The 111393-nt window shown below is 67.0% G+C and carries 106 protein-coding genes, 1 tRNA gene and 1 pseudogene (1 of these 108 only partly in view); 64 read left to right on the top strand and 44 right to left on the bottom strand.

The features are described from left to right. Positions 1–276, top strand: the 3' portion of a protein-coding gene (locus tag ACTRWB_RS23785) for a sensor histidine kinase (RefSeq protein ID WP_446903347.1). It extends 1725 nt beyond the left edge of the window; the window shows 276 of its 2001 coding nt (coding positions 1726–2001); its start codon lies off the left edge, out of view; the stop codon is at positions 274–276. Positions 277–373: 97 nt separating this feature from the next. Further along, the gene (locus tag ACTRWB_RS23780; protein ID WP_129513049.1) at positions 374–1729 is read left to right on the top strand and encodes a sigma-54-dependent transcriptional regulator; all 1356 of its coding nucleotides are present in this window, start codon (positions 374–376) and stop codon (positions 1727–1729) included. 91 nt (positions 1730–1820) lie between these two features. Here the strand turns inward: ACTRWB_RS23780 and ACTRWB_RS23775 are convergent, their stop codons facing one another. After that, entirely contained in the window at positions 1821–2357 is a 537-nt protein-coding gene (locus ACTRWB_RS23775) for a TlpA disulfide reductase family protein (RefSeq protein WP_419685366.1), read from the bottom strand. Positions 2358–2519: 162 nt separating this feature from the next. On the opposite strand from ACTRWB_RS23775, the pseudogene ACTRWB_RS23770 reads away from it, so the two are divergent. Beyond that, positions 2520–3192, top strand: a pseudogene (locus ACTRWB_RS23770) (hypothetical protein). Positions 3193–3525: 333 nt separating this feature from the next. Here ACTRWB_RS23770 and ACTRWB_RS23765 read toward each other — a convergent pair. Together ACTRWB_RS23765 and ACTRWB_RS23760 are read right to left on the bottom strand one after the other, a co-directional pair. Further along, positions 3526–5124, bottom strand: a complete 1599-nt coding sequence (locus ACTRWB_RS23765) for a YifB family Mg chelatase-like AAA ATPase (RefSeq protein WP_446903346.1) — start codon at positions 5122–5124, stop codon at positions 3526–3528. A 283-nt stretch (positions 5125–5407) separates the two neighbouring features. Further along, the gene (locus ACTRWB_RS23760) at positions 5408–5659 is read right to left on the bottom strand and encodes an accessory factor UbiK family protein (RefSeq protein ID WP_006489451.1); all 252 of its coding nucleotides are present in this window, start codon (positions 5657–5659) and stop codon (positions 5408–5410) included. A gap of 355 nt (positions 5660–6014) precedes the next feature. On the opposite strand from ACTRWB_RS23760, the gene ACTRWB_RS23755 reads away from it, so the two are divergent. The 7 genes from ACTRWB_RS23755 to ptsP (ACTRWB_RS23725) all read left to right on the top strand — a co-directional run bounded on the left by ACTRWB_RS23755 (position 6015) and on the right by ptsP (ACTRWB_RS23725) (position 13410). Further along, positions 6015–6353, top strand: coding sequence for a P-II family nitrogen regulator (locus ACTRWB_RS23755; protein WP_038711752.1), 339 nt, complete (start codon positions 6015–6017; stop codon positions 6351–6353). Between the two features lie 37 nt (positions 6354–6390). Beyond that, a complete protein-coding gene (locus ACTRWB_RS23750; protein WP_129513044.1) occupies positions 6391–7908 on the top strand; it encodes an ammonium transporter in 1518 nt (505 codons plus the stop codon). Between the two features lie 243 nt (positions 7909–8151). Further along, the gene (gene gshA / locus ACTRWB_RS23745; protein WP_048247079.1) at positions 8152–9441 is read left to right on the top strand and encodes a glutamate--cysteine ligase; all 1290 of its coding nucleotides are present in this window, start codon (positions 8152–8154) and stop codon (positions 9439–9441) included. Between the two features lie 27 nt (positions 9442–9468). Next, positions 9469–10425, top strand: a complete 957-nt coding sequence (gene gshB, locus ACTRWB_RS23740) for a glutathione synthase (RefSeq protein WP_412022975.1) — start codon at positions 9469–9471, stop codon at positions 10423–10425. Between the two features lie 231 nt (positions 10426–10656). Continuing rightward, positions 10657–11127, top strand: coding sequence for a PTS sugar transporter subunit IIA (locus tag ACTRWB_RS23735; protein ID WP_048247076.1), 471 nt, complete (start codon positions 10657–10659; stop codon positions 11125–11127). Positions 11128–11166: 39 nt separating this feature from the next. Further along, positions 11167–11436: an HPr family phosphocarrier protein gene (locus ACTRWB_RS23730; protein WP_072437289.1), complete on the top strand. Its 270-nt coding sequence runs from the start codon at positions 11167–11169 to the stop codon at positions 11434–11436. A gap of 201 nt (positions 11437–11637) precedes the next feature. Next, positions 11638–13410: a phosphoenolpyruvate--protein phosphotransferase gene (ptsP, locus tag ACTRWB_RS23725; protein ID WP_129513042.1), complete on the top strand. Its 1773-nt coding sequence runs from the start codon at positions 11638–11640 to the stop codon at positions 13408–13410. A gap of 68 nt (positions 13411–13478) precedes the next feature. Here the strand turns inward: ptsP (ACTRWB_RS23725) and ACTRWB_RS23720 are convergent, their stop codons facing one another. The 3 genes from ACTRWB_RS23720 to gpmA form a co-directional block, all read right to left on the bottom strand. Further along, on the bottom strand, positions 13479–14231 hold the full coding sequence (locus tag ACTRWB_RS23720; RefSeq protein WP_129513041.1) for a HesA/MoeB/ThiF family protein: 753 nt from the start codon (positions 14229–14231) through the stop codon (positions 13479–13481). Between the two features lie 105 nt (positions 14232–14336). Next, positions 14337–15887 (bottom strand): S41 family peptidase, encoded by a 1551-nt coding sequence (locus ACTRWB_RS23715; protein ID WP_129513040.1) that lies wholly within the window; start codon positions 15885–15887, stop codon positions 14337–14339. A 245-nt stretch (positions 15888–16132) separates the two neighbouring features. Beyond that, a complete protein-coding gene (gene gpmA, locus ACTRWB_RS23710; RefSeq protein WP_021164239.1) occupies positions 16133–16879 on the bottom strand; it encodes a 2,3-diphosphoglycerate-dependent phosphoglycerate mutase in 747 nt (248 codons plus the stop codon). Between the two features lie 134 nt (positions 16880–17013). Between gpmA and ACTRWB_RS23705 the strand changes: the two genes are divergently transcribed. The 5 genes from ACTRWB_RS23705 (at position 17014) to ACTRWB_RS23685 (ending at position 19924) form a co-directional block, all read left to right on the top strand. After that, entirely contained in the window at positions 17014–17436 is a 423-nt protein-coding gene (locus ACTRWB_RS23705) for a rhodanese-like domain-containing protein (protein ID WP_048247066.1), read from the top strand. Then, positions 17433–17693 (top strand): glutaredoxin 3, encoded by a 261-nt coding sequence (gene grxC, locus ACTRWB_RS23700; protein ID WP_129513039.1) that lies wholly within the window; start codon positions 17433–17435, stop codon positions 17691–17693. Before ACTRWB_RS23705 ends, grxC begins: the two co-directional genes overlap by 4 nt. Before the next feature lie 107 nt (positions 17694–17800). Then, entirely contained in the window at positions 17801–18283 is a 483-nt protein-coding gene (secB, locus tag ACTRWB_RS23695; protein WP_047899099.1) for a protein-export chaperone SecB, read from the top strand. A 25-nt stretch (positions 18284–18308) separates the two neighbouring features. Beyond that, entirely contained in the window at positions 18309–19307 is a 999-nt protein-coding gene (locus ACTRWB_RS23690; protein ID WP_446903345.1) for an NAD(P)H-dependent glycerol-3-phosphate dehydrogenase, read from the top strand. A gap of 92 nt (positions 19308–19399) precedes the next feature. Then, a complete protein-coding gene (locus ACTRWB_RS23685) occupies positions 19400–19924 on the top strand; it encodes an O-acetyl-ADP-ribose deacetylase (protein ID WP_419685361.1) in 525 nt (174 codons plus the stop codon). Positions 19925–19958: 34 nt separating this feature from the next. On the opposite strand, the gene trmL is transcribed toward ACTRWB_RS23685, so the two are convergent. Next, the gene (gene trmL, locus ACTRWB_RS23680; protein ID WP_048247058.1) at positions 19959–20429 is read right to left on the bottom strand and encodes a tRNA (uridine(34)/cytosine(34)/5-carboxymethylaminomethyluridine(34)-2'-O)-methyltransferase TrmL; all 471 of its coding nucleotides are present in this window, start codon (positions 20427–20429) and stop codon (positions 19959–19961) included. A gap of 99 nt (positions 20430–20528) precedes the next feature. Continuing rightward, the gene (locus ACTRWB_RS23675) at positions 20529–21335 is read right to left on the bottom strand and encodes a phosphoribosyltransferase family protein (protein WP_446903344.1); all 807 of its coding nucleotides are present in this window, start codon (positions 21333–21335) and stop codon (positions 20529–20531) included. 83 nt (positions 21336–21418) lie between these two features. Between ACTRWB_RS23675 and ACTRWB_RS23670 the strand changes: the two genes are divergently transcribed. The 8 genes from ACTRWB_RS23670 to ACTRWB_RS23635 all read left to right on the top strand — a co-directional run bounded on the left by ACTRWB_RS23670 (position 21419) and on the right by ACTRWB_RS23635 (position 28466). Beyond that, positions 21419–22384 (top strand): methyltransferase domain-containing protein, encoded by a 966-nt coding sequence (locus ACTRWB_RS23670; protein ID WP_446903343.1) that lies wholly within the window; start codon positions 21419–21421, stop codon positions 22382–22384. Between the two features lie 195 nt (positions 22385–22579). Next, a complete protein-coding gene (locus tag ACTRWB_RS23665; RefSeq protein WP_048247054.1) occupies positions 22580–23104 on the top strand; it encodes a DUF2244 domain-containing protein in 525 nt (174 codons plus the stop codon). A gap of 57 nt (positions 23105–23161) precedes the next feature. Further along, entirely contained in the window at positions 23162–24751 is a 1590-nt protein-coding gene (gene coxB / locus ACTRWB_RS23660) for a cytochrome c oxidase subunit II (protein ID WP_412022983.1), read from the top strand. A 43-nt stretch (positions 24752–24794) separates the two neighbouring features. Continuing rightward, on the top strand, positions 24795–26402 hold the full coding sequence (gene ctaD / locus ACTRWB_RS23655; RefSeq protein WP_048247050.1) for a cytochrome c oxidase subunit I: 1608 nt from the start codon (positions 24795–24797) through the stop codon (positions 26400–26402). A gap of 69 nt (positions 26403–26471) precedes the next feature. Then, a complete protein-coding gene (locus tag ACTRWB_RS23650; RefSeq protein ID WP_034179107.1) occupies positions 26472–26612 on the top strand; it encodes a cytochrome oxidase small assembly protein in 141 nt (46 codons plus the stop codon). A 35-nt stretch (positions 26613–26647) separates the two neighbouring features. Continuing rightward, a complete protein-coding gene (locus tag ACTRWB_RS23645) occupies positions 26648–27256 on the top strand; it encodes a cytochrome c oxidase assembly protein (RefSeq protein WP_129513034.1) in 609 nt (202 codons plus the stop codon). 16 nt (positions 27257–27272) lie between these two features. After that, positions 27273–27470, top strand: coding sequence for a DUF2970 domain-containing protein (locus tag ACTRWB_RS23640; RefSeq protein WP_048247046.1), 198 nt, complete (start codon positions 27273–27275; stop codon positions 27468–27470). Positions 27471–27608: 138 nt separating this feature from the next. Next, on the top strand, positions 27609–28466 hold the full coding sequence (locus tag ACTRWB_RS23635; protein WP_048247044.1) for a cytochrome c oxidase subunit 3: 858 nt from the start codon (positions 27609–27611) through the stop codon (positions 28464–28466). A 184-nt stretch (positions 28467–28650) separates the two neighbouring features. On the opposite strand, the gene ACTRWB_RS23630 is transcribed toward ACTRWB_RS23635, so the two are convergent. After that, complete coding sequence (locus ACTRWB_RS23630) at positions 28651–28860, bottom strand: twin transmembrane helix small protein (protein WP_048247042.1); 210 nt, start codon at positions 28858–28860, stop codon at positions 28651–28653. An 84-nt stretch (positions 28861–28944) separates the two neighbouring features. Between ACTRWB_RS23630 and ACTRWB_RS23625 the strand changes: the two genes are divergently transcribed. Genes ACTRWB_RS23625 through ACTRWB_RS23605 form a run of 5 tightly spaced genes read left to right on the top strand, consistent with a single transcriptional unit; the run spans position 28945 to position 33027 of the window. Further along, on the top strand, positions 28945–29655 hold the full coding sequence (locus ACTRWB_RS23625) for an SURF1 family protein (protein WP_446903487.1): 711 nt from the start codon (positions 28945–28947) through the stop codon (positions 29653–29655). Positions 29656–29715: 60 nt separating this feature from the next. Beyond that, the gene (locus tag ACTRWB_RS23620; protein WP_129513032.1) at positions 29716–30342 is read left to right on the top strand and encodes an SCO family protein; all 627 of its coding nucleotides are present in this window, start codon (positions 29716–29718) and stop codon (positions 30340–30342) included. Positions 30343–30367: 25 nt separating this feature from the next. Continuing rightward, the gene (locus ACTRWB_RS23615) at positions 30368–31480 is read left to right on the top strand and encodes a COX15/CtaA family protein (RefSeq protein ID WP_412022984.1); all 1113 of its coding nucleotides are present in this window, start codon (positions 30368–30370) and stop codon (positions 31478–31480) included. Between the two features lie 8 nt (positions 31481–31488). Further along, entirely contained in the window at positions 31489–32391 is a 903-nt protein-coding gene (gene cyoE, locus ACTRWB_RS23610; RefSeq protein ID WP_048247036.1) for a heme o synthase, read from the top strand. An 18-nt stretch (positions 32392–32409) separates the two neighbouring features. After that, entirely contained in the window at positions 32410–33027 is a 618-nt protein-coding gene (locus tag ACTRWB_RS23605; protein ID WP_129513030.1) for an SCO family protein, read from the top strand. Between the two features lie 157 nt (positions 33028–33184). On the opposite strand, the gene ACTRWB_RS23600 is transcribed toward ACTRWB_RS23605, so the two are convergent. After that, complete coding sequence (locus ACTRWB_RS23600; RefSeq protein ID WP_034179097.1) at positions 33185–33475, bottom strand: YciI family protein; 291 nt, start codon at positions 33473–33475, stop codon at positions 33185–33187. Positions 33476–33711: 236 nt separating this feature from the next. Here ACTRWB_RS23600 and ACTRWB_RS23595 point away from each other — a divergent pair, with 236 nt between their 5' ends. Next, complete coding sequence (locus ACTRWB_RS23595) at positions 33712–35346, top strand: methyl-accepting chemotaxis protein (protein ID WP_446903342.1); 1635 nt, start codon at positions 33712–33714, stop codon at positions 35344–35346. Positions 35347–35534: 188 nt separating this feature from the next. Then, positions 35535–36350 (top strand): MetQ/NlpA family ABC transporter substrate-binding protein, encoded by an 816-nt coding sequence (locus tag ACTRWB_RS23590; RefSeq protein WP_129513028.1) that lies wholly within the window; start codon positions 35535–35537, stop codon positions 36348–36350. 110 nt (positions 36351–36460) lie between these two features. Here the strand turns inward: ACTRWB_RS23590 and ACTRWB_RS23585 are convergent, their stop codons facing one another. Then, complete coding sequence (locus ACTRWB_RS23585) at positions 36461–36769, bottom strand: VF_A0006 family four-cysteine protein (RefSeq protein ID WP_048247028.1); 309 nt, start codon at positions 36767–36769, stop codon at positions 36461–36463. A gap of 333 nt (positions 36770–37102) precedes the next feature. Here ACTRWB_RS23585 and ACTRWB_RS23580 point away from each other — a divergent pair, with 333 nt between their 5' ends. From ACTRWB_RS23580 to ACTRWB_RS23555, 6 genes are all read left to right on the top strand, one after another. Next, positions 37103–38068: an ABC transporter substrate-binding protein gene (locus tag ACTRWB_RS23580; protein WP_048247026.1), complete on the top strand. Its 966-nt coding sequence runs from the start codon at positions 37103–37105 to the stop codon at positions 38066–38068. A gap of 138 nt (positions 38069–38206) precedes the next feature. Next, positions 38207–39103 carry an ABC transporter permease gene (locus tag ACTRWB_RS23575; RefSeq protein ID WP_446903341.1) on the top strand — a complete coding sequence of 299 codons (897 nt, stop codon included), beginning with the start codon at positions 38207–38209 and terminating at the stop codon, positions 39101–39103. Between the two features lies 1 nt (position 39104). Then, the gene (locus ACTRWB_RS23570; protein ID WP_446903340.1) at positions 39105–39899 is read left to right on the top strand and encodes an ABC transporter ATP-binding protein; all 795 of its coding nucleotides are present in this window, start codon (positions 39105–39107) and stop codon (positions 39897–39899) included. A 144-nt stretch (positions 39900–40043) separates the two neighbouring features. Further along, a complete protein-coding gene (gene imuA, locus ACTRWB_RS23565; protein WP_446903339.1) occupies positions 40044–40751 on the top strand; it encodes a translesion DNA synthesis-associated protein ImuA in 708 nt (235 codons plus the stop codon). Continuing rightward, positions 40684–42171, top strand: coding sequence for a Y-family DNA polymerase (locus ACTRWB_RS23560; RefSeq protein WP_446903338.1), 1488 nt, complete (start codon positions 40684–40686; stop codon positions 42169–42171). The genes imuA and ACTRWB_RS23560 overlap by 68 nt, the downstream gene beginning before the upstream one ends. Before the next feature lie 6 nt (positions 42172–42177). Further along, positions 42178–45402 (top strand): error-prone DNA polymerase, encoded by a 3225-nt coding sequence (locus ACTRWB_RS23555; protein WP_446903337.1) that lies wholly within the window; start codon positions 42178–42180, stop codon positions 45400–45402. Positions 45403–45495: 93 nt separating this feature from the next. On the opposite strand, the gene ACTRWB_RS23550 is transcribed toward ACTRWB_RS23555, so the two are convergent. The 3 genes from ACTRWB_RS23550 to ACTRWB_RS23540 are packed head-to-tail and all read right to left on the bottom strand — an operon-like array spanning position 45496 to position 51379. Continuing rightward, positions 45496–46947 carry a short-chain fatty acid transporter gene (locus ACTRWB_RS23550; RefSeq protein ID WP_446903486.1) on the bottom strand — a complete coding sequence of 484 codons (1452 nt, stop codon included), beginning with the start codon at positions 46945–46947 and terminating at the stop codon, positions 45496–45498. A 25-nt stretch (positions 46948–46972) separates the two neighbouring features. Beyond that, the gene (locus ACTRWB_RS23545) at positions 46973–47908 is read right to left on the bottom strand and encodes an ornithine cyclodeaminase family protein (protein ID WP_446903336.1); all 936 of its coding nucleotides are present in this window, start codon (positions 47906–47908) and stop codon (positions 46973–46975) included. 24 nt (positions 47909–47932) lie between these two features. Further along, positions 47933–51379, bottom strand: a complete 3447-nt coding sequence (locus ACTRWB_RS23540; protein ID WP_446903335.1) for a molybdopterin-dependent oxidoreductase — start codon at positions 51377–51379, stop codon at positions 47933–47935. A 183-nt stretch (positions 51380–51562) separates the two neighbouring features. On the opposite strand from ACTRWB_RS23540, the gene ACTRWB_RS23535 reads away from it, so the two are divergent. The 6 genes from ACTRWB_RS23535 to nagE all read left to right on the top strand — a co-directional run bounded on the left by ACTRWB_RS23535 (position 51563) and on the right by nagE (position 60178). Further along, on the top strand, positions 51563–52474 hold the full coding sequence (locus tag ACTRWB_RS23535; protein WP_129513023.1) for a LysR family transcriptional regulator: 912 nt from the start codon (positions 51563–51565) through the stop codon (positions 52472–52474). Between the two features lie 316 nt (positions 52475–52790). Then, positions 52791–53525, top strand: coding sequence for a GntR family transcriptional regulator (locus ACTRWB_RS23530; protein WP_129513022.1), 735 nt, complete (start codon positions 52791–52793; stop codon positions 53523–53525). A 98-nt stretch (positions 53526–53623) separates the two neighbouring features. Further along, entirely contained in the window at positions 53624–54727 is a 1104-nt protein-coding gene (gene nagA / locus ACTRWB_RS23525) for an N-acetylglucosamine-6-phosphate deacetylase (protein ID WP_048247011.1), read from the top strand. Then, positions 54720–55727 (top strand): SIS domain-containing protein, encoded by a 1008-nt coding sequence (locus ACTRWB_RS23520; protein ID WP_048247009.1) that lies wholly within the window; start codon positions 54720–54722, stop codon positions 55725–55727. Before nagA ends, ACTRWB_RS23520 begins: the two co-directional genes overlap by 8 nt. Positions 55728–55742: 15 nt before the next feature. Next, on the top strand, positions 55743–58325 hold the full coding sequence (gene ptsP / locus ACTRWB_RS23515; RefSeq protein WP_446903334.1) for a phosphoenolpyruvate--protein phosphotransferase: 2583 nt from the start codon (positions 55743–55745) through the stop codon (positions 58323–58325). 89 nt (positions 58326–58414) lie between these two features. After that, positions 58415–60178 (top strand): N-acetylglucosamine-specific PTS transporter subunit IIBC, encoded by a 1764-nt coding sequence (gene nagE, locus ACTRWB_RS23510; RefSeq protein WP_446903333.1) that lies wholly within the window; start codon positions 58415–58417, stop codon positions 60176–60178. Positions 60179–60319: 141 nt separating this feature from the next. Here the strand turns inward: nagE and ACTRWB_RS23505 are convergent, their stop codons facing one another. From ACTRWB_RS23505 to rpoH, 6 genes are all read right to left on the bottom strand, one after another. Further along, positions 60320–62800, bottom strand: coding sequence for a family 20 glycosylhydrolase (locus ACTRWB_RS23505; protein ID WP_446903332.1), 2481 nt, complete (start codon positions 62798–62800; stop codon positions 60320–60322). Between the two features lie 555 nt (positions 62801–63355). After that, complete coding sequence (gene cydX / locus ACTRWB_RS23500; RefSeq protein ID WP_006477761.1) at positions 63356–63478, bottom strand: cytochrome bd-I oxidase subunit CydX; 123 nt, start codon at positions 63476–63478, stop codon at positions 63356–63358. Positions 63479–63532: 54 nt separating this feature from the next. Then, a complete protein-coding gene (gene cydB / locus ACTRWB_RS23495) occupies positions 63533–64669 on the bottom strand; it encodes a cytochrome d ubiquinol oxidase subunit II (RefSeq protein ID WP_129513018.1) in 1137 nt (378 codons plus the stop codon). Between the two features lie 31 nt (positions 64670–64700). Continuing rightward, positions 64701–66281, bottom strand: a complete 1581-nt coding sequence (locus ACTRWB_RS23490) for a cytochrome ubiquinol oxidase subunit I (RefSeq protein ID WP_446903331.1) — start codon at positions 66279–66281, stop codon at positions 64701–64703. Further along, complete coding sequence (gene cydP, locus ACTRWB_RS23485) at positions 66271–66549, bottom strand: cytochrome oxidase putative small subunit CydP (protein WP_048246999.1); 279 nt, start codon at positions 66547–66549, stop codon at positions 66271–66273. Before cydP ends, ACTRWB_RS23490 begins: the two co-directional genes overlap by 11 nt. 357 nt (positions 66550–66906) lie before the next feature. Continuing rightward, a complete protein-coding gene (gene rpoH, locus ACTRWB_RS23480; RefSeq protein WP_129513016.1) occupies positions 66907–67842 on the bottom strand; it encodes an RNA polymerase sigma factor RpoH in 936 nt (311 codons plus the stop codon). Between the two features lie 360 nt (positions 67843–68202). Here rpoH and ACTRWB_RS23475 point away from each other — a divergent pair, with 360 nt between their 5' ends. Next, positions 68203–68772, top strand: coding sequence for an acyloxyacyl hydrolase (locus ACTRWB_RS23475; protein WP_343492608.1), 570 nt, complete (start codon positions 68203–68205; stop codon positions 68770–68772). 45 nt (positions 68773–68817) lie between these two features. Further along, positions 68818–69201 carry a nuclear transport factor 2 family protein gene (locus ACTRWB_RS23470; protein WP_048246995.1) on the top strand — a complete coding sequence of 128 codons (384 nt, stop codon included), beginning with the start codon at positions 68818–68820 and terminating at the stop codon, positions 69199–69201. A 143-nt stretch (positions 69202–69344) separates the two neighbouring features. Here the strand turns inward: ACTRWB_RS23470 and leuA are convergent, their stop codons facing one another. Together leuA and ybiB are read right to left on the bottom strand one after the other, a co-directional pair. After that, positions 69345–70991, bottom strand: coding sequence for a 2-isopropylmalate synthase (gene leuA / locus ACTRWB_RS23465; protein WP_446903330.1), 1647 nt, complete (start codon positions 70989–70991; stop codon positions 69345–69347). A gap of 380 nt (positions 70992–71371) precedes the next feature. Beyond that, positions 71372–72346, bottom strand: a complete 975-nt coding sequence (ybiB, locus tag ACTRWB_RS23460; protein WP_446903329.1) for a DNA-binding protein YbiB — start codon at positions 72344–72346, stop codon at positions 71372–71374. Between the two features lie 193 nt (positions 72347–72539). Here ybiB and maiA point away from each other — a divergent pair, with 193 nt between their 5' ends. Further along, a complete protein-coding gene (maiA, locus tag ACTRWB_RS23455; protein WP_446903328.1) occupies positions 72540–73184 on the top strand; it encodes a maleylacetoacetate isomerase in 645 nt (214 codons plus the stop codon). Positions 73185–73259: 75 nt separating this feature from the next. Here maiA and ftsY read toward each other — a convergent pair whose 3' ends face one another. Continuing rightward, complete coding sequence (ftsY, locus tag ACTRWB_RS23450; protein ID WP_446903327.1) at positions 73260–74417, bottom strand: signal recognition particle-docking protein FtsY; 1158 nt, start codon at positions 74415–74417, stop codon at positions 73260–73262. 216 nt (positions 74418–74633) lie between these two features. On the opposite strand from ftsY, the gene rsmD reads away from it, so the two are divergent. The 3 genes from rsmD to ACTRWB_RS23435 all read left to right on the top strand — a co-directional run bounded on the left by rsmD (position 74634) and on the right by ACTRWB_RS23435 (position 76183). Next, positions 74634–75248, top strand: a complete 615-nt coding sequence (rsmD, locus tag ACTRWB_RS23445; RefSeq protein WP_419685347.1) for a 16S rRNA (guanine(966)-N(2))-methyltransferase RsmD — start codon at positions 74634–74636, stop codon at positions 75246–75248. A 111-nt stretch (positions 75249–75359) separates the two neighbouring features. Next, positions 75360–75857: a pantetheine-phosphate adenylyltransferase gene (gene coaD, locus ACTRWB_RS23440; protein WP_021163047.1), complete on the top strand. Its 498-nt coding sequence runs from the start codon at positions 75360–75362 to the stop codon at positions 75855–75857. Positions 75858–75916: 59 nt separating this feature from the next. Next, complete coding sequence (locus ACTRWB_RS23435; RefSeq protein ID WP_193099126.1) at positions 75917–76183, top strand: YfhL family 4Fe-4S dicluster ferredoxin; 267 nt, start codon at positions 75917–75919, stop codon at positions 76181–76183. 84 nt (positions 76184–76267) lie between these two features. Here the strand turns inward: ACTRWB_RS23435 and hisC are convergent, their stop codons facing one another. The 8 genes from hisC to ACTRWB_RS23395 all read right to left on the bottom strand — a co-directional run bounded on the left by hisC (position 76268) and on the right by ACTRWB_RS23395 (position 83408). Further along, complete coding sequence (gene hisC / locus ACTRWB_RS23430; RefSeq protein WP_446903326.1) at positions 76268–77335, bottom strand: histidinol-phosphate transaminase; 1068 nt, start codon at positions 77333–77335, stop codon at positions 76268–76270. A gap of 118 nt (positions 77336–77453) precedes the next feature. Continuing rightward, a complete protein-coding gene (gene pth, locus ACTRWB_RS23425) occupies positions 77454–78053 on the bottom strand; it encodes an aminoacyl-tRNA hydrolase (protein WP_048246979.1) in 600 nt (199 codons plus the stop codon). A gap of 108 nt (positions 78054–78161) precedes the next feature. Then, entirely contained in the window at positions 78162–78764 is a 603-nt protein-coding gene (locus tag ACTRWB_RS23420) for a 50S ribosomal protein L25/general stress protein Ctc (RefSeq protein WP_048246977.1), read from the bottom strand. Between the two features lie 161 nt (positions 78765–78925). After that, complete coding sequence (locus ACTRWB_RS23415) at positions 78926–79882, bottom strand: ribose-phosphate pyrophosphokinase (protein ID WP_129513006.1); 957 nt, start codon at positions 79880–79882, stop codon at positions 78926–78928. A gap of 45 nt (positions 79883–79927) precedes the next feature. Then, a tRNA-Gln gene (locus tag ACTRWB_RS23410) sits at positions 79928–80004 on the bottom strand. 55 nt (positions 80005–80059) lie between these two features. Continuing rightward, positions 80060–80941 (bottom strand): 4-(cytidine 5'-diphospho)-2-C-methyl-D-erythritol kinase, encoded by an 882-nt coding sequence (gene ispE, locus ACTRWB_RS23405; protein ID WP_343492457.1) that lies wholly within the window; start codon positions 80939–80941, stop codon positions 80060–80062. A gap of 23 nt (positions 80942–80964) precedes the next feature. Next, positions 80965–81585, bottom strand: a complete 621-nt coding sequence (lolB, locus tag ACTRWB_RS23400; protein WP_193099120.1) for a lipoprotein insertase outer membrane protein LolB — start codon at positions 81583–81585, stop codon at positions 80965–80967. Continuing rightward, entirely contained in the window at positions 81585–83408 is a 1824-nt protein-coding gene (locus ACTRWB_RS23395; protein WP_446903325.1) for a tetratricopeptide repeat protein, read from the bottom strand. The genes lolB and ACTRWB_RS23395 overlap by 1 nt, the downstream gene beginning before the upstream one ends. 367 nt (positions 83409–83775) lie before the next feature. Between ACTRWB_RS23395 and mutM the strand changes: the two genes are divergently transcribed. Together mutM and mutY are read left to right on the top strand one after the other, a co-directional pair. Then, positions 83776–84603, top strand: coding sequence for a bifunctional DNA-formamidopyrimidine glycosylase/DNA-(apurinic or apyrimidinic site) lyase (gene mutM / locus ACTRWB_RS23390; RefSeq protein ID WP_048246970.1), 828 nt, complete (start codon positions 83776–83778; stop codon positions 84601–84603). A 37-nt stretch (positions 84604–84640) separates the two neighbouring features. After that, on the top strand, positions 84641–85747 hold the full coding sequence (gene mutY / locus ACTRWB_RS23385) for an A/G-specific adenine glycosylase (protein ID WP_412023000.1): 1107 nt from the start codon (positions 84641–84643) through the stop codon (positions 85745–85747). A 108-nt stretch (positions 85748–85855) separates the two neighbouring features. On the opposite strand, the gene ACTRWB_RS23380 is transcribed toward mutY, so the two are convergent. The 11 genes from ACTRWB_RS23380 to kdsD form a co-directional block, all read right to left on the bottom strand. After that, a complete protein-coding gene (locus ACTRWB_RS23380) occupies positions 85856–86491 on the bottom strand; it encodes an LON peptidase substrate-binding domain-containing protein (protein ID WP_048246968.1) in 636 nt (211 codons plus the stop codon). A 27-nt stretch (positions 86492–86518) separates the two neighbouring features. Next, entirely contained in the window at positions 86519–87427 is a 909-nt protein-coding gene (gene rapZ / locus ACTRWB_RS23375; protein ID WP_129512999.1) for an RNase adapter RapZ, read from the bottom strand. Positions 87428–87502: 75 nt separating this feature from the next. Next, on the bottom strand, positions 87503–88471 hold the full coding sequence (gene hprK, locus ACTRWB_RS23370) for an HPr(Ser) kinase/phosphatase (protein ID WP_011353227.1): 969 nt from the start codon (positions 88469–88471) through the stop codon (positions 87503–87505). A 129-nt stretch (positions 88472–88600) separates the two neighbouring features. Then, on the bottom strand, positions 88601–89113 hold the full coding sequence (locus tag ACTRWB_RS23365; RefSeq protein ID WP_048246965.1) for a PTS sugar transporter subunit IIA: 513 nt from the start codon (positions 89111–89113) through the stop codon (positions 88601–88603). Positions 89114–89310: 197 nt separating this feature from the next. After that, positions 89311–89670 (bottom strand): ribosome hibernation-promoting factor, HPF/YfiA family, encoded by a 360-nt coding sequence (hpf, locus tag ACTRWB_RS23360; protein ID WP_006477786.1) that lies wholly within the window; start codon positions 89668–89670, stop codon positions 89311–89313. Positions 89671–89828: 158 nt separating this feature from the next. Next, positions 89829–91334 carry an RNA polymerase factor sigma-54 gene (locus tag ACTRWB_RS23355; protein ID WP_446903324.1) on the bottom strand — a complete coding sequence of 502 codons (1506 nt, stop codon included), beginning with the start codon at positions 91332–91334 and terminating at the stop codon, positions 89829–89831. 160 nt (positions 91335–91494) lie between these two features. Further along, a complete protein-coding gene (gene lptB / locus ACTRWB_RS23350) occupies positions 91495–92271 on the bottom strand; it encodes an LPS export ABC transporter ATP-binding protein (RefSeq protein WP_193099116.1) in 777 nt (258 codons plus the stop codon). Next, a complete protein-coding gene (lptA, locus tag ACTRWB_RS23345; protein ID WP_048246959.1) occupies positions 92268–92933 on the bottom strand; it encodes a lipopolysaccharide transport periplasmic protein LptA in 666 nt (221 codons plus the stop codon). The genes lptB and lptA overlap by 4 nt, the downstream gene beginning before the upstream one ends. A 20-nt stretch (positions 92934–92953) precedes the next feature. Further along, the gene (gene lptC / locus ACTRWB_RS23340; RefSeq protein WP_446903323.1) at positions 92954–93568 is read right to left on the bottom strand and encodes an LPS export ABC transporter periplasmic protein LptC; all 615 of its coding nucleotides are present in this window, start codon (positions 93566–93568) and stop codon (positions 92954–92956) included. A 3-nt stretch (positions 93569–93571) separates the two neighbouring features. Continuing rightward, on the bottom strand, positions 93572–94108 hold the full coding sequence (locus ACTRWB_RS23335) for a KdsC family phosphatase (protein ID WP_129512994.1): 537 nt from the start codon (positions 94106–94108) through the stop codon (positions 93572–93574). Then, complete coding sequence (gene kdsD, locus ACTRWB_RS23330; protein WP_129512993.1) at positions 94108–95091, bottom strand: arabinose 5-phosphate isomerase KdsD; 984 nt, start codon at positions 95089–95091, stop codon at positions 94108–94110. The genes ACTRWB_RS23335 and kdsD overlap by 1 nt, the downstream gene beginning before the upstream one ends. 126 nt (positions 95092–95217) lie before the next feature. On the opposite strand from kdsD, the gene ACTRWB_RS23325 reads away from it, so the two are divergent. The 5 genes from ACTRWB_RS23325 (at position 95218) to purU (ending at position 100340) form a co-directional block, all read left to right on the top strand. After that, positions 95218–97224, top strand: coding sequence for a monovalent cation:proton antiporter family protein (locus ACTRWB_RS23325; protein ID WP_048247155.1), 2007 nt, complete (start codon positions 95218–95220; stop codon positions 97222–97224). A gap of 78 nt (positions 97225–97302) precedes the next feature. Continuing rightward, on the top strand, positions 97303–97869 hold the full coding sequence (locus tag ACTRWB_RS23320; RefSeq protein ID WP_011353218.1) for an adenine phosphoribosyltransferase: 567 nt from the start codon (positions 97303–97305) through the stop codon (positions 97867–97869). Positions 97870–97894: 25 nt separating this feature from the next. After that, on the top strand, positions 97895–98509 hold the full coding sequence (locus ACTRWB_RS23315; RefSeq protein ID WP_048246952.1) for a LysE family translocator: 615 nt from the start codon (positions 97895–97897) through the stop codon (positions 98507–98509). A 5-nt stretch (positions 98510–98514) separates the two neighbouring features. Next, entirely contained in the window at positions 98515–99381 is an 867-nt protein-coding gene (locus ACTRWB_RS23310; RefSeq protein WP_446903322.1) for a DUF4743 domain-containing protein, read from the top strand. Positions 99382–99455: 74 nt separating this feature from the next. Next, positions 99456–100340: a formyltetrahydrofolate deformylase gene (gene purU, locus ACTRWB_RS23305; RefSeq protein ID WP_193099113.1), complete on the top strand. Its 885-nt coding sequence runs from the start codon at positions 99456–99458 to the stop codon at positions 100338–100340. A gap of 93 nt (positions 100341–100433) precedes the next feature. Here purU and ACTRWB_RS23300 read toward each other — a convergent pair whose 3' ends face one another. Next, a complete protein-coding gene (locus ACTRWB_RS23300) occupies positions 100434–101519 on the bottom strand; it encodes an AI-2E family transporter (protein ID WP_193099111.1) in 1086 nt (361 codons plus the stop codon). 247 nt (positions 101520–101766) lie between these two features. Then, positions 101767–104652, bottom strand: a complete 2886-nt coding sequence (gene uvrA, locus ACTRWB_RS23295; RefSeq protein ID WP_048246945.1) for an excinuclease ABC subunit UvrA — start codon at positions 104650–104652, stop codon at positions 101767–101769. A gap of 265 nt (positions 104653–104917) precedes the next feature. Here uvrA and ACTRWB_RS23290 point away from each other — a divergent pair, with 265 nt between their 5' ends. From ACTRWB_RS23290 to ACTRWB_RS23250, 9 genes are all read left to right on the top strand, one after another. Continuing rightward, positions 104918–106105, top strand: coding sequence for an MFS transporter (locus tag ACTRWB_RS23290; RefSeq protein ID WP_048246943.1), 1188 nt, complete (start codon positions 104918–104920; stop codon positions 106103–106105). A gap of 100 nt (positions 106106–106205) precedes the next feature. Continuing rightward, positions 106206–106763 carry a single-stranded DNA-binding protein gene (locus ACTRWB_RS23285; RefSeq protein WP_021162583.1) on the top strand — a complete coding sequence of 186 codons (558 nt, stop codon included), beginning with the start codon at positions 106206–106208 and terminating at the stop codon, positions 106761–106763. 300 nt (positions 106764–107063) lie between these two features. Continuing rightward, positions 107064–107294 (top strand): hypothetical protein, encoded by a 231-nt coding sequence (locus tag ACTRWB_RS23280; protein WP_412023005.1) that lies wholly within the window; start codon positions 107064–107066, stop codon positions 107292–107294. Positions 107295–107392: 98 nt separating this feature from the next. Next, positions 107393–107674, top strand: coding sequence for a hypothetical protein (locus tag ACTRWB_RS23275; RefSeq protein WP_446903321.1), 282 nt, complete (start codon positions 107393–107395; stop codon positions 107672–107674). A 195-nt stretch (positions 107675–107869) separates the two neighbouring features. Beyond that, positions 107870–108418 carry a G/U mismatch-specific DNA glycosylase gene (gene mug, locus ACTRWB_RS23270; RefSeq protein ID WP_446903320.1) on the top strand — a complete coding sequence of 183 codons (549 nt, stop codon included), beginning with the start codon at positions 107870–107872 and terminating at the stop codon, positions 108416–108418. Continuing rightward, complete coding sequence (locus ACTRWB_RS23265) at positions 108405–109028, top strand: DNA-3-methyladenine glycosylase (protein ID WP_446903319.1); 624 nt, start codon at positions 108405–108407, stop codon at positions 109026–109028. Before mug ends, ACTRWB_RS23265 begins: the two co-directional genes overlap by 14 nt. A gap of 102 nt (positions 109029–109130) precedes the next feature. Further along, positions 109131–109895: a ParA family protein gene (locus ACTRWB_RS23260; protein WP_048246937.1), complete on the top strand. Its 765-nt coding sequence runs from the start codon at positions 109131–109133 to the stop codon at positions 109893–109895. A gap of 507 nt (positions 109896–110402) precedes the next feature. Then, positions 110403–110987 (top strand): TIGR01841 family phasin, encoded by a 585-nt coding sequence (phaP, locus tag ACTRWB_RS23255; RefSeq protein ID WP_129512986.1) that lies wholly within the window; start codon positions 110403–110405, stop codon positions 110985–110987. A 284-nt stretch (positions 110988–111271) separates the two neighbouring features. Continuing rightward, on the top strand, positions 111272–111393 hold a 122-nt coding region (locus ACTRWB_RS23250; protein ID WP_446479784.1), incomplete at its 3' end, for a thiolase family protein.

The raw sequence follows: 111393 nt of genomic DNA, 5'->3' as shown, positions 1-111393 counted from the left end.
GTGTCGGCCGCGACGCTCGCGATCGAGGTGCGCGACAACGGGTCCGGCATCGCGCCCGACCTGCTGCCGCGCCTGTTCGAGCCGTTCTTTACGACCAAGGAAATGGGGCGCGGGCTCGGGCTCGGTCTCGCGATCTCGTCGTCGATCGCGAGCGACGCGGGCGGCGCGCTGACCGCGCGCAACGCGCCGTCGGGCGGCGCGCAGTTCGTCTTGACGCTGCGGCGCGCACGCACGCATCATCCGGACTCCGTGTCCGAGCCGGCGGGCTCGCATTGAGCACACGTCAGTCGCAGGCCCGGTCGGCGAACGACCGGCATCAACGCCGCCGCGCGCGCGACAGCGCCGCGCGGCCCGTCAGGAGCAAGTGAGTACGATGGCCAACCGGCTGCAAGTGATCTATATCGAAGACGATGCGCTCGTTCGCCGGGCGAGCGTGCAAAGCCTTCAGCTGGCGGGCTTCGACGTCGCCGGCTTCGAGTCGGCCGAAGCGGCCGAGAAGGCGATTGTCGCGGACACCGCCGGCGCGATCGTCAGCGACATCCGGCTGCCCGGCGCCAGTGGCCTCGACGTGCTCGCGCAGTGCCGCGAGCGCGTGCCCGACGTGCCGGTGATCCTCGTCACCGGGCACGGCGACATCTCGATGGCCGTGCAGGCGATGCGCGACGGCGCCTACGACTTCATCGAAAAGCCGTTCGCGGCCGAGCGCCTGATCGAGACGGTGCGCCGCGCGCTCGAGCGGCGCGAGCTCGTGCTCGAGAACCATGCGCTGCGGCGCGAGCTGGCCGGGAAGGACGTCGTCGCGCCGCGCATCATCGGCCGCAGCCCCGCGATCGAGCAGGTGCGCAAGCTGATCGCGAACGTCGCGCCCACCGACGCGTCGGTGCTGATCAACGGCGATACGGGCGCCGGCAAGGAGCTGATTGCGCGCAGCCTGCACGAGCTGTCGCCGCGCCGCGACAAGCCGTTCATCGCGGTGAACTGCGGCGCGCTGCCCGAGCCGATGTTCGAGTCGGAAATGTTCGGCTACGAGCCCGGCGCGTTCACCGGCGCCGCGAAGCGGCGTGTCGGCAAGCTCGAATACGCGTCCGGCGGCACGCTGTTCCTCGACGAAATCGAAAGCATGCCGCTTGCGTTGCAGGTGAAGCTGCTGCGCGTGCTGCAGGACGGCGTGCTGGAGCGGCTCGGTTCGAACCAGCCGATCCGCGTGAACTGCCGCGTCGTCGCAGCCGCGAAGGGCGACATGAGCGAGCTCGTCGCGGCCGGCACGTTCCGGCGCGACCTGCTGTACCGGCTCAACGTCGTGACGATCGCATTGCCGCCGCTCGCCGAGCGCCGCGAGGACATCGTGCCGTTGTTCGAGCACTTCATGCTCGATGCAGCCGTGCGTTACGGGCGGCCGGCGCCCGTGCTGACCGACCGGCAGCGCGCGAGCCTGATGCAGCGCGACTGGCCCGGCAACGTGCGCGAGCTGCGCAACGCGGCCGACCGTTTCGTGCTCGGCGTGGCCGACATGCCGCAGGAAACGGGCGCGGGCGGCGACGAAACCGACAACGAGCAGACGCTGAAGGAGCGCATCGAGCAGTTCGAGCGCGCGGTGATCGCCGAGGCGCTGAACCAGACGGGCGGGGCGGTCGCCGCGACGGCCGACCGGCTGCATGTCGGCAAGGCGACGCTCTACGAGAAGATGAAGCGCTACGGGCTGTCGGCGAAAGGCGAAACCGAGCGCTGAAAAGCAAACGGACCGCGGAACCGGGCTGGCCGGTCGTGCGGTCCGTGGTCGGCGAAGGGCGCGCGGCCCTTCGATCCGGATCGGGCGGCGCTCAGGCCGCGTTGCTGTCGAGTGCCTTCTTGAGCAGCGCGTCGAGTTCCGCGAACTGCGGTGCGCCGACGTAGCGCTTCAGGATCTTGCCATTCTTGTCGACGACGAAGGTCGTCGGCGTGAGCTGCACGTTGCCGAACTGCTTCGCGACGCTGCCGTCGTCGAGCGCGACCTTGAACGGCAACTGGCGCGTCTGCGCGTAGTTCGCGACGTACATCGGCGGATCGTAGTTCATCGCGACCGCGACGAATTCCAGCCCCTGACCCTTGAAGCGGTTATAGGTATCGACCATCTGCGGCATTTCCTGCATGCAGGTCGCGCAGCTCGTCGCCCAGAAGTTCACGAGATAGACCTTGCCCTTCAGGTCGCCGGCGGTCGAGACCTTCTGGCCCGACAGCAGCGTGAACGTCGCATCCGGCACGCTGGACTTGCCGTTGAACGCGAAGAAGCCGGCTACGGCGATGGCCGCGACGATTGCGGCCGCGACGATGTAGCGGACGGGGCCGGTGCTGCGGCGGGCGGGAGGCGTGGTGTTCATCTTCGGTGCTCTCGGAGTCGGTCGATGACGCGGATCAATGCAAAGGACGTCGAAATTCGTCGCTCATTTTAACGCGAATGCGGCGCGCGCACCGGCGGCGGCCGCACATCCCGGTTTTCACGTTCGGCGGATAATGCCCGTTTTTCCTGCCCGATCCACGCCATGCCGAAGGAAGTCATCGATTCGTTGCGCCCCCTTTTTCGTCCTCTGCGACACTTCGCCGCGCTCGCCTGCGCGAGCGTCGCGCTGGCCGCGTGCTCGCCGTCGTACGACTGGCGCACGCTGCACAACGACGCCGGCTACACGATCGACCTGCCGGCGAAGCCGACCGTCGAGGAGCAGCCGGTAGCGATCGGCGGCGCGTCGATGCCGATGCGGATGCAGGCCGCGCACGTCGATGGCGCGGTGTTCGCGGTCGGCACGTTGACGCTGCCCGACGACCGCGACGACACGCGCCGCGCGGCGCTCGACTTCCTGCGCGCCGGGCTGTCCCGCAACCTCGAAGGCGCGCCGCAGACGGCTTCGGTGCCGGTGCCGCTCGCGGCCGGCGGCGCGGTGAACGGGCTCGAGCTGCGCATCGCGGGCGCGGCCGCCGGCGGCGATCGCGCGCGCAAGACGATCGTCGCGCGGCTCGCCGCGCGCGGCCGGCGGCGCGGTGAACGGGCTCGAGCTGCGCATCGCGGGCGCGGCCGCCGGCGGCGATCGCGCGCGCAAGACGATCGTCGCGCGGCTCGCCGCGCGCGGCCGGCACGCGTACCAGGCGGTCGTGATCGCCGACGGGCCGCTTGCGCAGGAGCAGCTCGACCAGTTTTTCGGCTCGTTCAAACTCGACTGACGATGGCCGGCGAGGGCGCTCAGACTCTGTGTCGCAACTGAAAGTTCATTCGCAGCTTTCGACGCTAATCGCCGGATTTTGCGGGGGTTTTTCGACTATCCACAGCGCATGTGGATAACTTTGTTGAAAAGTCGGCCGGATTTCCCGCTAAGCCGCGCCGGACGGCCTTCCGGCTCGTTTGGTCGCTCGCGTGCGGTTTGAGAAAAATCAATCAAAACAACGAGATACGGATTCCGTCCGGCAAAGGCCCCGGCGAGGTGCGATCCGGGGCCGGATTCGAGAAATTGTGCATAAGTCAAGTCTTGACAGCCGTTTTTTGTCCCCTGAGGGCGTTCAGAGCCCCGTGAGCGCGCGCCGGTAGCGGATCGCCTCGGCGATCTGCGCGGCCGTCGGCAGCGGGTCGCCCGCCAGGTCGGCGATCGTCCGCGCGACCTTCAGCACGCGAAAATACGCGCGCGCCGACCAGCCGAAGCGCTCGCCGGCCTCGCGCAGCAGCCGCTCGCCTTCGTCGGTCGGCCGGCACAGGTCGTCGGTCTCGCGGCCGCTCAGCATGTGATTCGTCTTGCCCTGCCGGCCGAGCTGCAGCGCGCGCGCCTGCGCGACTCGCGCGGCCACCGCGGCGCTCGGTTCGCCGGGCGCCGATGCGCGCGATGCGAGTTCGGCCGGCGACAGCGCGGGCAGGTCGATCTGGATGTCGATGCGGTCGAGGAGCGGCCCCGACAGCTTGCGCAGGTAGCGCGCGGCGACGTCCGGCGAACAGCGACAGCGCCCGGACGGATCGCCATGCCAGCCGCACGGGCACGGGTTCATCGCGGCGATCAGTTGGCACGCGGCCGGAAAGTCGGCTTGCTGGGCCGCGCGCGAGATCGTGATGCGGCCCGCTTCGAGCGGCTCGCGCAGCATTTCGAGTACGTGCCGGTCGAATTCCGGCAGTTCGTCGAGAAACAGCACGCCGAGGTGCGCGAGCGTGATTTCGCCCGGCTGCGGCGGGTTGCGGCCGCCGACCAGCGCGGCGGCGCTCGACGAGTGATGCGGCGAGCGGAACGGCCGCCGGCGCCACTGCGCGGGCGAGAAGCCGACGCGGCTCGCGGACAGGAGTGCGGCGGACGCCAGCGCCTCGTCGTCGGTCAGCGGCGGCAGCAGGCCGGCCAGCCGCGCGGCCAGCATCGACTTGCCGGCCCCCGGCGGCCCGACCATCAGCATGTGATGGCCGCCCGCGGCAGCGACTTCGAGCGCGCGTCGGGCACCGCGCTGGCCAACCACGTCCGCGAGATCGGGTGCGGCGGGCGCCGGCAGGCCGTCGAGGCACGGTGCCGCGACCGGCGCGAGCCGCCCGTCCGGCGCATCGGCGAGATGTGCGCACAGCGCGGGCAGGTCACGCGCGCCATATACCGTGACGCCCGGCACGAGCGCTGCCTCGGCCGCGCTGTCGAGCGGCAGGTACAGCTCGGGCGGGCGCGACGTCGCCGCGGAGCCGGACAGGGCGACGGAATCCGGGCTCGATCCGAGGCCCGATCCGGTCTCGCCGGCGCGCCAGTCCCGCGCTGCGCCGCACGCCATCGCGAACGCACCGCGCATCGGCCGCAGCGCGCCGGTCAACGACAGCTCGCCCGCGAACTCGCGGCCGGCCAGCGCGTCGGCCGGGATCTGGCCGTTCGCGGCGAGGATGCCGAGTGCGATCGGCAGGTCGAACCGGCCCGATTCCTTCGGCAGATCGGCCGGCGCGAGGTTGACGGTGATGCGGCGCACGGGGAATTCGAAGCCGCAGTTCTGCAGCGCGGCGCGCACGCGCTCGCGGCTTTCGCGGACTTCGAGATCGGGCAGGCCGACGATCGAGAACGACGGCAGCCCGTTGGCAAGATGGACTTCGACGGTGACATCCGGCGCGCGGCCGGATGCGGGCGCGCGACTGCGCACCACGGCGAGCGACATGGCGAGGCTCCTGTAAGCAGACGGACGACGGCCGTTCGGGGCCGCATGCCGCGGGAATCGGAGGAATCGGTGCGCGCTTGCCGGCGTGGCGCGGGGAAAGAACGAGGCGCTGCGGAACGACGAACTGCGAAGAGCGATGAACGGCGAAGAGCGGGCGTGTTGCGAAGAGCGGGGGTGCTGCGGAGAACGACGGACTACGAAAAGCGGTAAAACGGCTTCGGGGCGGCGGGCGCAGGCCGCGCGAGGCGGCCCGCGCCCGGACCTTGCGGCCCGGGTGGAGGCGTCAGGCCTGCGGCGCTGCGAGCTTCTGCTCGAGTTCCGCGACGCGCTTTTCGAGTTCCTCGAGGCGCACGCGGGTGCGGGCGAGCACCTGCGCCTGCGTGTCGAATTCCTCGCGCGTGACGAGATCGAGTTTCGAGAAGCCTTGCGACAGCATGGCCTTCACGTTGCGCTCGACGTCCTTGGCCGGCGAGTTTTTCAGCAGATCGCTGACGCGCGACTGCAGATCGTTGAAAACGTCGCTGGGTTGCTTCATGTGATTCCCCTTCCTTGCACAAAAATTGTGCATCTTCAGTTGCGTACGTGCCCATGATGCACGCATGACCGGAAATGGTGCGCCCGGGGCGCGAATTCCGGGCATGGCGCCCGCATGGGTGAATGTCCCGGCGATCCGGGGCGTGCGTGCACTCTAGCAACGTTCCTTTCGCCGCGCCAGCAAACCGCGCCACGTTGGCCATTCGGCCGGGCTTCCGCACCTTACATCACGGGATACGACCCCGTTCATGAGCCGTTCGAGACGGTGCTCGGACAGACATGGCATGCGAGTTGCTGAGAAGAGTCCGTTACAACATTCCAACCAATTCGACGGGACAACCCAGCGAGAGGACTTCATGAAACTCATTACCGCAATCATCAAGCCGTTCAAGCTCGATGAGACACGCGAAGCGCTGTCGGCGCTTGGTGTCTCGGGCATCACGGTGACGGAGGTGAAAGGGTTCGGGCGCCAGAAGGGGCATACCGAGCTGTACCGCGGCGCCGAATACGTGGTCGATTTCCTGCCGAAGATGAAGATCGAGGCGGCCGTGTCCGACGATCTCGTCGACCAGGCGGTGGAGGCGATCGAGCGGGCCGCACGTACCGGCAAGATCGGCGACGGCAAGATCTTCGTCACGCAAATCGAACAGGTGATCCGGATTCGCACCGGGGAGACCGGCGCAGACGCGCTGTAACAGAACAGACAAGACAAGCGACAAGAGGAAACCCAAGATGCGCAAACTTCTGATGTCCCTGCTGATGGCCGGCTCGCTGATCGCGACCGGCGTCGGTTCCGCGCTCGCGGACGACGCGGCGTCCGCCGCGGCTGCGTCCGCGCCCGCCGCAACGGCTTCCGACGCATCGGCTGCGGCCGCTCCGGCTGCTTCCGCGCCGGCCGCCACTGACGCATCCGCACCCGCCGCCGCGGCAGCCGCCCCGGCTTCGGGCGCCGCCGACGCATCGGCCGCCGCTGCCGCGTCCGCGCCGGCCGCACCCGCCGCGCCGACCGCGCCGTTCTCGGTCGATTCGTCGAAGATCAGCGCGGGCGACACCGCGTGGATGTTGACCTCCACCGCGCTCGTGCTGTTCATGACGGTCCCGGGCCTCGCGCTGTTCTACGCGGGCATGGTCCGCAAGAAGAACGTGCTCGCGACCGTGATGCAGAGCTTCGCGATCACCGCGCTGATCACGGTGCTGTGGACGGTGGTGGGCTACAGCCTCGCGTTCACGCCGGGCAACGGCTTCATCGGCGGCCTGTCGCGCGTGTTCCTGCACGGGATGAACTACATCCACGGCGACAAGGCGACCACGCTGACCGTCAGCCACCTGGCGCCGACGATTCCGGAGACGGTCTACTTCGTCTACCAGATGACGTTCGCGATCATCACGCCGGCACTGATCTGCGGCGCGTTCGCCGACCGGATGAAGTTCTCGGCGATGCTCGTGTTCATGACGCTCTGGTCGCTGATCGTCTATGTGCCGATCGCGCACATGGTGTGGGAGCCGACCGGCTGGCTGTCGTCGGACGGCGTGCTCGACTTCGCGGGCGGCACCGTCGTGCACATCAACGCCGGTATCGCGGGCCTGATGTCGTGCCTGGTGCTCGGCAAGCGGGTCGGCTACGGCCGTGAATCGATGGCGCCGCACAACCTGGTGCTGACGATGATCGGCGGCTCGATGCTGTGGGTCGGCTGGTTCGGCTTCAACGCGGGTTCGGCGGTTGCGGCCGACGGCCGTGCCGGCTTCGCGATGCTGACGACGCAAGTCGCGACGGCCTGCGCGGCGCTGGGCTGGATGTTTGCCGAGTGGATCGCAAAGGGCAAGCCGTCGGTGCTCGGCATCGTGTCGGGTGCGGTCGCGGGTCTCGTCGCGATCACGCCGGCCGCCGGTTTCGTCGGCGTGACCGGTGCACTGGTGATCGGCATCGCGGCGGGCGTGGTCTGCTTCTGGTCGGCGACGTGGCTCAAGTCGAAGCTCGGCTACGACGATTCGCTCGACGCGTTCGGCGTGCACGGCGTGGGCGGGATTCTCGGCGCGCTGCTGACGGGCGTGTTCGCGGTCAAGGACATCGGCGGTGCCGACGGCAGCCTGCTGCTGCAGGCGAAGGGCGTGCTGATCACGCTGGTCTACAGCGGCGTGCTGAGCTTCGTGCTGCTGAAGCTGATCGACATGACGATCGGTCTGCGCGTGTCCGAAGAGGAAGAGCGCGAAGGCCTCGACGTGATCCTGCACGGCGAGCACGTCGAATAAGTCGTAAGGATGAACGGCGGGCCGCCGCGACGACGGCGCCCGCCACGAATGAGCGCAGCGACTTCGGCCCGCCCACCCGGCGGGCTTTTTTTCTCCTGTCATCGACTGCCGTAGCGCATAACCCTGCGCACTATCGGGTCAATAGCCGAAAACTTCCTCCAAACCCTTGCGAAGCCGGGAACAATCCCCAAATGGGCAGGGCAATTGCTCTACAATCTTCATTCTCCCGCTCGCGAGTGATTCATGGTTCCCCACCTCGTTACCGCGTTGAACGGTCCGCTGCTCGAACTCGAGCAGAAGATCCTCGACGCGACGCCTGCGATCGAACGCTGGTTCAGGCTCGAATGGCAGGAACACACCCCGCCGTTCTATTGTTCGGTGGACCTGCGCAACGCCGGTTTCAAGCTGGCGCCCGTCGACGCGAACCTATTTCCCGGCGCGTTCAACAATCTGCCGTCCGAAGTGCTGCCGCTCGCCGTGCAGGCCGCGATGGCCGCGATCGAGAAGATCTGCCCGGATGCGAAGAACCTGCTCGTGATTCCCGAGCTGCCGACCCGCAACGCGTTCTACCTGGAAAACGTCGCGCGCCTCGCGACGATCATGCGCCAGGCCGGACTGAACGTGCGCTTCGGCTCGCTCGACCCGAGCATCACCGACATGACGCCGATCACGCTGGCCGACGGCCAGAAGATCGTGCTCGAACCGCTCGAGCGTTCGCAGCGCCGCCTCGGCCTGAAGAATTTCGATCCGTGCTCGATCCTGCTGAACAACGACCTGTCGGCCGGCATCCCGGCCGTGCTGGAAAACCTGCACGAGCAGTACCTGCTGCCGCCGCTGCACGCGGGCTGGGCCGTGCGCCGCAAGTCGACGCACTTCTCGTGCTACGACGACGTCGCGAAGAAGTTCGCGAAGATGGTCGGCGTCGATCCATGGATGGTGAATCCGTATTTCGCGCACGTCGAGGGCGTCGACTGGCAGGCGCATGAAGGCGAGCAGGCGCTCGCCGACGCGATCGACGGCGTGCTGAAGAAGATCGCGCGCAAGTATCGCGAATACGGGATCAGCGAGAAGCCGTACGTCGTCGTGAAGGCCGACGCGGGCACGGCGGGGCGCGGCGTGATGACCGTGCACGACGCGGCCGAGATCGGCCGCATGTCGAAGGCCGAGCGCGCGCAGATGGCCGAGACGAAGGCCGGCCTGACGGTGCGCGACGTGATCGTGCAGGAAGGCGTCTATACGTTCGAGCGCGTCGGCGACGAAGTCGCGGAGCCGGTCGTGTACATGATCGACCGCTACGTGGTCGGCGGTTTCTACCGCACGCACGGCGGCCGCGAGCGCGACCAGAACCTGAACGCGCCCGGCATGCACTACGTGCCGCTCGGCTTCGAGCACACCGCGCTGCCGGATGCCGGCGCCAAGCCGGGTGCCGCGCCGCCGAACCGTTTCTACATGTACGGCGTCGTCGCGCGGCTGTCGCTGATCGCGTCGTCGATCGAACTGGAAAAGACCGATCCCGAAGCCATCCAGGTGTAACGGACCTTCGCTACGTACAGGACCCGCATGGACATTCTCTTTATCGCCGACCCGCTCGAGCGCTTCAAGATCTACAAGGATTCGACCTACGCGATGATGGCCGAGGCCGCGCGGCGCGGGCATGCGGTGTACGCGTGCGAGCCGGGCCACCTCGCGTGGACGGGGTCGGCCGTCGAAGCCGACGTGCGGCGCATCACGTTCGTCGGCGAACTGGACGACCTGCATCGCGAGACCTGGTTCGAAGCGGGCCCGGTCGACGCGCGCCGCCTCGAATCGTTCGGCGCGATCCTGATGCGCAAGGATCCGCCGTTCGACATGGAGTACGTGACGTCGACGTGGCTGCTCGAGCTGGCCGAGCGCGCCGGCGCACGCGTGTTCAACAAGGCGCAGTCGATCCGCGACCATTCGGAGAAGCTCGCGATCGGCGAGTTTCCGCAGTTCGTCGCGCCGACGCTCGTCACGCGCGACGCGAAACGGCTGCGCGCATTCCACGCCGAGCACGGTGACGTGATCCTGAAGCCGCTCGACGGCATGGGCGGGATGGGCGTGTTCCGTGTGAAGCCGGACGGCATGAACCTCGGCTCGATCGTCGAGATGCTGAGCCACGACGGCACGCGCTCGGTGATGGCGCAGAAGTTCATTCCCGAGATCAAGGCCGGCGACAAGCGCATCCTGCTGATCGGCGGCGAGCCCGTGCCGTATTCGCTCGCGCGGATTCCGCAGGGCAGCGAGGTGCGCGGCAATCTCGCCGCGGGCGGGCTGGGTGTCGCGCAGCCGCTGACCGAGCGCGATCGCGAGATCGCCCGGACGCTCGGGCCCGTGCTCGCGGCGCGCGGGCTGCTGCTGGTCGGCCTCGATGCGATCGGCGACTGGCTGACCGAGGTGAACGTCACGAGTCCGACGTGCTTCCGCGAGATCATGGAGCAGACGGGCTTCGACGTCGCCGCGATGTTCATCGACGCGCTGGAGCGTGCGGCCGCGTAGGCCGCTTCCCGCGCAACCCCGGCGGCGGCCGCGCAGGCCCCCCGTCGCCGGAGCAGCTTGACCGGCCTGCTACAATGCCCGCTTGCCAGGTGCCGAGATCGGCGCACCGAAGGCCCGGCGGTCGGGCCGAAACTGTCGCAAGGCTGAACATGAAACGTTTCCCACACTCGCTACGCTCATTGCCCCGCCGCGGGGTGTCGGCCCGCCAGGGGCGGCCGGGAGCGATCTGACATGGCCGGGATCCTGATCATCGCGCACGCCCCGCTCGCCACCGCGCTGCGGGATTGCATCGCGCACATCTACGGCGGCGTGCCCGCACGCATCGGCTGTATCGACGTGATGGCGGACAGCGATCCGACCCAGGTGATGGCGTTCGCGCACGCGGAGCTCGCGCGGCTCAAGGAAGAGAACGGCGTGGTCGTGCTGACCGACATGTACGGCGCGACGCCCGCGAACATCGCGGGCCAGCTCGCGAAAATCGACAACGTGCGCGTGCTCGCGGGCGTGAACCTGCCGATGCTCGTGCGGGCCGTCTGCTACCGCACCGTGCCGCTCGACAAGCTCGTCGACAAGGCGCTGTCCGGCGGCGCGAAGGGCGTCCATGAAGTGGCGACCGGCACGCCGCCGCCGCCGACGGAAGCCGGCTGCGGCCAGTGCGCGCCGATTCCGCCCGAACCGCAGCCGCGCACCGAATCGCACTGATCATTCGTTTTCAGTTTTAGACCGACCCGACCGAGAATCATGCTTCAACAAGAAACCACCATCGTCAATAAATTGGGGCTCCATGCGCGCGCATCGGCCAAGCTTACGCAACTGGCCGGCAACTTCCAGTCGGAAGTCTGGATGACACGCAATGGGCGCAAGATCAATGCGAAGAGCATCATGGGCGTGATGATGCTGGCGGCGGGCATCGGCAGTACCGTGACGATCGAGACCGAAGGGGCCGACGAACGGGAAGCGATGGACGCGCTGCTGAAACTGATCGCCGACAAGTTCGGCGAAGGCCAGTGATCATCGCGCGGGATCGTTGCCGTTTCCAGTCAGAATGCCGCGGATTTCGCGGCATTTTTTTCGTCGGAAGCATTGATGCGGAATGCGCAATGTTGCGGTGCATGCAGTCAGCGGGGAGTCGCGGAATTTATAATCACTAACCGGGGTCATAAGCGCATCGCAGCAGTGTGCCGCGGCTTTACTTGTACAGAGGAGGTGCGCGTGTCCTTCACGCTGCATGGCATTCCCGTCTCACGTGGTATCGCGATCGGGCGAGCGTATCTGATCGCGCCGGCGGCGCTCGACGTCGCCCATTACCTGATCGAGGCGAACCAGATCGACGCCGAGGTCGAACGCTTCCGCACGGCGCTCGACGTCGTGCATCACGAACTCGCGGCGTTGCGTGCCGACCTGACCGACGACACCCCGAGCGAAGTGGGCGCGTTCATCGACGTGCACACGATGATCCTCAGCGACGCGATGCTCGTGCAGGAAACCATCGATCTGATTCGCACGCGCCGCTACAACGTCGAATGGGCGCTGACCGAGCAGCTCGGGCTGCTCACGCGCCACTTCGACGACATCGAGGACGAATACCTGCGCGAGCGCAAGGCCGACATCGAGCAGGTGGTCGAGCGCGTGCTGAAGGCCCTCGCCGGTGCGCCGTCCGCGTCGCAGGCGCTCGATCGCGCGGCCGCGAACGGCACGAACGAGATGATCGTCGTCGCGCACGACATCGCGCCGGCCGACATGATGCAGTTCAAGACGCAGTCGTTCCAGGCGTTCGTCACCGATCTCGGCGGGCGCACGTCGCACACGGCGATCGTCGCGCGCAGCCTCGGCATTCCGGCCGCGGTCGGCGTGCAGCACGCGAGCGCGTTGATCCGTCAGGACGATCTGATCATCGTCGACGGCGACCAGGGCATCGTGATCGTCGATCCCGCGCCGATCGTCCTCGAGGAATATTCGTACCGGCAGTCCGAGAAGTTGCTGGAGCAACGCAAGCTGCAGCGTCTGAAGTTCTCGCCGACGCAAACGTTGTGCGGCACCAAGATCGAGCTGTACGCGAACATCGAGCTGCCCGACGACGCGAAGGCGGCGGTCGAGGCCGGTGCGGTCGGCGTCGGCCTGTTCCGCTCCGAGTTCCTGTTCATGCATCAGAAGGAGATGCCGGAGGAGGAGGAGCAGTTCGCCGCGTACAAGCGGGCCGTCGAGTGGATGAAGGGCATGCCGGTGACGATCCGCACGATCGACGTCGGCGCGGACAAGCCGCTCGAGGCGCTCGACGAAGGTTACGAAACCGCGCCGAACCCCGCGCTCGGCCTGCGCGCGATCCGCTGGAGTCTGTCCGAGCCGCAGATGTTCCTCACGCAGTTGCGCGCGATCCTGCGCGCGTCCGCGTTCGGCCAGGTGAAGATCCTGATTCCGATGCTGGCGCACGCGCAGGAGATCGACCAGTCGCTCGACCTGATCCGCGAGGCGAAGCGCCAGCTCGACGACGCGGGGCTCGCATACGATCCGAACGTGCGGATCGGCGCGATGATCGAGATTCCGGCCGCGGCGATCGCGCTGCCGCTGTTCCTGAAGCGGTTCGATTTCCTGTCGATCGGCACCAACGACCTGATCCAGTACACGCTCGCGATCGACCGCGCGGACAACGCGGTCGCGCATCTGTACGACCCGCTGCATCCGGCCGTGCTGCATCTGATCTCGTACACGCTGCGCGAGGCGAAGCGCGTGGGTGTGCCGGTGTCGGTGTGCGGGGAGATGGCGGGCGATCCGGCGCTCACGCGCCTGTTGCTCGGGATGGGACTCACCGAGTTCTCGATGCACCCGAGCCAGTTGCTCGTCGTGAAGCAGGAAATCCTGCGCGCGCACCTGAAGGCGCTCGAGAAGCCGACGGCCGACGTGCTCGCGTCGTTCGAGCCGGAGGAAGTGCAGGCGGCGCTGCAGCGCCTGTCGGTCGCCGTGCCGCGCGCGGACGCCGCCGCTTAGGCACCCGCTGCGCTGCTAACCGCAGCGAAGCGTCACGCATGCGCCGGCTGGCGCATGCCCGTCGCGCGTCAGTGCCGGCCCCCGCACACGGGGCAGTCGGCCTGGCGCGCGATCTTCATCGTCGTCCATTCCATCCGCAGCGAATCGAGCATCATCAGCCGTCCGTTGAGCGTCGTGCCGATCGCGCCGATCACGCGCAGCGCTTCGGCGGCCTGCATCGCACCGATGATCCCGACCGTCGGTGCGAACACGCCCATCGTCGCGCACGCGACTTCCTCGAACGGTTGATCTTCCGGAAACACGCACGCATAACAGGGCGCGGCCGGATCGCGGAAGTCGAACGTGCTGATCTGCCCGTCGAAACGCAGCGCGGCGCCCGACACGAGCGGCACGCCATGCGCGACGCACGCGCGGTTGATCGCGTGCCGCGTCGCGAAGTTGTCGGTGCAGTCGAGCACGACGGTCGCACCCGGCACGTGCGCGTCGAGCCATGCGTCGTCGACGCGTTCCGCGACTGCGTTCACCTTCACGCCGGGGTTCAGTTGCGCGAGCGTGTCGCGCCCCGATTCGACCTTGCTGCGGCCGACCGATGCCGTCACGTGCAGGATCTGCCGCTGCAGGTTCGTGAGGTCGACCGTATCGGCGTCGACGAGCGTGATCGTGCCGACGCCCGATGCCGCGAGGTACATCGCCGCGGGCGAGCCGAGGCCGCCCGCGCCGACGACGATCGCATGCGCATCGAGAAAGCGCTGCTGCGCCTCGATGCCGATTTCGTCGACGAGGATGTGGCGGGAGTAGCGAAGGAGTTGATCGTCGTTCATGGGGAGTCGTGGGCGAGGCGGGCGGACGTAGCGTTATTTTAGGCGCGCATGAAAAACGGGCCATCGCGGTCTTCCCGCGATGGCCCGTCGGATGCCGGTCGGCGCTTACTGCGGCGCTGACGCGGGCTTCGGTGCGGCGCTCGGCTTCGCGCTTGCGCCCGATGCCTTCGGAGCCGCGGTGGCCTTGCCGGCCGGGCTCTTCGTCGTGCTGTCGGCGAGCAGCGACTTCGATTGCTGGACGGGCTTGCCCTCGAGCTTGTTGAGCGCCTGCTGCATCATGAAGTCGTCGGCGCTGCCGAACTCGATCGGCTTGCGATCGCGGTCCTTCTGGCGCTGCTCCGGCGTCTTCTTGTCGTTCTGCTCTTCGAGGACGCGCAACTGATCCATCCGGCGTTGCTCGCGGTCTTCCTGTTCCTTCTTCTCGTTCGGGTCCTGCGTGTTCGCCAGGTGGTTCGAGTAGTCGACCTCGCGCGTCACGAGCACGTCGTCCGGATCGCCGTCCGAGTACTGATCGACCGGCACGTCGGGCGTGATGCCCTTGTTCTGGATCGAACGGCCGCTCGGCGTGTAGTAGTACGCCGTCGTCAGGCGCAGCGCGGTGTCGGCCGTCATCGGGCGAACCGTCTGCACCGAACCCTTGCCGAACGTCGTCTTGCCCATGATCTGCGCGCGCTTCGAATCCTGCAGCGCGCCGGCGACGATTTCCGATGCGGACGCCGAATAGGCGTTCGTCAGCACGATCATCGGCACGGTCTTGAAGACCGGCGGCAGATTCTTCAGCGGATCGCCGTCGAAGGACGGCAGGCGATAGTTGTCGTACGTATCGCGGTAGACCTGCTTCGAATCGGGGATCTGGCCGTTGGTCGACACGACGACGGAGTCGGGCGGCAGGAACGCGCCGGCGACGCCGACCGCGCTCTGCAGCAGACCGCCGCCGTTGTTGCGCAGGTCGAGGACGAGGCCCTTCAGGTTCGGCTGCTGGCGCGCGATGTCCTGCAGCTTCTGCGCAAGATCGGGCGTCGTGCGTTCCTGGAAGCTCGTGATGCGGACATACGCGTAGCCCGGATCGAGGATCTTCATCTTGACGCTCTGGACCTTGATGATCGCGCGCGTGACGGTGACCGGGAACGTGCGGTCGTCGCTCTTGCGGAAGATCGTCAGCGTGACCTTGGTGCCCGGCTCGCCGCGCATCTGCTTGACGGCCTTGTCGAGCGTCATGCCGCGCACCGGCTTGTCGTTGATGCGCGTGATCAGGTCGCCCGGACGAATGCCGGCGCGGAAGGCAGGGGTGTCCTCGATCGGCGAGATCACCTTCACGAGGCCGTCTTCCTGCGAGATCTCGATGCCGAGACCCGCGAAGCGGCCCTTGGTCTGCTCCTGCAGCTCGTCATAGTCGGTCTTGTCGAGGAACGACGAGTGCGGGTCGAGGCTCGACACCATGCCCTTGATCGCCGCCGTCAGCAGCTTCTTGTCGTCGACCGGCTCGACGTACTCGCGCTTGATCTGGCCGAATACTTCCGCGAACAGGCGGAGCTGGTCGAGGGGAAGCGGCGCCGTGGCGGTCTGCTCGGCCGATGCGGAAACCTGCAGCGTGGCGAACACGCCCGTGGCAAGGCCCGCGGCAATCAGGCCGATGTTCTTCAATTTCATTCGCATAGAGATCTGGTGCGGTCGGGAAGCGCGTGGCGGTAGCGGGGATGTAGCGGACAAGTATAACTGTTCGTCCGATGACTCAGTGGAACGGCGCGAAAAGGGCCCGGAGAAGGCCGGGCGGGCACCGCCGGGCGCGCTGCGGGTTCGAAAGCGGGTTCGACAGCAGCGGGGCCGCGAAGGTTCGCGCGGCGCGCCGGGCCGGGGCCGGGCACGCCGCGCCGGACGCGGCCCGCCCGGCCCGACGGGCGTCAGCCCGCCTTGCCCTGCTTCGCGACGGCGGCCTGCGCCTGCGCGATCGCGTCCTGGTCGCCGAGGTAATAGTGCTTGATCGGCTTCAGGTTCTCGTCGAGTTCATACACGAGCGGCACGCCGTTCGGGATGTTCAGGCCGACGATGTCGCTGTCCGAGATGCCGTCGAGATACTTGATCAGCGCGCGCAGCGAGTTGCCGTGCGCGGCGATCAGCACCTGCTTGCCGGCGCGCACGGCCGGCGCGATCGACTCGTTCCACAGCGGCAGCACGCGCGCGACCGTGTCCTTCAGGCACTCGGTGAGCGGCAGCTGCTCGCGCGGCACCTTCGCATAACGCGGGTCGTTGAACGGCGCGCGCTCGTCGGTCGGCTCGAGCGCGGGCGGCGGCGTGTCGTAGCTGCGGCGCCAGACGAGCACCTGGTCGTCGCCGAACTTGGCGGCCGTTTCCGCCTTGTTCAGGCCCGACAGTGCGCCGTAGTGGCGCTCGTTCAGGCGCCACGAGTGGACGACGGGCAAGTACATGAGGTCCATCCGGTCCTGCACGTGCCACAGCGTGCGGATCGCGCGCTTGAGCACCGACGTGTACGCGATGTCGAACGTGTAGCCGGCCTCCTTGAGCAATTCGCCAGCCTGGTAGGCCTCGTTGCGGCCCTGTTCGGTCAGGTCGACGTCGACCCAGCCGGTGAAGCGGTTTTCCTTGTTCCACGTCGATTCGCCGTGGCGGATGAGAACGAGTTTGTACATGGATCTTGCGGTCGGTAGTGAAGGAAGCGGTGCGCATCGCACGGGACCCGACCCGGGCCCGCCATCGCGCAAGACGGTTATTTTATAATGGCGGGATTGTCCTCATCCGATTTCTCTTTTTCCGGCGGAATTCCGTGACGTTCTTTACCGATTACACGAACCTGGCCCTTATCGCCATCCTGGTCGTATCCGGCGGCCTGCTGGCCTGGCCCGCACTGCGCCGCGGCCGCGGCGGCCTGTCGGCCGCAGAAGCGACGCAACTCATCAACCGCCGCAACGCCGTCGTGATCGACGTGCGCGCCGCGTCCGATTTCGCCGCCGGCCACCTGCCGTCGGCGCGTCAGGTCGCGGCGGGCGAGATCGGCGCGAAGATCGCGCAGGTCGCGAAGAACAAGAGCACGCCCGTGCTGCTCGTCTGCCAGAACGGCCAGCAGTCGCAGAAGGCGGCGCGCGAGGTCGAGGCGGCGGGTTATGCCGAGGTGCACGTGCTCGAGGGCGGCGTGGCCGCCTGGCAGCAGGCCGGGATGCCGGTCGTCAAACAAGGAGCGGCGAAGTGAACAAGGTTTTGATGTACAGCACGCAGGTGTGTCCGTATTGCATGCAGGCCGAGCGCCTGCTGAAGCTGCGCGGTGTCGAGCAGATCGAAAAGGTGCTGATCGATCGCGATCCGGCCCGCCGCGACGAAATGATGTCGCGCACGGGGCGCCGCACGGTGCCGCAGATCTATATCGGCGACACGCACGTCGGCGGCTACGACGATCTGTCGAAGCTCGACCGCGAAGGCGGGCTCGAACCGCTTCTGCAAGCGGCCTGATTAAGGCAGAATGGCCGCCGGCCGCGCCACGGCTTGGGCGCGCAGGATTCATCCGCGGCGGCCGGCGAGAAGCCGGGCCGCCCCGTCACCACTTTTAGGGAAACACCATGTCCGACGTCGAAAACCAACCGTTCTTCAACATCCAGCGCGTCTACCTGAAGGATATGTCGCTCGAGCAGCCGAATTCGCCGGCAATCTTCCTCGAGCAGGACATGCCGTCGGTTGAAGTCGAAGTCGACGTGAAGGCCGACCGCCTGGCGGAAAGCGTGTTCGAAGTCGTCGTGTCGGGTACCGTCACCGCGAAGGTGAAGGACAAGGTCGCGTTCCTGATCGAAGCGAAGCAGGCCGGCATTTTCGACATTCGCAACATTCCCGACGAACAGCTCGACCCGCTCGTCGGCATCGCTTGCCCGACGATCCTGTTCCCGTACCTGCGTTCGAACATCGCCGACGCGATCACGCGCGCGGGCTTCCCGCCGATCCACCTGGCGGAAATCAACTTCCAGGCGCTGTACGAGCAGCGTCTCGCGCAGCTTCAGCAGCAGCACGCCGGCGCAGAAGGCGCGCCGAACGGCACGACGCTGAACTGACGTATCACTCGGACCGGTGCTGGGTATGAAAGTAGCCGTTCTCGGCGCCGGTGCCTGGGGCACCGCGCTCGCGGGCCATCTGGCCGCGCGGCACGATACGCTTCTGTGGGCGCGCGACGCCGCGCTCATCGCCGAGCTGCAGGCTCGGCACGAGAATTCCCGTTATCTGGACGGCATCGCGCTGCCTGACGCATTGCGCTACGACGCCGATCTCGGCGCCGCGCTCGCGCATGGCGCCGCGGACGACGCGCTGTGCGTGATCGCCGCGCCGGTGGCCGGGCTGCGCACGCTGTGTCACGCGATGCGCGACGCGGGCTGCGTGCCCGCGCACGTCGTCTGGGTCTGCAAGGGCTTCGAGGCCGACACGCATCTGCTGCCGCATCAGGTGATCGCGGCCGAATTGCCCGAACAGCACAGCAGCGGCGTGCTGTCGGGGCCGAGCTTTGCGCGCGAGGTCGGACAGTCGCTGCCCGTCGCGCTGACGGTGGCGAGCGCGTCCGCCGAATGCCGCGAGCGCACGGTCGCCGCGTTCCATCACGGCGCGATGCGGATCTATACCGGTGACGACGTGGTCGGCGTCGAAGTCGGCGGCGCGGTGAAGAACGTGCTGGCGATCGCGACCGGCATCGCCGACGGCCTCGGCCTCGGGCTGAACGCACGCGCGGCGCTGGTCACGCGCGGCCTCGCCGAAATGTCGCGGCTCGGCGTCGCGCTCGGCGGCCGTGCGGAAACCTTCACGGGCCTCACGGGCCTCGGCGACCTGATCCTCACCGCGACGGGCGACCTGTCGCGCAACCGCACGGTCGGCCTGCAACTGGCGGCCGGCCGCTCGCTGAACGACATCCTCGGCGCGCTCGGCCACGTGGCAGAAGGCGTGCGTTGCGCGCAAGCCGTGCTGGCGATCGCGCGCGCGCAATCGATCGAAATGCCGATCACCGAAGCCGTGTGCGGTGTGCTGTTCGACGGCATCGCGCCGCGCGACGCCGTCAGCGGCCTGCTGCGGCGCGACGCGCGCGCCGAGTAGCGCGGGCCGGCACCGGCCGGTGCGGCCGCGCCAAGCGCGCGGCGCCAAAGCGCACTACGCTTGAACAGTCTCCGGCGTTCCGGGAGGTTGTCATGCTGCAGATCCATTCCACCACGCTCGATGCGCAGCTGGTCGACATCACGACGCTCGATGTCGACGCGATCGTCAACGCCGCGAACGGTTCGCTGCTCGGCGGGGGCGGTGTCGACGGCGCGATTCATCGTGCCGCCGGCCCCGGCCTGCTCGCCGAGTGCCGCACGCTCGGCGGCTGCGACACGGGCGACGCGAAGCTTACGCGCGGCCACGGGCTGCCGGCGCGCTACGTGATCCATGCCGTCGGGCCGGTGTGGCACGGCGGCGGGCGCGGCGAGCCCGACCTGCTCGCGTCGTGCTACCGGCGCGCGATCGAACTGGCCGAGGAGGTTGCCGCGACGTCGATCGCGTTCCCGGCGATCAGTTGCGGGATCTACCGCTATCCGGCCGGCGAGGCCGTCGACATCGCGGTCGGCACCGTCGCCGAAATGCTGCCGCAGGCACCGAGCCTCACACGCGTGGTGTTCGCGTGCTTTTCCTCCGACATCCACGACCTGTATCGCGCGCGGCTCGCGCGGACCTGACGCATTGCGCGGCGCGGGCCGCGCCCGGCACGCGTCAGGCGCCGCCTTCGAAGCCGGCCTGGCGCCACGCCTCGAACACGACCACCGCGACCGTGTTCGACAGGTTCAGGCTGCGGTTGTCCGGCCGCATCGGCAGGCGCACGCGCTGTTCGTTCGGGAAGCGTTCGAGCAGCTCGGCGGGCAGGCCGCGCGTCTCCGAGCCGAACACGAACCAGTCGCCGGGCAGGAACGCGTGATCGTGGAAGCGGCCCGAGCCGCGCGTCGTGAACGCGAACATCCGCGCGGGATCGGGCGATTCGGCCGCGACGAACGCGTCCCAGTCGCGGTGCACGCGCATCTGCGCATATTCGTGATAGTCGAGGCCGGCGCGGCGCATCCGCGCGTCGTCGAGCGGAAAGCCGAGCGGCTCGATCAGGTGCAGGCGCGCGCCTGTGTTGGCGCACAGGCGGATCACGTTGCCGGTGTTCGGCGGAATTTCGGGGGCGACGAGGACGACGTTGAACATGTTTCGGTTTGGCTGGGCCGGCCGGGGCGGAGCAACGCGCTCGTTCCCGGCCGGCCGGTTCGTGACGGCCGCGTTCGGGCGGCCGGCCTCTGTATCTAATTAATCCCTGGCGGTGCGCAGCGCAACCAGATTCGTCACGCGCGCGGCGCCCGCCGTCTTCAGCGCATGCGCGGCGGCCGCGAGCGTCGCGCCGGACGTCATCACGTCGTCGACGAGCGCGACGTGACGGCCGGCGACGTCGCCGGCCACCGCGAACGCCGCCGTCACGTTGTCGCGTCGCGCGCGAAGGTCGAGCCGCGACTGCGGCGCGGTGTCGGTGACGCGCGCGAGCAGCACCGCATCCGCGCGGACGCCGAGCCGGCTCGCAAGCGGACGCGCGATCGCCCACGCCTGGTTGTAGCCGCGCGCGACGAGCCGCCGGTGCGACAACGGCACCGGCGCGACCAGGTCGAAGCCGCTTGCGCCGTGCGTATCGTCGACCAGCCGGGCGAGCCGCGTTGCGAATTCGGCACCGATCGCGAGTCGCGCATGAAACTTCAGGCCGCGCGCGAGCCCGTCGAGCGGCGCGCGGTAATCCGCGAGCGCGAGCGTCGCATCGAATGGCGGTGGCGCCGTGCGGCACGCGTCGCACCGGTAGGCGGCAGCGCGGCCGGCTCGGGTGTGCCCGCCGCGGGACGACGGGTCCGAACGCGGCCGCCCGGTGCCCAGCGGCAGCGCGCAGACGTCGCAGCGCAGCCGCGCTTCATTCCAGTACGCGGCGTCGCAAGCGCCGCAAATCACGGCGTGTGACAAATTGCCGCACAGTGCGCAGCGATTCGGCAGCGCGACCGCGGCGATGCGTGCCGCCAGCGCGCGAACCTGCGACAAAACGACGCGCATCGTGCGCGGAGCGGAACTGCGGATCATCGCGAACACTCCTGGCCGCCCCGTCTCGATGAAGCCTGCGGGGCGAGCGAGTATACTTCGGGCTCTTCGCCAGTGTGCCCGACATGTCCCCAGCTTCGACTTCAACCAGCCGTCCGGCCAATGACGCCGGGCGCCTGCGGCGGATCTTCGACCGCCGTGCCGCCACGTTCGACGCGGTCGCGTTCCTGCCGCGCGAGATCGCGCAGCGGATGAACGAACGCCTCGAATACATCAAGGTGAGTCCAACGGCCGTGCTCGACGCGGGCTGCGGCCCCGGCGACGACCTGCCGGCGCTGCGCGCGCGCTTTCCGGAAGCGCCCGTATTCGGCGTCGACCTGTCCGGCGCGATGCTCGCGCGGGCCGGCCAGCGCGAGGTCGAGCAGACGAGCTGGCGCCGCTGGCTGCCGGCTTCGCTCGGCCGGGCACTGGGCCAGCGCGGCCCGCGCGTCGCGCAGGCCGATTTCGCCGCGCTGCCGTTTCCGGGCGGCGCGTTCGACCTGATCTGGTCGAACCTCGCCCTCCACTGGCATTCGCGCCCCGACGCGGTGCTGCCCGAATGGCAGCGCGTGCTGCGCGTCAACGGCCTGCTGATGTTCAGCACGCTCGGCCCCGACACGCTGCGCGAACTGCGCGCGGCCTGCGCGGACGCCGAAGCGGCGCTCGGCATTGCGCCGCCCGCCGCGCGCGTGATCGATTTCGTCGACATGCACGACCTCGGCGACATGCTCGTCGAGAGCGGCTTCGAGATTCCCGTGATGGATCAGGAAGTGCTGACCGTCACCTACAAATCCCCCGACTCCCTGCTGGCCGACGTGCGCCGCTGGGGCGCCTATCCGTTCGAGCGCGCGGCGCCGCAGCGCGCGACGCGGCGCTTTCGCGCGGCGCTCGGCGACGCGCTGGAGGCGCGCCGGCGCGCGGACGGCACGATTCCGCTGACCTTCGAGGTGATCTACGGCCACGCCTGGAAGGCCGTGCCGCGCACGACCGCCGAAGGGCACGGGATCGTGCGCATCGAGGACATCGGGAAGGGCCGTCCGAAGAATCGGTAAAGCGGTAAAGAGGGGTTTTGTTATGTCTGAAATTAGCGGCGCAAAGCGGGGTCGAATTGGCGCCAAAAACGGCCGGAAAGCTTGTCGCGCTTGGCTTGCGGGGCGATAGGCGCTTGCTTGTGGATGCCATTGAACCCGCCTATAATGCGTCAGCTTGTCGTCCCGGGGTCCCCGCAATACGGGGCGACGAGTCCGATGCAGGCATGCATCGCATGCCATTCGCGTGAGGCGGCGATGGAAGCAGCGAGTGTTTCGGCGGAGACGACGAACGGCGAGCCGGTCCTCGAAGACTGGCTGATCAAACGCAACTGTTCGGTGTCGCCACGCCAGTTCGTGCTGTTTTACGCGTCGCTTGCGGGCTTCTCGCTGGTGATTGCGACGTTGCTGATGTGGAGGGGGGCCTGGCTCGTCATGCCCTTCACCGGAATCGAGTTGCTGGTGGTGGGTGTCGCATTTGCGATCTATGCTCGCCATGCGGTCGATTACGAACGCATCAGGCTGTTTCCGCACCGGCTCGTGATCGAGCGGATGGATGCGGAGCGGCTCACGCAGATCGAATTCAACCCGCGCTGGGTGCGGGTCGAGCCGGGTGCGACGCCACGCGATCCGATTCGACTGGTATCGCGCGGGCAGACCGTCGTAATCGGGCAGCATCTCGCGCAGTACAAGCGTGCGCAGTTCGCCGACGAACTGCGCGTGTCGCTCAGGCGCTGCGGCTGACGAGGCGCGGGCACCGGCCGGGAACAGGCCGGCGGCTTGCGACGGGGGAGGGTTTGAATGGAAATTTTGGGTAAGGATGCTATGAAAACAATCAAGCGAGCCCTCACGGGCGTGCTGGCATGCAGCGGTTTGCTCTTTGCCGGTGCCGCCCTGGCGGTCGGTGATAGCCCGGGCGGCCCCCGCGTCAACGAGATCAACTTTCAGCCGCCGGTCACGAAAATCGCCGAGGAGCTCTACGATCTCCACACGATGATGCTGATCCTGTGTACGGTGATCTTCGTCGGCGTGTTCGGCGTGATGTTCTATTCGATCTTCGCGCACCGCAAATCCAAGGGCCACAAGGCCGCCAATTTCCATGAAAGCACGACCGTCGAGATCATCTGGACGATCGTGCCGTTCGTCATCGTCGTGCTGATGGCGCTGCCGGCGACGAAGGCCGTCGTCGCGATGAAAGACACGACGAACGCCGATCTCACGATCAAGGTCACCGGCTACCAGTGGAAGTGGGGCTACGACTACGTGAAGGGCCCGGGCGAGGGCATCGGCTTCCTGTCGACGCTGAGCACCCCGCGTGACGAAGTGATGGGCAAGAAGCCGATCACCGACACCTATCTGCAGGAAGTCGACAACCCGCTCGTCGTGCCGGTCAACAAGAAGATCCGCATCATCACGACCGCGAACGACGTCGTCCACTCGTGGTACGTGCCCGCGTTCGGCGTGAAGCAGGATGCGATTCCCGGCTTCGTGCGCGACACGTGGTTCAAGGCCGACAAGGTCGGTACCTTCCGCGGTTTCTGTACCGAGCTGTGCGGCAAGGAACACGCGTACATGCCGGTCGTCGTCGAAGTCCTGTCGGAAGACGACTACGCGAAGTGGGTGACCGCGCAGAAGGCCAAGATGGCCAGCGCGTCGGTCGATCCGAACAAGGTTTACACGATGGCCGAACTCGTCGCGCACGGCGAGGAAGTCTACAAGGCGAACTGCGCGGCCTGCCACCAGGTGAGCGGCAAGGGCCTCGGCGCGTTCCCGGCGATGGACGGCAGCCCGATCGTGAACGGCCCGATCGCCGGACACGTCGAGCGCGTGCTGCACGGCAAGGGTGCAATGCCGTCGTGGGCATCGCTGTCGGACCTCGACATCGCATCGGTCATCACGTACGAGCGCAATTCGTGGGGCAACCACAAGAACGACCTGCTGCAGCCGAAGCAAGTGGCTGACGCGCGCAACGGCAAGATGCCGGAAGACACGGCGGGCGCAGCGGCGCCGGCTGAAGCGGCGCCGGCGCAAGCCGCGTCGGGCGCAGCCGAGCAGCCGGCGGCAGCATCGGCATCGGCCGCGCTGTCGACGATCTACTTCGAAACGGGCAAGAGCGCGCTGCCGGCCGACGCGAAGGCGGCGATCGCCGCCGCGGCCGACTATGCGAAGGCACATCCGGACGCGAAGCTCGCGCTGTCGGGCTTCACCGACAAGACGGGCTCGGCCGACGCGAACGCCGAACTGGCCAAGCAGCGCGCACTGGCTGTGCGCGACGCGCTGAAGGCGGCCGGCGTGGCGGAAGACCACATCATCATGAAAAAGCCGGAAACGATCACGGGCGGGGCTGACGCTAAGGAAGCCCGGCGGGTCGAGATCGGTCCGGCGGCTTGACGTGTCGCTCAGTTAGTCGACGTATTCGCATTAGGAGATTCTCATGTCTAGCATCGGGCACGACGTAGCCGCGGACCACGCGCACGACGACCACGCGCACGAAACACCGCACGGCTGGCGGCGCTGGTTGTTCGCCACCAACCACAAGGACATCGGTACGCTGTACCTGCTGTTCTCGTTCATCATGTTCCTGTCGGGCGGCGTGATGGCGCTCGGCATCCGTGCCGAGCTGTTCGAGCCGGGCCTGCAGATCATGCGTCCGGAGTTCTTCAACGAACTCACGACGATGCACGGTCTGATCATGGTGTTTGGCGCGATCATGCCGGCGTTCGTCGGCTTCGCGAACTGGATGATTCCGCTGCAGATCGGCGCATCCGACATGGCGTTCGCGCGGATGAACAACTTCAGCTTCTGGCTGCTGCCGGTTGCTGCCGTGCTGCTGGTCGGCTCGTTCTTCGCGCCGGGCGGCGCGACGGCCGCCGGCTGGACGCTGTACGCACCGCTGTCGACGCAGATGGGCCCGGGCATGGACTTCGCGATCTTCGCAGTCCACTTGATGGGTGCATCGTCGATCATGGGCGGGATCAACATCGTCGTGACGATCCTGAACATGCGCGCACCGGGCATGACGCTGATGAAGATGCCGATGTTCGCATGGACGTGGCTGATCACGGCGTACCTGCTGATCGCGGTGATGCCGGTTCTGGCAGGCGCGATCACGATGGTGCTGTTCGATCGCCACTTCGGCACGTCGTTCTTCAACGCGGCAGGCGGCGGCGACCCGGTGATGTACCAGCACATCTTCTGGTTCTTCGGCCACCCCGAGGTGTACATCATGATTCTGCCGGCGTTCGGGATCGTGTCGCAGGTGATCCCGGCGTTCGCACGCAAGACGCTGTTCGGCTATAGCTCGATGGTGTACGCGACGGCTTCGATCGCGATCCTGTCGTTCATGGTCTGGGCGCACCACATGTTCGCGACGGGCATGCCGGTCACCGGCCAGCTGTTCTTCATGTACGCGACGATGCTGATCGCCGTGCCGACGGGCGTGAAGGTGTTCAACTGGCTCGCGACGATGTGGCGCGGCTCGATGACCTTCGAAACCCCGATGCTGTTCGCGATCGGCTTCCTGTTCGTGTTCACGTTCGGCGGCCTGACGGGCCTGATGCTCGCGATGGCGCCGCTCGACATCCAGTATCACGGGACCTACTTCGTGGTGGCGCACTTCCACTACGTGCTGGTGGCGGGTTCATTGTTCGCGCTGTTCTCGGGCTGGTATTACTGGGCGCCGAAGTGGACGGGCTGGATGTACAACGAGACGCGCGGCAAGATCCACTTCTGGGCGTCGATGATCTTCTTCAACCTGACGTTCTTCCCGATGCACTTCGTCGGTCTCGCAGGCATGCCGCGTCGTTATGCGGACTACCCGGCGCAGTTCACGGACTTCAACCAGGTTGCGACGATCGGCGCATTCGGCTTCGGCCTCGCGCAGGTGTACTTCCTGTTCGCGGTCGCGCTGCCGGCCTACCGTGGCGGCGGCGAGCTGGAAAAGGCGTCGGACAAGCCGTGGGATGGCGCGACGGGCCTCGAGTGGACGGTGCCGAGCCCGGCTCCCTTCCACACGTTCGAGCAACCGCCGCACGTCGAGTAAGTTTCACCGTGCGTTCCGCCGCTGCCCGCCGCGCAGGCAGGCGCGGCGGGCGCCGAACCGAAGTTTCAGATGACCCGGAATCCACAAGAAAGACGAACGCCCGAGCAGATCCGCGCGGGCAACAAGCGGCTCGGCCTCATCCTGCTCGTCATCGCCGCCGTTTTTTTTGTGGGTGTCGTGATCAAGCAGTGGTGGCTGTCCACTCACTGAAGCAGTAACTGACGCAGTAGCGAGGAAGTTGTCGTATGTCGAAGCCGGAAGAGGGCGCCGTCGATCGCGCGTTCAATCGTTCGATGCTGGTGAAGCTCTTCGTCGTGGCCGGGCTGATGTTCGGGTTCGGCTTCGCGCTGATCCCGATGTATCGGGCGATCTGCCAGATCACCGGCATCAACAACCTGGTGCAGCGCGACGTCAGCGAGCGCGAGGTGAAGAACTCGCAGGTCGACTATAGCCGCACGGTGTCGGTCGAGTTCGATGCGAACGCGCGCGGGCCGCTCGGTTTCAAGCCGGAGCACAACAGTCTCGACGTGCATCCGGGCGAACTGACGACGATCGTGTACGACGTGACGAACGGGCAGGGCAGGCCGGTCGTTGCACAGGCGATTCCGAGCTACGCGCCGAAGCAGGCGACGGAGTTCTTCAAGAAGATCGAATGCTTTTGCTTCACGCAGCAGACGCTGGCCGCGAACGAGTCGCGCAAGATGCCGGTGGTGTTCGTGATCGATCCGAAACTGCCGAAGGACGTGAAGACGATCACGCTGTCGTACACGTTCTTCGAACTGAATACGCCGGCCGCACCGGCGCCGGCGACGCGCAGCACGGCATCGCAGGGCGCGGCGACGCCGGGTGCATGACGACGGAGGCGGGGCGATGACGGAGGTCAAGCGCGGCGGGTTCGGCCAGGCAGTGAAGGCCGTGCTGTGGTCGTTCTTCGGGGTGCGCAAGCGGCGCGACCTGGAGGCCGACGCGACGCAGCTGAATCCGCTGCACGTGCTGATCGTCGCGTTGATCGCGGCCGGCGTGTTCATCGGCGTGCTGATCCTGATCGTGCGTGCGGTCGTGGGCTGAAGCCCGCGGCAACGAAAGAATGCAGTGCGCGGCGCCACGGCGACGCGTGCGGATAAGTGCGGTGGCGGTCACGCCGCGCAAGAAATAAAGCCGGAGCGGTTTCCGGTACACAAATTGGACTGAAGTGGAGAATCAAGCATGAGCGGTCAAAACCAGACCCCGTACTATTTCGTGCCGCATCCGTCGCACCATCCGATCAGTGCGGCCACCGGCCTGCTGGTCATGCTCGGATCGGCGGCGCTGTGGATCAACGGTCACGACTGGGCGCCGTTTACGGCGTTGCTCGGCCTGCTGTGGTTGCTCTTCACGCTGTATCACTGGTTCGGCGACGCGATCGCCGAATCGGAAGGTGGTCATTACGGCAAGAACGTCGACAAGTCGTACCGCTGGAGCATGAGCTGGTTCATCTTCTCGGAAGTCATGTTCTTCGGCGCGTTCTTCGGCGCGCTGTTCTACGCGCGTGAAATCGCGCTGCACCAGCTCGGCAGCCTCGACTACAAGCTGATCTGGCCGGATTTCTCCGCCGTGTGGCCGAACGAAGGCCCCGCAGCACTCGCCGGTCACTTCAAGACGATGGGCCCGTGGCCGGTCCCGACGCTGAACACGGCATTCCTGCTGTCGTCCGGCGTGACGCTGACGATCTCGCACCACGCACTGCGTGACGATCATCGCAAGAAGGCGATCGCCTGGATGGCCGCGACGCTCGCGTTCGGTATCTGCTTCCTGTTCCTGCAGGGCTTCGAGTACTACCACGCGTACAACGAACTGAACCTGACGCTGAATTCGGGCGTGTACGGTTCGACGTTCTTCCTGCTGACCGGCTTCCACGGCTTCCACGTGTTCCTCGGCGGCACGATGCTCGCGGTGGTGCTGGTGCGGATGATCCGCGGCCACTTCACGCCCGAACATCACTTCGCATTCGAAGGCGCCGCGTGGTACTGGCACTTCGTCGACGTCGTCTGGCTCGGCCTGTACGTCGTCGTCTACTGGCTGTAAATGGAACAACGGCCCGCGCAGCAATGCGCGGGCCGTTTTCATTGGTGTCGAGCGGGCAGCGGCTGGCTGCCTGCCGACACCACCCTGGCGCCGCCGCGACTCAGTCAGGCGGCGCTTTTGCTTGGTGCCGCGGCCATGCGGCGAAATGTCACAGCGGGTGGCAGCGGCCGTGGCGGCACATGCATCAGCGCCCGATCGGCAAGCCGGTCGGATGGATCCAGCCCATCCAGTTCGCGAGCAGGATGAGCAGGAACAGCGAGACCGACAGCCCGACGCGGGTGGCGAGCGACCAGACCATGCGTTTCGTGTGGCCGCGGTCGTGCATCATGAAGTAGAGCGCCGAGCCCATGCTGGCAATGATGAGGACGAAGGCGATGGGAACGAGTATGTGCATGACACGAACCGGACGACGGCAATTCGAAAGGAAGGGGATAATTATCGCACTTCGCTTTCGCGCATGTGCCGGGCGGGCGGCATGATGAAGATTCGCTGGCTGCCTGCGCTGCTGATCCTCGTCGTTGTCGCCGTCACGATCCGTCTCGGCTTCTGGCAGCGCGACCGTGCGCACCAGAAGGAAGCGCTGCAGGCGAGCATCGAGCGCTTCGAGCATGCGGCGCCCGTCGACATCGGCGCGCAGCCGATTCCGCTGGCGTCGATCGAGTTTCATCGCGTGCGTGCGAAGGGCCGGTTCGTGCCCGAGCAAGCCGTGTTCCTCGACAATCGGCCGTATAACGACCAGCCGGGTTTTTACGTCGTGATGCCGTTTAAACTCACGGGCGGCGGCGTCGTGCTGGTCAACCGCGGCTGGCTGCCGCGCAGCATCGCCGATCGCACGGCGATCGAGCCGTTCGCGACGCCCGCGGGCGACGTCGAGATCGTGGGCATCGCGCGCGCCGACGCGTCGCGCGCGTTCGAACTCGGCGAAGGCGGGTCGGCGGCGCACCAGAAGATCCGGCAGAACCTGGACGTCGGCGCGTATGCGCAGGAAACGGGGCTGCCGCTGCAGCCGTTCGTGATCCAGCAGACGAGCGACGACGGCGACAAGCTGGTGCGCGACTGGCCGGCGGCGACGACCGGCGTCGAGCGCAATTACGGTTACATGTTTCAGTGGTGGGCGATGGCGGCGGCCGCGCTCGGCTTCGGCCTGTACGCCGCGCGGCGTGCCGCGAAGAAGTCGGCCGGCGCGTGAGTGCCATGCCAGGACGCGGCGCAAGTGCCGCGGGTTCGTTTCGAGAGGTCTGATTTGTCCATGCAATCTTCCCGTCAGGGTCCGGCCGCCGAGCCGGTTTCGCCGGCGGCCCGCAAGCGCGGCCGCTGGATGCTCGTGCTGCTCGGGCTCGTGTGCGCCGCGCCGATGCTCGCGTCGTACTTCACCTATTACGTGATCAAGCCGAAGGGCGGCTCGACGAACTACGGCACGCTGATCGAGCCGCAGCGGCCGATTCCGGCGGATCTGCAGGTCACCGACGAAACCGGCAAGACCGTGCCGCTGTCGTCGCTGCGCGGCGTATGGCTGTTCGTGATGACCGACCGCAGCGCGTGCGACGAAGCGTGCGCGCAGAAGCTCTATTTCATGCGCCAGATCCGCGTCACGCAGGCGGGCGAACGACACCGGATCACGATGGTGTGGCTGCGCGGCGATGCGGGCGCGATGCCGCAGAAGGTGCTGGATGCGTATCCCGACACGCGCCGGCTCGTCGCCGATCCGGCGGCGATTGCCGCGTGGCTGCCGGCCGACGCCGGCACGAAGGACAGCGATCACATCTACATGGTCGACCCGAACGGCAACCTGATGATGCGTTTCCCGAAAGACCCGAATCCCAGCAAGATCAAGGCGGACGTCACGAAGCTGCTGAAGTGGTCGAGCATCGGCTAAGGCGAGAGAACGAGGCACCATTCCGATGTCGTATCTACTGCAACTCGGCCTGATCGGCTTCTGCATCGCGCTGCTGCCGCTGTCGTACGTGTGGGTGAAGGCCGACGACAACAAGTTCCGCAAGCTCGTGTGGATCACCACCTTCCTCACCCTCGATCTGGTGATGTTCGGCGGTTTCACGCGGCTGACCGATTCGGGGCTCGGCTGCCCCGACTGGCCCGGCTGTTACGGCACGTCGTCGCCGTTCATCGCGCACGCCGCGATCACGGCCGCGCACCAGGCGATGCCGACGGGGCCCGTCAGCATGACCAAGGCGTGGATCGAGATGATCCACCGCTATTTCGCGATGGCGATCGGCGTGCTGATCATCGCGCAGGTCGTGATCGCGTGGTCGGCGCGGCTGCGCCGCCGCCCGCTGCACGTGTCGCCGTGGTGGCCGACGAGCCTGCTGCTGCTGATCGTCGTGCAGGGCGTGTTCGGCGCGTGGACGGTCACGATGAAGCTGCAGCCCGTGATCGTCACGACCCACCTGCTGCTCGGCCTCACGCTGCTCGGCACGCTCGGCTGGCTCGCGGCGCGGCAGACGCCGCTGCCGTCGCATGACCCGGAGGCCGGACGCTATCGCGCGGCCGCGCTCGCGGCGCTCGTGCTGCTGGTCGTGCAGATCGCGCTCGGCGGCTGGGTGAGCACCAACTACGCGGTACTCGCGTGCACCGATTTCCCGACCTGCAATGGTCAGTGGATTCCGCCGATGGACTTCGGGCAGGGCTTCCACCTGTGGCGCGCGCTCGGGATGACGAAGGACGGCGACGCGATCACGCAGGACGCGCTGGTCGCGATCCACTGGACGCACCGCACGTTCGCGTTCGTCGTGGTCGCGTACCTGGTCGCGTTCGCGCTGAAGATGCGCCGCTTCGAGTCGCTGCGGCGGCCCGCGAACGGCGTGCTGCTGGTCGTTCTGCTGCAGTTCGTGACGGGCCTGACCAACATCGTGCTGCAGTGGCCGCTGCCGGTCGCCGTCGCGCACAACGGCGGGGCCGCGATCCTGCTGCTGCTCGTCGTCATGTTAAACTTTCGCATCCTTTCAAGCCGCCCCGGCCGTGTCGCGCAGCCTGCGCGCGACGCCGCCCCGGCGTGACCGCCCCCATGCAAAGCACCCTCTCCCAATCGCCCGGTAGCCGGTTTTCCCAGTACATGGCGCTAACGAAGCCGCGTGTCACGCAGCTCGCGGTGTTCTGCGCGGTGATCGGCATGTTCCTCGCGACGCCGGGCATGGTGCCGTGGCATGTGCTGATCGGCGGCACGGTCGGCATCTGGCTGCTGGCCGGCGCCGCGTTCGCGATCAATTGCCTCGTCGAACAGAAGATCGACGCGATGATGCGCCGTACCGCGTGGCGCCCGTCCGCGCGCGGCGAGATCACGACGCCGCAGATCCTGGTGTTCTCGGCCGTGCTCGGCAGCGTCGGCGCTTGGACGCTCTACACGTTCACGAACCCGCTGACGATGTGGCTGACGATCGCGACGTTTGTCGGCTACGCGGTGATCTACACGCTGCTGCTCAAGCCGATGACGCCGCAGAACATCGTGATCGGCGGCGCGTCGGGCGCGATGCCGCCGGCGCTCGGGTGGGCCGCGGTCACCGGTGCGGTGCCCGGCGACGCGTGGATTCTCGTGCTGATCATCTTCGTGTGGACGCCGCCGCATTTCTGGGTGCTCGCGCTTTATCGCCGCAAGGATTACGAGAGCGCGGGGCTGCCGATGCTGCCCGTCACGCACGGCGAGAAATTCACGCGGCTGCACATCCTGCTGTACACGGTGATCCTGTTCGCGGTCACGCTGATGCCGTTCATCTCCGGGATGAGCGGGGCTGTCTACCTGACGAGCGCGGTGCTGCTCGGCGCGGTGTTCCTCGCGTATGCGTGGAAGATCTACCGCGACTATTCGGACGAACTGGCCCGCAAGGCCTTCCGCTACTCGATCGTCTATCTGTCGCTGCTGTTCGCCGCGCTGCTCGTCGATCACTACGCACGCCCGCTGCTCGGCGTGTAACCGCACGGTTTGAACGCAATGCTCCATTCACGGTTCGGGCGCCGCGCGCGCCAAGGCTGGATGCTCGCGTGCGCATTCACGGCAGCGCTGCTGCTCGCCGGATGCGACAACGCGCCGAAATTCCAGAATCTCGACATCACCGGCAACACGCAGTTCGGCAACGACTTCTCGCTGCCCGATACGGCCGGCAAGGTGCGCACGCTCGCCGACTTCAAGGGCAAGGCTGTCGTGATGTTCTTCGGCTATACGCACTGCCCGGACGTGTGCCCGACCACGATGGCCGAGCTGTCCGAGGCGCTCAAGCAGCTCGGGCCCGATGCCGCGAAGCGCGTGCAGGTGCTGTTCGTCACCGTCGATCCGGAGCGCGACACCCCGGCGCTGCTCGGCCAGTACGTGCCCGCGTTCGATCCGTCGTTCATCGGCCTGCGGCCGGCCGACGAAGCGGCGCTGAAGAAGGTCACGAAGGATTTCCGCGTCTATTACGCGAAGGTGCCCGGCAAGACGCCCGACAGCTACACGATGGATCACACCGCCGCGAGCTACGTGTTCGACCGCGACGGCAAGCTGCGCCTGTTCGTGCGCGACGGCCAGGGCCCCGGCCCGTGGGTCCACGACCTGAAGCTGCTGGTCGACTGAGCGGCATCCGCCGGGCGCGCGGCCCGGCGATCGCGTTGACGGCCGTCACGCGCCGTCACGCCTTCTCTCTTTCCCGCTCGTTGTTTGCATGCGCTGCCCGTCGGGCGGCGCGTCGGCCTGCGCGTGCGTTGCGCAGGCGTGCCGTGCAGGCGTCGCGTTACGGCAGCGCCGGCACGTTGAAGCCGGATGCGGCGCGCGTGATCCGGAATTCCGTCACGCGATACGTGGCGAGCCCCTCGGTGACGAACGGATCGGTCTTCAAGATCGCGTCCAGCTCGTCGCGATCGATGCGGGCCGCGAGGATCACGCCGCCTTCGCGCGGCACTTTCGGCCCGGCCGCGATGAAGATGCCCTTGTCGAACAGCGGCTGCAGATACGCGCGGTGGCGTTCGAGCGCGTCGTCGATGCGCTCGAGCGACGCGGTGTAGTGGATGTCGATGACGTACATGGATGGCCCTGGAATATCGCCGGCGCTGCGCGCGCCGGCCAGCCGGTCTTTGTAGCACAGCGGATGCGGGCTGTCGCGCCGGCGGGCGCGTGGCGGGGTGACGGCTGCGTGTCGGCCGCCGGTACGTCGCACCGGCGTGTATTCAAGTTGTAAGGCTCGTTGCCGTAAATAAAAGGGCAACCGTTTGCGCGCGGCGGGCCGTTCGTGCGCATCGACATCGACAACAAGGCACGCAGATGAGCAGAATGAGTTTGAACCGCAAGCTGTGGCTCGCGCTTGCGCTGGTATGGATCGGTCTCCTGGGCGTTGGCGCATGGAGCGCCTACGAGACGCGCGCGACGATGCTCGCCGAACGCAAGGCGGGCATCGCGAACCTGGTCGATTCGGCGGCCGGCATCGTGACGGCGTATCACGCGCTCGCGCAGAGCGGCACGCTGCCCGAGGCCGACGCGAAGCGCGACGCGCTCGCGAGTCTCGCCGCGATGCGCTACGGCGATTCGGGCTATGTGTTCGTGATGGACTCGAAGCCGGTCGTGCTGATGCATCCGACGCTGCCGAAGCTGGTCGGCACGCAGGTCGGCGACTATCTCGATCCGGACGGCAAGCCGCTGTTCGTCACGATCCTGAACGCGGCGAAGGCGACCGGCAGCGGTTTCGCCGAATATCGCGGGCGGCTGCCGCACAGCGAGACCGCCGTGCCGAAGATCAGCTACGTCACGCGTTTCGCGCCGTGGGACTGGAACATCTCGAGCGGCGTGTTCCTGAAGGACATCGACACCATCTACTACCGCACGCTGCTCGGCCACCTCGCGGTCGTGTTCGTGATCGGCTTCGTGATCAGCGCGGCGATGCTGGTGATCATCCGCAACGTGCGCGGCAGTCTCGGCGGCGAGCCCGACGAAGCGGCCGCGCTCGCGACGCGCATCGCGCAGGGCGACCTGACGCAGCCGGTGCCCGTGCGCGCGGGCGACCGCACGAGCATGATGGCCGCGATGCATGACATGCAGGCGCGGCTGCAGGCGACGATCGGCGGGATTCGCCAGTCGGCCGAGGCGATCGCGTCGGCGAGCCGCGAGATCTCGGCCGGCAACGACGACCTGTCGCAGCGCACCGAGGAGCAGGCCGCGTCGCTGGAAGAAACGGCCGCGAGCATGGAGCAGCTGACCGCGACGGTGAAGCAGAACGCGGACAACGCGCGGCAGGCGAGCGGGCTCGCGAACAACGCGTCGGACATCGCGCGCACGGGGAGCGACGTCGTGAACCGCGTGATCGGCACGATGGGCGAGATCGACGACAGCTCGCGCAAGATCGCCGACATCATCGGCGTGATCGAGGGCATCGCGTTCCAGACCAACATCCTCGCGCTGAACGCGGCGGTCGAGGCCGCGCGCGCGGGCGAGCAGGGCCGCGGTTTCGCGGTGGTCGCGGGCGAGGTGCGCTCGCTCGCGCAGCGCAGCGCGACGGCCTCGAAGGAAATCCGCGAGCTGATCGTCGACTCGGTCGAGCGCGTGCGCAACGGTTCGACGCTGGTCGGCCAGGCCGGCACGACGATGGGCGAGATCCTGCAGGCGGTCGCGCGCGTGACCGACATCATGGGCGAGATCGCGGCCGCGTCCGAGGAGCAGGCGAGCGGCATCACGCAGGTCGGGCGCGCGGTCACGCAGATGGACCAGGTGACGCAGCAGAACGCGGCGCTCGTCGAGGAGGCCGCCGCGGCTGCCGCATCGCTGCAGGAACAGGCCGCGCGGCTGCGCGACGCGGTCGGCGCGTTCCGGACCGGCGACGCGGGCGGCCTGTCGCCGCGCCGGGCCGGCGCACGGGCGGCCGAACCCGCGTTCGGCGCGAAGGCGGCCGACCAGATGGCGGCCTGACGATGGCGGTTTAAACGCAACTAACGGCCGGGTCATGCCGCCGCCGCCAGCACCGCTGCGGTGCATACCCATATGAGCGGGATGTATTTCACTTCCCGCCGATCCTGTGACACCATTTGCGCCTTCCTGCGAGTCGGGGCTTACCCGTATCGCGCCCTATTTCCAGTAAGCAAGAAAGCGAGAAACAGATGAAGCGTCGCAGTCTCCTGAAGGTATTTTCCGTGCTGGCTACCGGTGCAGCGCTGACGCTGTCGGCGGGCGCGCACGCCGAAGACAAGGTGATCAAGGTCGGCACGGTCGCCGGTCCGGATTCTGAAGTGTGGCAGCTCGTGCAGAAGGTCGCGAAGGAGAAGGAAGGCCTGAACGTGAAGGTCATCGAGTTCAACGACTACGTGCAGCCGAACGCGGCGCTCGACTCGGGCGACCTCGACGCGAACAGCTTCCAGCACCAGCCCTACCTCGACAGCCAGGTGAAGCAGCGCGGCTACAAGATCGTCAGCGCGGGCCTGACCTACATCTCGCCGATCGGCGTGTACTCGAAGAAGTTCAAGGCGCTGAAGGACCTGCCGCAAGGTGCGAAGCTCGCGGTGCCGAACGATCCGTCGAACGAGAACCGCGCGCTGCTGCTGCTGCAGACGCAAGGCGTGATCAAGCTGAAGGCGGGCGCCGGCACGGGCGGCAACAACGCGACGGTGCTCGACATCGCCGAGAACCCGAAGAAGCTGAAGATCTCCGAACTCGACGCCGCGCAACTGCCGCGCGTGCTGTCGGACGTCGATGCGGCCGTGATCAACACGAACTACGCGCTCGCCGCGAACCTGCAGCCGACCAAGGACGCGATCGCGCTCGAAGCGCTGACGAGCCCGTATGCGAACCTGATCGCCGTGCGCGCGAAGGACAAGGACCAGCCGTGGGTGAAGAAACTGGTCAAGGCGTACCAGTCGCCGGAAGTGAAGGAATTCATCAAGAAGCAGTTCAAGGGCTCGATGGTCGCGTCGTTCTGAACGCCGCACACCGGTCGGACCGCTGAATGAAAAGGGCCTGCATCGCGCAGGCCCTTTTTCATTGGCGCAGCCGATCGACGGCCGCGCGGCGCCAGGCGTTCAGCGCTCGCTCACATCTCGCCGCGCCGCGAGCAGATCGACATGATCTGCTGGATCGCGTAGTTGTCGCGCACGCCCGGCAGCGACTGCACGACGCACTCGTGATAGCGCCGCTCGCGCGGCAGCAGCATCGCGTTGTTGCGGTACAGCGCGTCGCAGGAGCGCTGGATCAACTGGGCCGCCGCGCCGTTGCGGCTTTCGCGCAGCGCGTTGAGCATGCAGTCGTCGTATTGCTCGCTGCCGTCGGTCAGCGCGAACGCCGCCCCCGGCAGTGCCAGCGCGACGGCCGCGAATGCGATTGCACGGATCCCCCGTTTCATCTGTCCTCCGATGGAGTGGAATGGGTCGGCCGACAGCATAACGTAAAGCCGCAAGCGCGGCTGACGCGTTGCGCGGACACCGGCGGAAGCCGCCGCCGGGCGGGCTTCGCGCGGGGGCGCGGGGCTTCCACGGGCGGTGCGATTCGGTGCATCGAGCGAAAGCGCGGAGTCAGGCGGTGGTCTGCGGAAATGGTATCCTCGTGCGTTCGCCGCCGCACGCCTTCCCGGGGCGCGAGCGGGCCGGCCGCCGCTGCGTTTCACGCGCGGCGCGCCCGCATGACGGCGGCGGGAATCCATCATCCAGAACCGACACAATACGGGGGAGACTCACCCATGAAGCGATTCAAGACTTTCGCGATCCGTTCGATCACGGCCGGCGTGGCCGCACTCGCGCTGGCAGGCGCCGCGCACGCGCAGACCGTCAAGGTCCTGTCGATCGTCGACCATCCGGCGCTCGACGCGATCCGCGACGGCGTGCGCGCCGAGCTGAAGGCGGAAGGCTTCGGCGACGACAAGCTCAAGTGGGAATACCAGAGCGCGCAGGGCAACACGGGCACGGCCGCGCAGATCGCGCGCAAGTTCGTCGGCGACCAGCCCGACGTGATCGTCGCGATCGCGACGCCGGCCGCGCAGTCGGTCGTCGCGGCGACCAAGAGCGTGCCCGTCGTCTATTCGGGCGTCACCGATCCGGTCGCCGCGCAGCTCGTGAAGGGCTGGGGCCCGTCGGGCACCAACGTGACGGGCGTGTCCGACAAGCTGCCGCTCGATCGCCAGGTCGCGCTGATCAAGCGCGTCGTGCCGAATGCGAAGACGGTCGGCATGGTCTATAACCCGGGCGAGGCGAATTCGGTCGTCGTCGTTCAAGCGCTCAAGGAGCTCCTCGCGAAGCAGGGGATGACGCTCAAGGAAGCGGCCGCGCCGCGTACCGTCGACATCGGGCCGGCCGCGAAGAGCCTGATCGGCAAGGTCGACGTGATCTACACGAACACCGACAACAACGTCGTGTCCGCGTACGAAGCGCTCGTGAAGGTCGCGAACGAAGCGAAGATCCCGCTCGTCGCCGGCGATACCGACAGCGTGAAGCGTGGCGGCATCGCGGCGCTCGGCATCAACTACGGCGACCTCGGTCGCCAGACGGGCAAGGTCGTCGCGCGCATCCTGAAGGGCCAGAAGCCGGGCGCGATCGCGTCGGAGACGAGCAGCAACCTCGAGCTGTTCGTCAACACGGGCGCGGCCGCGAAGCAGGGCGTGACGCTGTCGTCGGATCTCGTGAAGGAAGCGAAGACGGTCATCAAGTAAGCCGCGGCCCGACCGCCGCGCTGGCAGGCCCGATCCGGGCCTGAACGACACCGCCGGACGGGCGGCTCCCACCCGGGGCCGCCCGTCCGCTTCGCCCGGCCGTACACGTCCGGCCGGGAAGCAACAGGATTCCCCATCATGTCTCTGTTCTCGTTACTGGGCGCCCTGGAGATCGGCCTGATCTTCAGTCTCGTCGCCCTCGGGGTGCTGATCTCGTTTCGCATCCTCAACTTTCCCGACCTCACCGTCGACGGCAGCTTTCCGCTCGGCGGCGCCGTTGCCGCGACGCTGATCTCGGCCGGCTACGACCCGTTCACCGCGACGGCGTTCGCGATCGTCGCGGGCGCGGTGGCCGGCTTCATCACCGGCTGGCTCAACGTGCGCCTGAAGATCATGGATCTGCTCGCCAGCATCCTGATGATGATCGCACTCTATTCGGTGAACCTGCGGATCATGGGCCGGCCGAACGTGCCGCTCATCACCGAGCCGACGCTCTTCACCGTGCTGCAACCCGACTGGATGCCCGACTACGTGCTGCGCCCGGCGCTGCTCGCGATCGTCGTCGTGGTCGCGAAGCTCGGCCTCGACTGGTTCTTCTCGTCGCAGCTCGGCCTCGCGATGCGCGCGACCGGCGCGAACCCGCGGATGGCGCGTGCGCAAGGTATCGCGACGGGCCGCGCGACGCTCGCCGGGATGGCGCTGTCGAACGCGCTCGTCGCGCTCGCCGGCGCGCTGTTCGCGCAGACGCAGGGCGGCGCGGACATCTCGATGGGGATCGGCACGATCGTGATCGGGCTGGCCGCCGTGATCATCGGCGAGACGCTGCTGCCGGCGCGCCGGCTCGTGCTGACGACGCTCGCCGTCGTGCTCGGCGCGATCGTCTACCGCTTCTTCATCGCGCTCGCGCTGAACAGCGAATTCATCGGCCTGAAGGCGCAGGATCTGAACCTCGTGACGGCCGCGCTCGTCACGATCGCGCTGGTGCTGCCGGCGACGCGCAAGAAGCTGTTCGCGCGCAAGAACGGAGGGGCATGACATGCTGTCCGCACAAGACCTGAAACTCACGTTCAATCCCGGCACGCCGATCGAGACGCGCGCGCTGCGCGGACTGTCGCTCGAGATCCCCGACGGCCAGTTCGTCGCGGTGATCGGCTCGAACGGCGCCGGAAAGTCGACCTTCCTCAATGCGGTCAGCGGCGACCAGCGCGTCGATTCGGGGCGCATCTCGATCGACGGCACGGACGTCACGCGGCAAGCCGCGTGGGACCGCGCGCACCTCGTCGCGCGCGTGTTCCAGGATCCGATGGCCGGCACCTGCGAGGCGCTGACGATCGAGGAGAACATGGCGCTCGCGACGGCGCGCGGTGTGCGGCGCGGCTTCCGGGCCGCGCTCGACCGGCCGTCGCGCGAGCTGTTCCGCGACAAGCTGCGGCTGCTGAATCTCGGCCTCGAGAACCGGCTGACCGACCGGATCGGGCTGCTGTCGGGCGGCCAGCGGCAGGCCGTCAGCCTGCTGATGGCGTCGCTGCGGCCGTCGCGGATCCTGCTGCTCGACGAGCACACGGCCGCGCTCGACCCGAAGACGGCCGCGTTCGTGCTGGAGCTGACCGCGCGCATCGTCGCCGAGAGCAAGCTGACCACGATGATGGTCACGCACAGCATGCGGCAGGCGCTCGACTACGGCGACCGCACGGTGATGCTGCACCAGGGGCAGGTCGTGCTCGACGTGTCGGGCGACGCGCGCAAGGGGCTTGACGTGCCGGACCTGCTGCAGATGTTCGAGAGGGTGCGTCACGAGCAGCTCGACGACGACGCGTTGTTGCTGAGCTGACCGGCGGGCCGGCGCGCCGTAACATGGCACGCGCGCCGGCCTTCCTCCCTGTTTTCCTCTGACGAAACACCGGTTTCGCACCGGTGCTGTGCGGCGCGAGCGCATTGCCATATACTGTATATCCATACAGTTGTGGGTGGCGTCATGCTCGCATCCTCCATTTCTCCCGAATCCCTTCATCCGTCGCTCTGGCGCGGCTCGCAGCTCGCGCGCGGCGGCCCGCGCACGATCGATACCGGCTTCGCGTCGCTGACCGCCGAACTGCCAGGCGGCGGCTGGCCGGTCGGCGGGCTCGTCGAACTGCTGTCCGCGCAGCCGGGTTGCGGCGAGATGCGGCTGCTCGCGCCTGCGCTCGCGCGCACCGTCAGCGCCCGGCGTCCGCTCGCGCTCGTCGCGCCGCCGCAATCGCCGCATGCGACCGCGCTCGCCAGTCTCGGCGTGCCGGCCGACGCGCTGCTGTGGCTGCGCGCCGGCAGCCGCACGGATGCATTGTGGGCCGCCGAGCAGGCGCTCAAGACCGGCTGCTGCGGCGCGCTGCTGCTCTGGCAGGACGCGCGGCCCGATGCGCTGCGGCGCCTGCATCTCGCGGCCGCGCGCACGGGCGACACGCTGTTCGTGATGCTGCGCCCGCTGTCGGCCGCGCGGCAGCCGTCGCCGGCCGTGCTGCGCGTCGCGCTGTATCCCGTGCCGGGCGGCGTCTCGCTCGACATCGTCAAGCGTCGCGGGCCCGCACGCAGCGAGCCGCTCGCGCTCGACCTGCCGTCGCCCATCGTGGAGAGTCGTTATGCGCGTCTTGCTCGGCATCCATCTGCCGCGCCTGCCGCTCGACGTGTGCGCCCCGCAGCCGTCTGACGCGGAGGCCGGCGGCGCCGGCTGCGCGGTGCTCGAGCAGGGCGTCGTGCTGATCGCCGATGCGCTCGCGCAGCGGCACGGCGTGCGCGCGGGCATGAAGCGCGGCGGCGTGCTGACGCTCGCGCCCGAGACGCAGCTCGTCGAACGCGATCCCGCGCGCGAGGCCGATGCGCTGCGCGCGGTCGCGCTCGCGTTGCTGCGCTTCTCGCCGTGCGTCGCGCTCGACGACGAAGCCACGCTGATCGTCGACGTCGGCCCGAGCCTGCGCCTGTTCGGTGGCTTGCCGTCGCTGTGCCGCCAGGTGCGCGCGACGCTCGCGGCGCTCGGCTACGCGGCGCGCCTGTCCGCCGCACCGACCGGGCGCGGCGCGTGGCTGCTCGCGCGCACGTCGGCCCGTGCGCGCATCCGGCGCCGCATCGCCGCTCAGGCCTCGCTCGTCCGCTCGCTCGACGGGCTGCCCTGTGTGCTGTTGCCCGATGCGCGTCCGTATGCAGGCTGGTTCGACGGCCTCGGTTGCCGCACGCTCGCCGATCTGCGCGGGCTGCCGCGTGCGGGGCTGCAGCGCCGCTGCGGTCCCGCGCTGCTGGCCGCGCTCGATCGCGCATACGGCGAGGCGGTCGAGCCGCTTGCATGGATGGCGGTGCCGCCCGTGTTCGACGTGCGGCTCGAATTGCCGGAGCGGGTCGAATACGCGGAAGCCGTGCTGTTCGCCGCGCGGCGGCTCGTCGTGCAGCTCTGCGGCTGGCTGGCCGCGCGGCAACTGTCGCTGGCCGCGATGACGTTCGATCTCGAGCACGAGCGCGGCCGCCAGGCCGTGCCGCCGACACCGCTCGAACTCGCGTTCGCCGCGCCCGTGCGCGACGAGGTGCACTTCATGCGGCTGCTCGGCGAGCGGCTCGCGCGCGTCGAGTTGCCGGCCGCGGTGATCGCGGTGCGTCTGAAGGCCACGCGCGTCGAATCGGTCGCGCCGCCGGCCGACGATCTTTTTCCCGAGCCGGGCGGCACGCGCGAGACGCGTGCGCGGTTGTTCGAGTTGCTGGTCGCGCGGCTCGGCGCGGAGAACGTGCTGCGCGCGGCGCCTGTTGCCGATCACCGGCCCGAGGCCGCGAACCGCTGGCTGCCGCTCGATGCGCAGGCCGGCAAGCCGGCCGGCGGGCCGCCGGCCGTGCCGCCGCGCCCCGCGTGGCTGTTGGCCGAGCCGCAGCCGTTGTTGATGCGCGAGAACCGGCCGGTATTTCATACGCCGCTCAGGATGATGTCGTCGCCCGAGCGGATCGAGGCCGGGTGGTTCGACGGTCAGCTTGCCGCGCGCGATTACCACGTTGCGCAGGATGAAGCCGGTGCGTGCTACTGGGTGTTCAGGGAGCGAGCGGGGAGCGAGTCCGAGCCGCGCTGGTTCCTGCATGGCCTGTTCGGGTGAGTGGTGATGGCTGCGGAATTCAAGTTTCTTCCTGACTACGCGGAGTTGTTCTGCCGTTCGAATTTTTCGTTCCTGCATGGCGCGTCGCATGCGGAGGAACTGGTCGAGCGTGCGATCGAGCTCGGCTATCGCGGGATCGCGATCACCGACGAATGCTCGCTCGCAGGCGCACCACGCATGCATGTCGCGGCGAAGGCAGAGGCGAAGGCGAAAGGGCTGCCGGGGCTGCCGCTCGTCATCGGTTCGTATTTCGACGTCACGCCGGATGAAGTCGCGCCCGGCCACGATCCGGGCCCCGGTGCGTTCGGGCTCGTGTTGCTTGCGCAGAACCGCGAGGGTTACGGCAACCTGTCCGAGCTGATTTCGTGGCGGCGGATGGCAGCGCCGAAGGGCACCTACAAGCTGACGTCGCGGATGCTGTCGGCACCCCCCGAGGAATTCGCACATCTGCGCGGGATGCCGGATTGCTTCGCGATTCTTGTCCCCGCGTATCCGGTTCGCGCGAACGTGCTCGATGCGCAGGTCGCATGGTTTCGTGCGACGTTCGGCGAGCGTGCGCGGCTTGGGCTCGTGCAATTGCAGCGTGCGCTGGACGGTGTGCAGCGCGAGGAGATTCGCGCGGCGGGCGAGCGGCGGGGCGTGCGCGTCGTTGCACTCGGCGATGTGACGATGCACCGGCGTTCGTGCAAGGCGCTGCAGGACGTGATGACGGCGATCCGCGTCGGCCTGCCGGTTTCGGAGTGCGGTTATGCGCTTGCGCCGAATGCGGAACAGCATCTGCGTTCGCGCGGACGGATCGCGAAGCTGTTTTCGCCGGAGGAGATCGCGGAGACATGCGCGATTCTCGATGCGTGTCATTTCGACCTCGGCACGCTTCGCTACGAGTATCCCGACGAGATCGTGCCGAAGGGACATACGCCAACGAGTTACCTCAAGCAGGAGACTCGGGACGGTGCACTTCAACGTTACTCCGGAACGATACCCGAGCACGTGCAGGAGCGGATCGACTACGAGTTGGCGTTGATCGAGAAGCTGCGTTACGAACCGTTCTTCCTGACCGTCTACGACATCGTCAAATACGCGCGCAGCCAGAACATTCTTTGCCAGGGCCGAGGCTCGGCAGCGAACTCGGTTGTCTGTTTCTGCCTCGGCATCACCGAGGTGAATCCCGAACAGAGCACGATGCTGTTCGAGCGCTTCATCAGCGAGGAGCGCGGCGAGCCGCCCGATATCGACGTCGACTTCGAGCATCAGCGCCGGGAAGAAGTCATTCAGCATATCTACAGGAAATACGGCAAGGATCGCGCCGCAATCGCGGCGGCCGTTTCGACATACCGACCGCGCGGCGTGCTGCGCGAAACCGGCAAGGCGCTCGGTGTCGATCCGATGCTGATCGACCGTGTCGCGAAGGGGCATCGCTGGTTCGACGGCAGCCGCGATCTGCTGCAGCAATTCGCGACGACCGGGCTCGACCCGGCGACGCCGATGATTCGCGCATGGGCCGAACTGTCGGGGCGATTGCTCAACTTTCCGCGCCACCTGTCGCAGCACTCGGGCGGCTTCGTGATCAGCCGCGGCAAGCTCACGCGGCTCGTGCCGGTCGAGAACGCGGCAATGGACGGGCGGCGCGTGATCCAGTGGGACAAGGACGATCTCGAAGCGCTCGGGTTGATGAAGGTCGACGTGCTCGCGCTCGGCATGCTGTCGGCGCTGCATCGTGCGTTCGACATGCGCACCGCGTGGCGCGGGCCGCCGGAGCCGGACGGCGAGCCGTTCACGCTGAAGCACATTCCGCAGGACGATGAAGCGACTTACGACATGATCTGCCGCGCCGATACGGTCGGCGTGTTCCAGATCGAATCGCGCGCGCAGATGTCGATGCTGCCGCGCCTGCGGCCGCGCACCTATTACGATCTGGTGATCGAGGTCGCGATCGTGCGGCCGGGGCCGATCCAGGGTGGCGCGGTGCACCCCTATCTGAAACGGCGCCAGGGCATCGAAAAAGTCAGTTACCCGAAGGAAGACCTGAAGCCCGCACTTGAACGCACGCAGGGTGTGCCGATCTTCCAGGAACAAGTGATGCAGATCGCGATGATTGCGGCTGGTTTCACGCCCGGCGAGGCCGACGAACTGCGTCGCGCGATGGCCGCGTGGAAGCGCAAGGGCAATCTGGAGCAGTATCACCGCAGGATCGTCGACGGGATGCGCGAGCGCGACTATCCGCCCGAATTCGCCGAGCAGATTTTCGAGCAGATCAAGGGCTTCGGCGATTACGGTTTCCCCGAGAGCCACGCGGCCAGCTTCGCGAAGCTCGCCTACGCCAGCAGTTGGCTCAAATGCCACGAACCGGCGATCTTCCTCGCCGCGTTGCTGAACAGCCAGCCGATGGGTTTCTATCCGCCGTCGCAACTCGTGCAGGACGCGAAGCGGCACGGCGTGCAGGTTTTGCCGATCGACGTCACACAAAGCAATTGGGAAGCGCAGCTCGAAGCGCTGCCCGGCCAGCCACCTCCGCATGGCCAGCCGGCCGTTCGGCTCGGGCTGTCGCTCGTGAGCGGGCTGGGCGAAGCCGCCGTTCGCAGGATCGAAACCGCGCGCACTGCCGGCCCGTTCGAGAACGTCGACGCACTCGCGCGCCGCGCGCAGCTCGAGCGCCGCGATCTCGAAGCGCTCGCCGCCGCGAACGCGCTCGCGACGCTCGCCGGCCATCGCCGCGATGCGTTGTGGCAGGCCGTCGCCGCGGCGCCGGAGCGCGACCTGCTCGCCGCCGCGCCGATCGACGAGCCGGAGAAGCCCGCACTCGGCGCGCCGTCCGAAGCCGACGACATCCTCGCCGATTACGACACCACCGGCCTCACGCTGAACCGCCACCCGGTCGCGCTGCTGCGGCCCGCGCTGCGCGCGCGGCGGCTGTCGTCCGCGGCCGAACTGCACGACCGTCCCGACGGCCGGCTCGCCCGCGCATGCGGGCTCGTGACCGCGCGGCAGATGCCGGGCACCGCGAAAGGCGTGATGTTCATGACGCTCGAGGACGAAACGGGCTGCGTGAACGTGATCGTCCGGCCCGAGCTGCTCGCGCGGCAGCGCCGCGAAACGCTCGATTCGCGGCTGCTCGCCGCGTCCGGCGTGTGGCAGGTCGCGAGCGACGTGAGGCACCTCGTCGCGCAGCATTTCGAGGATCTGACGCCGCTGCTCGGCGGCCTGCGCACGTCGAGCCGCGAATTCCACTAAGGCCGGCATGCACGCGGCACGACGGGCGCGACACCGTCCGATCATCGCCGCGCCGCACCGCCTCCAAAGGCCGGAAGCCGACCCCGATACGCGTTACGGCATCACCGGCGGATGGTAGGCGAGCGTGCCTGCGAGTGCCCAGAGCATGAAGATCACGAGCGGCAGGTGAACAACCAGTTGCGTGAACGTGAAACCGACAATGTCGCGGGCCCGCAAGCCGAGCACGCCGAGGAGCGGCAGCATCCAGAACGGGTTGATCAGGTTCGGCAATGCCTCCGCCGCGTTGTAGACCGTCACGGCCCAGCCCAGATGAACCTGCAGCAGTTTGGCCGCCTCGATGACGTACGGCGCCTCGATGATCCACTTGCCGCCGCCGGAGGGCACGAAGAACCCGAGCACGGCCGAATACACGCCCATCACCGCGGGAAACGACGCATGCGACGACATCGCGACGAAGAAGTGGGCGAGGTGATCGGAGAGCGGCAGCCCGGCGGGCGCCGCCGCTTTGGTCAGGATATAGGCGATCCCGCCGTACAGCGGAAACTGGATCAGCACACCCGCAACCGACGGCACCGAACGCGCGACGGCATTGAGGAATCGCCGCGGTCGCCAGTTCAGCAGCATCCCTAGCAGCAGGAACAGAAAGTTGTACGTGTTCAGGTTCGAGATCGCGATCAGCGGGTTTTTCGTCGTGAACTCGTGCCAGGCCCAGATCGCACCGATCGCCACGATCACGACGGTGACGAGCGGGCTGTATTCGAGCCAGTCTCCCGGGCGGGTCGGGCGGGCGAGCGTGGCATGGCTTTCGTCGAGCGCAATGCCCAGCTCCGTCGCGGTCTTCACCCGCGCGTCGTTGGGCGCGGACCGATACGCGATCAGCAGCGACGCGACGGTCAGCACCGCGGCCATCAGCATCGACTGCGGGAGAAAGATGGTCTCGGTGAAGGGGATGACGCCGGAGATCGCCAGCAGCGCCTTGGGCAGGCTGTCCGGATTCGCCTGCAGTTGCGACGCGGATGAACTCAAACCCAGCGCCCACGTCGCGCCCATGCCGAGATAAGCGGCCGCGCCTGCTGCGCGGTAATCCATGCGCAGATCGGTACGGCGCGCCAGCGCACGAACCAGGAGGCCACTGAAGATCAGGCTGATTGCCCAGTTGAACAATGACGCAACGATGCTGACGAGCGCGACGAACGTCACCGCTGCGCGCCCCGACGACGGCACGCGCGCGAGCGCACCGATTAACCTCGACGCGGGCGGCGATACCGCGACGACATAACCCGAGATGGCGACGATCGCCATCTGCATCGTGAACGGGATAAGGCTCCAGAAGCCGTCGCCGAACGCCACGCCGACCCGCGTGATCGGCGCACCGGCCGCCAGTGCGCCCGCCGCCACGATCATCACCGCGAGCGCAGCGAAGATATAGGCGTCCGGGAACCACTTCTCCGACCAGCGAGCCATGCCCGCGGCCATCCGTTCAAGCACGCGTTCGCGGTCAGCCGCCGGCGCGTCGCCGCGCTGCACGCCCATCAGCTCTTTCATCTCGATCTCCTTGCCCGTCACGGCTTCAGTTTGTTTTTTCATAAATTTGAATGGCCGCGGCCAGATCTTCCAGCGCGGTGCCGACGGCCTTGAACACGGTGCGCTGAAGAGCGTTCGTCCGCCCCTGCGCTTCGCCCCGGCACAGCGCCGTCAACGTCCGGCTCAGGTGGTCGGGCGCAATGACGCTGCGCGCCAGCGGACCCAGCAGATCGCCGGATTTTTGCGCGGCCTCGTCCGTATCGACATAAATCTCCGCCTGCCGGAAGCAGTCGTCGTCCGCTTCGCGCATGCGCGGTGTAAAACTGCCGATCAGGTCCAGATGCGAGCCCGGTGCGAGCCACTTGCCGCAGACGATCGGTTCCGTCGCCAGCGTCGCGCAGGTGACGACGTCCGCGCGACGGACGCTCTCCTCGAGATTCGTGACGGCCGCTGCATCGAAACCGGCGCCGGTCAGCCGGTCGACCAGTCGAGCCACTGCGTCGGGATCCTTGTCCCACACCTCGACGTGCGAGATCGGCAACTGGCTGCGATACGCGAGCGGCACCAGGCTGCCGACCCGGCCGGCACCCATCAGCACGAGGCGCGATGCGTTGGGGCGGGCCAGATAGGTGGCGGCCAGCGCCGACGCAGCAGCGGTGCGGCGCGACGTGATTTCGTTTCCGTCCAGTTGCGCGACCGGGTTGCCCGTCCGCCCGTCATAGAGCACGTAGGTCGAGTGCAATCCGGGCATGCCGTGTTCCGCATTGCCCGGGAAGATGTTGACCGTCTTGATGCCCAGATAGCCGTGGTCTTCCCACGCGGGCATGATGAGCACCGTGCCTTCGTCTTCGCTGCCGGCATTGAGCACGTGCGAATGACGCAGCGGCACGTGGCAGCCGTCGACGAACGCTTGCTTCAGGCGTGCGACCAGCGATTCGAAATCCAGCGCGTCGCGTGTCGCGACGGCGTCGAAATGTTTCATGGTGAACCTTTCCTCAATCGGGGTTTAGGCGTCGATGCTGACGTCGGTTGCCGGAATGGCCTGACAGGCGAGGCACATGTCGGCTTCGTCCGGCCCGGATCCGCTCAGATGCGTGACTTCGCCCGATACGACCTTGACCGCGCAGCTCTCGCACTGTCCGACCCGGCAACCGCTCGGCAACGCGATGCCGAGACGCTCCGCGAACGACAGCAGGCTGCCGTCGCCGGGCGTCCAGGTGGCCGTGCGACGCGACCGCGTGAACTGCACCGCATATCGCTTCGACGGGTCGAGCGTCGGCCGGGACGGCGATCTGAACGCTTCCTTGAAGATGTCGAAAGGCGGCACGCCGCGCGCGATCAGCCCCGACGTGATCGCCTCCATCATCGGTTCGGGGCCGCACAGATAAAACCGCGCGCGCCGCCGGATCAGATCGTCGGCGACCACGTCGGCCGACAGGTAGCCGTGTATCTGATAGTCGCGTCCCGGCGTCTCGTCGTGCGGCTGGTTGTAGCAGTTGACGACTTCGAGCTTCGGCAGTCGCCGCTTCAAGGTCTCGATGCGGTCGCGGAACGCGTGCGTCCTGCTGTTCAGGTTGGCGTAGAAGAGTCTCGATTCCGGCGCCCGGTCCGCCTGATCCCGGATCGATTCCAGGTACGAGATGAACGGCGTGATGCCGATGCCGCCCGCGAACATCACGACGGGCTGCCGCGATGCCGGCGGCACGACGAACGTGCCGCCGGGCGCACCGAGCAAGACGGGATCGCCGACCTCGAGCGCGCCGTGAATGTAGGACGACATCGCGCCTTCGAACGCCGTGCCGTCGCCGGCCCGGCCTTTCTGGTGGCGTACCGAGATGGCGTAAGTGCGGCGATCGTCTTCGCGGGCGGCGCCCGTCAGCGAATAGGCGCGCGTCGTCCCGCCGTCGCCGAGCGACGGGATATGCAGCGTCACGTGCTGACCGGGCAAATAGTCCGGCAGTGCGCCGCCGTCCGCGGCTCGAAACGTGACGGTTCGCACGCCGCTCGCTTCCTCGCGAATGGCGGACACCACAAAGTCCCGCAGGCCTTTCCACGATCGGCGCGCCGGATCGACCGACTGGTCGCGCCGGATGCGGCAGCGCACGGAACGCAGCGGCGACGATCCGCTGACCGGATCGAGTTGCGTCGCCGACACGAGTTGGTTGAAATTGCTGTTGTCGCGGCCGCCCACGGCGAGCGCGTCCTGGCCGACCTCGTCGCACGCTTGCCACCAACCGTATTCGGCCACGATCACGTTGCGCGCCAGTTCCGGTACGACGCGCGCCTTGAAGCGCGCCGAGCCGTTCGTCGTTTCGATCAGGCACCAGTCGCCGTCGACGATGCCGTGTTCGGCCGCCAGTTCGTCGTTGAGTTCCGCTATCGGATGCGGCGCGCGGCGACGCAGGCTCGGCAGGCCGCGATGCTGGCTGTGGCAGTAGTACCCGTTCTTCATCGAGGTCAACGTGCAGGGAAAGCGCCGGCGATTGTCCGCGTGCGCATCCTCGCCATGCTGCGGCGGCACGTACTGCGGAACGGGCGGGTAGCTGTGACGATGCAATTTCTCGGAATACAGTTCGACGCGCCGCGTCTCCGTGTCGAAGCCGCGAATGCCGTCGGGCGTTGCTGCAGCGTATTGCCGCTCGCGTTGCGGCAACGGCCTGTAGATGCCTTCCGGATGGGCGCGCAGCGACGCGACGTTCAGCCCGAGCGGTTCGAGCACGTGATTCCATCCGGCCTCGATGCTGCCGCCGAAGAACGCGTCCTGCATCCCGAGCCGCACGGCCAGGTCGAAGACGATGTCGTAGTCCGCCCGGCTCTCGCCTCGCGGCGGCACCATGCGCTGCCTCAACTGCACGAGTTCGACCGCGTGCTCGTCGATCTCGAAACCGAGTCGCAGACCTTCCCGTTCCCACGGCGTGTTCACCGGAAGCAGGATGTCCGCATAGCGTGACGACGGCGTCTCGAAGAGATCGCAGTGAACATGGAAATCGAGCGCGCAGAGCGCGTCGTGCGCGAGGCCGCCATCCGCCTGGGACAGCACCATGTTCGTGCCGAACGCGAACAGCGCGCGCACGCGGTAGGGTTCCCCGTCGAGGATGGCGCGATAGACGTCGCGTGCCGTTACCCAGCCTTGCGCGGGAGGGCCGAGCGGCCGCTCCGCCAGGCCGAGCGCTTTCGCGCGTTGCCGCGGGTTCAGCATCGCGTAGCTGCTGACCGCGTTGGCCGGCTGCTTCGTCCATGCCCGATTCGAGCCGCGCGTGTCGAACGCACCCGTCAACGCATACATCGTCGCGATGGATCGCTCGGTCTGCGTGGCATTGGTGTGCATGCCGACACCCGACCAGGCGTGATAGGCAATGGCCTGATGCGGCCGCAGCATTTCAGCGGCCTTCACGATGTCGGCTGCGTCGACGCCGGTGATCGTGGCCGCATAGTCCGGCGTATAGGCGTCGAGCGCCTTCGAATAGAGGTCGAAGGCCGGCGTGCAGTCCACGTCCACGCAGCGGCCCGCCGCATCCCGGATCGCCACGCGGCGCACGCCGGTCATCAACAGGTCGGCAGGCCGGGGCGCGGTTTCCTCTCCGGCGAGTTCCAGTCGCTCGAGCGTCGCGTTCCAGCGCACATGGCGGTTGCCCGACGCATCGCCGTCGAGGTCCCGCTCGCGCAGAAACCGCCCGGTGTCGGCCCGCACGAGCAACGGGCCGTTCGTCCATTCGCGCACGAATGCATCGTCGACGTTGCCGGTCGCGATCATCTGCCGCGCGATCGCCATCGCGAGCGCGCCGTCGGTACCGGGATGGACGCGCAGCCACAGGTCGGCCTCCCGTGCGAGCGCGGTCGGCCGCGGATCGACGACGATCAGCCTGGCCCCGTTGCGGCGGCCTGTTGCGATCGCATCGGCCTGCGCGAGCCAGGTGTTGGCGGGATTGTTTCCCCACAGCACGATGAGTTCGGCATGCCGGTAATCCGCGACGGGAATGCCGCAGCCGAACGTAAAGGCATGCGCGCTGTCCTTGTGCCAGTTGCAGATCTCGGTCGCATAGCAAATATTCGGACTTCCGAACAACCAGACGAATCGCTCGACCCAGTCGATGCTGTCGCTCATCGGCGTGCCGCTGGGCGTGGTGACGCCGAAGGCGACCGACTCGGCGCCGTTTTCCCGCTTGAAATACGCGAGACGCTCCGCGATCTCGGACAGCGCCTCGTCCCAGCCGATGCGTTGCCAGCCGGGATCGACGGCATTCTTCGGGCGCGTGCGGCGCATCGGATACAGCACGCGGTTCGGGTTATGCACGAGTTCGGGGGCTGCTTTCCCCTTCATGCACATCGCGTGGCCGGTCGGGTGCGTATCGTCCGGTCGGACCTTGATCATCATGTCGCCACGCACGACGTTGATCGTGCCGCATCGCGACCGGCACAACGTGCAGTAGCCCTTCTTTTCCTGCGTCTCCATCGGTTTGCATCGTCCGCTTCATGTTTGCGACTATGCTAGGAAGCGGCGGCAGCCATGACAAATTCATCCTTTCGATGGTCCGGTATATATTGAATCAATATCGCGTCCATCGACCTGTTGTACTGTTCGGGCCTTCGAGGCAGTGCTGATCCGGAGCTGCCCGGACTTCTCGGATCCTTTCTCGTGAACACGCACGTCACCCTGCGCCAGATCGAATACTTCGTGTCCGTTGCCGACACGGGGCAAATTTCGAAGTCGGCCAATCTTTGTTCGGTGTCTCAATCGTCGATGACGATCGCGTTGAAAAACCTCGAGGATGCGGTCGGCGTCACGCTGCTTCTGCGTCATCCGAAAGGCGTGCGCCTGACACCGGCCGGCGAGCGGTTCCTGCGTCATGTGCAGCACGCGACGATGTCGATCGATCGCGCCGTGGCGGCCGCGCAGGAGCAGCCGGAGCAGACCGCCGGGCATGTCCGGATCGGGGTGACCGAAACTATCTCGGCCTATCTGATGCCGTCGCTGATGTCCGCCATTTCCCAGCGCTTCGACAACCTGAGCGTCAGCATCGTCGAAAGCGAACGCGAAGCCATCGAGACCATGCTGGTCGACGATCGCCTCGATATCGCGCTGCTGCTGGTGTCGAATATCGCGGAAGTCGGCGACCTGAAATACGAGACGATTCTTCGCTCGCCGCGCCGGCTGTGGACCCATCCTGGGCATCCGTTGCAGGACGCCCATCGCGTCACCCTCGAGGACGTCGCGCGCGAGAACTATCTGCTGCTCGACATGGACGAGCACCTGCGAACCGTCGGCAAGTACTGGGGGAGCTACGGCATCGCGCCGAACGTCTGGATGCAGAGCAAATCGATCGAAGCCGTGAGAAGCCTCGTCGCGCTCGGGCACGGGGTGACGATCCTCTCGGATCTCGTTTATCGGCCGTGGTCGCTGGAGGGAAACCGGATCAGCCGTCGCAATCTCAGCGTGACCGTGCCGACGATGGACGTCGGCGCGGTGTGGCGGCGGGGCGGCGCGACGTCGGCGCCGTGCCGCGCGCTGCTGGAGCTGTTCCGGTCCTGGAGAAAGACGGCCGGGTAGCGGGAAGCGCACTCGCGCATGCCCCCGCCGCGCGATGCATACCAGTCGCCCAAAGTGGTTCTATCCTGGTCTGATTTCGACGCCCGAAAACCCGGCAAACCGGCCGCTCGAACTGTCCCCTTGCATACCAATCCGGGTAAATCCCTATCCCGCACTGCGTTGTAAACAAAGGCTTTGTCGATACTAAAACGCTTGCCGGGCAAGGCTTCCGGCGATTTTCGCACCGCTAATACCACTTCGTTGACTGGTATTATGGTGGTTATATAATGCGTTCACTTTCGACGGCCCGAGGTCGTCGTCCGACACCCGGAGACACATGGAAACCAGCTGGTCCGAACTGGCGCCCGATCCGCTCATCGACACGCCGCTTTATCTGCAGCTCGCCCGCAACCTGGCGAGCGCGATACACGGCGGCGCGTGGCAGGCCGGCGAGGCGCTGCCGTCGGAGCGGCTGCTGTCGGTGTCGGTCGGCGTATCGCGGATCACGGCACGCCGCGCACTCGCGCTGCTGGTCGAGCAGGGGCTGATCAAGCGGGCGCGTGGGGCGGGCAGCTTCATCACGCCGCGCGTCGCCGATCCGCTGTCGCGTCTCGTCGGCTTCACCGCGAAGATGCGGCAGCGCGGTTTCGTGCCCGATTCGGTATGGCTGTCGCGCACGCTGCGCGCCGCCACCCGCGACGAGCTCACGCGTCTCGGTCTCGCGCCCGGCGCGACGGTGGCGCGGCTCGAACGGCTGCGCCGCGCGGACGGCATCGTGATGGCGGTCGAGCATTCGACGCTGCCGGCCGCGGTGGTACCCGATCCGCAGGCGCTCGGCGCGTCGTTGTACGAATACCTCGAAGCGCGCGGGATGACCGTCGTACGCGCGCTGCAGCACTTTCGCGCGGCGAACGCGACGCACGCGATCGCGAAATGGATGGCGGTGAAGCCCGGCTCGGCGCTGCTCGTGATCACGCGCATCGGCTACGGTGCCGACCAGCGCGCGATCGAAGTGTCCGAAACGTATTGCCGCGACGACTATTACGACTTCGTCGCCGAACTGAAACGCTGACGCGCGAGACTGCCCGCGCGCGACAGGCGCGAAGCAACGACACGGATTTGCAAATCACGACGCGGATGCCCGCGTCACCAGATCATCAAGAGAACGTCATGCTGACTGGAAACATCCTCACCCCCGACGGCTGGATTCACGGTTCGCTCGATAGCGAGAACGGCCGCATCACCACGCTCGACGGCAAGCCCGTCGATCCCGCGAAGAACGACGCGCCGTACATCCTGCCGGGTTTCATCGACCTGCACGTGCACGGCGGCGGCGGCGCCGACGTGATGGAAGGCGGCGACGCGATCGAGACGATCGCCCGCACGCACGCGCAATTCGGCACGACGAGCCTGCTCGCGACGACGATGACCGCGCCGCGCGACGAACTCATGAAAGTCGTCGGCAACCTCGGCACCGTCGCGCGCACCCGCACGCCGGGCGGCGCGCGCGTGCTCGGCGTGCACCTCGAAGGGCCGTACATCAACCCCGGCAAGCTCGGCGCGCAGCCCGACGCGGCCGTGTCGGCCGTGCTCGACGAAGTGCTGAAGTACCTGTCGATCGCGCCGATCCGGGTCGTCACGCTCGCACCGGAAATCGCCGGCCACATCGAGATCATCGGCGAGATGGCTGCGCGCGGCGTGCGCGTGCAGCTCGGCCACTCGCTTGCGACCTACGACGACGCCGTCGCCGCGCTCAAGCACGGCGCATGCGGCTTCACGCACCTGTTCAACGCGATGTCGCCGCTGCATCACCGCAACCCGGGCCTGGTGGGCGCGGCGCTGGCGCATGCCGAATACGCGGAAATCATTCCCGACCTGCTGCACGTGCACCCGGGTGCGATTCGTGCCGCGCTGCGCGCGATTCCGCGCCTGTACGTCGTGACCGACAGCACGTCCGCAACGGGCATGCCCGACGGCGAATACCGGCTCGGCAGCCAGCACGTGACGAAGTGCCTCGGCGGCGTGCGGCTGGCCGACGGCACGCTCGCCGGCAGCACGCTGACGATGGACCAGGCGCTGCGCAACCTCGTGTCGCTCGGCCTGCCGATCGCCGACGTGTCGAACCGGATGTCGCGTTATGCGGCCGACTACCTCGGCGTCGCCGATCGCGGCCGCCTCGAGCGTGGCGCATGGGCCGACCTCGCGGTGTTCGATCGCGACCTGAACCTCACCGCGACCTACGTCGAAGGAGAATCGATTGTCGAATATGCTTAAGGAAGCGCGCGAGTCCGCCCAGGTCGTCGCCGCGCAGATCGCCGACACCACGCGCGTCGAAGCGCTCGCCGGCCAATTGCTCGATCACCCGCCGGCCGTTGCGCTGACGGTCGCGCGCGGCAGCTCGGATCACGCCGCGAGCTATTTCGCGAGCCTGACGATGAGCCGCCTCGGCGTGCCGGTCGCGTCGCTGCCGATGTCGGTCGCGACGCTGCAGCAGGCGCCGCTGAAGGTGCAGGACCAGCTCGCGATCGCATTCTCCCAGTCGGGCAAGAGCCCCGATCTCGTCAATACGATGGCCGCGCTGCGCGAAGCCGGCGCGCGCACCGTCGCCGCCGTGAACGTGCTGCCGTCGCCACTCGCCGACGCGTGCGAGCATCAGTTGCCGCTGCTCGCCGGCCCCGAACTGTCGGTCGCCGCGACGAAGAGCTATATCGCGATGCTGTCGTTGTCCGCGCAGATCGTTGCCTACTGGCAGCGCGATGCCGCGCTGGTGAGCGCGCTGCGCGGCCTGCCCGACGTGCTCGCGCAGGCCGGCCGGCTCGACTGGTCGCCGGCCGTCGCCGCGCTCGAGGGCATCGAGCGGATGATCGTCATCGGCCGCGGCCTCGGTCTGGCCATCGCGCAGGAAGCCGCGCTGAAACTGAAGGAAACGTCCGGCATCCAGGCCGAGGCGTTCTCGAGCGCCGAAGTCCGCCACGGCCCGATGGAGTTGATCGACCGCGACTATCCGCTGCTCGTGTTCGCGCCGCCGGGGCCCGAACAGGCCGGCCTCCTGCAGCTCGCTGAAGACATGCGCGCCCGCGGCGCCGCCGTGCTGCTCGCGGCGCCCGCCGGCACGCCCGGCGCGACGCTGCCGCTCGCGCAGTCCGCCCATTCGGCGCTCGACCCGATCGCCGCCATTCTTTCGTTCTACGTGATGGCGGCGGATCTCGCCGTCGCGCGCGGCCGCAATCCCGACACGCCGCGCCACCTGAACAAAGTCACCGAAACGCACTGATAGCCGAGACAGCCGATGAGACGCGCCGAGGAGTCCCAGTTGAAGAGCCCCACCCACGATCAGATCGTCCTGCTTGCCCCGCTGACGGGGCCGATCGTCGCGCTGGCCGACGTGCCCGATCCGGTGTTCTCCGGCGGGATGTTCGGCGACGGCATCGGCATCGACCCGCTCGCGGGCAAGCTCGTCGCGCCGTGCGCGGGCATCGTGTCGCATCTCGCACGCACGGGCCATGCGGTGACGATCACGACGCCGCAAGGCGCGGAAGTGCTGCTGCACATCGGCATCGACACCGTCGAGCTGAACGGGCAGGGCTTCGCCGCGCACGTCGAAGCCGGCGCGCGCGTCGAAGCGGGCGATCTGCTGATCGAGTTTGACCAGGACACGGTCGCACGCAGCGCGCATTCGCTCGTGTCCGTGATCGCGATCGCGAACTCCGACGCGTTCGAGGTCGTCGAGCGCGCAAGCGGTTTTGCGACGGCCGGCGAGACGCCGCTGCTCGCATTGCGCGGCAAGGGCGCAGCGGCCGCACAGGCGGCGCAGGCCGGCGCGGCGGCACACAACGAAGTGCGCCGCGAGATCGTGCTGGCGCAGCCGGGCGGCCTGCATGCGCGGCCGGCCGCGCGTGCACGCGAAGCCGTGCGCGGGTTCGACGCGACCGTCGACGTGCGGTTCGACGGCCGCAACGCGTCGATCGCGAGCGTCGTCGGCCTGCTCGGCCTCGGTGCCGGCGAAGGCGCGACGGTCGAACTCGTCGGCCGGGGCGCGCACGCGCAGCAGGCCGTCGATGCGGTCGAGCACGAGCTGCTGCGCGAAGCGCACGGCGAAGTCGAGGAAAAACCGGCGCGGCTGAGGTCGCCCGCGCCGCAGACGATCGCGCGCAACGTCGGCGCTCCGATTGATCCGAACACGCTCGCGGGCGTCTGCGCGGCACCGGGCATCGCAGTCGGCACGCTGGTGCGTCTCGACGACGCGGAAATCGTGCCGCCCGAGCAGGCATCGGGCACGCCGGCCGCGGAAAGCCGCCAGCTCGACCAGGCGCTGAAGGCCGTCGACGGCGAACTCGACGAAACGGTGCGCAACGCGTCGGCGCGCGGCGCGGTCGGCGAAGCGGGCATCTTCGCGGTGCATCGCGTGCTGCTCGAAGACCCGACGCTGATCGACGCGGCACGCGACCTGATCAGCCTCGGCAAGAGCGCGGGCTTCGCGTGGCGCGCGACGATCCGCACGCAGATCGACACGCTGTCGAAGCTCGACGACGCCTTGCTCGCCGAACGCGCGGCCGACCTGCGCGACATCGAGAAGCGCGTGCTGCGCGCGCTCGGTCACACGAACGGCGCGGCGCGTGCGCTGCCCGACGAGGCCGTGCTCGCGGCCGAGGAATTCACGCCGTCGGACCTGTCGTCGCTCGATCGCCAGCGCGTGACCGCGCTCGTGATGGCGCGCGGCGGCGCGACGTCGCACGCGGCGATCATCGCGCGGCAACTCGGCATTCCGGCGCTGGTTGCGGTCGGCGATGCGCTGTACGCGATTCCGGACGGCACGCAGGTCGTCGTCGATGCGAGCGCGGGCCGTCTCGAACACGCGCCGACCGCACTCGACGTCGAGCGCGCGCGCCACGAGCGCCAGCGCCTGGACGGCGTGCGCGAAGCGAACCGGCAGTTGGCAGGCGTTGCCGCCGAGACGGTCGACGGTCGCGCGATCGAGGTCGCCGCGAACATCGCGACGCTCGACGACGCGAACACCGCGGTCGACAACGGCGCGGACGCGGTCGGCCTGCTGCGCACCGAACTGATGTTCATCCATCGCCAGGCCGCGCCGACGGTCGCCGAACACGAGCAGAGCTACCAGTCGATCGTCGACGCGCTGCAGGGCCGCGCGGCGATCATCCGCACGCTCGACGTCGGCGCCGACAAGGAAGTCGACTACCTGACGCTGCCGCCCGAACCGAATCCGGCGCTCGGCCTGCGCGGCATCCGCCTCGCGCAGGTGCGCCCCGATCTGCTCGACGATCAGTTGCAGGGCCTGCTCGCGGTGAAGCCGTTCGGCGCCGTGCGCATCCTGCTGCCGATGGTCACCGACGCGGGCGAACTCGTGCGGCTGAGAAAGCGCATCGACGAATTCGCGCGCGCGCAGGGCCGCACCGAGCCGATCGAGGTCGGCGTGATGATCGAAGTGCCGTCGGCCGCGCTGCTGGCCGACCAGCTCGCGCAACACGCGGATTTCCTGTCGATCGGCACCAACGACCTGACGCAGTACACGCTCGCGATGGACCGCTGCCAGGCCGATCTGGCCGCGCAGTCCGACGGCCTGCATCCGGCCGTGCTGCGCCTGATCGACATCGCGGTGCGCGGTGCCGCGAAGCACGGCAAGTGGGTCGGCGTGTGCGGCGCGCTCGGCGGCGATCCGCTCGCGGTGCCGATTCTGGTGGGCCTCGGCGTGACCGAACTGTCGGTCGACCCCGTGTCGGTGCCGGGCATCAAGGCGCGAGTGCGCCGTCTCGATTACCAGTTGTGCCGTCAGCGCGCGCAGGATCTGCTCGCGCTCGATTCGGCACAGGCGGTAAGGGCAGCAAGCCGCGAGGTCTGGCCGCTCGACTGAACGTCGACGGCGGGCGCGCGGCCCGTTTCGGTACAAGAGCGTAATTAGGTCAACGACGATTAACGACGAGACAAGGATTGGAGGACTGAATGAACGGGAATCCGTTTCTGAAAATACAGGGCCTGGGACGGGCGCTGATGTTACCGATCGCGGTACTGCCGGTTGCCGGCATTCTGCTGCGACTCGGCCAGCCCGACGTGTTCAACATCAAGATGATCGCCGACGCCGGCGGTGCGATCTTCGACAACCTGCCGCTGCTGTTCGCGATCGGCGTGGCGGTCGGCTTCGCGAAGGACAACAACGGCGTTGCGGCGCTCGCGGGCGCGATCGGCTACCTGATCGAAACCGCGATCATGAAGGACATCGATCCCAAGCTGAACATGGGCGTGCTGTCCGGGATCATCGCGGGTGTGGTAGCGGGCTTGCTGTACAACCGCTACAAGGACATCAAGCTGCCGGACTACCTTGCGTTCTTCGGCGGCAAACGGTTCGTGCCGATCATCACGGGGCTGGTCTGCGTGATACTCGGCATCGCATTCGGGTACGTCTGGCAGCCGGTCCAGCACGCGATCGACGCGGCCGGCCAGTGGCTGACGACGGCGGGCGCGATCGGTGCGTTCGTGTTCGGCTTCCTGAACCGCCTGCTGCTCGTCACGGGCCTGCACCACATCATCAACTCGCTCGCGTGGTTCGTGTTCGGCAACTTCACGCCGCCCGCCGGCGGCGACATCGTGCACGGCGACCTGCACCGCTTCTTCGCGGGCGACCCGACCGCGGGCACCTTCATGGCCGGCTTCTTCCCGATCATGATGTTCGGCCTGCCGGCGGCGTGTCTCGCGATGCTGCACGAAGCGCCGAAGGAGCGCCGCGCGATGGTCGGCGGCCTGCTGTTCTCGATGGCGCTCACGTCGTTCCTGACCGGCGTGACCGAACCGATCGAATTCAGCTTCATGTTCCTCGCGCCGGTGCTGTACGTGATCCACGCGGTGCTGACGGGGCTGTCGCTCGCGATCTGCCAGATCCTCGGCGTGAAGCTCGGCTTCACGTTCTCGGCCGGCGCGATCGACTACGTGCTGAACTACGGGCTGTCGACGAAGGGCTGGATCGCGATCCCGCTCGGCATCGCGTATGGTGCCGCGTACTACGGGCTGTTCCGCTTCTTCATCCGCAAGTTCAACATGGCAACGCCGGGCCGTGAGCCGGCATCGGCCGATGCGGCAGTCGAATCGTACGCATCGGGTGGCTTCGTCGCACCGGCTGCGGGCGCCGCCGCGGCTGCGCCGCGTGCGCAGCGCTACATCGCGGCACTCGGCGGCGCGGGCAACCTGTCGGTCGTCGACGCATGCACGACGCGTCTGCGCCTGACCGTCGTCGATCCGGAGAAGGTCTCGGAGCCGGAACTGAAGTCGATCGGCGCGCGTGGCGTGCTCAAGCGTGGCGGCAACAGCGTGCAGGTGATCATCGGGCCCGAGGCCGACATCATTGCCGACGAGATGCGTGCGGCGATCGGCAGCGGCGCGACCGGTGCGGCAGCGACGGCGACGGCCGCCGCGGCGCAGCCCGTCACGGGCGCGGCCGCCGGCCCGCTCGATCCGGAACCGGCCCGCTGGCTCGCGGTGTTCGGCGGGGCGACCAACGTCGTGTCGCTCGACGCGATCGCGACCACGCGCCTGCGCGTTGTCGTGCGTGATCCGTCGGCGGTCGATCGCGATCGTCTCGGCGCGCTCGACGTCGCGTGGGTGTCGCTCGACACGTTCCACATCGTCTGCGGCAACGCGGCGGCACGTTATGCCGAACAGCTCGGCGCGCGCCTGCCGCCGTCGGGCAGCGGGGCGGCCGCACAGCCGGCCTGATGCGATGAAGCCGGCCTGACCCGCGACGCGGGTTCGGGTCGGCCGGCAAAACGAAAGCGGCTTGCGATGCGTCGCAAGCCGTTTTTCTTTGGCGGGGCGATTGCGCGATGCGTTCGCCCGCATCGCGTATCGCTCAACCGTTCACTGGTTCGTCAGCGTGAAGGTCGGCTTCCGGTAGCCGATGCCGGCCCGGTCGAGCTTCGGCAATTCGCGTTGCGTGAGCAGCGTCGCGAAACCGGCCCAGTCGCGCTGCAGCGCGGCCGTGTCGACGTGATGCGTGTCGCCGCGCTTGAAGCGCACGCCGGCCGCGTACGGCAGCTCCCAGCCGGCCCGGTGCCACGCGCGCTCGGCGAGCGCGAGCAGCCGCGGATAGGCCATGTATTCGAGGAAGGTGTCGTTGCGCATCACCTCGCCCCACGCCTGCCCCTGCATGCCTTCGATGCGCGGCGCGGGGCCCGTGCCCGTGACCTCGAACGTGTTGCCGTCACGGTCGCCCATCACCTCGGCGTTCTGCGGCAGGTTCTCCGGCGCGAGCGAGAACACCTTGTACTCGTCCGTCGCGTGCGAGCCCCAGTAGTAGCCGCGCTCGCGCGGGTTGAGCGTGTACGGGAAGTCGAAGTACAGGTAGTCGGGCAGCGCGAGCACCGTCAGGTAACCCTTGCCGCTCAGGTCGCGTGTACTGTCCGATGCGCCCCAGAAGATCGTGTCCCACAGCGACACCATCACGTGACGCGTGCTGAAGTCCTGCGGCCCGTTCGCATGCTTGATGCCGTCCTGCCACGCAGCCATCGTGTCGATCCCGTTCGCGTTGACCGCCGCGCTCACCTGTTGCGCGAAACGCGTCGGCAGTTCGTCGATCGACTTGATTTCGCCGCGCTGGAGCAGCGCCGTGCAAGCGGGCGAACGCGCCCACGGCTTGTCCTGCGCGGCGAGATCGATACGCCCCTTGTTCGGATCGGTGCCGTTCAGCGGCTGGAAGCCCGCGCCGAGGAAGATGTTCTTCGCCTCGTCGCCGCCGTAATGCCAGATGTGCAGCGGCGCTTGCGCATCGGCATGCATCGCCGCGATCTCACGGATCACCTTCGATGCGAAATTGAGCGCGCCCGGTACGCACGGGTTCAGGTCGCTGCGCCGGTCGTAGAACTGCACCGTCGTCAGGTTCGACGTGTCCTGCGGATCGAGCAGCCGGTATGCATTCGCTTCCTGCTCGCGGCCGGCCGCATGCAGGCGGCGGTAGCGCGCCTCCATCGTCACGACGGCCGCGCGTGCATGCGCGGGCATGTCGATCTCGGGGATGATCTCGACGAAATGCGCGGCTGCGTAACGCACGAGCGCCACGTAGTCGTCGCGCGTCAGGTAGCCGCCGCCGGAGCGGTTGTCCGGGCCGGAGCCGAGTTGCGGCAGCAGGCAGCGCGTCTCGCTCGGATCATGGCAGCGGCGTCCCCCGATCTCGGTCAGCTCGGGCAGGCCGGGAATCTCGATACGCCAGCCCTCGTCGTCGGACAGGTGCAGGTGCAGCCGGTTGAGCTTGTACGCGCTCATCTGGTCGATCAGGCGGCGCAGCGTCGCCGGGTGCTTGAAGTTGCGCGCGAGGTCGACGTGCATCCCGCGATGCGTGAAGCGCGGCGCATCCTCGATGAGCATCGCCGGGATCGGGCCGCCGCCGGCCGGCGCGAGCGAGAAGAGCGTCTGCACGCCGTAGTAGAGGCCCGCGCGATCGTAGCCCTCGATGAACACGCCGCGCGGCCCGATCGCGAGTCGGTAGCCGCCCGGCGTCGCGATGTCGGCCGGCAGGCGGCGCGGCGCGACCGCGCCCCACACCGGCACGCGCGCGCCGTCGAGCCCGAGTGTCGTCGCGCGATCGCGCAGCGCCGCGACCTGCGCGTCAGGCAGGTTGGGCAGCGCGAGTTCGACGCCGCGCAGGTCGAGCGTGCCGGGCAGCGGCTGCTCGCGTTTCACGCTCGGCAGCGCACGGGTTGCGTCGGGCCGTGCGGCCACGGGCGGCGCGTTGCCGGTCGAGTTGTTCTGCGCGTCGGCCGGCAGCGATTCGACGTAGCGAAGCTCGTCGTCGGTGTCGTTGTAACGAAGCACGGCCGGCGGCGCGCCGTCGACGACCACGTACGGGCGCGGAATCACGTCGCTGTAGCGCAGCAGCCAGTATTCGGCGACGAACGGCAGCTCGATACGTTCGCCCGGTGCAAGCCGCACCGAGCCCGGCTGCGGTGTCAGTTCGTACAGGTCGCCGGTGAGCCGCCGCAGCGCGAAGCCCGGACGGTCGATCCGCAGCAGGCGGCGGATGCTGTGCAGGTAGAGCTTCCAGCCGCCGTCGGCGATCGCCTGATGGCCGCGGTTCTGCAGGATCAGGCGGCCTGTCGCGCAGGCCGCGCCGTCGGCGCCGAGATCGGCGCACGGCACGCCGGCCGCGGCCGCGTGGTTGTTGTCGACGGCGACGCGCAACGCGAGGCCGTTCGACAGCAGCGCCGCGAGATTGGCCGGTTGCGCGGCCGGTTGTGCTGCCGATGGTGCGGTGCCGGCGGTCGACGCAGGCTGCGCGCCGATCGCGACCGGCGACAGCGCCGCGATCAACAGGCCGGCAAACAGGGATGGCAAGGTACGCTTCATTCGAACTCCTGAGAAAAAAGGGGGCGTGGCGGCGTCGTGGAGCGACGTCGCTGCGTTCGGGTCTTTCAATGGAGCTGCGGGAGATACAGCACGCGGGGCGATGCGGCCGCACCGCGCGCATTCGACACGCGGGGGCGTGCGTTACGGAACGGGGGGCGGGCAGGCGTGCCGATCGGATCGGCGGGGTGGCGTACGCGTGCTCATCGACGGCGCGCGGCAACCGCCGCGGCGGCGTGGCGGCCGCAACCGGCTGCGCTCGACCGGGTGCGCACGACGGCGACGGCGGGCGCGGCCGCCCACGGATGACGACACGGCGCGCACGCGCGCGCCACACACGGGATTCGCATGTCTCCCCCACCAGATGGATTCGGCCTGTCAGCGGCCGTGTCCAAAGATCTTATGAAACCTTTTATTGGTATTCAAGTGGTATCAATCTGGCGCTAAATTGGCATCGGCGTGCCGGGCCTGTCCGCGCGGCCGGGACGAAAAAAAACCTCGCGCGAAGCGAGGTTCCGTCCGGACAGCGGCGGTGCGATCCGCCGCACGCGTCACGCGTCAGTCGCGGCGCGCCCGCACGGGCGCTTCCTGCGTCTTCTGCCGCGCTTCGAGCCACATCGCGTTGACGATGCCGAACGACAGCGCGACGCCGATACCGAGAATCCAGCTGAAATACCACATGATCCGACTCCTTGCGAAACGGTGGACGGGGGCGCCTGCGCGCCCCGGCCCGGTTCAATACATCGAGTGCTTGTTCTCTTCGAGCGTCTGGTGCGTGACCTTGCCGCGCATCACGCGATACACCCAGCTCGTATAGAGCAGGACGATCGGCAGGAACACGATCACCGCGAACAGCATCACCTGCAGCGTCATGTGGCTCGACGTCGAATCCCACACGGTCAGGCTGCTGCGCGGGTCGAGCGACGACGGCATGATGAACGGGAACATCGAGAAGCCCGCGGTCAGGATCACGCCGGTGATCATCAGCCCGGTGCAGAAGAACGCGGTCTTCTCCTGCTTCGAGCCGGCGAGCAGCAGCGCCAGCAGGCCACCCGCGATCCCGACGACGGGCGCCGCGATCATCCACGGATACTGGCTGTAGTTCGCGAGCCACAGGCCCGAGCCGGCGGCGACGTCCTTGAGCAGCGGGTTCGCGACCGTGTCGGTCGCCGCGGCGCGCGTGATGTGGAAGCCGCCGATATACGAGGCGATCAGCACGCCGGCCAGCACGAACAGCACGACTGCGAGGAACGCTGACACGCGCAGCGCGATCGATGCACGGCGTGCGATCACGCCGTCGGTCTTCATCTTGATGAACGCGGCGCCGTGCGCGACGAGCATCGTGAGGCTGACGAGTCCGCACAGCAGCGCGAACGGGTTCAGCAGCGCCCAGAAGCTGCCGTAGTAGGTCACGCGCAGGTCGCTGTCGAACTTGAACGGCACGCCCTGCAGCAGGTTGCCGAACGCGACGCCGAACACGAGCGCCGGCACGAAGCCGCCGACGAACAGGCCCCAGTCCCAGCCCGCGCGCCAGCGCGGGTCAGGCCGCTTGCTGCGGTAGTCGAAACCCACCGGCCGGAAGAACAGCGCGAACAGCACGAGCAGCATCGCGAAGTAGAAGCCGGAGAACGACGCCGCGTAGACGAGCGGCCAGGCGGCGAACATCGCGCCGCCGGCCGTGATCAGCCACACCTGGTTGCCTTCCCACGTTGCACCGACGGTGTTGACGATGATGCGGCGCTCGTCGTCGGTCTTGCCGAGGAACGGCAGCAGCGCGGTCGCTCCCATGTCGAAGCCGTCGGTGACGGCGAAGCCGATCAGCAGCACGCCGACGAGCAGCCACCAGATCAGCTTGAGAGTTGCATAGTCCATAGCGATTCCTTGTTCCGTTTCGGGTGCGTGCTCAGGCCGGGGCGCGCTCGCTGGCGGCCGCGAGTTCGTGGTGGTAACGGCCGGTGTGCAGCGACGACGGGCCGAGGCGCGCGTACTTGAACATCAGCTTGATCTCGATGACGAACAGCACGGTATAGAACAGGATGAAGCCCGCGAGGCTCAGGTACAGGTCGGTCGGCGTCAGGCTCGATGCCGACAGGTGCGTCGGCAGCACGCCCGCGATCGTCCACGGCTGGCGGCCGAGCTCGGCGACGATCCAGCCGAATTCGATCGCGATCCACGGCAGCGGAATTGCCCACACCGCGTAGCGCAGGAACCAGCGGCGGTTGTCCTGCAGCAGTTCGCGGCGCGCGCAGAACCAGAACGCGGCAACGAACGTCGCGACGAACAGGAAGCCGAGGGCCACCATGATCCGGAACGAGAAGAACACGGGCGCGACCGGCGGGATCGTCTTCTTCGCGGCGGCCTTGATCTGCTCGGGCGTCGCGTCGACCACGTTCGGCGTGAACTGCTTGAGCATCAGCCCGTAGCCGAGATACTGCTTGTGCTGGTCGAACAGCTCGTGCGTCGCGGCGCTGGTGTCGCCTTCCTTGATCTTCTGCAGCGCGCCGTACGCGATCATCCCGCTCTGGATGTGCTCCTCGCTGCGCTTCATCAGGTCCTTGAGGCCGATGACGGGTTCGTCGATCGAGCGCGTCGCGATCAAGCCGAGCGCGTACGGGATCTTGATCGCGTAGTCGGTGCGCTGTTCCTCCTGGTTCGGAATGCCGATCAGCGTGAACGGAGCCGGCGCGGGTGCCGTCTCCCATTCGGATTCGATCGCGGCGAGCTTCATCTTCTGCACTTCGCCGGTCGTATAGCCCGATTCGTCGCCGAGCACGATCACGCAGAGCGTCGCCGCGAGGCCGAAGCCGGCCGCGACCGCGAACGAGCGCAGCGCGAAGTCGACGTCGCGCTTCTTCAGCAGGTACCACGACGACACGCCGAGCACGAACATCGCGGCCGAGACATAGCCCGCCGACACCGTGTGCACGAACTTCACCTGCGCGACCGGGTTGAACAGCACGTCGAACAGGCTCGTCATCTCCATGCGCATCGTCTGGTAGTTGAACTCGGCGCCGACCGGGTTGTTCATCCAGCCGTTCGCGACGAGGATCCACAGCGCGGACAGGTTCGAGCCCAGCGCGACGAGGAACGTGACGATCAGGTGCTTGACCTTCGACAGGCGGTTCCAGCCGAAGAAGAACAGGCCGACGAACGTCGATTCGAGGAAGAACGCCATCAGGCCTTCGACCGCGAGCGGCACGCCGAAGATGTCGCCGACGTAGTGCGAGTAGTACGACCAGTTCGTACCGAACTGGAATTCGAGCGTGATGCCGGTCGTCACGCCCATCGCGAAGTTGATCCCGAACAGCTTGCCCCAGAACTGGGTCATGTCCTTGTAGACCTGCTTGCCGGTCATCACGTAGACCGCTTCCATGATGACGAGCAGCCAGGACAGGCCGAGTGTCAGCGGCACGAACAGGAAGTGGTAGAGCGCCGTGATGCCGAACTGCAGACGTGACAGATCGACGACTTCACTACTTATCATGGTGGTCTCCCTCGGTGGGTGCAGGCGCCGGCACCGAAAGCAGCTTCTCGGCGACGGCGGCAGGCGGAAGCGACATGTGCTCGGCCTGCGGATGATTGAAGAATGCGTATTTGAGCGACATCAGGAGGATCAGCTTGACGATCAGCACCAGGGTGATGTCGCGGGCGAGGGTCGGGCCGCGTGCCCACGCGGCGATGCGCGCGCGCCAGCCGATCGTGCCGGCCGGCCGCGGGGGAGGCGGCGCAGGCTCTTTATTGATCGAGATCAAGGCGAATATCCTGAATCGATTTAGGTCGGTTTTGGGGCGACTTTACGTCGGATTTATGACGGCCGTGAAGCTGTTTTAATCCTTTTGCGCCGGACATGCCAATTTTAAAAGGACTGCTTTCCGATGCCGAGTGCTGCGCTGCGGCAGACCGTCGCGAAACGCGGGCCGAAACTTGAGGCAGATCAAGGTTATGCGGAAGGGGGCCGCAAACAGCCTAATACCTGATGAATCAGGTCAATTAATCGGCGGAGAAACGAACGGAGAAGCGCGTGAAAAGCGCGCGCAAAAGACGGGCGAAAAAAAACCGCTGCCGGTCGGGCAGCGGTTTTCGATGAGGCGCTCTAAATCGTCGGGGATTTATGCGTATTCGGCGAGGGCGGTGCGCATCTTTTTCATCGCACTCGCTTCGATCTGGCGGATACGTTCCGCCGACACGCCGAACTCGGCGGCGAGATCGTGCAGCGTCGAGCCGCCCGAGCCGTCGTCGTCGACGTGCAGCCAGCGCGCCTCGATGATGCGGCGGCTGCGCGCGTCGAGCGCGTCGAGCGCCTGCGCGATGCCGTCAGTCTGCAACGTGTCGCGCTGACGCGCGGCGAGCACGGCGGTCGGCTCGTTATGCGAGTCGGCCAGGTAGGCGATCGGCGCGTACGACTCCTCGCCGTCTTCCACCTGCCCTTCGAGCGCGATGTCGCCGCCCGACAGGCGCGTTTCCATCTCGGACACGTCTTCGCGCTTGACGTTGAGCTCCTGTGCGAGGCCGTCGATTTCCTCGGGCGTCATCGCCTGCATGCTCTTCTTGTGGCTGCGCAGGTTGAAGAACAGCTTGCGCTGCGCCTTCGTCGTCGCGACCTTCACCATGCGCCAGTTGCGCAGGATGTACTCGTGGATCTCGGCCTTGATCCAGTGGATCGCGTACGACACGAGACGCACGTTCTGGGCCGGATCGAAGCGCTTCACGGCCTTCATCAGGCCGATGTTGCCTTCCTGGATCAGGTCGCCGTGCGGCAGGCCGTAGCCGAGATAGTTGCGCGCGATCGACACGACGAGCCGCAGGTGCGATAGCACGAGGCGGCGCGCCGAATCGAGGTTGTTGTTTTCGCGGAATTCGGTCGCGTACTGGCGTTCCTCTTCCGGCGTCAGCAGCGGAATGCGATTGACGGCCTGGATATACGCGTCGATGTTGCCCAGCTGGCCCGGCAACATCGATTGAGCTGCGAGCGCCAGCGAGCCTGCCGATTCGGCCTTGGCCGGCGTCGGGCTCAGGGTGTTCGGAAGGGTCAGGGCGTTGCTCACTAAAAAACTCCTTTGGAATCAGGGACAAACCCCGGGTCTCGGATGAAAGACCGGAGCCAATCTTAGCACTCCCGTAATCCGAGTGCTAATTCCTTAGAGCGGGCGTGGGCATCGGAGTTCCCGGTTTTCTATCGAAGTAGTCGAGTCGATAGTCTAATCTGCGACCAAAGCGGCGGATCGAAGTTCCGTAAACCGTTGTTTCTGATAGGAATCAGTAGACGATTTCGATTTTTGTCGTTTTGGAAGGAAGCCATTTCGCTTCGTGATGCCGATCCGAAAAGTCCTTTACCATACCATTCAGTTCGCTCGGGCCAGGCCGGTGCGGCCGGCTCCATTCAACCCAAAAAGTTGGAGTGTCAGATGAACAATAAGAAGAATCGCCGGCCCCGCAGCCGGCTTGCGCTGCACGCGATGCTGGCGGCGTCACTTCTGGGCGGATCGGGCGCGGCATTTGCGGATCGATGGGGGATCCAGGCGGGCGGCGGGTTTTCGGATCGTCACGGGATCGACAAGGCCGATCTCGGCGTGGTGTGGGATCCGGGCTGGAACTGGTGGGAAATCGGCGGCTGGCACTTCACGTTCGTGATGGAAGGCCACGTCGGTTACTGGCACACGGGCGGCAACGTTCACAGCGGACTCGGCGAGATCGGCGCGACGCCGATGTTCCGCTTCATCAAGAGCGCGGGCCAAGTGCGCCCGTTCGTCGAGGCCGGCGCCGGCATCCGCTTCCTGACTTCGCCGACGATCTCCACCCATCTTTCGCTGGGGACCTCGTTCCAGTTCGTGGACGTCGTGGGTGTCGGCGCGCAGTTCGGAGAACGGCAACAATATCAGGTCGGTTACCGTTTTCAACATGTGTCTAACGCGGGTATCAAAGAGCCGAATCCTGGTATAAATTTCCACCAGTTCTACGTGCAGTACAACTTCTGATCCGCATGCCCGCGCACGGCGTGCGCGTTGCCGAGGAGTCAGGCGATGGCGAAGGTGGTCGATGCGATCCGCGCGCTCGAGCGCGATCGGTTCCGAGCGATGGTGGACGGGGACGGCGAGGCGCTCGACGCGCTGTTGTCGGACAAGGTGTTCTTTGTTCACACCAACGGCAAACGTGAAACCAAGCAGCAGTTCATCGACGCCATCGTCGCAGGCCGCCGCCGCTATCGTCAGATCGAAATCCAGTCGCAGGACGTGTTGCCCGTTGGCGACGAAACCTGCGTCGTCACCGGGCGCGCGTTGATCGAGATGGAAACGAACAACGGCGGCCTGGTCTTCCCGATTGCCTATACGTCGGTCCACACCCACGAGCAGGGCCGCTGGAGCCTGCTCGCCTGGCAGGCGACGCGGTGCGCGACCGAGACATGAGCGCGCGTGGCGCTCTTTTTCATGTCCCGACCGAAGCGGCCTTCTGGGCCGCTTTTTGTTGCCTCGTGCGACGCGGATCGCGCGGCGCACGGGCGGTCACGCCCCGTTCGCTGACGTTTGAACCCTGAATCGAAGCCCGACGGTCAGGCCGCCGCGCGGCGGTCCGTGCAATGCCATGCCGAGCGGTTGATCGCGCTGACGACCGCGTCGAGCGCGGCGCTCGCCGCTTCCGCGTGCAGGCCGACGCCGTGCCGCTGCGGTGCATCGCCGACCCGGCAGCCGACCGACACCGCGAACCGGCCGTCCGTCGTGCGCGCGTGTTCGCACGACGCGACGTCGATCGACGCGCCGGCGGCCGCCGCAAATGCCGCGGCCAAACGTCGCACGGCGTCCTCCGGCGTCGCGTCGGCCGCCGGCGCCGCCGCGATCTCGCGGTTCCGCCAGCGCGCGTTGCTGCCGTGGCGTGCGGCCGGGCCGTCGGTCTCGAAGAATTCGCGGGCGAACAGCGCGCAGATCGCGTCGCCCGTCACTTCCTCGCCGGACGTGTCGGCGAGCGTCTGCACCGCGTGACTGAATTCGATCTGCACGCGCCGCGTCGGTGTGAAGCCCATCCCGCGTTCGAGCAGGAACGTCGCGCCGCCCTTGCCGGACTGGCTGTTCACGCGGATCACCGCGTCATAGCTGCGGCCGAGGTCGGCCGGGTCGATCGGCAGGTACGGCACTTCCCAGACCGCGTCGGGGCGCTGCTGCGCGAAGCCCTTGCGGATCGCGTCCTGGTGCGAGCCCGAGAACGCGGTGAACACGAGGTCGCCCGCGTACGGATGGCGCGGATGCACGGGAATCTGGTTGCAGCGTTCGACGACGCGGCGCACCGCGTCGATGTCGGAGAAATCGAGGCCCGGGTCGATACCCTGCGTGTAGAGGTTCAGCGCGAGCGTGACGAGATCGACGTTGCCCGTGCGCTCGCCGTTGCCGAACAGGCAGCCTTCGATGCGGTCGGCGCCCGCGAGCAGCGCGAGTTCGGCCGCCGCGACCGCGGTGCCGCGATCGTTGTGCGGATGCACGGACAGCACGATGCTGTCGCGATACGCGAGGTTGCGGTCCATCCATTCGATCTGGTCGGCGAACACGTTCGGGCTCGCGGCTTCGACGGTCGCCGGCAGGTTCACGATCATCTTGTGGTCGCGAGTCGGCCGCCAGGTCTGCGCAACGGCATCGCAGATTTCACGCGCGAACGTCAGCTCGGTCATGCTGAAGGTTTCCGGCGAGTACTGGAAGGTCCAGTGCGTGTCGGGGCGCGCGGCGGCGTGCTCCTTGATGATGCGCGTGCCGTCGACCGCGAGCGCCTTCACGTCGTGCTTCGACATCCCGAACACGATGCGGCGGAACGACGGGCAGACCGCGTTGTACAGGTGCACGATCGCGCGCGGCACGCCTTCGAGCGCGTCGAACGTGCGTGCAATCAGGTCTTCGCGCGACTGCACGAGCACCTCGATCGTCACGTCGTCCGGAATCCGCTTGTCGTCGATCAGCTTGCGGACGAAATCGAAGTCCGTTTGCGACGCCGACGGAAAACCGACTTCGATCTCCTTGAAACCGATCGCGACCAGCATCTCGAAGAACTCGAGCTTCTGCTCGATGCTCATCGGCTCGATCAGCGACTGGTTGCCGTCGCGCAGGTCGGTGCTCATCCAGACGGGCGCGCGTTCGATGGTGCGGGCCGGCCAGCGGCGGCCATTAAGGCGGACGGGTTCGAACGGACGGTATTTGTCTTGCGGATTGCGCTGCATCTTCGGGACCTCGGGTCTCAAGTCGCGAGCGAAGACGGGCGGCAGGGGCGACGGTTGGCGCTGCCTCGCACCGCGGCGCACGATGGCGCTACGGATGCGGATGATCTTCGCGAATCGACCGACGGATAGACGGACGAATGCTGACGACTTCGGGTTGTAAAAACTGCGAGAGGGGTACGGCGAGGAACTGCTGGGAGGGACCGTGCGGACAGCACACGGCGCTACGACAGCCTTAGGCTAGTCGTAGCGATAGCGGCCGCGCTAGGCGGCCGGAGGTAATTCGGAGGGTGTTCGGAAAGGAACGCATGGCGGCCACTCTATGCCAGATTGCGGGCGCGTGTCAAATGGCCGGGGCGCGGGGGCGGGTCGACGCCGCGCCGTCAGCGCGCGATGCGGGCGATCTGCACGATCGTTGCGACCTGTCGCGCGACCGTGTCGGGCACCGGCATCTCGCCGCGCAACACGGCGTCCGTCCAGGCGGCCGTCGTCGTCGCATCGCGCGATTCGGGCAGTGCGACGGGCGGCGCATCGGTCGACGAACGTTCGGCTTCGATCAGCGTGTCGCACACGCCGTCGTGCAGCCAGTCGACCTGCACCTGGCGTCGCGTGTCGGCGACGGCCTCGCCTTCGGTGCCGCGCGCGAGCAGCGCACCGCCGAGCGCGGCGTCCGGATGGTCGCGGAACAATTGCGCGAGGCTGTCGCGGTACGGCGGATGCGTGTAGTTGACGAGCCGCAGGCCGGCCGGCGCGAACGGCTGCAGGATCTTCACGAGCGTGTGCGTCGAGTTGCGCACGCCGAGCACGCTGCGCATCGACAGCAGGTGCGCGATGCGCGGCGCCAGCGCTTCGATCGGCGCGAACGCGACGCGGCGCTCGGCGAGCGTGTCCTCGATCGCGTCGTGCGACGTCGACGGCGGAAGCGACAGCGCCGTGAAGATCTCGGCGCTCGTCACGCGGCCCGGATCGCGCTCGACGCCGTGCACGAGCACTGGCACACCTTCGCGCGCGAGCAGCAGCGCGAGCAGCGGCACGAGGTTCGGTTGCTTGCGCGCGCCGTTGTAACTCGGGATCGACACGGGACGGAACGCGGCGTCCTGCACGTGCACGGGCTCGAACGACGCCTGCGCGGCGGCGAGCATCGCGGCCAGTTCGTCGGCGGATTCGCCCTTCAGCCGATAGGCGATCAGGATCGCGCCGAGTTCGACGTCCGACACGCGTGCGTCGAGCATCGCGCGATAGAGTTCGAACGTATCTTCGGACGACAGCGCGCGCGCGCCGTGCGGGCCGCGGCCGATTTCCTTGATGAAGCGGGCGCAAGGGAACGGAACGGCGGCGGGATCGTGGGAAGCGGTCATCGGGGTGTGGGGCGGGCGGCCGGCATCGGGCCGCGCGGTGAGCGGTGAGGAATGCCCGAGTATCGCACGGGCGTGGCCGGCGTCAGCGCGGCCGCGCATCGCGTCGCGCTACACTCTGGTTCCCGGCGGTGCGCGCGCCGGCTGCGCCGCGCCTGTGCCGTTGCCGGCCGAATACGACTACGAGAGACATCCCATGAAGCTCTACAGCTATTTCCGCAGTTCAGCGTCGTACCGCGTGCGGATCGCCCTGAACCTGAAGCAGCTGCCGTTCGACTATGTGCCCGTGCACATGCTGCGCAACGGCGGCGAGCAACTGAAGGACGAGTACCGCGCGCTGAATCCGGATGCGGTCGTACCGACGCTGACCGACGGCGACGCGACGCTGCAGCAGTCGCTCGCGATCATCGAATATCTCGAGGAAACCCATCCCGAGCCCGCGCTGCTGCCGAAGCAGCCGGTCGATCGCGCGTATGTGCGCGCGGTCGCGCTGCAGGTCGCGTGCGAGATCCATCCGCTCAACAACCTGCGCGTGCTGAAGTATCTGAAGCACACGCTGCAAGTGCCCGAAGAGGCGAAGAACGCGTGGTACCGGCACTGGATCGAGGCGGGCTTCGAAACGCTCGAGACGCGTCTGGCGAACGATTCGCGTACCGGCAAGCTGTGTTTCGGCGACACGCCGACGCTCGCCGACGTGTGCCTCGTGCCGCAGGTGTTCAACGCGAACCGCTTCTCGATCGACACGACGCGCTACCCGACGATCCAGCGGATCGCCGATCATGCGGCGACGCTGGATGCCTTCAAGGCCGCCGAGCCCGGCGCGCAGCCCGACGCAGAATGAACGTGGCGCCCGGTTTGCGGGCGCGCATGAAAAAGGGCGCCCGAAGGCGCCCCGTGCAATGCGTGCCGGCGGCGTTCAGCCGAGCAGCGCGTCCGCGAATTCCTCGGCGCTGAACGGCTGCAGGTCCTCGACCTTCTCGCCGACACCGATGAAGTAGACGGGCACCGGGCGTTGCCGTGCGATCGCAGCGAGAATCCCGCCTTTCGCGGTGCCGTCGAGCTTCGTGACGATGAGGCCCGTGAGGCCGAGCGCGTCGTCGAATGCCTTCACCTGCGTGAGCGCGTTCTGGCCGGTGTTCGCGTCGATCACCAGCAGCACCTCGTGCGGCGAGCCGTCGTGCGCCTTCGAGATCACGCGCTTCACCTTCTTCAGCTCTTCCATCAGGTGGAGCTGCGTCGGCAGGCGGCCGGCCGTGTCGGCCATCATCACGTCGATCTTGCGCGCGCGCGCGGCGCTGACCGCGTCGAAGATCACCGCGGCCGGATCGCCGCTTTCCTGCTGCACGACCGTCACGTTGTTGCGCTCGCCCCAGACCGCCAGCTGTTCGCGCGCGGCTGCACGGAACGTGTCGCCCGCGGCCAGCAGCACCGACTGGTCGAAGCTCTGCAGGTGCTTCGCGAGCTTGCCGATGCTGGTCGTCTTGCCCGCGCCGTTCACGCCGGTGATCATCATCACGAGCGGCTGCGCGCGGCCGAGCATCAGCGATTTCTCGAGCGGCTTCAGCAACTCGACGAGCAGGTCGTGCAGCGCGCTCTTCACCTGCTGCGGGTCGGTCAGCCGGCCCGTGCGCACCTTTTCGCGCAGCGCGTCGAGCAGGTACTCGGTCGCGTCGACGCCCGCGTCGGACATCAGCAGCGCGGTTTCGAGCTCCTCGTACAGCTCCTCGTCGATCTTCGTGTTGACGAAGACGCCGGTGATGCTCGAGCCGGTCTTGGCGAGCCCCGTTTTCAGGCGCGCAAGCCACGACTTCTTCGCGGATGCGTCCTGCGTTGGCGGCGGGACGATTTCGACCGTCTCGACGACTTCGTCGCGGCCGTCGTTGGTCGGTGTGACCGTCATCACGACAGCCGGTGCGGCCGGTTGCGCGGGCGCTTGCGGCACGTCGGCCGCGGGGGGCGGGGCCTCGACCGCGGGCGCATCGGACAACGCGTCCGCTTGCGACGCGTCGGCCGATTGCGCTTCCGCCGGATCGGGCTCCTGCGTTTTCTTGAATCGTTTGAAGAAGCTGAACATGGTCTGACGTCGGGAAGAGGGCGGGCCGCCGCCAGGGGCGGGGTGCCGGAGGGGCCGTTCTGCGTTCGCGCGGACGCGGCGCACGGTGGCCGAAACCGTGCATTTTATCAGTGCGGCGTGGCGCTCGCGTCAGTGCGCGTCGCCGCTGTGGTAACGTGCGCCTGTTTGGCGGTGCGCCCCTGCGCGCGCCCGGTCCCTCCGTTGTCACTATTCCGTATGTCCCGTTCCTCTTCCGGCCGCCCGGCGGCCCCTCCCGGCCGCGGCAAGCCGCACACGATCCGCATCATCGGCGGTGACTGGAAACGCACGCCGCTCGCGGTGCTCGATCTCGACGGCCTGCGGCCGACGCCCGATCGCGTGCGCGAAACGCTGTTCAACTGGCTCGGCCAGGATCTCGACGGGTGGCGCTGCCTCGACCTGTTCGCGGGCACCGGCGCGCTCGGCTTCGAGGCAGCGTCGCGCGGTGCGGCAAGCGTCGTGATGGTCGAGCGCCATCCGCGCGCCGCGCAGCAGCTGCGTGCAATCAAGGACAAGCTTGGCGCCCGCACGGTCGAGGTTGCCGAGGCCGACGCGCTGCGGCTCGCGGCCGGGCTCTCGCCGGGCGCGTTCGACGTCGTGTTTCTCGATCCGCCGTTCGGCGAACCGGCCGTGCTCGAGCGCGCACTCGCGCTGGCGGCGCCGCTTGTTTCGGCGGACGGCGCGCTGTACGTCGAGACCGGCGCGGAACTCGATCCGGCCGCGCACGACGCGCTGGCGGGCTGGGAGGTCGTGAAGCACGGCAAGGCGGGTGCGGTTCACTATCATTTGCTGCGGCGCGAAAATGATGAATAATGCGCGTTCGATACGAGGCGGCGCGCCGCAAAGGCGACGCATGCCCATCTCGGCAGTGGCGTGCGCATCGCACGGCTGCCATCCCGTTTGCGTGATGACAGGAGGAGCGACATGGTAGTCGCCGTGTATCCCGGTACGTTCGATCCGCTGACGCGCGGGCACGAAGACCTCGTGCGGCGTGCGTCGAGCATTTTTGATACGCTGGTGGTTGGGGTTGCCGACAGCCGCGCGAAAAAGCCGTTCTTCTCGCTGGAAGAACGTCTGACGATTGCGAACGAGGTGCTCGGCCATTATCCGAACGTGAAGGTGATGAGCTTCACCGGTCTCCTGAAGGATTTTGTCCGCACCAACAACGCACGCGTGATCGTGCGTGGCCTGCGCGCCGTGTCCGATTTTGAATATGAGTTCCAGATGGCCGGGATGAACCGCTATCTGCTGCCCGACGTCGAGACGATGTTCATGACGCCGTCCGATCAGTACCAGTTCATCTCGGGGACGATCGTGCGTGAAATCGCGCAGTTGGGCGGCGATGTCAGCAAGTTCGTGTTCCCGTCCGTCGAGAAATGGCTGACCGAGAAAGTCACCGCGATGGGAGGCCCTGCCGCGTGACGCGGCGCCGGCCGGTTTCGTTGCGAAGCCGGCCGCCGGCCTGAAGAAGTGAGATCAGTATGGCTTTGATGATTACCGACGAGTGCATCAATTGCGACGTGTGCGAGCCCGAGTGCCCGAACGGCGCGATTTCGATGGGCCCGGACATCTATGTGATCGACCCGAACAAGTGCACCGAGTGCGTCGGCCATTTCGACGAACCGCAGTGCCAGCAGGTATGTCCGGTCGAATGCATTCCGCGCGATCCGCAGCATGACGAATCGCACGCGCAATTGATGGAGAAGTATCACGTGTTGATCGCCGCGAAGGGCGACGACGCGTCGTGATCCTGCGGTGACGCGCGCGCCTTCGTCTGCCGGCGCACGTGTCTCGCTTCCCAATCGGCGCCGCCCGGCGCCGGTTCTTCCGTTTCAGGCCAGCAGCTCGCGCAATGCCGCGACGAGCGCATCGCATTCGGCGTCGGTGCCGACGGTGATGCGCAGATGCTGGTCGACCCGCGGCAGCCGGAAGTGCCGCACGAAAATTTCCCGTTCCTTCAGCTTCGCCGCAAGCGCGCCCGCATCGTGCGCGGGATGGCGCGCGAACACGAAATTCGCGGCCGACGGCACGGCGTCGAAGCCGAGTGCGTCGAGCGCATGCGTGAGCCGCGTGCGGCTGTCGATCACGCGCTGGCAGGTCGCGTCGAAGTAGTCGGCGTCCTCGTATGCGGCCTGCGCGGCGGCTTGCGCGAGCCGGTCGAGCGGATAGGAGTTGAAGCTGTCCTTCACGCGATTCAGCGCGTCGATCAGCGCCGCATCGCCGAACGCGAAGCCGACGCGCATGCCCGCGAGCGAGCGCGCCTTCGACGTCGTGTGCACGACGAGCAGGTTCGGATAGCGGTCGATCAGCGTGATCGCGGATTGCGCGCCGAAATCGACGTACGCCTCGTCGATCACGACCACCGACGACGGGTTCGCGGCCGCGATCCGCTCGACGTCCGCGAGCGGCAGCGCGCGCCCGGTCGGTGCATTCGGGTTCGGAAACAGCACGCCGCCGGCGTCATCGAGATAGTCGTCGACGCGAATCGAGAAGTCGTCCGCGAGCGGCACGACCGTCGTCGCGACGCCGTACAGGCGCGCATAGGTCGGGTAGAAGCTGTACGTGATGTCTGGAAAGCGCAGCGGCCGGTCGTGCTTGAGCAGCGCCTGGAACGCGTGCGCGAGCACCTCGTCGGAACCGTTGCCGACGAACACCTGCTCGGGCTTGATGCGGTGATGGGCCGCGACCGTCTCGCGCAGTGCGCGCGCGACCGGGTCCGGATAGCGGCGCAGCGTGTCGCCGGTGTCGCCGAGTTCGCGTGCGATCGCCGCGACCACGCGCGGCGACGGCGGATAGGGATTCTCGTTGGTGTTCAGCTTGACGGGGTGCGCGAGCGCGGGCTGCTCGCCCGGCACGTAAGGCACGAGTTGCTGAACGACGTCGCTCCAGTAACGGCTCACCGCTTGGCTCCTGTCGGGCAAAACGACGAGATTACCGCATGTGGACGTAGCGGTGGGAAGGGCAGAGCCGCCCGACGAGGACGGACGGCTCGATGCACCGTGCCGGTGCGATGCGCGTTCAGTTGCGATGCAGCTGCATCGTCGCGCGGTCGAGTTCGCCCTTGACGACCATCGGCATCACGGCGAGCGCACGTTCGATCGACGCGTCGATCACATCCTGTTCCTCGCGGCGCGGCGGTTTCAGCACGAAGTTCGCGACGTCGGGCTTCGCGCCGGCGCGCGCGCTTTCCGGAATCAGGTCGCGCGGATGGCCGATGCCGATCCGCAGCCGCCAGTATTGCTGCGACGACAGGTGCGCGGAGATGTCCTTGAGGCCGTTGTGGCCGCCGCTGCCTCCGCCGAGCTTCAGCTTCACGGTGCCGGGCGGCAGGTCGAGCTCGTCGTGCGCGACGAGGATCTGGTCGGGCAGGATCTTGAAGAATTGCGCGAGCGCGACGACCGACTGGCCCGAACGGTTCATGTAGGTCTGCGGTTCGAGCAGGTGGACTTCCTCGCCGTGCAGGCGCGCTTTCGCGTAGAAGCCGTGGAAGCGGCGCTCGTCGCGCAGCGTCGTGCCTGCTTCGCGGGCGAGCTGGTCGATCAGCCAGAAGCCGGCATTGTGGCGCGTCGCGGTGTATTCCGCCCCGGGATTGCCGAGGCCGACGATCAGTTTGATCATGACGTTTCGAAGGCGGTAACTGCCGCCTGGGCGCAGAAAAAGAAAAACCCGCCGGGCAAGCCGCGGCGGGTTGCGTCGACCGTTTCGTGAAACGGATCGATTGGGCGCTTAGGCAGCCGGCGTATCGCCTGCTGCGTCCGACACGGCACCAGCCGGGACCGTCGCCGATGCGACAACCGGGTTTTCCGCATCGATGTGTGCGACCAGCGCGACGCCGTTCGGCAGCGTGATGTCCTTCGCGTGCAGCGATTGACCGGCTTCGATCTTCGACAGGTCGACTTCGAGGAACTCCGGCAGGGCAGCCGGCAGGCACTCGATTTCGATTTCCGTCGCGACGTGCGAAACGATCGCGCTCGACAGCTTCACGGCCGGGCTGACTTCAGCGTTGATGAAGTGCAGCGGCACCTTCGTGTGCAGCTTCTTCGATGCGTCAACGCGCTGGAAGTCCACGTGCAGCACCAGTTGCTTGAACGGGTGATATTGCACGTCGCGCAGCAGAACCTGTTGCGACTGGCCGGCCACTTCGAGATCGAGGATCGACGAGTGGAAGGCTTCCTTCTTCAGGGCGTGCCACAGGGCGTTGTGATCGAGTTCGATCTTTTGCGGGGCTGCTTCGCCACCGTAAACGATACCCGTGGTCTTACCGGCGTTGCGCAGGCGGCGGCTCGCACCCGTACCTTGCTCTTGGCGCTCGAAAGCGACGACTTTCATGTGATTCTCCAATAGCTGCCCGCGACCAGGCAGTAAAACGGGGCCGTCAAACGGCGGCCCCCGATGAAACGGCCGGGGTTTCGTCTATCCCGTCCGATTGTGCAAAAAGCGAAGCGTTGCCGCTTCGCTTTTTGCGAATGCTTGGTTGCGTCGAGTCGCGATCAGGATTCCGCGAACAGCGACATCACCGAGTCGCCGCGACGGATCCGCGAGAACGTCTCGGCCAGCAGGCTCGCGCTTGTCAGCGAGCGGACCTTCGTGCACGCCAGCGATTCGGCCGACAGCGGGATCGTATCGGTGACGACCAGCTCGTCGAGTGCCGATGCGGCGATGCGATCGGCGGCGCCGCCCGACAGCACGGGGTGCGTCGCGTAAGCGAACACCTGCTTCGCGCCGCGGTCCTTCAGCACTTGCGCGGCCTTGCAGAGCGTGCCGGCCGTATCGACCATGTCGTCCATGATCACGCAGGTGCGGCCTTCGACTTCACCGATGATGTTCATCACTTCGGCGATGTTCGCCTTCGGACGACGCTTGTCGATGATCGCGAGATCGCAGTTGAGCTGCTTCGCGAGTGCCCGGGCACGCACCACGCCGCCGACGTCCGGCGACACGACGAGCAGATCCGAGTAGTTCTGCTTGCGCAGGTCACCCAGCAGGATCGGCGTTGCGTAGATGTTGTCGACCGGGATGTCGAAGAAGCCTTGAATCTGGTCGGCGTGCAGATCCATCGTGATGATCCGCTCGACGCCGGCGATTTCCAGCATGTTCGCGACGACCTTCGCCGAGATCGCGACGCGCGCCGAACGCGGGCGGCGGTCCTGGCGGGCGTAGCCGAAGTAGGGGATGGCAGCAGTGATCCGGCCGGCGGATGCGCGCTTGAGCGCATCGACCATGATCATCAGTTCCATCAGGTTGTCGTTCGTCGGCGCGCACGTGGATTGCAGGACGAAGACGTCCTTGCCACGCACGTTTTCCTGGATCTCGACCTGGATCTCGCCGTCGGAGAAACGGCTGACCATTGCTTTGCCGAGGGGGATTCCAAGAATGTTGACGACTTCCTGGGCGAGCGCGGGATTCGCGTTGCCAGTAAAAACCATCAGGCCGTCATGGCTGCTCATCGTGCACCTGCTTCAGGCTTAGGCGGGAAATGCGGGAAAAATTTTTGGCAGGGGAGGAAGGACTCGAACCCTCGCATGCCGGAATCAAAATCCGGTGCCTTGACCAACTTGGCGACTCCCCTACACTTAACTGATAACTCAACCGGACTTGTGTAGGCCGTCCGGCCAAGTAAAACTTCATGACGCGAAAGCGAAGAGCGGATGCTCGTTCAGGCTCTCGGCAACTGCACCGTTCCAACCGGTGGGCAGCCTGGCTTTCGCCGCTTCTGCCTCATGTTTGCTGCGAAACGCTGCAAACACGCTTGCTCCGGAGCCGGTCATCCTCGCGGGGGTCACATCATACAACCATTTGACCACCTGCGCAACTTCCGCGTACTTACTTGTCACAACTTGCTGCATATCGTTCCGGCCGAAGCTGTCTGGCCATCCCGCATCGCTGTTTTGCTGTGCAAGAAAGTCAGCAATTGTGACTGGCTTCGAATCTCTTGTCAACAACTCATCTGAAAATATTTCAGCGGTCGGGACATGAACACGTGGCGTCACAACCAAGAACCAGCGAGTCGGCAATTCTACCTCAGCTAATTCTTCTCCGATACCCTCTGCGAACGCATTTTTTCCAAAAATAAAAAACGGAACGTCCGCGCCGAGTTTTACCGCGAGCGACTGGAGCTCCGCGCGCGGCAGGTCGAGTTGCCACAGGCGGTTCAGCGCGAGCAGCGTCGTCGCCGCGTCGGAGCTGCCGCCGCCGAGGCCGGCACCCATCGGCAGGCACTTGTCGATCTCGATGTCGACGCCGGACGCGGTGCCCGTGTGCGCCTTCAGCAGGTTGGCCGCGCGCACGACGAGATCGCTTTCCTCGGGCACGCCGGGCACGTCGGTGACGCGCGACACGCGGCCGTCGTCGCGCAGCGTGAAGTGCAGCGTATCGCCCCAGTTCAGCAGTTGGAACACGCTCTGCAGATCGTGATAGCCGTTCGGGCGGCGGCCGGTGATGTGCAGGAACAGGTTGAGTTTCGCGGGCGCAAGGCAGTTGCGCAGCGAGCGGGTCGAATCGGTCATGCGGTTGTCGGGGCTGGGCGTGCTCACTGGTCGAGCACGAGCTTGATGTCGAGCGGCGGTGTCGCACGCACGAGGTTGACGCGTTTGACGCCCGTGGCCGGGGCATCCGCGTAGGCAAGGTAATCGATGGTCCAGCCGTCCTGGCGGATCTGCTTCACGCGCGTGCCGTCGGCCGGATCGCGCACCGTCTCGGCGGGCGTCGCGGGCGCGGGCGTCGGCTGCAGCCAGTAGCGCAGGCCCGCGAGCGGCAGGTCGAAGCCGAGCGTTTTCTGCATCAGGTCGCCGACGTCCGTCGCATATTGCGTCGGACGGTTCGGCAACTCGAGCGACGCCGCGCTTGGCGTCGATTTCACGACCGCGAGCGTTTGGCCGAGCGGGCTGCGCAGCTCGAGCGACACGTCGTCGCCGTGCTCCTGCCAGTCGAAGTTGCCGTACACGTTCTGCTGCTTGCCGAGACGGTCGTCGTATTGCACCGCGAAGCGGCCATGGTAAGCATGCGTCGCGGCGGTCTGCAGCGCCGCGCCTGTCGGCGCGCTGGCCGACGGCGGCGTGCTCGCGCAGCCGGCGAGCGCGAGCGCCGCGCCGGCCGCGGCCAGCGTGCGCTGTGCGCGGGAAGACAGGGAAAGCATCGGGAACATCTGCATCAAAGGCCGTTGATCTGGAGGCGTTTCAGCGTCTGCACGAGCGTGTCGTTGTCGGGCTCGAGCTTCTGCGCGGCACGCAACGCGGAACGCGCGTCGTCCTGCGCGCCGCTCTTCCACAGCACTTCGCCGAGATGCGCGCCGATCTCGGCGTTCGGCTGCAGGTCGTACGCGCGCCGCAGGACCGTCGCCGCGCCGGCCGTATCGCCCATCCGGTACTTCACCCAGCCGAGGCTGTCCATGATGTACGCGTCGTTCGGCGCGAGCGCCATCGCCTTGTCGATCAGCTTACTGGCCTCGGGCAGGCGCTGGTTGCGGTCGGCAAGCGAATAGCCGAGCGCGTTGTACGCCTGCGGGTTGTCGGGTTGCGTGCGGATCAGCTCGCGCAGCTGCTTCTCCATCGTTGCGTAGTGACCGGTCTTTTCGGCCGCCATCGCGTAGTCGTAGCGCAGGTCGGGATCGTCGGGGAAGTCCTGGACCGCCTGCCCGAGCCGCGCCTCGGCTTCCGGATAGCGCTTCGCGGTGAACAGGATCGACGCGTCGGTGCGCGCGACCACGGCGGCGTCGCGCGGATCCGAGATGGGCAGGTCGTCGAGCACCTTGCGCGCCTCGTCGGTCTTGCCCTGTTTCTGCAGCAACTGCGCGCGCGTGATCTGCGCGGGCAGGTAGTGCTGGCTCGTCTGGTCGACCTTGTCGAGCCATTGCGACGCCTGCGCGTCGTTGTCCTGGTCGATCGCGATCTGCGCGAGGTAGATGTAGCCCTGGCCGACGTCGAGGTTCGGCTGCTTGTCGCCGAGCTGCACGTACTGCTTCAGGTAGGCGGTCGCTTCGTCGAGTTTCTTCTGCTGGATCTTGATCAGCGCGAGCGCCATCAGCGGCGTCGGATCCTTCGAATCGAGCTTGCGCATCGTCTCGAACTGCTTCTGCGCGTCCTCGAGGCGATCGTCGGCGAGATAGAGCTGCGACAGCGCCAGCCGCGCGTCACGCGACTTCGGATTCTGCTGAACATATTTCTCGAACGACGCGATGCCCGCCGCGCGTTCCGCCGGCCCCATCTGCGACAGCATCAGCGCTGCCGGCAGATAGTCGGGGCGGAGCTGCAGCGCCTGCTTCAGCGACTGCGCGGCGCCGTCTTTATCGTCGACCGCGAGCTGTTGCCGCGCGATCGCGAGCTGCGTCTCGGGCCGGTTCATGTCGCTCTTCAGCATGTCCTTCAGCACCGCGAGGCCGCCGACGCGGTCGGGGCCGCGTACGAGCAGCGCCTGCAGTGCGAGGATTGCAGGACCGCGCGTCTCGCCGGTTGCACGGGCCAGCTCGCGCGCGAGCATCGGCTGCGCGTCGGCCGGCTTGCCGGCGAGCACCAGCAGTGCGGCGTCGACCTGCGACGCCCGGTTCGAGTCCGGCGCGTACTGGCGCCACAGGTTCGCGGCGGACAGCGCGTCGGCCGGGCTCTGCGCGCCGAGCGCGATCTCGGTCGCACGTTGCGCCATGCGCGGATCACGCGTGTCGCGGGCGAGCGCGAGGTAGGTCTGGTAGGCCGGCGCGGGCTGGTTGCGCTGGAGCGCGACCTCGGCGGCGAGCACCTGGTAGACGATCTGGCTCGTCAGCGGGACGCCGGGGAGATTCTTCTGCTCGTCCGGCATTACATGCTCGAACGCGCCCTGCGGCTCCGCGTCGTCCGATCCCGGATCCTGCGCGTGAGCCGGGAAGGCGGTGAGGGTCCAGGCGGCAAACAACGCGGCGCCGAGTGCACGGCGGACCGGGAAGGCGCGCGCGCCGCGCACGGCGGCGGGGCGCTTCTGAAGCAGCTTCGAGGGCAGGGTCATGGAAATCCGTTCGATGTTTCAACCGATTGTAACGCGCTCGCTACAATACACGCACGATCGTGATAGGGTCTGTTTACATAGGGGACGCACATGCGAATGCCCGAAATCGCCCGCACGGCAAGAAGCGAGGAGGGCCGTTTGGCGAGCCAGACACGCGACGCCCGACGCCACCAGGCGGGCGATTGCGGGCATGCCCGTGACATGAATTTTTTAATTTGGGGTTGCCACGAGACCGGCCGCTCGCCGCGTTGCGCTCCTTGCGAATACGTCAGTATTCGCGGCGGCGCGCGCCTCGCGAGCGGCCGTTCTCGTGCCAACGCATGCGCGTTCCCTATGTAAACAGACCCTAGCCTCAGACCCGCAAAACATGCCAGAGTTGCCAGAAGTCGAAGTCACGCGCCGGGGCATCGAGCCCTTTGTCGCGGGCCGCCGCGTCGAGCGTGTCGACGTCCGTACCGCGATGCTGCGCTGGCCCGTGCCGGCGGGGCTCGCCGAGCAGTTGCGCGCGCGCGAGGTGCTCGCCGTCGAGCGTCGCGGCAAGTACCTGCTGTTCGAGGTCGACGCGGGCTGGTTCATCGTCCATCTCGGCATGACGGGCACGCTGCGCGTGCTGCCCGCGGCCGGCGTGCCCGTTGCCGCGAAGCACGACCACATCGACTGGATCTTCGACGAATTCGTGCTGCGGTTCCGCGATCCGCGCCGCTTCGGCGCCGTGCTGTGGCACCCGCGCGAAGCGGGCGACGTGCATGCGCATCCGCTCCTCGCGAGCCTCGGCGTCGAGCCGTTCTCGCCGGCGTTCACCGGCGCGCTGCTGCACGCGCGCACGCGCGGCCGCACGGTGTCGGTCAAGCAGGCGCTGCTCGCGGGCGACATGGTCGTCGGCGTCGGCAACATCTATGCATCCGAGAGCCTGTTTCGCGCCGGCATCCGGCCGACGACGGCCGCCGGCAAGGTCTCGCTGCCGCGTTACGAACGGCTGGCCGATGCCGTGCGCGCGACGCTCGCCGACGCGATCGAGCGCGGCGGCAGCACCCTGCGCGATTTTGTCGGCAGCAACGGCGAAAGCGGCTATTTCCAGCTCGACTGCTTCGTCTACGACCGTGCGGGCCAGCCTTGCCGCGTATGCGGCACGCCGATCCGCCAGATCGTGCAGGGCCAGCGGTCGACTTATTTTTGCCCGACCTGCCAGCGTTGAAGCCCAGCGTTAAAACCTTTTCCCACGATTAGAAAACTTGAAGCCGCCCCGCACCGCACCCGCTCCGTTCCCCGTCACGCCGCTGCATCGCACGTTCGCCACGCGCCTGGTCGCGTGGCAGCGCGAGCACGGCCGCCACGACCTGCCTTGGCAGAACACCCGCGATCCGTACCGCATCTGGCTGTCGGAAATCATGCTGCAGCAGACGCAAGTGTCGACCGTCGTCCCGTATTACACGCGCTTTCTCGAACGCTACCCTGACGTCGCCGCGCTCGCGGCGGCGCCGATCGACGACGTGATGGCGTTGTGGGCGGGGCTCGGCTACTACTCGCGCGCGCGCAATCTGCACCGTTGCGCGCAGGTCGTCGTCGCCGAGCATGGCGGCGCGTTTCCGTCGACCCCCGACGCGCTGGCCGAACTGCCGGGCATCGGTCGCTCGACGGCCGCGGCGATCGCATCGTTCGCCTACGCCGCGCGCGCGACGATCCTCGACGGCAACGTGAAGCGCGTACTCGCGCGGGTGTTCGGCGTCGAGGGTTTTCCGGGCGAGAAGCGCGTCGAGAACGACATGTGGGCGCTCGCCGAATCGCTGCTGCCCGACGCCGCGAACGCGGCCGACGTGAGCGCGTATACGCAGGGCTTGATGGATCTCGGCGCGACGCTGTGCGTGCGCGGCAAGCCCGATTGCGCGCGTTGTCCGTTCGCGGGCGACTGCGTCGCGCAATCGACGGGCCGCCAGCGCGAACTGCCGGCCGCGCGGCCGAAAAAGGCCGTGCCGACGCGCAAGACCTGGATGCTCGTGCTGCGCGACGGCGACGCCGTGCTGCTGGAGCGGCGGCCGCCGGCCGGCATCTGGGGCGGCCTGTGGAGCCTGCCGCAAGCCGACGGCGACGCCGCGCTCGCGGAACTCGCGCGTGGCTTCGGCGGCGGCGGTCCGGTGCCGCTCGCGCCGCTCACGCACACGTTCACGCATTTCCGGCTCGAGATCGAGCCGCGGCTGAGCGACATGACGGATGGCGGTGGTGTGCTGCCGCACGGGCGGGACGCGGACACCACATGGGTGCCGCTGAGCCGGCTCGACGCGTACGGTGTGCCGGCGCCGGTGCGCAAGCTGCTCGATGCGCTGAGCGGGCCGCTGCTGTAACGAAAGGAGAAGGGCGTGGCTCGCGCGCTCAAGAGAGCGCCGGGCCGCTCCAGGTGGGAAGTTTTCCCGGGGAATGACGCTGTCGGCGCAGGGCCTGGCCGAGGGTACTCAAAGCCAGCCGTGCCGGTCGAGCACGTGGTGCACGGCGTCGATGCGGGCGCCGACGTCCGGAAACTCCATCAGCTTTTGCCGCGCGCGCAGGTCGAGCGGCAGCAGTTCGGCCAGTCGGTTCGACACCCAGCTTGGATCGTCGAGGCGGAACGGTTCACCGAACGGCATCTTGCCCGGTTCGGACTTCTTCAGCGCGTCGATGATGCGCTCGAGCACTTCGGCGCACGAGCCGAACTGCGCGAGCGTCTGCTCGCCTTCGAGCGGGATGTCGTCGGGCAGCGGCTCCGCGATGCCGACCAGCAGCCCGTTGCCTTCGACGCGATACGACAGCAGCTCGAAACGCTGCGTGCCGACCGCCTGCAGATACAGCATCCCGAATTCACCGGTGTCGCATTCGGTGATGCGCGCCATGCAGCCGATGGTTTCGGGCACCGACACGGCACCGTCCTGCGCGACTTCGGGCCCGCTCTTCAGCAGGCACACGCCGAACGGCGCATCGTCGCGCAGGCAAGCGCGAGACATGTCGAGATAGCGCGCCTCGAACACCTTGAGCGGGAGCAAGCCTCCCGGAAACAGCACCGTATGCAGCGGAAACAACGGCAGGTCGATCAGGGTGGTCGATAGAGAGGACATGGCGCGCTAACGAAGGAGCGGGCGTCGCTACGGTCGGTGGACCTCGGAGACGAGCCGCGACGACGCGTCGACATCCACTGGCGCGTCACGATGCCGCACGATCACGTTCGCCTCGTGCGCGACGCGCGCGGCGAGCGTTTCCGCGATGAACACCGAGCGATGCTGGCCGCCCGTACAGCCGATGGCGACGGTCAGGTAGCTGCGGTTGTCATCGCGGAAGTGCGGCAGCCATTTCATCAGGAACGCATGGATGTCGTCGATCATCTGGTGGACGATCGGCAGTGCGTCGAGAAAGGCGATGACCGGTTGGTCGAGCCCGGTGAGCGGGCGCAACTCGTGGTCGTAGTACGGATTCGGCAGCGCGCGTACGTCGAACATCAGGTCGGCGTCGAGCGGCACGCCGCGCTTGAAGCCGAACGACTCGAACATCAGCATCAGGTCGTTGTCCTTCTGCTCGATGAAGCGCTTGACCCACGTGCGCAGCACGTTCGCGCGGAGCGTGCTCGTATCGATCTGGTGGCCGAACTCGGCGAGCGGCGCGACGAGGTCGCGCTCGCGCTCGATCGCTTCCTCCAGCGACGACAGCAGGCCAACGTTCGCGTCGTGCGACGGCGAGCCGGACAGCGGATGGCGGCGGCGCGTTTCGGAGAAGCGCTGGATCAGCGCCTGGGTACTCGCGTTGAGGAACAGTACGCGCACGTCGTGCTCGCGCGACAGATCGCGGATCAGGCCGGGCATTTCGTCGAGCGATGCGCTCGAGCGCGCGTCGATCGCGACCGCGAGCCGACGCTTGCCGTCCTCGGCGAGGTAGCGGGCGAGTTCGGGGAGCACGTGCGGCGGCAGGTTGTCGACGCAGTAATAGCCTGCGTCTTCGAGCGCGTTCAGCGCGACGGACTTGCCTGAGCCGGAGATGCCGGTGATAAGGACGATGCGCATGGGAAGCAGAGAATCCTGACGTTTCATCATAGCACCGGCTCGACGCGTCGGCGTTGCGCGGCCGGCGCGTGCGGGTTACACCAGCTTGCCGGGGAACTGACTGTCGGGATCTTGCATCGCGAGTCGTTGCCGATCCATGAAATCGCGCAACGTGTCGATTCCGCGCAACTGCAGGATCGTGTTCCGGACGGCTGCCTCGACGAGCACCGCGAGGTTGCGGCCGGCCGCCACCTGGATCGTGACCTTGCTGATCGGCAGGCCGAGCACGTCGACGGTCTGGCTTTCGAGCGGCAGGCGCTGGAATTCGCCGTCGGGGCGGCGCACGAGCTGGACGATCAGCTTCAGCTTCATTTTCCGCCGCACGGCGGTCTCGCCGAAGATCGTCTTGATGTCGAGCAGGCCGAGGCCGCGCACCTCGAGCAGGTTCTGCAGCAGCGGCGGGCAACGCCCTTCGACGAAATCGGGGCCAAGACGGACGAAATCGACCGCGTCGTCGGCGACGAGGCCGTGGCCGCGGCTGATCAGCTCGAGACCGAGTTCGCTCTTGCCGAGGCCCGAATCGCCGGTCAGCAGCACGCCCATCCCGAGGATGTCGATGAACACGCCGTGCAGCGTCGCACGCGGCGCGAGGATGCGCGACATGTAGAGCCGCAGGCTGTCGATCACTGCGGCGGCCGACATCGGCGTCGTGAACAGCGGAGTCGACGAGCGCGTGCAGCGGAGCACGAGTTCGGGCGGCGCGGCGGCGCCGCCGGCGACGACGAGGAACGGTGGTTCGAGGGCGATCAGCTCGGCCATGTGGCGCGAGCGGTCTTCGTCGGTCTGCCGCTGGTAGTAGTCGATTTCGGCTTCGCCGAGCACCTGGATCCGGTTCGGGTGGATCAGGTTCAGGTGGCCGACGAGGTCGGCGCTCGAGGTCGCATTGCCGACCGTGTCGGCCGAAAAGCCGCGTTCCCAGCCTTCATGCCCCGTCAGCCAGCTCAGTTTCAGCGTGGCCGCGTTGTCGTCGAAGATGCTCTGGGCGTTGATGCTGGACGTATCCATGACTTTCGTCACTCCAATGGGCCGGCGCATGCGCGCGGCGACGGACGTCGCCATGCCGGGCCGGCACCGGGCGGCCCTGGTCGGCGGCGCGTGCCGCCTCGTACGGGAAAATATTCCGCCCGGATCAACTCAAGGTTGCCACTGAGTGAGCAGGCGATGCAACTCGGCGATGTCGGTTTCGTTGTGCAGACGCTCGCGCGCGTCGCGATCGGACAGCAGTTGCGCGATTTCCGACAGGATTTCGAGGTGCTGCTGGGTGGCTTGCTCGGGGACGAGCAGAAAAATCAGGAGGCCAACCGGCTGGCCGTCGGGCGCTTCGAACGGGATCGCGTCGGCGAGCCGAACGAACGCGGCGAGCGGGTGCTTGAGACCCTTGATGCGCCCGTGCGGAATCGCGACGCCTTCGCCGAGCCCGGTCGAACCGAGGCGCTCGCGCGCGAACAGGTTGTCCGTGACGGTGCTGCGGGCGACCCCGTTCTGATTCTCGAACATCAGCCCGGCTTGTTCGAAGACGCGTTTCTTGCTGGTGACTGAGAGGTCGATGACGACGTTCTCTATGGGCAGGATTTTGGCTAGGCGATTCATGTTGGCAGGCGATTGGGCGGCCTGGGGTCTCCTTGCGGCGGCAGACTGATTTTCCATGTTCAGGCGATATCAAGGCATTTGGCATCGGCAACCTGCAACGCAGCTACCGCACTCAACGCCCCCCGGCGATAACCGGAACATTATAGAGCACAGCCGCGTGCGTGGCGCAGCATGGACAGACCGGTCGCACCACGGGCGCGGAGTCGCAAAAAAAACGCCCGGCGAACCGGGCGGCGTGCGTGTTGCGGTGTCGGTTACTGCGGCGGCAGTTCGATCTGGTCGATCGACGGCTGAAGCTTGATCGGGTCGTGCGCGTGCGTTTGCAGGCGCTCCATGTGCTTGACGACCTGGCGATCCAGCTTGTCGATCAGCAGATCGATCGCTGCGTACAGGTTACCGTTCGCGCTTTCGACGAAGATGTCCTTGCCCTTCAGGTGCAGGTTGATTTCCGCGCGCTGCTGCTTGTCCTTTTCCTTGTGATTGTCGACCGAGAGGATCACAGTGCCATCGATCACCTGATCGCTATGCCGTAGCACCCGGTCCAGCTTGGTGATGACGTACTCGCGAATTGCAGGCGTGACTTCGAGATGATGTCCACTGATCTTCAGGTTCATAGTGCTTCTCCAAGCGAGTGACCACCCGGCCGCATCGAGGCGGCGCTCCGGTCGACTTGCCCTTGCCGCACGAAGCGGCGTATCGCGGACAGGTCGCCCGGCTTGTTCCCCGTGTGCGCGGTGGCCGGAACACGCCTGCCGCCGGGCAGGCAGCAGGCCTAAAGAGACTTGCGCAGATTCACTGCCGGGATCTTGAGGGCTTCGCGATATTTCGCAACCGTGCGGCGTGCGACCACGAAACCCTGTTCTGCCAGCAGCTCGGCAATGCGGCTGTCCGAAAGTGGCGATTTTGGGTCTTCAGCTCCTATCAGTTGCTTGATGAGGGCTCGGATGGCGGTCGACGAGGCGGCGCCACCGGTGTCGGTCGAAACGTGAGATCCGAAGAAGTACTTAAATTCAAGCGTCCCGAACGGGGTCAGCATGTACTTCCCGGTTGTCACACGGCTGACAGTCGACTCGTGTAGGCCCAGCGTATCAGCTATTTCCCGCAAAACCAAGGGGCGCATGGCAATTTCACCGTGCGCAAAGAAATTCTTCTGACGCTCGACAATAGCCTGCGCGACACGCAGGATCGTGTCGAAACGCTGCTGGATATTTTTGATCAGCCAGCGTGCTTCCTGGAGCTGCTGCTTCAGCGAACCGGCCGACGGATCGCCGCGGCTGTTGCGCAGGATGTTCGCGTAGAGGTTGTTGATCCGCAGGCGCGGCACGACTTCCGGATTGAGTTCCGCGAGCCATCCCTGGCCGACCTTCTTCACCATGATGTCGGGTACGACGTAGTCGGCCTCGGCCTTGCCGTACGCGGCGCCGGGGAACGGCTCCAGCGAGCGGATCAGCGCATGCGCGTCGCGCAGCGCGTCGTCGCTCGCCTTCAGGTGCTTGCGCAACCGTGTGAAGTCGCGTGCGGCGAGCAGTTCCAGATGCTGCGACACGATCTCGAGCGCGAGCGTGCGCGTCGGGGACGGATCGAGGCGCAGCAACTGCAGCTTCAGGCATTCGGAAGCCGAGCGGGCGCCGACCCCGGCCGGGTCGAAACTGTGCAGCAGCGCGAGCGCGGCGTTCAGTTCGTCGCAGTCGATCTCCAGCTCGGACGGCAGGTCGGCGTGCACTTCGTCGAGCGTCGCGGTCAGGTAGCCGTCGTCGTCGAGCGATTCGATCAGGAACATCACGAGCGCGCGATCGCGCGGGCTGGCCTGCGTGACGCGCAACTGCGCGGACAGGTGGTCGCGCAGCGACGTCGCGGCTTCCTGCACCTGCAGCGGCGGGAGGTCGTCGTCGTCGGATGCGCCGCTCGAGCGGCCGTATTCGTCGAGATTCCATTGTGGGCCGTCGTTGCCGTCGCCGGCCCCGTAACCGTCGTATTCGTCCGCGCCGGCCGGTTCGTCGCGCTCCGCGCGATCGCTCGACTGGCTGCTGCTGTTCGCCGCGCTGGGCTCGGTGTTCTGTGCGGGGGGCGTCTGCGCGATCAGCGATCCGTCCGATGCAACGCGCAACGGGCTCGCGATCCATTCGTCGTCGCTTTCGAGGAGCGGGTTCTGCGCGACGGCCATCGCGACTTCCTGTTGCAATTCGAGCGTCGACAACTGCAGGAGCCGGATCGACTGCTGTAGCTGGGGCGTCAGCGCCAGATGTTGCGACAGGCGGAGTTGAAGGCTGGCTTTCATGGCAAGGAGGGAGTCATACCGGCAGTGTGCCACGACCCAGGCGCGTTGAGCCATCCGCGATTACGCGCGGCGCGCCGCCCGGCCGCGGGCATGGCCGCGAAGCGGGGCACGGCCCCGCGCGGCGATGCCGGGCGGGGTGCAGCCAGCCACGAGGAGGGAGTTACATGCGGAAGTGTTCGCCGAGGTACACGCGGCGTACGCTTTCGTTTTCGATGATATCGCTCGGCGCGCCGGCGGCGAGCACCGAGCCGTCGCTGATGATGTACGCGTGGTCGCAGATGCCGAGCGTTTCGCGGACGTTGTGATCGGTAATCAGCACGCCGATGTTGCGCTGCTTCAGGAACTTGACGATCTTCTGGATCTCGAGCACCGCGATCGGGTCGACGCCGGCGAACGGTTCGTCGAGCAGGATGAAGCTCGGATTGGTCGCGAGCGCGCGCGCGATTTCGACACGGCGTCGTTCGCCGCCCGACAGCGACAGCGCGGGGTTCTCGCGCAGGTGGCCGATCTGCAGTTCGTCGAGCAGCGCTTCGGTGCGTGCCGCGATCGCGTCCTTCGACAGCCGCTTGCCGTCCTCGCCGTACTGCAGCTCGAGCACCGCGCGGATGTTTTCCTCGACGGTCAGCTTGCGGAACACGGACGCTTCCTGCGGCAGGTACGACAGGCCGAGCGACGCGCGCTTGTGGATCGGCAGCAGGCTGATCGAGCTGCCGTTAAGCGAGATCTCGCCCGCGTCGAGCGGCACGAGGCCGACGATCATGTAGAACGACGTGGTCTTGCCGGCACCGTTCGGGCCGAGCAGGCCGACGACCTCGCCGCTCTTCACGTCGAGCGACACGTCCTTGACGACCGTGCGCGAGCCGTAGCGCTTCTTCAGGTTGCGGACGACGAGCGAGCTCGTGGTGCCGGCCGGCTGGCGGTTCGGTAGCGCGTTCATTGGCCCGGCGCTCCCTGGATGGTGGTCGACGGCGACAGCTTCGCCGGCGCGCCGTTCAGCGGAGCGGGGCCGCCGTTCTTCGGCGACAGCATCGCGCGCACGCGGCCGTTCGGGTTGCCCGGCGCGGCGACGTCCTTGCCGCCCTTGGCGGTGTAGAAATCGCGCTGGCCGTCGTACGTGACCACGCTGCCGTGCACGGTGTCGGCGATGGTCGACGTGCCCTGCAGGCGGCGCACGGTCGCGGCGGTCGTCAGCGTGGTCAGGTCCTGCTTGCCGTCGTAGTCGATGCGCTCGGCGTCGCCGTCGATATATTCGTCGAGGCCTTCGCGCTTCTGGCGGAACGTCGCGTGCTTCTTGCTGCTGCCGAACGACGTGGCGTACTGATAGCCTTCCGGGTCCTGGCGCACTTCGACGCGATCACCCTTGATGATGATCGTGCCCTTCGTGATCACGACGTTGCCGGTCGCGACCGTGACCTGCTTCAGGTCGTCGTAGGTCAGGTTGTCGGCCTCGACGTTGATCGGCTTGCTCTGGTCGGCCTTCTCGGCATGGGCGAGCGGCGCCAGCCCGATCAGCGGGAGCGCCACGAGCGTCGCGGCAAGCGCGGCGCGGACGGCGCGCGCAGCGCCGCCGGAATTCTGTCGAGGGAACGGTTCGTTCATGCAGTCACGTGAGGGATGCGTCACTTGGGTTGACCTTTCGAGCCGCCGGACGTGTCCGCCGCGGCAATCGTGCCGCGCACGTTGCCGTAAAGCTCGATGACCCGGGTGACGTTGTTGTACTTCATGCCGTCGGTCGCGTTGACGAGCGACAGGCCGCGCTGAAGTTTAACCGGCTTTTCGGTCTGGATCACATCGTCATTGACGAAGATCCGGAAATGCTGGGAATCGGCCTGCATCTGCGGATCGCCGCCGCCGGCCGCGCGCAGGATGCGCGCGTTGTCGTACAAGTCGACGATCGACACGTCGCCGTTGACGGTGCCGCGCTTCGCGGTGGTCGTCACGACCGGCTTGCCGGGCTGGAATGCGCGCATGGCCGGATCGACCAGGTCGCTGTCTTCGGTGTCTTCGTAATGGATCAGGTTCGCGGCCGTCAGCCGGTACTGGGTCGTGCCGGACTGGTCGAGCTCGGTGACCGAGAAGTTGTCCGCGAAATAATCGGGCGTGTGGCGCTTCGGTTGCGCGACGCCCTCGCCGGGCGGCGGCAGCGTGGCCTGCAGCAGCCACCAGGTGATGCCCGCGAGCGCGGCGACCGCGGCGAGCGGCAGCAGCTGGGTCCAGCGGAAATGCGTAGTCATCCGTCAGGCTCCGCAGGCGGCTGCGAGCAGCGCGTCGTAGCGGCGCTGCGCGCGCAGGATCGCGTCGCAGACTTCGCGCACGGCGCCCTGGCCGCCACGGGCCTCGGCCACCCAGTGCGCGCGGGCGATCACCTCGGGGTGCGCGTTGGCGGGCGCGGTCGCGAAGCCGCAGCGCAGCATCACGGGCAGGTCGGGCCAGTCGTCGCCCATGTAGCCGCATGCGTCGGCGGTGAGGCCGAGCGACGCGATCAGGTCGGCGAACACGGTGAGCTTGTTCTCGACGCCCTGGAACAGGTGCGCGATCTTCATTTCCCTGGCGCGCGCCGCGACGATTTCCGAGCGGCGGCCCGTGATGATCGCGGTCGCGATGCCGGCTTCGCCGAGCAGCTTCACGCCGTGGCCGTCGAGCGAGTTGAACGACTTCATCGCATCGCCGGCGGCGGTAAACAGCAGGCCGCCGTCGGTCAATACGCCGTCGACGTCGAAAATCATCAGCTTCACGCGGCTCGCGCGCTCGGCCGCAGTCAACGCTGCGCTCATCAGATCACCTTCTTCGAAAACAGGTCGTGCATGTTCAGCGCGCCGATCAGCGCGCCGTCGGCATCGACGACCAGCATCTGGTTGATCCGGTGGCGCTCCATCAGTTCCACGGCCTCGACCGCCAGGTGGTCCGGCGCGATCGTGCGCGGGTTGTGCGTCATCACGTCGGCGATCGGCAGCGTGCGGAAGTCGCCGTCGCGCGCGAGCACGCGGCGCAGGTCGCCGTCGGTGAAGATGCCGACGACCTTGCCGTCGGCGTCGACCACGGCCGTCATGCCCAGGCGCTTCGCGGTGATCTGGAACAGTGCATCCGACAGCGTCGCGTCGAGCCCGATGGACGGGACGTCGTCGCCCGAGCGCATCACGTCGCGCACGTAGGTGAGCAGGCGCCGGCCGAGCGCACCGCCCGGGTGCGAGCGCGCGAAGTCTTCCGAACCGAAGCCGCGCGCGTCGAGCACGGCGACGGCGAGCGCGTCGCCGAGCGCGAGCGCGGCGGTCGTGCTCGCGGTCGGCGCGAGGTTCAGCGGGCACGCTTCCTTCGACACCGCGGCGTTCAGGTTCACGTCGGCGAGCGTGCCGAGGCTCGATTCCGCGCGGCCCGTGATCGCGATCAGCTTCGCGCCGATCCGCTTGACGAGCGGCAGGATCGCGACGAGTTCTTCCGATTCGCCGGAGTACGAGATGCCGATGAAGACGTCGTCGGAGGTGACCATCCCGAGGTCGCCGTGGCTGGCCTCGGCGGGATGGACGAAGAAGGCCGGCGTGCCGGTGCTGGCCAGCGTTGCTGCGATCTTGCGGGCGATATGCCCCGATTTGCCGATTCCGGAAACCACCACGCGGCCGCTGCAGCCGAGCAGCAGCGCGACGGCCTGGACGAAGTCGCCGTCGAGCTGGTCGCGCAGCGCGCGCACGGCGTCCGCCTCGATGTCGAGCACGTCGCGGGCGAGCGCGAGCGCGCGGTTGTCATTGATTTTCGCTATCATGCGCGGAGTATAGCAAAGGCGTTTGTTCGCCGCGCCGGGCCTTCGGACTCGTCCGAAGTTGCCTATCCCACGCTACGCCACCGTGCCCGCTTTGCGGTGGCCCCGACGAACGAGGACGCTTTGCCCGTGATTTCCCCGCTCGAAATGACGCTCATGCTGCTGCTGGCTTCAGTGGTGGGCGTCGTCGTGTTCCGTTCGCTGAACCTCCCGCCGATGCTCGGCTACCTGACCGTCGGCATCCTGGTCGGCCCGCATGCGCTCGGGATCGCGGCGGATCTCGAACGCGCCGAGCACCTCGCGGAATTCGGCGTCGTGTTCCTGATGTTCTCGATCGGCCTCGAATTCTCCCTTGCGAAGCTGAGGTCGATGCAGCGGCTCGTGTTCGGGCTCGGGCTGCTGCAGGTGGTCGCGACGCTGGTGCTCGCGCTCGCGCTCGGCGCGCTGTTCGAGCGCTGGGTGCACATCACGTGGCAGGGCAGCATCGCGCTCGGCGGCGCGCTCGCGATGTCGTCGACGGCAATCGTGTCGAAGATGCTCGCCGAGCGGCTCGAGATCGAGACCGAGCACGGCCGCAACATCTTCGGCGTGCTGCTGTTCCAGGATCTCGCGGTGGTGCCGCTGCTGATCGTGATCGCCGCGTTCGGCGCCGAATCGTCGAAGGATCTCGCGCTGACGCTCGGCTTCGCGGCCGTCAAGATCGTGATCGCGCTCACGCTGCTGCTGGTCATCGGGCAGCGCTTCATGACGCGCTGGCTCAACGTCGTCGCGCGGCGCCGCTCGCAGGAGCTGTTCGTGCTGAACCTGCTGCTCGTCACGCTCGGCGCCGCGTTCATCACCGACAAGTTCGGCCTGTCGCTCGCGCTCGGCGCGTTCATCGCGGGGATGCTGATCTCCGAGACGCCGTTCCGCCATCAGGTGGAGGAGGACATCAAGCCGTTCCGCGACGTGCTGCTCGGCCTGTTCTTCGTGACGACCGGGATGCTGCTCGACCCGCGCGTGATCTGGGAGCATCCGTTGCTCGTGCTCGGCTTCTTCGTCGGCCAGGTGCTGTTCAAGGCCACGATGATCACGGGGCTCGCGCGGCTGTTCGGCGCGACGCCGGGCGTCGCGATGCGCACGGGTATCGGGCTCGCGCAGGCCGGCGAATTCGGCTTCGTGCTGCTGAACCTGATCCTCGACCGGCATCTCGTCGATTCGACGCTGCTGCAGGCGATCCTCGCGTCGATGCTGCTGTCGATGCTCGCCGCGCCGTTCCTGATCCAGAACGCCGACCGGATCGTGATGCGGCTGTCGTCGACCGAATGGATGCAGCAGTCGCTGCAGATGACGCGGATCGCGACGCAGAGCCTCAAGCAGCGCGGCCACGTGATCATCTGCGGCTACGGCCGCGCGGGCCAGAACCTGGCGCGGATGCTCGAGCAGGAAGGCATCTCGTATGTCGCGCTCGACCTCGACCCCGATCGCGTGAGCGCGGCCGCGACCGCCGGCGAATCGGTCGTGTTCGGCGACGCGGCGCGCCGCGAGTCGCTGCTCGCGGCCGGTATCCACCGCGCGGCGGCCGTCGCGATCACCTATGCGAACACGCCGTCCGCGTTGCGCGTGCTGCACCATGTGCACGAGCTCGAGCCGACGCTGCCCGCGATCGTGCGTACCGTCGACGATGCCGATCTCGAGAAACTGCTCGCGGCCGGCGCGACCGAGGTGATTCCGGAGATCGTCGAGGGCAGCCTGATGCTCGCGTCGCACACGCTGGTGCTGGTTGGCGTGCCGATGCGCAAGGTCGTGCGGCGCGTCGAGGAGATGCGCGACGAGCGCTACAGCCTGCTGCGCGGCTATTTCCGCGGCGCGGACGACGCGGACGACGACGACCACGAGCAGGTGCGGCTACAATCGGTGCCGGTCGATGCGCGCGCGGACGCGGTCGGGCGCTCGCTGGAGGAGCTCGGGCTGTATGCGCTCGGGCTGGAAGTCACGGCGATTCGCCGGCACGGCATCCGCGGCGTCGAACCCGACCCGCAGACCAAGCTGCGCGCGAGCGACATCGTCGTGCTGCGCGGGCTGCCCGAGGCGCTCGCGCTCGCGGAGGAGCGGCTGTCGCGCCATCGGCGCGATCCGCCGGCCGCGGCCGCGTGAGCCACGATTCAATAACCTGACCCGTATTTATTAGAAACGGTGCCCGATCTTCGCGCACCGTTTTTTTCGGAGAGTTTCATGCCGCATTCGTCGTCGGGCGCGCCGCTCGATCCGGTCGCCTTCATTCACAGCCAGATTCGCACGGTGCCCGACTGGCCGCAGCCGGGCGTGATGTTCCGCGACATCACGACGCTGCTGCAGAGCCCGAAGGCGCTGCGCATCCTCGTCGACCTGTTCGTCGAACGTTATGTCGATGCGAAGCTCGACTATGTCGCGGGCCTCGATGCGCGCGGTTTCATCATCGCGCCGATCGTCGCGTACGAACTGAGCGTCGGTTTCGTGCCGATCCGCAAGGTCGGCAAGCTGCCGTACAAGACGCGTTCGGAGTCGTACGACCTCGAATACGGCAGCGCGACGGTCGAGATCCACGAAGATGCGTGCCGCCCCGGCGACCGCGTGATCATCATGGACGACCTGATCGCGACCGGCGGCACGATGATGGCGGGGCGCAACCTGCTGCAGCGGCTCGGCGCGGAAGTCGTCGAAGGCGCGGCGATCATCGACCTGCCCGATCTCGGCGGCTCGGCGCTGTTGCGCAATGCGGGACTGCCTGTCTATACCGTCACCGAATTCGCCGGCCACTGAACGCAGGCTCACCAGCGAGGTCACGATGCCCAACTTCATGCTGTTTCTCGCCACGTCGATCGCGATCACGTTCGCGCCGGGTCCCGACAACCTGCAGGTGCTTGCACGCGGCATCTCGCAGGGCCGCGCGGCCGGCTTCGTCGCCGCGCTCGGCTTCAGCGCCGGGATCCTGTTCCACACGACGCTCGCGGCGCTCGGCGTCGCGGCGCTGCTGCGTTCGTCGCCGGTCGCGTTCGAGATCCTGAAGCTCGCGGGCGCCGCGTATCTGGTGTGGATTGGCATCAAGGCGCTGCGCAGCCAGGGCCTCGCGAATGCGCATGAGCGCCCGCCGCAGCCGCTCGGCACGATCTTCCGGCAGAGCGTGATCGGTAACCTGATGAACCCGAAGGTCACGCTGTTCTTTGTCGTGTTCCTGCCGCAGTTCGTCGATCCGCACGGCGTGCAGGGCGTGACGCTGCAGATGTTCGAGCTCGGCGCGCTGTTCATGCTGCAGACGGCCGCGATCTTTTCGCTGTTCGGCGTCGGCGCGGGTGCGATCGGCGCCTGGTTGAAGCGCCGCCCGAAGGCCGGCGTGTGGCTCGACCGGCTGGCCGGCGCGACCTTCATCGCGCTCGGCATCCGCGTCGCACTGAAGGACTGACGGCGATGACGTTTCCGTGCATCGCGGCCGCGCGGCGCTTCGATCCGGCCGCGCACCTGCGTTTCGAGATCGCCGGACAGGCGGTTGGCTGGGTGCGCCGCCAGGACGTCGCGAAGCTTGCCCGCTGGCCCGACGTGTTCGAGCTGACCGGCGAGCGTGTCGTGCTGTCGGCGCGTTACGACTCGGTCGACGCGCGCAGCATGGCGCTGGCGAGCGCGATCGGCGCGCTCGCGGCCGAAGGCGCGATTCCCGGCTGGCGCGACGAGATCTACGCGATCCGCAACCGCTTCGACGATCCGCCGCTCGCGTACATCGAGCGCGCCGCGTCGCGCTTTTTCGGCACGCAGACTTATGCGGTGCATCTGAACGGCATCGTAGAATATGCGGTTGCGCCGGGCGAGCCGTCCGCCGCGGCCGTGCCGCAGATGTGGCTCGGCCGTCGCAGCGCGACCAAGGCAACCGATCCCGGCATGCTCGACAACGTCGTCGCGGGCGGCATCGGCTGGGGCTTGGGCGTTCACGAGACGCTCGCGAAGGAGTGCTGGGAAGAAGCCGGCATTCCGGCCGAACTGGCGGTGCGCGCGATCGCGGGTCGCGCGGTTCAGGTGCTGTGCTCGCTGCCGGAAGGCACGCAGTCCGAACTGATCTTCGTGTACGACCTGCCGCTGCCGCACGACTTCGCGCCGCGCAACCAGGACGGCGAAGTGGCCGAGCACCTGCTGGCCGGCGTGCCCGAGGTGATCGGCTGGTTGCGCGAAGGCCGCGCGACGATGGATGCGAGCCTCGCGACGCTCGACACGCTGCTGCGCCATCGCTGGCTCGCGGCGGCCGACGCCGCGGGCATCGACGCGCTGTTCGCGCCGGCCGCGTGACGCGCGCCGCGACTGGCGGCCCCGCGGCGCGAACGGGCAATTTGACGAATACGGAAACGAAGGGAGTAGCGGTCATGCCGACCGATCACAGCTTTATCTTGAAACTGTCGTGCCCCGACCGGCACGGCATCGTTCACGCGGTCTCGGGCTTCCTGTTCGAGCGCAGCAACAACATCCTCGATTCGGCTCAGTTCGGCGACAGCCGCACCAGCGAATTCTTCATGCGCGTGCACTTCGAGCAGGACGGCGGCGGCGCGGATGCCGCGTCGGCGCTCGACACGCTTCGCAACGAATTCGCGCCGCTCGCGGAACGCTTCTCGATGCGCTGGGAGCTGCACGACGCGGCCGTGAAGCCGCGCGTCGTGATCATGGTGTCGAAGATCGGCCATTGCCTGAACGACCTGCTGTTCCGCTATCGCACCGGCCAGCTGCCGATCGAGATCCCGGCGATCGTGTCGAACCACAAGGAGTTCTACCAGCTCGCCGCGAGCTACAACATCCCGTTCCATCACTTCCCGCTGATCGGCGGTTCGTCCGATGCCGCGAAGGCCGCGCAGGAAGCGCGCGTGCTGGAAGTGATCGACGAGCACCAGGCCGATCTGGTCGTGCTCGCGCGCTACATGCAGATCCTGTCGCCGAACATGTGCCAGCAGCTCGCCGGGCGCGCGATCAACATCCACCATTCGTTCCTGCCGAGCTTCAAGGGCGCGAAGCCGTATTACCAGGCGTTCGACCGTGGCGTGAAGCTGATCGGCGCGACCGCGCACTACGTGACGACCGATCTCGACGAAGGGCCGATCATCGAGCAGGAAGTCGAGCGCGTCGACCACAGCATGACGCCCGACCAGCTGACCGCGATCGGCCGCGACGTCGAGTGCGTGACGCTCGCGCGCGCGGTGAAGTGGCACGTCGAGCACCGGGTCGTGCTGAACGGGACGAAGACGGTCGTGTTCCGCTGATCGGCGCTGCCGCGCTCGCCGGCCTGCCGGCACAAATAAAAACGCCGCGCCCTTTACGGGGCGCGGCGTTTTTTTTCGCCTGATACGCGGGCTTCAGATCAGCCGCAGCAGGTACAGCTCGCGCTTCAGGTACGCATAGAAGATCGGCGCGGCGATCACGCCCGGCAGCCCGAACGCGGCTTCCATGATCAGCATCGCGAGCAGCAGCTCCCACGCGCGCGACTCGATCTGGCCGCCGATGATCTTCGCGTTCAGGAAGTATTCGAGCTTGTGGATGACCACGAGGAATGCGAGCGACGCGATCGCGGTGCCCATGCTGACCGACAGCGACACGGCGACGATCAGCGTGTTCGATATCAGGTTGCCGATCACGGGCAGCAGGCCGACGATGAACGTGACGAGCACGAGCGTTTTCGACAGCGGCAGCCGTTCGTGGAAGAGCGGCAGCGCGACGAGCAGGTAGATGCCGGTGAACACCGCGTTGATCGCCGAGATCTTGATCTGCGCGAACACGATGCGGCGGAACGCGTCGGAGAAGCGCGACACGCGCGTGACGAGCGCGGTCGACAGCGGCCGGCGCACCTTGCCGTGTTCGACGCCGATCGCGATCATCGCGCCGATGATCATCCCGAACAGCACGTGGCCGAAGCCGCGCGCGACGCTCTTGCCGCTCTGCTGGAGCTGGTCCATGTGCGAGTGCATCAGCACGGCGGCCTTGGTCTTCATCTGTTCGACGTCGACGGGCAGCAGGTTCGCGATCCAGGCCGGCGTGCGTGCGCGGGTTTGCTCGACGATCTGCATCAGCTGGTCGAGCAGGCTCTGCAGGTTCGGCACCGTGCGCTCGAAGTGTTCGATGATGCCGATCGTCAGGCCCGTGAGCCCGCCGACGATCACGATCGACAGCAGCACGACGGCGACCCAGCGCGCGCGCATGCTCGTGGTGTGGCGTTCGATCACGGGCGCGATCGTGTGGATGAGCTGATAGACGAGCAGGCCGGCCAGCAGCCCGCCGAGCAGCTTGAGCTCGATCACGAGCCACATTGCAACGATCGCGAAGAGATAGCTGCCGATTTCGAGTGCCGACAGATTCGGCAGGCTGAAGTCGCTCGTCAGCCGCACGCTGCGCAGGTGCGGCTCGCGGTTCTGCGCATCGCGCGACGAGTCTTGTTGCTTCTCCATCGTGGATTCCTGTCGTTCGTGTGTCATGCCGCGGAATGCGCGACAGAGCGGTGCCCGCCCGGAGTTGCACCGGATTGGTGCGTAGGACGAACCTTACGACCGTAAAGTATAGCCGCCATTATGGTCCGCAACCGGGCCGTTTGGCGCATGGTGTAAACGCAGAAGGGAAAACGAGGGGAGGCGGGCGGCGCGTCGCGGAGGAACGCGCGCGGCCCGGCGGCCGCGCGCGGGAAGGGTGCAACGCGCGTCAGCCGACCGCGGCCTTGCGGGTCGGGCGCTTGAGCAGCGGCGCGAGGTACTTGCCGGTGAAGCTCGCCTTGGTCTTCGCGACCTGCTCGGGCGTGCCCTGCGCGATGATCTGGCCACCGCCGGCACCGCCTTCGGGGCCGAGGTCGATCACCCAGTCGGCCGTCTTGATCACGTCGAGGTTGTGCTCGATGATCACGACCGTGTTGCCCTGGTCGCGCAGCCGGTGGATCACCTCGAGCAGCAGCGCGATGTCGTGGAAGTGCAGGCCGGTGGTCGGCTCGTCGAGGATGTACAGCGTGCGGCCGGTGTCGCGCTTGGAGAGTTCGAGCGACAGCTTCACGCGCTGCGCCTCGCCGCCCGACAGCGTTGTGGCCGACTGGCCGAGGCGGATGTAGCCGAGGCCGACGTCGAGCAGCGTCTTCAGCTTGCGCGCGATGACCGGCACCGCGCTGAAGAACTCGTACGCATGCTCGACCGTCATGTCGAGCACTTCGCTGATGTTCTTGCCCTTGTACTGCACTTCGAGCGTTTCGCGGTTGTAGCGCTTGCCGTGGCACACGTCGCACGGCACATAGACGTCCGGCAGGAAGTGCATCTCGACCTTCAGCACGCCGTCGCCCTGGCACGATTCGCAGCGACCGCCCTTCACGTTGAACGAGAAGCGGCCCGGATCGTAGCCGCGCTCCTTCGAGGTCGGCACGCCCGAGAACAGCTCGCGGATCGGCGTGAACAGGCCGGTGTAGGTGGCCGGGTTCGAGCGCGGCGTGCGGCCGATCGGCGACTGGTCGACGTTGATCACCTTGTCGAAGTGCTCGAGGCCCTCGATCGCCTCGTGCGGCGCCGGCTCGGCCGACGAACCGTACAGGTGGCGCGCGACCGCGTGATACAGCGTGTCGTTGATCAGCGTCGACTTGCCGGAGCCCGATACGCCGGTGATGCAGGTCAGCAGGCCGACCGGCAGTTCGAGGTCGACGTGCTTCAGGTTGTTGCCGTACGCGTCGACGATGCGCAGCATGCGCTCGGGATCGGGTGCGAGCCGCTCGTCCGGATACTCGATCGTGCGCTTGCCGAGCAGGTACTGGCCCGTCAGCGACTGCGGGTTCGACTGCACCTGCTTCGGCGTGCCTTCGGCCACTACCACGCCGCCGTGTTCGCCCGCGCCGGGGCCCATGTCGACGACGTAGTCGGCCGTGCGGATCATGTCCTCGTCGTGTTCGACGACGATCACCGAGTTGCCGAGGTCGCGCAGGTGCTTGAGCGTCGAGATCAGGCGGTCGTTGTCGCGCTGGTGCAGGCCGATCGACGGCTCGTCGAGCACGTACATCACGCCGGTCAGGCCCGAGCCGATCTGCGACGCGAGCCGGATGCGCTGCGCTTCGCCGCCCGACAGCGTTTCGGCGCTGCGCTCGAGCGACAGGTAGTCGAGGCCGACGTTGTTCAGGAACGTCAGGCGCGCGACGATTTCCTTGATCACCTTGTCGGCGATCTCGCGTTTCGCGCCTTCGAGCGTCAGGCCGTCGAAGTAACCGAGCGCGTCGCGCAGCGGCCAGCCGCTGATTTCATAGATGCCGCGCGCGTAGTCGCCCGTGCCGATCCGCACGTGGCGCGCCTCGCGGCGCAGGCGCGTGCCTTCGCACGACGGGCACGGCTGGTTGTTCTGGTACTTCGACAGTTCCTCGCGCACCGCGACCGAATCGGTCTCGCGGTAGCGGCGTTCGAGGTTCGGGATGATCCCTTCGAACACGTGCTCGCGGATCGTCGTGCGGCCGCGCTCGTTGATGTACGAGAACGGGATCGTCTGCTTGCCCGAGCCGAACAGCAGCACCTTCCGGATCTTTTCCGGGAGATCCTCGAAGGCGGCGTCGATGTCGAATTCGTAGAACGCCGCGAGGCTCTGCAGCATCTGGAAGTAGAACTGGTTGCGGCGGTCCCAGCCCTTCACGGCGCCCGCGGCGAGCGACAGCGACGGGTGCGCGACGACCCGCTTCGGGTCGAAGAACGTGATCTGGCCGAGGCCGTCGCATTCCGGGCACGCGCCCATCGGGTTGTTGAACGAGAACAGGCGCGGCTCGAGCTCCTGCAGCGAGTACGAGCAGATCGGGCACGCGAACTTCGAGCTGAACAGGTGCTCGTGGTCGGTATCCATTTCCAGCGCGATCGCGCGGCCGTCGGCAAGGCGCAGCGCCGTCTCGAACGATTCGGCGAGGCGCTGCTTCATGTCCGGGCGGACCTTCAGACGATCGACGACGACGTCGATCGTGTGCTTGTCGTTCTTCTTGAGCTTCGGCAGCGACTCGACCTCGTAGATCTTCGCGACGCCTTCGTTCGCGGTGCCGCCGCCCGAGCGCACGCGAAAGCGCACGAAGCCCTGCGCCTGCATGTCCTCGAACAGCTCGGCGTGCTCGCCCTTGCGGTTCGCGACGACCGGCGCGAGGATCATCAGCTTGGTTTCCTCGGGCAGCGCGAGCGCCGCGTCGACCATCTGCGACACGCTCTGCGCCTCGAGCGGGATCTCGTGATCGGGGCAGTATGGCGTGCCGACACGTGCGTACAAAAGTCGCAGGTAGTCGTGGATTTCGGTGACCGTGCCGACGGTCGAACGCGGGTTGTGGGACGTCGCCTTCTGCTCGATCGAGATCGCGGGCGACAGACCCTCGATCAGGTCGACGTCGGGTTTCTCCATCAACTGCAGGAACTGGCGGGCATACGCAGACAGGCTTTCGACGTAGCGGCGCTGGCCCTCGGCATAAAGGGTGTCGAACGCGAGCGACGACTTGCCCGACCCGGACAACCCGGTAATCACGATCAGCTTGTGGCGCGGCAGGTCGAGATTGACGTTTTTCAGGTTGTGGGTACGTGCCCCACGGATACGGATCTGTTCCATGAACCTGGCGAAAATGGAGGGAACCAAACCTGCTACTATAACGGCTTTTCGAGACCGTCGTTTGGGGCCCCCAGCCTTTACAGCAGGTGGCAGCAAGGCGGCGCCTGCGCCGGGGAAAGCGGTCGCGCCGCGCGGTTCAGGGCGGCCCGCAGGCCGCCGGCATCCTGCCCCGACGTGTCGCCCGTCAGGCCTCCCGGGCCGCTGGTCCTGATCTTCCGCCGCCCGGTGTCGGGCGGACATTCCGATCATTCGAAATTCATTCCCGATGTCCAATCCGTCTGCCACGTCTTCCCGCATGACTGCGCCCGAATTGCGCGCGACCACGTCGCTCGCGGCGATCTTCGCGCTGCGCATGCTCGGCCTGTTCATGATCATGCCGGTGTTCTCGGTCTACGCGAAAACCATCCCGGGCGGTGACAACGTGCTGCTCGTCGGTATCGCGCTTGGGGCCTACGGCGTCACGCAGTCGCTGTTCTACATCTTCTACGGCTGGGCGTCCGACAAGTTCGGCCGCAAGCCGGTGATCGCCACGGGTCTCGTGATCTTCGCGCTCGGCAGCTTCGTCGCCGCGTCCGCGCACGACATCACGTGGATCATCGTCGGTCGCGTGATCCAGGGGATGGGCGCCGTGTCGTCCGCGGTGCTGGCGTTCATCGCCGACCTGACCTCCGAGCAGAACCGCACGAAGGCGATGGCAATGGTTGGCGGGTCGATCGGCGTGTCGTTCGCGGTCGCGATCGTCGGCGCGCCGATCGTGTTCCACTGGGTCGGGATGAGCGGGCTGTTCGCGATCGTCGGCGTGCTGTCGATCCTCGCGATCGGCGTCGTGCTGTGGATCGTGCCCGACGCGGCCAAGCCCGTGCACGTGCCCGCGCCGTTCGCCGAGGTGCTGCACAACGTCGAGCTGCTGCGCCTGAACTTCGGCGTGCTGGTGCTGCACGCGACGCAGACGGCGCTGTTCCTCGTCGTGCCGCGCCTGCTCGTCGACGGCGGGCTGCCGGTCGCCGCGCACTGGAAGGTGTATCTGCCGGTGATGGGGCTCGCGTTCGTGATGATGGTCCCGGCGATCATCGTCGCGGAGAAACGGGGCAAGATGAAGCCGGTGCTGCTGGGCGGCATTCTGGCTATCCTGATCGGCCAATTGCTGCTGGGCAGCGCGCCGCATACCATCATGATTGTGGCGGCGATCCTGTTCGTGTACTTCCTGGGGTTCAACATCCTGGAAGCGTCGCAGCCGTCGCTCGTGTCGAAGCTCGCGCCGGGTTCGCGCAAGGGCGCGGCCACGGGCGTCTACAACACCACGCAGTCGATCGGGCTCGCGCTCGGCGGCATCGCGGGCGGCTGGCTGCTGAAGCACGGCGGTGCGAACACGGTGTTCTACGCGTGTTCTGGGCTCGTTGCAGCGTGGCTTATAATCGCGGCCAGCATGAAAGCGCCGCCGCGCAAGGCCTGAACCTATTGTCGGGCAGGCACCGGCGGCGTCGCCGGCTTGTCCGGCGGGCTGCTCCGACGCACGCGCGGGCGGCCCGGCATCGAATTTACTGGAGAAACACATGGCATCCGTCAACAAGGTCATCCTCGTCGGCAATCTCGGCGCCGATCCTGAAGTCCGTTACCTGCCGAGCGGCGACGCGGTTGCGAACATTCGTCTCGCGACGACCGACCGCTACAAGGACAAGGCAAGCGGCGATTTCAAGGAAATGACCGAGTGGCATCGCGTCGCGTTCTTCGGCCGTCTGGCGGAGATCGTCAGCGAATACCTGAAGAAGGGTTCGTCGGTCTATATCGAAGGCCGCATCCGCACGCGCAAGTGGCAGGGTCAGGACGGTCAGGATCGTTACTCGACCGAAATCGTCGCGGACCAGATGCAGATGCTCGGCGGCCGCGGCGGTGCGGGCGGTGGCGGCGGTGGTGGTGACGAAGGCGGTTACGGCGGCGGCTACGGTGGTGGTGGCGGCGGCGGTCGTGGCGAGCAGATGGAGCGCGGCGGTGGTGGCGGCGGTCGTGCCGGCGGCGCGGCGCGTGGCGGTGCTGGCGGCGGCGCGCAGAGCCGTCCGAGCGCACCGGCAGGTGGCGGCTTCGACGAGATGGACGACGATATTCCGTTCTGACCTCCCGTCAGCAGAATCTGTATAGATCAACCCCGCCTTTGTGCGGGGTTTTTCTTTTTGTTTCCACGGTTCCGCGAATCCCCCTTCTCCGCAAGACGAAAGCCGATACCCGGCCGGCGGGAAACGGGTGCGGTCTACGAATCCCTGAACCCGACAGTTATCTCGATTCTTGAGCCTGCATCTTGAGCGGAGCGGTTCAGCGATTTCGTCGCGGATTTCTTCACACCCATGAGAAATTCCATATTTATCGAGACGGCTCCTGCGGATAGAGTGCGTTGTCGGCACTGAGTGTGATCGTAGATGCAGCCGGCCAAAGTCAACTTTTATCAGGAGATCGAATCGATGCGTGAGCTCAAACGGAACGACCTGAAACAGGTCAGCGGCGCTTTTTCGTGTCAACTTAATCCGGCACCCATCAATTGGGCGGCGGTTGGTGGGGCAGCCCTGGTGGGCGCCGCCCGTGGCCCGCAAGCAGCACTTCTGAGTGGCGCGGGCGCGTTCCTCGGACAGGCCTGGATCTGCAAGTTCTGAATATCGACGGGCAGTTTTGCCTGTCCGGAGGGTGCGTGCGAGCATTTCGCTGCTCGCGCGCCTGTCGTGTTCGATGCATTGAAATGTCGGGAGTCGTCATGCATTTTCGTGATTCGCGAAGCCCGGTCAGGAAGTTCTTGAGGTACGGCCTTTACCCCGAGCGCTTCAGCAAGGAATTCGGCGATGGATGGTTTGCCGTCTTGCTGGGTGCGTTTGGCAGAACGCTTCCGATGTCGGTCGGGGTGGCAGCGTTGAGCAGTGTTGTGGCGCCGGGCGTGCTCACGACGGGGCGTCTGGCATTGACGTCGGCGATCCTGTTCGGACACAGCGCCTATCTGGAGTGGCATTTGATTCGCCGGTCCCGACGCGAAGGGGACTAGCCGTCGGGCCAGTCGGTTGACTGCGCAGGATCGATGCGCATCGTGTGGCGAAAGCGTGATCAAATGGTCGAACCCCGACCTGTCGACGAGGCGGCAAGCGGTCCGCCGTGATCCGGATCGCGTCGCTCACGTGTATCGGCCGAGCGCCGGGGCCCTTTTCATTGATGTCCTTGTCCCTCGCAATCCAGACGAATCGTGGCTGACGAACTTCCCGACCTCATCGCTTCGCATCTCGACGTGCTGTTCTGCGGGATCAATCCCGGCCTGACCGCGGCCGCGACAGGGCATCACTTCGCGGGGAGAAGCAACCGCTTCTGGCGCGTGATCCATCTTGCCGGCTTCACGCCGATGGAAATTTCGCCGCAGGACGATCGCGCGATACTCCAGTACGGCTGCGGCTTGACGGCGGTGGTGAAGCGACCAACGGCGAGCGCCGATCAGCTTTCGCGCGCGGAATTCATCGCCGCGGCCGCGGCGTTCGAGCAGAAGGTGGCGCGTTATGGGCCGCGCTTCGTCGCCTTTCTCGGCAAGGCGGCGTATTCGGCGCTTTCCGGTCAGCGCGAAGTCGCGTGGGGATTGCAGCCGGCCCGCATGCAGCGCGCGAGCGTGTGGGTGCTGCCCAATCCCAGCGGGAGAAATCTTGCGTTCGGCCTCGATGATCTGGTCGACGCGTACCGCCAGCTCCATCTGCAGGCGCAGACCGTTTCCGGGCGCCAACCGGAGGGGCAGGATGCGGGGCAATAAAACCGCGCCCGTGTGGCCGGGCACCGTGTTGCCGCGCGCGTTCTTCGACCGCATGGCCATCGACGTCGCCCCGCAACTGCTCAACAAGATTCTCGCGGCAGCGGACGGCCGGGCCGGCCGCATCGTCGAAGTGGAGGCCTATGCCGGTGCGATCGACCCGGCGGCGCATACCTATCGCGGCAAGACGCCGCGCAATGCGACGATGTTCGGGCCGCCGGGGCACCTGTACGTCTATTTCACTTACGGCATGCACTGGTGCTGCAACTGCGTGTGCGGGCCGGATGGCACGGGAACGGGCGTGCTGATCCGTGCGCTGGAACCGCTGCAGGGGCTCGCGCACATGCGCACGGCACGGCCGCCGCAGACGCGCGATCGCGATCTGTGCCGCGGGCCGGCCCGGCTGACCCAGGCAATGGGGATCGGCGGCGCCCAGGACGGCGTCGACCTGGTTCGCGCGCGCGAAGGGTTCGCGATCGTGGACGACGGCATGGCGCCGCCCATGGATCTGGCGGGTGGGCCGCGCATCGGCATTCGCGTCGGCACGGATCTTCCGTGGCGGTGGAGCGTGCCCGGCAACCGGTATGTGTCGGGGGCGCTGCCGCGCACCTGATGCGTGCCGCACACAAGTCGCGCGTTATTCGACCTGCGTCACGCGGACGCCATGATTGACCGGCTAAGCTGGTTTTTTCGACGTTTCGATCGAGGGGACACCATGCGGCGGGTCGTATTCAACCAGAAGGGCGGCGTGGGCAAATCGACGATCGTCTGCAACCTGGCGGCGATCAGCGCGAGCGAAGGGTTGCGCACGCTCGTCATCGACCTCGATGCGCAGGCGAACTCCACGCGCTATCTGCTCGGCGACGCCGCGGCCGACGCGCAACCGGGCGTCGCCGGTTTCTTCGAAACCGCGCTGACCTTCAACTTCCGTCCGGTCGACGTCGCATCGTTCATCCATCCGACCCCGTTCGAAGGGCTCGACGTGATGCCGGCGCATCCGGATCTCGACACGCTGCACGGAAAGCTCGAATCGCGCTACAAGATCTACAAGCTGCGCGACGCGCTGAACGAGCTCGACACCTACGACGCCGTGTACATCGACACGCCGCCCGCGCTGAATTTCTATACGCGCTCGGCGCTGATCGCGGTCGAGCGCTGCCTGATCCCGTTCGACTGCGACGACTTTTCGCGCCGCGCGCTGTACACGCTGCTCGAGAACGTGAAGGAAATCCAGCAGGACCACAACGCGGCGCTCGAGGTGGAAGGCATCGTCATCAACCAGTTCCAGCCGCGCGCGAGCCTGCCGCAACAACTGGTCGACGAACTCGTCGACGAAGGGCTGCCGGTACTGGCGTCGAGGTTGTCCGCGTCGGTGAAGATCCGCGAGTCGCATCAGCAGTCGAAGCCGGTGATCCACCTCGAGCCCGGGCACAAGCTCGCGCAGGAATTCCGCGCGCTGCATCGCGAACTGGCCGGCTGATCTCGCGCATACCGGTGCCAGTGCCGACCGCGGCCGTTTCATACGGCCGCTTTTTCATTGCGCCCCGCAATTCGTCCGATCATTGATTTTGTCATTAATAATCCCGAAAACGATTTCAAGATAAATCTGGAAAAACGATTACATAAGCGACCGCTTCATTTTCAATGTGCACCTGTTTTCTAATAACCGGAATAATGCATAGGTAAATGTTGCGAAAAGTCATGGTGCGCTATGCTGTAAAAAGGTAAAAATCGTTCCAGGGCAAGATGCTGCGGTGTTCCGATCTGCGATGTCGACGCGTCGAGGGCTTCAGCGGCCGCCCGATTGGAAAATAAGGGTTTACACCTAGTATTAATGCCATTTAATTGACAATTAATCGATCTAGAATGGCCTCCTTCAACTTCCCGCATCCAAATGGGTGACGGGTTGCCAATAAGGAAGCGATTGTCGATCTGGCTTCCATTTTTCTTTACGTCGTCTCTCGCATTGCTAACAGGAGCGTGCCCGATGTCCGTATTTGCCCCCGAAAAACTGACCGCCGATTATCAATCCGGAATCGCCGCATGGTTTGCGATCGCCCGTCCGGCGATCCACGGCTTCGAGGCTGTCGTCGAACTCAACCTGCAAGCGGCCCGGACGGCGCTTACGGAGTACGAGGACAAGCTGAAGAACGCATTCAACAGCAGCAATCCGGCCGTGGGCTTCGCGCAGCAAGTGGCCGCACCGCAGGAAGCGGCAGGCAAGGTCGTGTCGTACGGCCGTCATCTGTTCGACATCGCGGTGTCGACGCAATCCGAATGGGCGAAGGTTGCACAGGCGCAATACGAACAGAACGACAAGCGCCTGAAGGACGTGATCGGCGAGCTGTCGAAGCATGCGCCGGCCGGCTCGGAGTCCGTGGTGGCTGCGCTGAATTCGGCGCTGTCCGCGGCGACCGCCGCGGCCGACTCCGTGCGTGCAGCGACGGGGCAGGCGATTGAAGCCGCGCAGAGCGGCTTCGATGCGGTCAGCGAAACGGCCACGCGCGGCGGCAAGCAGACGGCTGCCGCCGCACGCAAGGACGCAGCGGCCGCGCGCGAATCGGCTGCATGACGACGTGAGAGCGTGCCGCGCGAGTGCGCGGCACGATTGATCGGTGCCGGATGGCGCCGGACGCCGTGTGTGCCACGCGGTGTCCGGCGACCCTCCGGTTTGCCGCAAGGTGCCGGTGCACGGGCGGCCCGTGCCGGTGTGCCGTCGGCGCGACCGGGCGTGGCTCGCGGCGCGGCGGTGCGCGATCGCCATCGCGCCGGGTGCCCCGGGATGCGCGATCGCCAGTTGCAGCCGGCCCTTGCCGGTGTCAGAACGACGAACTGATTTCGATGCAGGAACTGAACATGACGGATGTAGTGATCGTATCGGCCGCGCGGACCGCGGTCGGCAAATTCGGCGGCTCGCTTGCGAAGATTGCGGCGCCGGAGTTGGGCGCGACGGTGATCCGCGCGGTGCTGGAGCGTGC

It is taken from the genome of Burkholderia sp. YIM B11467, from assembly GCF_052952715.1.
Note: the sequence above shows the minus strand (reverse complement) of the source record. Positions and strands in the feature narration are given on the sequence as shown.

What these genes read in the sequence shown, in the direction of transcription:
- ACTRWB_RS23780 (WP_129513049.1), top strand. Translation starts at nt 374, where the DNA reads ATGGCCAACCGGCTGCAAGTGATCTATATCGAAGACGATGCGCTCGTT.
- ACTRWB_RS23775 (WP_419685366.1), bottom strand. Translation starts at nt 2,357, where the DNA reads ATGAACACCACGCCTCCCGCCCGCCGCAGCACCGGCCCCGTCCGCTAC.
- ACTRWB_RS23765 (WP_446903346.1), bottom strand. Translation starts at nt 5,124, where the DNA reads ATGTCGCTCGCCGTGGTGCGCAGTCGCGCGCCCGCATCCGGCCGCGCG.
- ACTRWB_RS23760 (WP_006489451.1), bottom strand. Translation starts at nt 5,659, where the DNA reads ATGAAGCAACCCAGCGACGTTTTCAACGATCTGCAGTCGCGCGTCAGC.
- ACTRWB_RS23755 (WP_038711752.1), top strand. Translation starts at nt 6,015, where the DNA reads ATGAAACTCATTACCGCAATCATCAAGCCGTTCAAGCTCGATGAGACA.
- ACTRWB_RS23750 (WP_129513044.1), top strand. Translation starts at nt 6,391, where the DNA reads ATGCGCAAACTTCTGATGTCCCTGCTGATGGCCGGCTCGCTGATCGCG.
- gshA (WP_048247079.1), top strand. Translation starts at nt 8,152, where the DNA reads ATGGTTCCCCACCTCGTTACCGCGTTGAACGGTCCGCTGCTCGAACTC.
- gshB (WP_412022975.1), top strand. Translation starts at nt 9,469, where the DNA reads ATGGACATTCTCTTTATCGCCGACCCGCTCGAGCGCTTCAAGATCTAC.
- ACTRWB_RS23735 (WP_048247076.1), top strand. Translation starts at nt 10,657, where the DNA reads ATGGCCGGGATCCTGATCATCGCGCACGCCCCGCTCGCCACCGCGCTG.
- ACTRWB_RS23730 (WP_072437289.1), top strand. Translation starts at nt 11,167, where the DNA reads ATGCTTCAACAAGAAACCACCATCGTCAATAAATTGGGGCTCCATGCG.
- ACTRWB_RS23720 (WP_129513041.1), bottom strand. Translation starts at nt 14,231, where the DNA reads ATGAACGACGATCAACTCCTTCGCTACTCCCGCCACATCCTCGTCGAC.
- ACTRWB_RS23715 (WP_129513040.1), bottom strand. Translation starts at nt 15,887, where the DNA reads ATGCGAATGAAATTGAAGAACATCGGCCTGATTGCCGCGGGCCTTGCC.
- gpmA (WP_021164239.1), bottom strand. Translation starts at nt 16,879, where the DNA reads ATGTACAAACTCGTTCTCATCCGCCACGGCGAATCGACGTGGAACAAG.
- secB (WP_047899099.1), top strand. Translation starts at nt 17,801, where the DNA reads ATGTCCGACGTCGAAAACCAACCGTTCTTCAACATCCAGCGCGTCTAC.
- ACTRWB_RS23690 (WP_446903345.1), top strand. Translation starts at nt 18,309, where the DNA reads ATGAAAGTAGCCGTTCTCGGCGCCGGTGCCTGGGGCACCGCGCTCGCG.
- ACTRWB_RS23685 (WP_419685361.1), top strand. Translation starts at nt 19,400, where the DNA reads ATGCTGCAGATCCATTCCACCACGCTCGATGCGCAGCTGGTCGACATC.
- trmL (WP_048247058.1), bottom strand. Translation starts at nt 20,429, where the DNA reads ATGTTCAACGTCGTCCTCGTCGCCCCCGAAATTCCGCCGAACACCGGC.
- ACTRWB_RS23675 (WP_446903344.1), bottom strand. Translation starts at nt 21,335, where the DNA reads ATGATCCGCAGTTCCGCTCCGCGCACGATGCGCGTCGTTTTGTCGCAG.
- ACTRWB_RS23670 (WP_446903343.1), top strand. Translation starts at nt 21,419, where the DNA reads ATGTCCCCAGCTTCGACTTCAACCAGCCGTCCGGCCAATGACGCCGGG.
- ACTRWB_RS23665 (WP_048247054.1), top strand. Translation starts at nt 22,580, where the DNA reads ATGCAGGCATGCATCGCATGCCATTCGCGTGAGGCGGCGATGGAAGCA.
- coxB (WP_412022983.1), top strand. Translation starts at nt 23,162, where the DNA reads ATGGAAATTTTGGGTAAGGATGCTATGAAAACAATCAAGCGAGCCCTC.
- ctaD (WP_048247050.1), top strand. Translation starts at nt 24,795, where the DNA reads ATGTCTAGCATCGGGCACGACGTAGCCGCGGACCACGCGCACGACGAC.
- ACTRWB_RS23650 (WP_034179107.1), top strand. Translation starts at nt 26,472, where the DNA reads ATGACCCGGAATCCACAAGAAAGACGAACGCCCGAGCAGATCCGCGCG.
- ACTRWB_RS23645 (WP_129513034.1), top strand. Translation starts at nt 26,648, where the DNA reads ATGTCGAAGCCGGAAGAGGGCGCCGTCGATCGCGCGTTCAATCGTTCG.
- ACTRWB_RS23640 (WP_048247046.1), top strand. Translation starts at nt 27,273, where the DNA reads ATGACGGAGGTCAAGCGCGGCGGGTTCGGCCAGGCAGTGAAGGCCGTG.
- ACTRWB_RS23635 (WP_048247044.1), top strand. Translation starts at nt 27,609, where the DNA reads ATGAGCGGTCAAAACCAGACCCCGTACTATTTCGTGCCGCATCCGTCG.
- ACTRWB_RS23630 (WP_048247042.1), bottom strand. Translation starts at nt 28,860, where the DNA reads ATGCACATACTCGTTCCCATCGCCTTCGTCCTCATCATTGCCAGCATG.
- ACTRWB_RS23625 (WP_446903487.1), top strand. Translation starts at nt 28,945, where the DNA reads ATGAAGATTCGCTGGCTGCCTGCGCTGCTGATCCTCGTCGTTGTCGCC.
- ACTRWB_RS23620 (WP_129513032.1), top strand. Translation starts at nt 29,716, where the DNA reads ATGCAATCTTCCCGTCAGGGTCCGGCCGCCGAGCCGGTTTCGCCGGCG.
- ACTRWB_RS23615 (WP_412022984.1), top strand. Translation starts at nt 30,368, where the DNA reads ATGTCGTATCTACTGCAACTCGGCCTGATCGGCTTCTGCATCGCGCTG.
- cyoE (WP_048247036.1), top strand. Translation starts at nt 31,489, where the DNA reads ATGCAAAGCACCCTCTCCCAATCGCCCGGTAGCCGGTTTTCCCAGTAC.
- ACTRWB_RS23605 (WP_129513030.1), top strand. Translation starts at nt 32,410, where the DNA reads ATGCTCCATTCACGGTTCGGGCGCCGCGCGCGCCAAGGCTGGATGCTC.
- ACTRWB_RS23600 (WP_034179097.1), bottom strand. Translation starts at nt 33,475, where the DNA reads ATGTACGTCATCGACATCCACTACACCGCGTCGCTCGAGCGCATCGAC.
- ACTRWB_RS23595 (WP_446903342.1), top strand. Translation starts at nt 33,712, where the DNA reads ATGAGCAGAATGAGTTTGAACCGCAAGCTGTGGCTCGCGCTTGCGCTG.
- ACTRWB_RS23590 (WP_129513028.1), top strand. Translation starts at nt 35,535, where the DNA reads ATGAAGCGTCGCAGTCTCCTGAAGGTATTTTCCGTGCTGGCTACCGGT.
- ACTRWB_RS23585 (WP_048247028.1), bottom strand. Translation starts at nt 36,769, where the DNA reads ATGAAACGGGGGATCCGTGCAATCGCATTCGCGGCCGTCGCGCTGGCA.
- ACTRWB_RS23580 (WP_048247026.1), top strand. Translation starts at nt 37,103, where the DNA reads ATGAAGCGATTCAAGACTTTCGCGATCCGTTCGATCACGGCCGGCGTG.
- ACTRWB_RS23575 (WP_446903341.1), top strand. Translation starts at nt 38,207, where the DNA reads ATGTCTCTGTTCTCGTTACTGGGCGCCCTGGAGATCGGCCTGATCTTC.
- ACTRWB_RS23570 (WP_446903340.1), top strand. Translation starts at nt 39,105, where the DNA reads ATGCTGTCCGCACAAGACCTGAAACTCACGTTCAATCCCGGCACGCCG.
- imuA (WP_446903339.1), top strand. Translation starts at nt 40,044, where the DNA reads ATGCTCGCATCCTCCATTTCTCCCGAATCCCTTCATCCGTCGCTCTGG.
- ACTRWB_RS23560 (WP_446903338.1), top strand. Translation starts at nt 40,684, where the DNA reads ATGCGCGTCTTGCTCGGCATCCATCTGCCGCGCCTGCCGCTCGACGTG.
- ACTRWB_RS23555 (WP_446903337.1), top strand. Translation starts at nt 42,178, where the DNA reads ATGGCTGCGGAATTCAAGTTTCTTCCTGACTACGCGGAGTTGTTCTGC.
- ACTRWB_RS23550 (WP_446903486.1), bottom strand. Translation starts at nt 46,947, where the DNA reads ATGAAAGAGCTGATGGGCGTGCAGCGCGGCGACGCGCCGGCGGCTGAC.
- ACTRWB_RS23545 (WP_446903336.1), bottom strand. Translation starts at nt 47,908, where the DNA reads ATGAAACATTTCGACGCCGTCGCGACACGCGACGCGCTGGATTTCGAA.
- ACTRWB_RS23540 (WP_446903335.1), bottom strand. Translation starts at nt 51,379, where the DNA reads ATGGAGACGCAGGAAAAGAAGGGCTACTGCACGTTGTGCCGGTCGCGA.
- ACTRWB_RS23530 (WP_129513022.1), top strand. Translation starts at nt 52,791, where the DNA reads ATGGAAACCAGCTGGTCCGAACTGGCGCCCGATCCGCTCATCGACACG.
- nagA (WP_048247011.1), top strand. Translation starts at nt 53,624, where the DNA reads ATGCTGACTGGAAACATCCTCACCCCCGACGGCTGGATTCACGGTTCG.
- ACTRWB_RS23520 (WP_048247009.1), top strand. Translation starts at nt 54,720, where the DNA reads ATGCTTAAGGAAGCGCGCGAGTCCGCCCAGGTCGTCGCCGCGCAGATC.
- ptsP (WP_446903334.1), top strand. Translation starts at nt 55,743, where the DNA reads ATGAGACGCGCCGAGGAGTCCCAGTTGAAGAGCCCCACCCACGATCAG.
- nagE (WP_446903333.1), top strand. Translation starts at nt 58,415, where the DNA reads ATGAACGGGAATCCGTTTCTGAAAATACAGGGCCTGGGACGGGCGCTG.
- ACTRWB_RS23505 (WP_446903332.1), bottom strand. Translation starts at nt 62,800, where the DNA reads ATGAAGCGTACCTTGCCATCCCTGTTTGCCGGCCTGTTGATCGCGGCG.
- cydX (WP_006477761.1), bottom strand. Translation starts at nt 63,478, where the DNA reads ATGTGGTATTTCAGCTGGATTCTCGGTATCGGCGTCGCGCTGTCGTTC.
- cydB (WP_129513018.1), bottom strand. Translation starts at nt 64,669, where the DNA reads ATGGACTATGCAACTCTCAAGCTGATCTGGTGGCTGCTCGTCGGCGTG.
- ACTRWB_RS23490 (WP_446903331.1), bottom strand. Translation starts at nt 66,281, where the DNA reads ATGATAAGTAGTGAAGTCGTCGATCTGTCACGTCTGCAGTTCGGCATC.
- ACTRWB_RS23475 (WP_343492608.1), top strand. Translation starts at nt 68,203, where the DNA reads ATGAACAATAAGAAGAATCGCCGGCCCCGCAGCCGGCTTGCGCTGCAC.
- ACTRWB_RS23470 (WP_048246995.1), top strand. Translation starts at nt 68,818, where the DNA reads ATGGCGAAGGTGGTCGATGCGATCCGCGCGCTCGAGCGCGATCGGTTC.
- leuA (WP_446903330.1), bottom strand. Translation starts at nt 70,991, where the DNA reads ATGCAGCGCAATCCGCAAGACAAATACCGTCCGTTCGAACCCGTCCGC.
- ybiB (WP_446903329.1), bottom strand. Translation starts at nt 72,346, where the DNA reads ATGACCGCTTCCCACGATCCCGCCGCCGTTCCGTTCCCTTGCGCCCGC.
- maiA (WP_446903328.1), top strand. Translation starts at nt 72,540, where the DNA reads ATGAAGCTCTACAGCTATTTCCGCAGTTCAGCGTCGTACCGCGTGCGG.
- ftsY (WP_446903327.1), bottom strand. Translation starts at nt 74,417, where the DNA reads ATGTTCAGCTTCTTCAAACGATTCAAGAAAACGCAGGAGCCCGATCCG.
- rsmD (WP_419685347.1), top strand. Translation starts at nt 74,634, where the DNA reads ATGTCCCGTTCCTCTTCCGGCCGCCCGGCGGCCCCTCCCGGCCGCGGC.
- coaD (WP_021163047.1), top strand. Translation starts at nt 75,360, where the DNA reads ATGGTAGTCGCCGTGTATCCCGGTACGTTCGATCCGCTGACGCGCGGG.
- ACTRWB_RS23435 (WP_193099126.1), top strand. Translation starts at nt 75,917, where the DNA reads ATGGCTTTGATGATTACCGACGAGTGCATCAATTGCGACGTGTGCGAG.
- pth (WP_048246979.1), bottom strand. Translation starts at nt 78,053, where the DNA reads ATGATCAAACTGATCGTCGGCCTCGGCAATCCCGGGGCGGAATACACC.
- ACTRWB_RS23420 (WP_048246977.1), bottom strand. Translation starts at nt 78,764, where the DNA reads ATGAAAGTCGTCGCTTTCGAGCGCCAAGAGCAAGGTACGGGTGCGAGC.
- ACTRWB_RS23415 (WP_129513006.1), bottom strand. Translation starts at nt 79,882, where the DNA reads ATGAGCAGCCATGACGGCCTGATGGTTTTTACTGGCAACGCGAATCCC.
- ispE (WP_343492457.1), bottom strand. Translation starts at nt 80,941, where the DNA reads ATGACCGATTCGACCCGCTCGCTGCGCAACTGCCTTGCGCCCGCGAAA.
- lolB (WP_193099120.1), bottom strand. Translation starts at nt 81,585, where the DNA reads ATGCAGATGTTCCCGATGCTTTCCCTGTCTTCCCGCGCACAGCGCACG.
- ACTRWB_RS23395 (WP_446903325.1), bottom strand. Translation starts at nt 83,408, where the DNA reads ATGACCCTGCCCTCGAAGCTGCTTCAGAAGCGCCCCGCCGCCGTGCGC.
- mutM (WP_048246970.1), top strand. Translation starts at nt 83,776, where the DNA reads ATGCCAGAGTTGCCAGAAGTCGAAGTCACGCGCCGGGGCATCGAGCCC.
- ACTRWB_RS23380 (WP_048246968.1), bottom strand. Translation starts at nt 86,491, where the DNA reads ATGTCCTCTCTATCGACCACCCTGATCGACCTGCCGTTGTTTCCGCTG.
- rapZ (WP_129512999.1), bottom strand. Translation starts at nt 87,427, where the DNA reads ATGCGCATCGTCCTTATCACCGGCATCTCCGGCTCAGGCAAGTCCGTC.
- hprK (WP_011353227.1), bottom strand. Translation starts at nt 88,471, where the DNA reads ATGGATACGTCCAGCATCAACGCCCAGAGCATCTTCGACGACAACGCG.
- ACTRWB_RS23365 (WP_048246965.1), bottom strand. Translation starts at nt 89,113, where the DNA reads ATGGAAAATCAGTCTGCCGCCGCAAGGAGACCCCAGGCCGCCCAATCG.
- hpf (WP_006477786.1), bottom strand. Translation starts at nt 89,670, where the DNA reads ATGAACCTGAAGATCAGTGGACATCATCTCGAAGTCACGCCTGCAATT.
- ACTRWB_RS23355 (WP_446903324.1), bottom strand. Translation starts at nt 91,334, where the DNA reads ATGAAAGCCAGCCTTCAACTCCGCCTGTCGCAACATCTGGCGCTGACG.
- lptB (WP_193099116.1), bottom strand. Translation starts at nt 92,271, where the DNA reads ATGAACGCGCTACCGAACCGCCAGCCGGCCGGCACCACGAGCTCGCTC.
- lptA (WP_048246959.1), bottom strand. Translation starts at nt 92,933, where the DNA reads ATGAACGAACCGTTCCCTCGACAGAATTCCGGCGGCGCTGCGCGCGCC.
- lptC (WP_446903323.1), bottom strand. Translation starts at nt 93,568, where the DNA reads ATGACTACGCATTTCCGCTGGACCCAGCTGCTGCCGCTCGCCGCGGTC.
- ACTRWB_RS23335 (WP_129512994.1), bottom strand. Translation starts at nt 94,108, where the DNA reads ATGAGCGCAGCGTTGACTGCGGCCGAGCGCGCGAGCCGCGTGAAGCTG.
- kdsD (WP_129512993.1), bottom strand. Translation starts at nt 95,091, where the DNA reads ATGATAGCGAAAATCAATGACAACCGCGCGCTCGCGCTCGCCCGCGAC.
- ACTRWB_RS23320 (WP_011353218.1), top strand. Translation starts at nt 97,303, where the DNA reads ATGCCGCATTCGTCGTCGGGCGCGCCGCTCGATCCGGTCGCCTTCATT.
- ACTRWB_RS23315 (WP_048246952.1), top strand. Translation starts at nt 97,895, where the DNA reads ATGCCCAACTTCATGCTGTTTCTCGCCACGTCGATCGCGATCACGTTC.
- ACTRWB_RS23310 (WP_446903322.1), top strand. Translation starts at nt 98,515, where the DNA reads ATGACGTTTCCGTGCATCGCGGCCGCGCGGCGCTTCGATCCGGCCGCG.
- purU (WP_193099113.1), top strand. Translation starts at nt 99,456, where the DNA reads ATGCCGACCGATCACAGCTTTATCTTGAAACTGTCGTGCCCCGACCGG.
- ACTRWB_RS23300 (WP_193099111.1), bottom strand. Translation starts at nt 101,519, where the DNA reads ATGGAGAAGCAACAAGACTCGTCGCGCGATGCGCAGAACCGCGAGCCG.
- uvrA (WP_048246945.1), bottom strand. Translation starts at nt 104,652, where the DNA reads ATGGAACAGATCCGTATCCGTGGGGCACGTACCCACAACCTGAAAAAC.
- ACTRWB_RS23290 (WP_048246943.1), top strand. Translation starts at nt 104,918, where the DNA reads ATGTCCAATCCGTCTGCCACGTCTTCCCGCATGACTGCGCCCGAATTG.
- ACTRWB_RS23285 (WP_021162583.1), top strand. Translation starts at nt 106,206, where the DNA reads ATGGCATCCGTCAACAAGGTCATCCTCGTCGGCAATCTCGGCGCCGAT.
- ACTRWB_RS23280 (WP_412023005.1), top strand. Translation starts at nt 107,064, where the DNA reads ATGCAGCCGGCCAAAGTCAACTTTTATCAGGAGATCGAATCGATGCGT.
- ACTRWB_RS23275 (WP_446903321.1), top strand. Translation starts at nt 107,393, where the DNA reads ATGCATTTTCGTGATTCGCGAAGCCCGGTCAGGAAGTTCTTGAGGTAC.
- ACTRWB_RS23265 (WP_446903319.1), top strand. Translation starts at nt 108,405, where the DNA reads ATGCGGGGCAATAAAACCGCGCCCGTGTGGCCGGGCACCGTGTTGCCG.
- ACTRWB_RS23260 (WP_048246937.1), top strand. Translation starts at nt 109,131, where the DNA reads ATGCGGCGGGTCGTATTCAACCAGAAGGGCGGCGTGGGCAAATCGACG.
- phaP (WP_129512986.1), top strand. Translation starts at nt 110,403, where the DNA reads ATGTCCGTATTTGCCCCCGAAAAACTGACCGCCGATTATCAATCCGGA.